The 115,330-nt window shown below is 50.9% G+C and carries 97 protein-coding genes and 3 pseudogenes; 55 read left to right on the top strand and 45 right to left on the bottom strand.

Annotation, left to right across the window (positions count from 1 at the left end; genetic code table 11):
• Together NDI52_RS17845 and NDI52_RS17840 are read right to left on the bottom strand one after the other, a co-directional pair.
• Positions 1-124: pseudogene (locus NDI52_RS17845) on the bottom strand (IS256 family transposase); the annotation flags it as partial.
• A gap of 779 nt (positions 125-903) precedes the next feature.
• Positions 904-1,092: a M23 family metallopeptidase gene (locus NDI52_RS17840; RefSeq protein WP_347280063.1), complete on the bottom strand. Its 189-nt coding sequence runs from the start codon at positions 1,090-1,092 to the stop codon at positions 904-906.
• A 645-nt stretch (positions 1,093-1,737) separates the two neighbouring features.
• Here NDI52_RS17840 and NDI52_RS17835 point away from each other — a divergent pair.
• The 3 genes from NDI52_RS17835 (at position 1,738) to NDI52_RS17825 (ending at position 4,550) form a co-directional block, all read left to right on the top strand.
• Positions 1,738-3,015 (top strand): EAL domain-containing protein, encoded by a 1,278-nt coding sequence (locus NDI52_RS17835; protein ID WP_199307955.1) that lies wholly within the window; start codon positions 1,738-1,740, stop codon positions 3,013-3,015.
• A gap of 499 nt (positions 3,016-3,514) precedes the next feature.
• Positions 3,515-3,805, top strand: a complete 291-nt coding sequence (locus NDI52_RS17830; RefSeq protein ID WP_190774328.1) for a hypothetical protein — start codon at positions 3,515-3,517, stop codon at positions 3,803-3,805.
• A gap of 310 nt (positions 3,806-4,115) precedes the next feature.
• Positions 4,116-4,550, top strand: coding sequence for a response regulator (locus NDI52_RS17825; protein WP_190774329.1), 435 nt, complete (start codon positions 4,116-4,118; stop codon positions 4,548-4,550).
• 102 nt (positions 4,551-4,652) lie between these two features.
• Here NDI52_RS17825 and NDI52_RS17820 read toward each other — a convergent pair whose 3' ends face one another.
• Complete coding sequence (locus tag NDI52_RS17820) at positions 4,653-4,871, bottom strand: hypothetical protein (RefSeq protein ID WP_190774330.1); 219 nt, start codon at positions 4,869-4,871, stop codon at positions 4,653-4,655.
• A 229-nt stretch (positions 4,872-5,100) separates the two neighbouring features.
• On the opposite strand from NDI52_RS17820, the gene NDI52_RS17815 reads away from it, so the two are divergent.
• From NDI52_RS17815 to NDI52_RS17800, 4 genes are all read left to right on the top strand, one after another.
• Positions 5,101-5,523, top strand: a complete 423-nt coding sequence (locus tag NDI52_RS17815; protein WP_190774331.1) for a hypothetical protein — start codon at positions 5,101-5,103, stop codon at positions 5,521-5,523.
• Positions 5,524-6,404: 881 nt separating this feature from the next.
• Positions 6,405-6,629, top strand: a complete 225-nt coding sequence (locus NDI52_RS17810; protein WP_190789444.1) for a hypothetical protein — start codon at positions 6,405-6,407, stop codon at positions 6,627-6,629.
• 1,456 nt (positions 6,630-8,085) lie between these two features.
• Positions 8,086-8,367 (top strand): hypothetical protein, encoded by a 282-nt coding sequence (locus NDI52_RS17805; protein WP_190774333.1) that lies wholly within the window; start codon positions 8,086-8,088, stop codon positions 8,365-8,367.
• A 154-nt stretch (positions 8,368-8,521) separates the two neighbouring features.
• Positions 8,522-8,695 carry a hypothetical protein gene (locus tag NDI52_RS17800; RefSeq protein WP_190774334.1) on the top strand — a complete coding sequence of 58 codons (174 nt, stop codon included), beginning with the start codon at positions 8,522-8,524 and terminating at the stop codon, positions 8,693-8,695.
• Positions 8,696-9,374: 679 nt separating this feature from the next.
• Here NDI52_RS17800 and NDI52_RS17795 read toward each other — a convergent pair.
• Together NDI52_RS17795 and NDI52_RS17790 are read right to left on the bottom strand one after the other, a co-directional pair.
• Positions 9,375-9,827 (bottom strand): hypothetical protein, encoded by a 453-nt coding sequence (locus tag NDI52_RS17795; protein WP_190774335.1) that lies wholly within the window; start codon positions 9,825-9,827, stop codon positions 9,375-9,377.
• A 295-nt stretch (positions 9,828-10,122) separates the two neighbouring features.
• Complete coding sequence (locus tag NDI52_RS17790; protein WP_190789445.1) at positions 10,123-11,994, bottom strand: DUF262 domain-containing protein; 1,872 nt, start codon at positions 11,992-11,994, stop codon at positions 10,123-10,125.
• A 454-nt stretch (positions 11,995-12,448) separates the two neighbouring features.
• Here NDI52_RS17790 and NDI52_RS17785 point away from each other — a divergent pair, with 454 nt between their 5' ends.
• The gene (locus NDI52_RS17785; RefSeq protein WP_348256476.1) at positions 12,449-12,781 is read left to right on the top strand and encodes a hypothetical protein; all 333 of its coding nucleotides are present in this window, start codon (positions 12,449-12,451) and stop codon (positions 12,779-12,781) included.
• A 337-nt stretch (positions 12,782-13,118) separates the two neighbouring features.
• Here NDI52_RS17785 and NDI52_RS17780 read toward each other — a convergent pair whose 3' ends face one another.
• Positions 13,119-13,616, bottom strand: coding sequence for a nucleic acid-binding protein (locus tag NDI52_RS17780; protein ID WP_190771655.1), 498 nt, complete (start codon positions 13,614-13,616; stop codon positions 13,119-13,121).
• Positions 13,617-13,635: 19 nt separating this feature from the next.
• Complete coding sequence (locus tag NDI52_RS17775) at positions 13,636-14,319, bottom strand: hypothetical protein (RefSeq protein ID WP_206754955.1); 684 nt, start codon at positions 14,317-14,319, stop codon at positions 13,636-13,638.
• Positions 14,320-14,518: 199 nt separating this feature from the next.
• Between NDI52_RS17775 and NDI52_RS17770 the strand changes: the two are divergent.
• Positions 14,519-15,322: pseudogene (locus tag NDI52_RS17770) on the top strand (YifB family Mg chelatase-like AAA ATPase); the annotation flags it as partial.
• Positions 15,323-15,333: 11 nt separating this feature from the next.
• Complete coding sequence (locus NDI52_RS17765) at positions 15,334-15,972, top strand: acyltransferase (RefSeq protein WP_242035892.1); 639 nt, start codon at positions 15,334-15,336, stop codon at positions 15,970-15,972.
• 63 nt (positions 15,973-16,035) lie between these two features.
• On the opposite strand, the gene NDI52_RS17760 is transcribed toward NDI52_RS17765, so the two are convergent.
• Positions 16,036-16,890 (bottom strand): DUF72 domain-containing protein, encoded by an 855-nt coding sequence (locus NDI52_RS17760; protein WP_190771653.1) that lies wholly within the window; start codon positions 16,888-16,890, stop codon positions 16,036-16,038.
• A gap of 239 nt (positions 16,891-17,129) precedes the next feature.
• On the opposite strand from NDI52_RS17760, the gene NDI52_RS17755 reads away from it, so the two are divergent.
• The gene (locus NDI52_RS17755) at positions 17,130-19,631 is read left to right on the top strand and encodes a U32 family peptidase (protein WP_190789446.1); all 2,502 of its coding nucleotides are present in this window, start codon (positions 17,130-17,132) and stop codon (positions 19,629-19,631) included.
• Positions 19,632-20,038: 407 nt separating this feature from the next.
• Here the strand turns inward: NDI52_RS17755 and NDI52_RS17750 are convergent, their stop codons facing one another.
• The gene (locus tag NDI52_RS17750; RefSeq protein WP_190771652.1) at positions 20,039-21,679 is read right to left on the bottom strand and encodes an ATP-dependent DNA helicase RecQ; all 1,641 of its coding nucleotides are present in this window, start codon (positions 21,677-21,679) and stop codon (positions 20,039-20,041) included.
• A 466-nt stretch (positions 21,680-22,145) separates the two neighbouring features.
• Here NDI52_RS17750 and NDI52_RS17745 point away from each other — a divergent pair, with 466 nt between their 5' ends.
• From NDI52_RS17745 to NDI52_RS17735, 3 genes are all read left to right on the top strand, one after another.
• The gene (locus NDI52_RS17745; protein WP_190771651.1) at positions 22,146-23,009 is read left to right on the top strand and encodes a Tab2/Atab2 family RNA-binding protein; all 864 of its coding nucleotides are present in this window, start codon (positions 22,146-22,148) and stop codon (positions 23,007-23,009) included.
• Between the two features lie 177 nt (positions 23,010-23,186).
• The gene (locus tag NDI52_RS17740) at positions 23,187-24,503 is read left to right on the top strand and encodes a TldD/PmbA family protein (protein WP_190771650.1); all 1,317 of its coding nucleotides are present in this window, start codon (positions 23,187-23,189) and stop codon (positions 24,501-24,503) included.
• A complete protein-coding gene (locus NDI52_RS17735) occupies positions 24,493-25,089 on the top strand; it encodes a YiiX/YebB-like N1pC/P60 family cysteine hydrolase (protein ID WP_190771649.1) in 597 nt (198 codons plus the stop codon). Before NDI52_RS17740 ends, NDI52_RS17735 begins: the two co-directional genes overlap by 11 nt.
• Before the next feature lie 375 nt (positions 25,090-25,464).
• Here NDI52_RS17735 and NDI52_RS17730 read toward each other — a convergent pair whose 3' ends face one another.
• From NDI52_RS17730 to ctpA, 3 genes are all read right to left on the bottom strand, one after another.
• Complete coding sequence (locus NDI52_RS17730; protein ID WP_190771648.1) at positions 25,465-30,825, bottom strand: PAS domain-containing protein; 5,361 nt, start codon at positions 30,823-30,825, stop codon at positions 25,465-25,467.
• A 336-nt stretch (positions 30,826-31,161) separates the two neighbouring features.
• On the bottom strand, positions 31,162-32,427 hold the full coding sequence (locus NDI52_RS17725) for an HD domain-containing protein (protein WP_190771647.1): 1,266 nt from the start codon (positions 32,425-32,427) through the stop codon (positions 31,162-31,164).
• A gap of 189 nt (positions 32,428-32,616) precedes the next feature.
• Positions 32,617-33,846: a carboxyl-terminal processing protease CtpA gene (gene ctpA, locus NDI52_RS17720; RefSeq protein ID WP_190771646.1), complete on the bottom strand. Its 1,230-nt coding sequence runs from the start codon at positions 33,844-33,846 to the stop codon at positions 32,617-32,619.
• A gap of 456 nt (positions 33,847-34,302) precedes the next feature.
• Here ctpA and petB point away from each other — a divergent pair, with 456 nt between their 5' ends.
• The 4 genes from petB to NDI52_RS17700 all read left to right on the top strand — a co-directional run bounded on the left by petB (position 34,303) and on the right by NDI52_RS17700 (position 37,072).
• Positions 34,303-34,971, top strand: a complete 669-nt coding sequence (petB, locus tag NDI52_RS17715) for a cytochrome b6 (protein ID WP_190771645.1) — start codon at positions 34,303-34,305, stop codon at positions 34,969-34,971.
• A 105-nt stretch (positions 34,972-35,076) separates the two neighbouring features.
• Positions 35,077-35,559: a cytochrome b6-f complex subunit IV gene (petD, locus tag NDI52_RS17710; RefSeq protein ID WP_190771644.1), complete on the top strand. Its 483-nt coding sequence runs from the start codon at positions 35,077-35,079 to the stop codon at positions 35,557-35,559.
• A gap of 460 nt (positions 35,560-36,019) precedes the next feature.
• A complete protein-coding gene (locus NDI52_RS17705) occupies positions 36,020-36,448 on the top strand; it encodes an ATP-binding protein (protein ID WP_190771643.1) in 429 nt (142 codons plus the stop codon).
• Between the two features lie 231 nt (positions 36,449-36,679).
• Entirely contained in the window at positions 36,680-37,072 is a 393-nt protein-coding gene (locus NDI52_RS17700) for a hypothetical protein (RefSeq protein WP_199307956.1), read from the top strand.
• Between the two features lie 104 nt (positions 37,073-37,176).
• Here the strand turns inward: NDI52_RS17700 and NDI52_RS17695 are convergent, their stop codons facing one another.
• The 5 genes from NDI52_RS17695 to NDI52_RS17675 form a co-directional block, all read right to left on the bottom strand.
• Positions 37,177-37,650, bottom strand: a complete 474-nt coding sequence (locus tag NDI52_RS17695; RefSeq protein WP_190771641.1) for a CYTH domain-containing protein — start codon at positions 37,648-37,650, stop codon at positions 37,177-37,179.
• An 84-nt stretch (positions 37,651-37,734) separates the two neighbouring features.
• Entirely contained in the window at positions 37,735-38,721 is a 987-nt protein-coding gene (locus tag NDI52_RS17690; protein WP_190771640.1) for a PfkB family carbohydrate kinase, read from the bottom strand.
• Positions 38,722-38,918: 197 nt separating this feature from the next.
• Positions 38,919-39,275, bottom strand: coding sequence for a DUF4168 domain-containing protein (locus NDI52_RS17685; protein WP_347280064.1), 357 nt, complete (start codon positions 39,273-39,275; stop codon positions 38,919-38,921).
• Between the two features lie 122 nt (positions 39,276-39,397).
• Positions 39,398-39,571 carry a hypothetical protein gene (locus tag NDI52_RS17680; protein WP_190771639.1) on the bottom strand — a complete coding sequence of 58 codons (174 nt, stop codon included), beginning with the start codon at positions 39,569-39,571 and terminating at the stop codon, positions 39,398-39,400.
• Positions 39,572-39,665: 94 nt separating this feature from the next.
• The gene (locus NDI52_RS17675) at positions 39,666-39,857 is read right to left on the bottom strand and encodes a hypothetical protein (RefSeq protein ID WP_190771638.1); all 192 of its coding nucleotides are present in this window, start codon (positions 39,855-39,857) and stop codon (positions 39,666-39,668) included.
• Positions 39,858-40,157: 300 nt separating this feature from the next.
• Between NDI52_RS17675 and NDI52_RS17670 the strand changes: the two genes are divergently transcribed.
• Both NDI52_RS17670 and NDI52_RS17665 read left to right on the top strand, forming a co-directional pair.
• On the top strand, positions 40,158-40,748 hold the full coding sequence (locus tag NDI52_RS17670) for an SRPBCC family protein (RefSeq protein ID WP_190771637.1): 591 nt from the start codon (positions 40,158-40,160) through the stop codon (positions 40,746-40,748).
• Between the two features lie 22 nt (positions 40,749-40,770).
• Positions 40,771-41,514, top strand: coding sequence for a hypothetical protein (locus NDI52_RS17665; RefSeq protein ID WP_190771636.1), 744 nt, complete (start codon positions 40,771-40,773; stop codon positions 41,512-41,514).
• A gap of 69 nt (positions 41,515-41,583) precedes the next feature.
• On the opposite strand, the gene NDI52_RS17660 is transcribed toward NDI52_RS17665, so the two are convergent.
• The 5 genes from NDI52_RS17660 to NDI52_RS17640 form a co-directional block, all read right to left on the bottom strand.
• Positions 41,584-42,144, bottom strand: a complete 561-nt coding sequence (locus tag NDI52_RS17660; protein WP_190771635.1) for a pyridoxamine 5'-phosphate oxidase family protein — start codon at positions 42,142-42,144, stop codon at positions 41,584-41,586.
• A 76-nt stretch (positions 42,145-42,220) separates the two neighbouring features.
• Positions 42,221-43,942, bottom strand: a complete 1,722-nt coding sequence (locus NDI52_RS17655) for a hypothetical protein (RefSeq protein WP_190771634.1) — start codon at positions 43,940-43,942, stop codon at positions 42,221-42,223.
• Between the two features lie 2 nt (positions 43,943-43,944).
• Positions 43,945-44,793 (bottom strand): SDR family oxidoreductase, encoded by an 849-nt coding sequence (locus NDI52_RS17650; protein ID WP_242035893.1) that lies wholly within the window; start codon positions 44,791-44,793, stop codon positions 43,945-43,947.
• A 7-nt stretch (positions 44,794-44,800) separates the two neighbouring features.
• Positions 44,801-45,409 carry an SRPBCC family protein gene (locus NDI52_RS17645; protein WP_190771633.1) on the bottom strand — a complete coding sequence of 203 codons (609 nt, stop codon included), beginning with the start codon at positions 45,407-45,409 and terminating at the stop codon, positions 44,801-44,803.
• Between the two features lie 242 nt (positions 45,410-45,651).
• Positions 45,652-47,511: a polyketide synthase gene (locus NDI52_RS17640; protein ID WP_190771632.1), complete on the bottom strand. Its 1,860-nt coding sequence runs from the start codon at positions 47,509-47,511 to the stop codon at positions 45,652-45,654.
• Positions 47,512-47,726: 215 nt separating this feature from the next.
• Here NDI52_RS17640 and NDI52_RS17635 point away from each other — a divergent pair, with 215 nt between their 5' ends.
• From NDI52_RS17635 to NDI52_RS17625, 3 genes are all read left to right on the top strand, one after another.
• The gene (locus NDI52_RS17635; RefSeq protein ID WP_190771631.1) at positions 47,727-48,509 is read left to right on the top strand and encodes a PD-(D/E)XK nuclease family protein; all 783 of its coding nucleotides are present in this window, start codon (positions 47,727-47,729) and stop codon (positions 48,507-48,509) included.
• A 1,078-nt stretch (positions 48,510-49,587) separates the two neighbouring features.
• Positions 49,588-49,785, top strand: a complete 198-nt coding sequence (locus tag NDI52_RS17630) for a hypothetical protein (RefSeq protein WP_348256475.1) — start codon at positions 49,588-49,590, stop codon at positions 49,783-49,785.
• Positions 49,786-50,373: 588 nt separating this feature from the next.
• Positions 50,374-51,900, top strand: a complete 1,527-nt coding sequence (locus NDI52_RS17625) for a hypothetical protein (protein ID WP_190771629.1) — start codon at positions 50,374-50,376, stop codon at positions 51,898-51,900.
• Between the two features lie 143 nt (positions 51,901-52,043).
• Here the strand turns inward: NDI52_RS17625 and NDI52_RS17620 are convergent, their stop codons facing one another.
• The gene (locus tag NDI52_RS17620) at positions 52,044-52,307 is read right to left on the bottom strand and encodes a hypothetical protein (protein WP_190771628.1); all 264 of its coding nucleotides are present in this window, start codon (positions 52,305-52,307) and stop codon (positions 52,044-52,046) included.
• A gap of 86 nt (positions 52,308-52,393) precedes the next feature.
• Positions 52,394-54,259, bottom strand: coding sequence for an AAA family ATPase (locus NDI52_RS17615; protein ID WP_190771627.1), 1,866 nt, complete (start codon positions 54,257-54,259; stop codon positions 52,394-52,396).
• Positions 54,260-54,573: 314 nt separating this feature from the next.
• Between NDI52_RS17615 and NDI52_RS17610 the strand changes: the two genes are divergently transcribed.
• The 3 genes from NDI52_RS17610 to NDI52_RS17600 all read left to right on the top strand — a co-directional run bounded on the left by NDI52_RS17610 (position 54,574) and on the right by NDI52_RS17600 (position 57,973).
• Entirely contained in the window at positions 54,574-56,454 is a 1,881-nt protein-coding gene (locus tag NDI52_RS17610; RefSeq protein ID WP_190771659.1) for an ArsA family ATPase, read from the top strand.
• Between the two features lie 532 nt (positions 56,455-56,986).
• Positions 56,987-57,208, top strand: a complete 222-nt coding sequence (locus tag NDI52_RS17605; RefSeq protein WP_190771626.1) for a hypothetical protein — start codon at positions 56,987-56,989, stop codon at positions 57,206-57,208.
• 3 nt (positions 57,209-57,211) lie between these two features.
• The gene (locus NDI52_RS17600; protein WP_190771625.1) at positions 57,212-57,973 is read left to right on the top strand and encodes a pentapeptide repeat-containing protein; all 762 of its coding nucleotides are present in this window, start codon (positions 57,212-57,214) and stop codon (positions 57,971-57,973) included.
• A 302-nt stretch (positions 57,974-58,275) separates the two neighbouring features.
• Here NDI52_RS17600 and NDI52_RS17595 read toward each other — a convergent pair whose 3' ends face one another.
• Together NDI52_RS17595 and raiA are read right to left on the bottom strand one after the other, a co-directional pair.
• Positions 58,276-58,980 (bottom strand): GvpL/GvpF family gas vesicle protein, encoded by a 705-nt coding sequence (locus tag NDI52_RS17595; protein WP_190771624.1) that lies wholly within the window; start codon positions 58,978-58,980, stop codon positions 58,276-58,278.
• Between the two features lie 150 nt (positions 58,981-59,130).
• Positions 59,131-59,802 carry a ribosome-associated translation inhibitor RaiA gene (gene raiA, locus NDI52_RS17590; RefSeq protein ID WP_190771623.1) on the bottom strand — a complete coding sequence of 224 codons (672 nt, stop codon included), beginning with the start codon at positions 59,800-59,802 and terminating at the stop codon, positions 59,131-59,133.
• Positions 59,803-60,185: 383 nt separating this feature from the next.
• Here raiA and lipB point away from each other — a divergent pair, with 383 nt between their 5' ends.
• Positions 60,186-60,872, top strand: a complete 687-nt coding sequence (lipB, locus tag NDI52_RS17585; protein WP_190771622.1) for a lipoyl(octanoyl) transferase LipB — start codon at positions 60,186-60,188, stop codon at positions 60,870-60,872.
• A 429-nt stretch (positions 60,873-61,301) separates the two neighbouring features.
• Positions 61,302-61,640, top strand: a complete 339-nt coding sequence (locus NDI52_RS17580) for a hypothetical protein (RefSeq protein WP_199307957.1) — start codon at positions 61,302-61,304, stop codon at positions 61,638-61,640.
• A 117-nt stretch (positions 61,641-61,757) separates the two neighbouring features.
• On the opposite strand, the gene NDI52_RS17575 is transcribed toward NDI52_RS17580, so the two are convergent.
• On the bottom strand, positions 61,758-62,279 hold the full coding sequence (locus NDI52_RS17575; protein ID WP_190771621.1) for a phosphoribosyltransferase family protein: 522 nt from the start codon (positions 62,277-62,279) through the stop codon (positions 61,758-61,760).
• A 176-nt stretch (positions 62,280-62,455) separates the two neighbouring features.
• Between NDI52_RS17575 and NDI52_RS17570 the strand changes: the two genes are divergently transcribed.
• A complete protein-coding gene (locus NDI52_RS17570) occupies positions 62,456-63,907 on the top strand; it encodes an MFS transporter (RefSeq protein ID WP_190771620.1) in 1,452 nt (483 codons plus the stop codon).
• Positions 63,908-63,957: 50 nt separating this feature from the next.
• On the opposite strand, the gene NDI52_RS17565 is transcribed toward NDI52_RS17570, so the two are convergent.
• Both NDI52_RS17565 and NDI52_RS17560 read right to left on the bottom strand, forming a co-directional pair.
• Positions 63,958-64,170: a DUF2555 domain-containing protein gene (locus NDI52_RS17565; RefSeq protein WP_190771619.1), complete on the bottom strand. Its 213-nt coding sequence runs from the start codon at positions 64,168-64,170 to the stop codon at positions 63,958-63,960.
• A 90-nt stretch (positions 64,171-64,260) separates the two neighbouring features.
• Positions 64,261-65,001, bottom strand: a complete 741-nt coding sequence (locus tag NDI52_RS17560) for a hypothetical protein (protein ID WP_242035894.1) — start codon at positions 64,999-65,001, stop codon at positions 64,261-64,263.
• Between the two features lie 267 nt (positions 65,002-65,268).
• On the opposite strand from NDI52_RS17560, the gene purH reads away from it, so the two are divergent.
• The 8 genes from purH to NDI52_RS17520 all read left to right on the top strand — a co-directional run bounded on the left by purH (position 65,269) and on the right by NDI52_RS17520 (position 77,383).
• The gene (gene purH / locus NDI52_RS17555) at positions 65,269-66,804 is read left to right on the top strand and encodes a bifunctional phosphoribosylaminoimidazolecarboxamide formyltransferase/IMP cyclohydrolase (protein WP_190771618.1); all 1,536 of its coding nucleotides are present in this window, start codon (positions 65,269-65,271) and stop codon (positions 66,802-66,804) included.
• Between the two features lie 93 nt (positions 66,805-66,897).
• Positions 66,898-67,212 carry a hypothetical protein gene (locus NDI52_RS17550; protein ID WP_190771617.1) on the top strand — a complete coding sequence of 105 codons (315 nt, stop codon included), beginning with the start codon at positions 66,898-66,900 and terminating at the stop codon, positions 67,210-67,212.
• 320 nt (positions 67,213-67,532) lie between these two features.
• Positions 67,533-68,015 carry a DUF4079 domain-containing protein gene (locus NDI52_RS17545; RefSeq protein ID WP_190771616.1) on the top strand — a complete coding sequence of 161 codons (483 nt, stop codon included), beginning with the start codon at positions 67,533-67,535 and terminating at the stop codon, positions 68,013-68,015.
• A 230-nt stretch (positions 68,016-68,245) separates the two neighbouring features.
• On the top strand, positions 68,246-68,650 hold the full coding sequence (psb27, locus tag NDI52_RS17540) for a photosystem II protein Psb27 (protein WP_190771615.1): 405 nt from the start codon (positions 68,246-68,248) through the stop codon (positions 68,648-68,650).
• 14 nt (positions 68,651-68,664) lie between these two features.
• Complete coding sequence (locus tag NDI52_RS17535; protein ID WP_190771614.1) at positions 68,665-69,084, top strand: hypothetical protein; 420 nt, start codon at positions 68,665-68,667, stop codon at positions 69,082-69,084.
• A gap of 375 nt (positions 69,085-69,459) precedes the next feature.
• Positions 69,460-70,299, top strand: a complete 840-nt coding sequence (locus NDI52_RS17530; protein WP_190771613.1) for an FtsQ-type POTRA domain-containing protein — start codon at positions 69,460-69,462, stop codon at positions 70,297-70,299.
• Positions 70,300-70,942: 643 nt separating this feature from the next.
• Positions 70,943-72,145, top strand: coding sequence for a cell division protein FtsZ (gene ftsZ, locus NDI52_RS17525; RefSeq protein WP_190771612.1), 1,203 nt, complete (start codon positions 70,943-70,945; stop codon positions 72,143-72,145).
• A 1,491-nt stretch (positions 72,146-73,636) separates the two neighbouring features.
• Positions 73,637-77,383 (top strand): DUF4347 domain-containing protein, encoded by a 3,747-nt coding sequence (locus NDI52_RS17520; RefSeq protein ID WP_190771611.1) that lies wholly within the window; start codon positions 73,637-73,639, stop codon positions 77,381-77,383.
• 538 nt (positions 77,384-77,921) lie between these two features.
• Here the strand turns inward: NDI52_RS17520 and NDI52_RS17515 are convergent.
• Positions 77,922-78,173: a TIGR02450 family Trp-rich protein gene (locus NDI52_RS17515; protein ID WP_190771610.1), complete on the bottom strand. Its 252-nt coding sequence runs from the start codon at positions 78,171-78,173 to the stop codon at positions 77,922-77,924.
• A 233-nt stretch (positions 78,174-78,406) separates the two neighbouring features.
• Between NDI52_RS17515 and upp the strand changes: the two genes are divergently transcribed.
• The 5 genes from upp (at position 78,407) to NDI52_RS17490 (ending at position 85,933) form a co-directional block, all read left to right on the top strand.
• On the top strand, positions 78,407-79,057 hold the full coding sequence (gene upp / locus NDI52_RS17510) for a uracil phosphoribosyltransferase (RefSeq protein WP_190771609.1): 651 nt from the start codon (positions 78,407-78,409) through the stop codon (positions 79,055-79,057).
• A 93-nt stretch (positions 79,058-79,150) separates the two neighbouring features.
• Positions 79,151-79,486 carry a hypothetical protein gene (locus NDI52_RS17505; protein ID WP_190771608.1) on the top strand — a complete coding sequence of 112 codons (336 nt, stop codon included), beginning with the start codon at positions 79,151-79,153 and terminating at the stop codon, positions 79,484-79,486.
• A gap of 107 nt (positions 79,487-79,593) precedes the next feature.
• Entirely contained in the window at positions 79,594-80,505 is a 912-nt protein-coding gene (locus tag NDI52_RS17500) for an endonuclease/exonuclease/phosphatase family protein (RefSeq protein ID WP_190771607.1), read from the top strand.
• 1,124 nt (positions 80,506-81,629) lie between these two features.
• Complete coding sequence (locus NDI52_RS17495) at positions 81,630-83,897, top strand: SH3 domain-containing protein (RefSeq protein WP_190771606.1); 2,268 nt, start codon at positions 81,630-81,632, stop codon at positions 83,895-83,897.
• Positions 83,898-84,262: 365 nt separating this feature from the next.
• Positions 84,263-85,933 carry a pseudouridine synthase gene (locus NDI52_RS17490; protein ID WP_190789449.1) on the top strand — a complete coding sequence of 557 codons (1,671 nt, stop codon included), beginning with the start codon at positions 84,263-84,265 and terminating at the stop codon, positions 85,931-85,933.
• A 279-nt stretch (positions 85,934-86,212) separates the two neighbouring features.
• On the opposite strand, the gene NDI52_RS17485 is transcribed toward NDI52_RS17490, so the two are convergent.
• Entirely contained in the window at positions 86,213-87,019 is an 807-nt protein-coding gene (locus tag NDI52_RS17485; RefSeq protein WP_190771604.1) for an inositol monophosphatase family protein, read from the bottom strand.
• Between the two features lie 116 nt (positions 87,020-87,135).
• Positions 87,136-88,593 (bottom strand): BCD family MFS transporter, encoded by a 1,458-nt coding sequence (locus NDI52_RS17480; protein ID WP_347280065.1) that lies wholly within the window; start codon positions 88,591-88,593, stop codon positions 87,136-87,138.
• Between the two features lie 368 nt (positions 88,594-88,961).
• On the opposite strand from NDI52_RS17480, the gene NDI52_RS17475 reads away from it, so the two are divergent.
• From NDI52_RS17475 to NDI52_RS17460, 4 genes are all read left to right on the top strand, one after another.
• Entirely contained in the window at positions 88,962-92,519 is a 3,558-nt protein-coding gene (locus tag NDI52_RS17475) for an AAA-like domain-containing protein (RefSeq protein WP_190771603.1), read from the top strand.
• A 159-nt stretch (positions 92,520-92,678) separates the two neighbouring features.
• On the top strand, positions 92,679-93,338 hold the full coding sequence (locus tag NDI52_RS17470; protein ID WP_190771602.1) for a hypothetical protein: 660 nt from the start codon (positions 92,679-92,681) through the stop codon (positions 93,336-93,338).
• Positions 93,335-95,077: a vWA domain-containing protein gene (locus NDI52_RS17465; RefSeq protein WP_190771601.1), complete on the top strand. Its 1,743-nt coding sequence runs from the start codon at positions 93,335-93,337 to the stop codon at positions 95,075-95,077. Before NDI52_RS17470 ends, NDI52_RS17465 begins: the two co-directional genes overlap by 4 nt.
• 28 nt (positions 95,078-95,105) lie before the next feature.
• Complete coding sequence (locus NDI52_RS17460; protein ID WP_190771600.1) at positions 95,106-95,480, top strand: hypothetical protein; 375 nt, start codon at positions 95,106-95,108, stop codon at positions 95,478-95,480.
• Positions 95,481-95,661: 181 nt separating this feature from the next.
• Here the strand turns inward: NDI52_RS17460 and NDI52_RS17455 are convergent, their stop codons facing one another.
• The 6 genes from NDI52_RS17455 to NDI52_RS17430 form a co-directional block, all read right to left on the bottom strand.
• Positions 95,662-97,497 (bottom strand): AAA-like domain-containing protein, encoded by a 1,836-nt coding sequence (locus tag NDI52_RS17455; protein WP_190771599.1) that lies wholly within the window; start codon positions 97,495-97,497, stop codon positions 95,662-95,664.
• A gap of 6 nt (positions 97,498-97,503) precedes the next feature.
• On the bottom strand, positions 97,504-98,598 hold the full coding sequence (locus tag NDI52_RS17450) for a response regulator (RefSeq protein WP_190771598.1): 1,095 nt from the start codon (positions 98,596-98,598) through the stop codon (positions 97,504-97,506).
• Between the two features lie 134 nt (positions 98,599-98,732).
• Entirely contained in the window at positions 98,733-99,581 is an 849-nt protein-coding gene (locus NDI52_RS17445; protein WP_190771597.1) for a beta-1,6-N-acetylglucosaminyltransferase, read from the bottom strand.
• 293 nt (positions 99,582-99,874) lie between these two features.
• Complete coding sequence (locus NDI52_RS17440) at positions 99,875-100,498, bottom strand: DJ-1/PfpI family protein (protein WP_190771596.1); 624 nt, start codon at positions 100,496-100,498, stop codon at positions 99,875-99,877.
• Positions 100,499-100,530: 32 nt separating this feature from the next.
• Positions 100,531-100,944 carry a hypothetical protein gene (locus NDI52_RS17435; protein ID WP_190771595.1) on the bottom strand — a complete coding sequence of 138 codons (414 nt, stop codon included), beginning with the start codon at positions 100,942-100,944 and terminating at the stop codon, positions 100,531-100,533.
• Positions 100,945-101,412: 468 nt separating this feature from the next.
• A complete protein-coding gene (locus NDI52_RS17430) occupies positions 101,413-101,799 on the bottom strand; it encodes a tautomerase family protein (protein ID WP_190771594.1) in 387 nt (128 codons plus the stop codon).
• 75 nt (positions 101,800-101,874) lie between these two features.
• Here NDI52_RS17430 and NDI52_RS17425 point away from each other — a divergent pair, with 75 nt between their 5' ends.
• The 6 genes from NDI52_RS17425 (at position 101,875) to NDI52_RS17400 (ending at position 107,796) form a co-directional block, all read left to right on the top strand.
• A complete protein-coding gene (locus NDI52_RS17425; RefSeq protein WP_277874411.1) occupies positions 101,875-102,006 on the top strand; it encodes a hypothetical protein in 132 nt (43 codons plus the stop codon).
• 169 nt (positions 102,007-102,175) lie between these two features.
• On the top strand, positions 102,176-103,792 hold the full coding sequence (locus tag NDI52_RS17420) for a PEP-utilizing enzyme (RefSeq protein ID WP_190771593.1): 1,617 nt from the start codon (positions 102,176-102,178) through the stop codon (positions 103,790-103,792).
• Entirely contained in the window at positions 103,789-104,637 is an 849-nt protein-coding gene (locus NDI52_RS17415; protein ID WP_190771592.1) for a PEP/pyruvate-binding domain-containing protein, read from the top strand. The genes NDI52_RS17420 and NDI52_RS17415 overlap by 4 nt, the downstream gene beginning before the upstream one ends.
• Positions 104,638-104,706: 69 nt before the next feature.
• Positions 104,707-106,074 (top strand): MFS transporter, encoded by a 1,368-nt coding sequence (locus NDI52_RS17410; protein WP_348256474.1) that lies wholly within the window; start codon positions 104,707-104,709, stop codon positions 106,072-106,074.
• Between the two features lie 230 nt (positions 106,075-106,304).
• Complete coding sequence (locus tag NDI52_RS17405) at positions 106,305-107,027, top strand: class I SAM-dependent methyltransferase (protein WP_190771590.1); 723 nt, start codon at positions 106,305-106,307, stop codon at positions 107,025-107,027.
• A gap of 16 nt (positions 107,028-107,043) precedes the next feature.
• The gene (locus NDI52_RS17400) at positions 107,044-107,796 is read left to right on the top strand and encodes a VanW family protein (RefSeq protein WP_190771589.1); all 753 of its coding nucleotides are present in this window, start codon (positions 107,044-107,046) and stop codon (positions 107,794-107,796) included.
• A gap of 159 nt (positions 107,797-107,955) precedes the next feature.
• Here the strand turns inward: NDI52_RS17400 and NDI52_RS17395 are convergent, their stop codons facing one another.
• Entirely contained in the window at positions 107,956-108,738 is a 783-nt protein-coding gene (locus tag NDI52_RS17395) for a hypothetical protein (RefSeq protein WP_190771588.1), read from the bottom strand.
• 106 nt (positions 108,739-108,844) lie between these two features.
• Between NDI52_RS17395 and NDI52_RS17390 the strand changes: the two genes are divergently transcribed.
• A complete protein-coding gene (locus tag NDI52_RS17390; protein ID WP_190771587.1) occupies positions 108,845-109,384 on the top strand; it encodes an isochorismatase family cysteine hydrolase in 540 nt (179 codons plus the stop codon).
• A gap of 135 nt (positions 109,385-109,519) precedes the next feature.
• Here NDI52_RS17390 and NDI52_RS17385 read toward each other — a convergent pair whose 3' ends face one another.
• Positions 109,520-110,239 carry a hypothetical protein gene (locus NDI52_RS17385; RefSeq protein ID WP_190771586.1) on the bottom strand — a complete coding sequence of 240 codons (720 nt, stop codon included), beginning with the start codon at positions 110,237-110,239 and terminating at the stop codon, positions 109,520-109,522.
• A 596-nt stretch (positions 110,240-110,835) separates the two neighbouring features.
• Between NDI52_RS17385 and NDI52_RS17380 the strand changes: the two genes are divergently transcribed.
• Positions 110,836-111,555, top strand: coding sequence for a hypothetical protein (locus tag NDI52_RS17380; RefSeq protein WP_199307958.1), 720 nt, complete (start codon positions 110,836-110,838; stop codon positions 111,553-111,555).
• Positions 111,556-111,559: 4 nt separating this feature from the next.
• Positions 111,560-112,009: a hypothetical protein gene (locus NDI52_RS17375; protein ID WP_190771585.1), complete on the top strand. Its 450-nt coding sequence runs from the start codon at positions 111,560-111,562 to the stop codon at positions 112,007-112,009.
• A gap of 148 nt (positions 112,010-112,157) precedes the next feature.
• Here the strand turns inward: NDI52_RS17375 and NDI52_RS17370 are convergent, their stop codons facing one another.
• The 5 genes and pseudogenes from NDI52_RS17370 to NDI52_RS17350 form a co-directional block, all read right to left on the bottom strand.
• Entirely contained in the window at positions 112,158-112,481 is a 324-nt protein-coding gene (locus NDI52_RS17370) for a thioredoxin domain-containing protein (protein WP_190771584.1), read from the bottom strand.
• A gap of 479 nt (positions 112,482-112,960) precedes the next feature.
• Positions 112,961-113,623: a DUF2185 domain-containing protein gene (locus tag NDI52_RS17365; RefSeq protein WP_190771583.1), complete on the bottom strand. Its 663-nt coding sequence runs from the start codon at positions 113,621-113,623 to the stop codon at positions 112,961-112,963.
• A gap of 166 nt (positions 113,624-113,789) precedes the next feature.
• On the bottom strand, positions 113,790-114,293 hold the full coding sequence (locus NDI52_RS17360) for a GNAT family N-acetyltransferase (RefSeq protein WP_190789452.1): 504 nt from the start codon (positions 114,291-114,293) through the stop codon (positions 113,790-113,792).
• Between the two features lie 126 nt (positions 114,294-114,419).
• On the bottom strand, positions 114,420-115,067 hold the full coding sequence (locus NDI52_RS17355) for an ATP-grasp domain-containing protein (RefSeq protein WP_190771581.1): 648 nt from the start codon (positions 115,065-115,067) through the stop codon (positions 114,420-114,422).
• 105 nt (positions 115,068-115,172) lie between these two features.
• Positions 115,173-115,330 (bottom strand): annotated as a pseudogene (locus NDI52_RS17350) (IS256 family transposase); the annotation flags it as partial.

The raw sequence follows: 115,330 nt of genomic DNA, 5'->3' as shown, positions 1-115,330 counted from the left end.
GTCGTTTGCTCAGTTGTTTGAGTAACCCCGATTCGCCCAGAATATCCTCTGGCGTCTGACAGTCTGCCAACAGCTCATCGAGCATCTCATCCACGCGGTTAGTCTCTTTTTTCTTTCGTGCCATGATGCGGTCTCCTGAATTAAGGGGATTTTAGACCGCTTACACAAAATCCTGATCACTCTCTGAATTGTGCCATAAGCCATAGCAAGTTTTGTCCACCGGGAGGGCGATTTGAGAGCGATCGCTCTAGCCATTAATCCTCGCTTCTCACCAGCCCCAAGAAATCGCAAGCCAGAATTGCGAGGCAGGCTTAGCCATCGGTCCTATTGGAATTCAATTCGCTTTCAATGTTTTCCAAAGCATCCACCATCTTGAATGCAGGCACAATACGCCAACTTAACAACCCTAATTGCTGTCGTGTTTTCCCAGTAGCTGCTTCAATCCGTAGCAATAGACTTTCAAGCCGACTAGAATATGGGCTGCATTATAATTTGACCAACTCAAAAACTTGACAAACAACGGCTTTTAAGTCGTTAGAAGGGGTTGTCAGCTATTTAGAGATTAGACAAGAACAAGTAAGCGGAGCAACTAGCTAGGCGATCGCCTCACAGCGCTCTACCCCTACATTCTGTTTGTGTTGCTTGGGGCTCAATCTGCCCGAATGCTTGAGCACCCCTAAGTACCGGGAACGTGTTACTGGAGGAACTACTCTATAGTTACCTCCGGCACTGAGTTCGATGAGAATACCCAAATAAGAAACTCCGCTGAATAACGGAGGAAACGTTCCTTACTTCTTGAACGCGCTCTAACTTTATTGGATTGGATGTAAAAAATTTGTGCAACCAACGAAAGGGATACGCGTAGCAAGTGGGGAAAAGATTATTCACCCTGCTGTCATTCTCCTATGAGGGAAAGCGATTCACCTTACAGTGCCCTATCCCTACCCTCAGTTTGTGTTGCTTGCAGGTCGATGCTTCCGAAAGTTCGAGCCCCCTGGATGTCGAGGATGTGCTGCTGGGGTCTGCCTTGCCGTTGTCAGAATTTATCTCGAAATGTAGGTGAGGGCCGGTAGAGTTGCCTGTGCTGCCCATCAAGGCGATAAGGTAGCTGATCTGCTAGTAATTGTGAGTATTGCCACTACTCCTCCAATGGGTATCGGTTGTAAATCTCTTGTGCCTCCCGTGGAGTAACCTCCCACGTAGGAAATAGCAGATAACCTGGTCGAACTAGTCGCTTTGCAACAGGAAGGCTAATGCTTCTATACAAAAACCTTTCAGGAGAATTCGGACTCCAAACATCAACTTCGACCCCTGGCTCATTGGGATCAATCACAATCTGAAGGTCAGGTGGCATAAATTTTGAGCAGCAGCAACACAGCAGTGAAATACAACAGCATTCACTGGCGTCACTTTTAATACATGTTGAAAGGTGTTTCCTCTCTATCAATCTGACCTACCCTCTGAAGACTTGAGAGAGTAAGGCCGAATGATAGATTTCACTATTCAGTATAGATTAATACTGTGCTTTATGGATAAATACGTAGATACTGGCATGAAGGGATGGCCTCATGTACCCATAAGCGCCTATGAAGGGTTAGTTGCAGCAGAGGTGTGACAAAGAACCGTCTGAATGAAGACAGCTAAGAAGCTGAGATCCTTGTGTACTATCTACATAGTGTTCTCTAAGTGATGATAGGCAGCCGATGCGAGTCAAACTTCTGTTCTTGGAGATCTTAAATGGAAGCCCCAGACTCTTGCCTGTCAGTAGAGCGGCTATCATCAAACTCGACTGCCGTCCCAGATATCCTTTTAGCCCAAGCCCGAGAAGATGAAGCTTCCATTGCAAAAACCTTGCAAAACGTTTTAAGGCTGATTCGCTCTCATCTAGACATGGAAATCGCCTTCATCTCTGAATTTCGAGATGGAAGGCGTTTCTTTCGATATATCGATTCAGAGCAGGAAGAAACTCCAATTCAAATTGGAGACTCAAATCCTTTAGAGGAGAGTTATTGCCAGCGTGTTGTCGATGGACGTTTACCAGAGTTAATTACGGATGCTTTGCAATGTCCAGCAGCACTGGAATTAGAAGTCACTGTAGCACTGCCCGTTGGCGCACATCTCAGTGTTCCGATCTGTTTAGGAAATGGCTGTCTCTATGGTACCTTCTGCTGCTTTAGCCGTAAGCCAGACCCTACCCTGATGGAGCGCGACCTTTCCCTGATGCGAGCATTTGCAGAATTTGTCAGCCAGCAAATTGAGCAAGACCTTGTTGCAAACCAAACTCGCAATGAAGTCAGAGAGAGAATTCTTTCAATTCTGAATTCGTCAAGTATTGGCATTGTTTACCAACCCATTTACTGTGTCTCCCAGGCCCGTTTTATCGGTTTTGAATCCCTCACTCGATTCATGGCTGACCCACCTCAAGCCCCAAACGTTTGGTTTGATGAGGCCCAACAGGTAGGTCTGAGCGAGCGACTTGAAATGCTTGTGATTCACAAGGTTCTTCAGGATTTGCCTCAATTTCCTGACGATGTGTATATTACGCTCAACGTGTCTCCTGAAAATATCTTAAGTGGAGCAATTACCCGGTCTCTGGTAGACGTCCCACTGGAGCGGATTGTTTTAGAAGTTACAGAGCACGCGCCTATCGATGATTATGGAACCTTTGAACGTATGCTCTCCCCACTACGAGACAAAGGGGTACGATTGGCTGTAGATGATGCAGGGGCGGGATACGCCAGCTTCCGGCACATTCTGAATCTGAAGCCAGACATTATTAAGCTGGATATGAGCCTTACCCGCGATATACATCTAGACGCTGCTCGCCGTGCCCTTGCTACAGCTCTCATTACATTTGCTGGAGAAACGGAGAGTCAAATTGTGGCCGAAGGAGTTGAAACCATAGCTGAATTGGAAGTGTTAAAAAAACTGCGGGTTAACAAAGTGCAGGGGTACTTGATGGGCCGTCCTATGCCGAGTTCCGATGCAACTGTATTAGTGCAGGCGTCCAACTAAATTTCCGCAGTCCTAGTAAGCATTAGAGCAATGAGCTAGTGGGGTTAAGGCACAGGGGTGAATCCCTTCTTAAGACTTGGTAAATTAAGCGTGCCGCATCCTGAAGTTAAGCCCGTCTACGGAAAATTCAAGTGGTTGTGACATCCCGCCAAAACCATCTGAGGGGCGGGATTTTTTCTTTTTAGACAAGTGGTGGCGAACCCAGTAGGAGCGAAGTTTCTGTTCCTCTGCTGCGGTTCTAGGGGACATTCTGTGAGGAGAGGGAAGGGGTAGGAGAGGGCAGCAAACTAACTGAGGAGCATGTGCTAATTCGCTATGGGTCAGATGGAGAGGTTGTTGGACTCACAATCCTGAACGCCAGCAAGCGCTAGAATACCTGGAAATCTCAAGTGCCCCGCCACGACTGTGGATGGAAGCCGAGAAATTTTTCGCTGATAGCATCCAAAACCGATGCTCTCTCGTACAAGAAAAGTACAGCTGTGTCTGGAGTCGTGTTCTCATGAATGCTGACGACCTTCGGCAACGTTTACTTGAGTGCGATCGCTACATTCTTGAATTGCAGTATGAGCTTACAAAAACCTTGGAATATAAACAGGTATTACTGAAGCACCATGCTGCCCTGTCGTCCCATGAACAACCTGGCTCAGAAATTGACGCTAGACTTCGAGGGCTAGAGAAAGAAATAACTCGGGCAAGTACGACCTTGGAAAGGCTCCGCTCCAATATTGCTAGTTGCTCAGATTTACGGGCAAGCATGGAGCGTTCGTGCCCTTCAGATATTGATGGATGAAGCGTGCATGGCGATCGCCTCCATCAGGATGGAACTGACATATATTGGGGCTGGTCAGTGGCAGCAGGACTGCTAGGAATGCACCACTTAGGGGGCATCTGTCAGATTTATGCTCATCGTGTTTAGAGGTTGTAGAGCACGATGAGCATGAATGAATTTTGGGGAATATCTGGGGGGATAAGTTGGGGCGACCGCCTCAGTAGATCTGTCAAAAAAGATACCCCAACTTCCTCTTATTGAGCAATGCCCCTGCTCTAAGGAAACTGTAAACAGGAAGAAGCCCTCAATCCTCCCTTTGAAAGTGGTCCCTATGGTTCAGCAACCCGTTGAGAGTAAACTTGATCTTCAAGGGTTAAGGATTCTACTTGCCGAGCAGGACTGGAACACAGCTGAGCTGCTTCTCCTAATCTTGAAGAGTGCTGAGGCAGAAGTTGTTAAAACAGACTCAGCGTATGCAGCTCTGCATCACTTGCTAAACGAGCCTATAGATCTGGTCGTCTGTAACATTCAACTACCTGACATGCACGGCCATGAGCTAATTCAGCAAATCCGCTCCAGACCCGAGAGGCGCATCAACCAGATACCAGCGATCGCACTTATTCTTACGGTCAATTCGTACTCCTACGCAATTGCTGAGCGCACAACGACAAGCGCAGGTTTTGACCGATTCATTTCTCTACCCGCAGAACCAGAAGAAATTGTAAATACAATTCTTGCTCTAGCCGGAAAGGCCAAGGGGCAGTAGGGGCGTCATGCAATAGTGAATTCACCCCAGTATCATTAGTCAAGCGATGAGACTCAGGCAAGCTTAACTATCTTGTCAAAAGTTAACTCGCTTTCAATGACCTTAAGCATCCACCGTTCCAGATGCAGGTGGAGTACGCCAATCTAGCAGCCCTAATTGTTGTCGCGGCTTTCCAGTTGCGGCTTCAATCCGCTGCAATAAATTTTCGATGCGATTGTACTGGTATGTAAAATTTGCTCCAATCTTGATGCGACGTGATAGGTCACTCAGCGCTTCTACAAGGATTGCAGCATCTTGATCTGTTAGTAACAGGTCATTCATGATTATTTTGTACACAAACAAAGAAACACATCTAACAGTAGTTACAGAAGGCTGGATACAGGAGTTGTATGCACCTATACAACCTGCTGATGGAGGTTTTCTTGCTTAACTAAGAAATTGTGAGAATTCTGTGAGGCGATCGCCATCGTTTTCAAAAAAACACTCCTGGTGGAGTGGGCGGTTCTTGATCTCAGGTGTAACAGTACAGGAGGGGATATAACGACAGAACATGACTGAATTTAAGATGCTGGATGCTATCGCGGCTGAAATTGGTTCTCTTACAGTGGAGAATAGTAAATTTCGCCGAGAAATAGAATTACTTCAGAATGAAGTTGAATTGCTAAAGCAGCGGGCTACTGACGCTGACACAAATTTTGAGGCGATTAGGCAAGATGCCGGAAAACTGAGACAGGCGTTAAGTGAATTGCGTGCTAATGCTGCACAGCTTAGAGCCGATGCCGCGCAAATGAGAGCGAATAGAGCACAAGGTTTGGCTGATGAAAAGCAACAAGCAGCCGACCAAGATTTACAGCAACAAGATTCTTCCCAAATTACGTCTTCTCAGATAGAGGCAGACAAGGCTCAGGATTGGGCAGATCAAGCACAAGCAAGAGCCGATATTGCTCAAAGGAAAGCTGACGAGCCGCAGTGAAGCCCTAAGTTGATAGAACCAAGCCTGCGCAGGCGATCGCAGGGATTGGGCTCTAGGGCAACGACTTATATAGACTTATGTTTTTTGAAATTCTCACTTTCCTCAATGAAAAACCGCATCACTTTTGGGTGCAATGCATGGGGGGGGAACCAAAACTTATGAGGATTGTGCCCTAGGGTGCTGCTGGATGCGGGGCGATTGAACTGTGGTCCCTAGCAAAGGCAGAGAGTCGCGTTCAGCTTTAATTCCCATTTCGGATGCCTCATTCCATCCGCTCATATAAGACGGATCCTCTGGCAGCTGGGGAGATGGATAAAGGTCAAGATAATAGTCCACAAATCCTGTTGCTTCTCGGATTGCAGGTGGCTGAACACACAGACGCAAAAGGTATCTGTCCACATTAGTCATGTATCAATCATGCTCAATTCATCTCACTAAATTCATTGAACAGTAGGATTGTGAGAATCTTGTGTGCGTGGGCTGCGGCTTCATGGCGTTTTCATGTGAGGCGATCGCCTTCTCTGTTGACGATCAAAGCATCCGCCATCTGTGCATCAGACGGTGCATTCTTAGCGGATGAGAAAAGGCCCGCTGGCTTGTCACACTAGAAATGTGGCCCTGTTGATGACATCTACTTTAATGAACAATTCAAGATACCCTGCAACAAGTGTGGCTCTTAAGCTTGGTTATTACTTTTCCGTAAGCCATCGAGGGTATGGTCGGTATTATAATTTGACTAATATAAAAACTTGGCAAACGACGGCTTTCAGGTCATTAGAGGGGGTTGTTAGCTATCTACAGGTTAGACAAGAACAAGTAAACAGAGCAATCAGCTAAGCGATCGCCAAAAGAAAGCTCACCATCGAGGGGTGCGTGGATATTTGACCTGTGCTGCTGGCTTTGTCGAATGGCGGCGATCGCTAACGCCCCCCAATAAAAAAACCGCCCCTAGGAGGGCGGGCGGTTGTTTGTATCAGATTGTATCCGTCCTCATTATTCCACCGATGAAGGTCGCCCTCCACAACAGTTTGGCAGTGGATGAGGTCTTAGGTAGCAATCGCATCCATCAAAGCAAAAGCTTGCATCCTGTAGGCAATGCGGGCTGAAATCAAGACTATTGGGATTGTTGCACGAGTGGCTATCGCAAATACTCTCGCAGCAGCCCAACAAAAAGCCTTGGCAGCAAAGGCCAAGGCTTATCAGGTATGCTTTATTGCTCTATCATCCCACCCACACCGGGCACCGACCGACAGCAGAAACACTAATAGAGCGGCAGAAATTGTTGAGGGTGCTAGGTGGGGGTGCGGAGAATGCGAGTCAGTTGAACGATAGCAAGTTTAACGAGGGCGGCTCTCTGTTTTTAGATTTAACCCCTATTCTGTCAGCATCATCCCATCCACGCATATAGAATTCATCGTCGGGGAACCGAGGGGCTCCAAAGGAATCAAGGCAACGATCCATAAAGCCAGCTGATTTGCGACTGTGAGGAGGAAGGCCAACTGGCCAACCAAAGTTATTACTCATCTCAATATCACTCATCTTGACGACGGCAAAACTCGGTAGGTACTGGCTTAAGATTCCCCATTCGTCACCCATGTATCGGTTCGGTTGATGGGCGATCACCCACATAAAAGAAAACCGCCATCAAATTGACAGCGGCAACCCCTTCAAAGGTCTTGGCTTAGAATTCCCAGCGATCGCCCAGCGCCTAACTGTCAGGAGCGGATGTAGGGTTGATGAGCAGCAATTTATTTATTCTGAGTTCTAGCGCCCATCCCTTGAGCCTCATTCCACCCACACATATAGACTGCGTCATTAGGCAACCGAGGGAATGCAAAAGAATTCAGGTAATGATCTACAAAACCTGCTGATTTGCGGCTCCGAGGAGGAAGATCAGCGAGCCAACTAAAGTCACTCATCTCAACGTTATCCACTAGGAATGTACTCCAGATTACGGTTTTCCGAGTGAGAATATGGAGCGTGTTTCTACTCCTGTTTTGTACCAAAAACCCCCATTTTTTGCGGGGAATGCGGAGCAGAGGTGGAGGCTCCTAGCGATCGCTCAAGGCAAGCAAAACTACACACCACTGAAAGAAGTGCGGGAAGACCCGAAATGTATTTGGAACTATGCCATAAGGGAAAAAGCTAGGGCTGTCAGTAGAGGAGAGCAGCAGAGACACGCCCTTAGTAAAACCCCCAGCAACAGAGCTGGGGGAACCATTCGATTGATCTTGACTATATCTTCCCACTCTATCGAGCAGCAACTCTACAGCAGATCCACGAGGAAATTAGTGACACTGGCTGAGAATATGGGATTGCCTCAAATAAAAGCCGCAGTGCGGTGGAGTGCACGCAGCGTCAGTGCTAATCAATTGGATTGTGTCACAAGGGACGATCGTCAATAAAAAGCCCGCCTTCAATGGTGGGCTGAAATTTGACCTATGCTTACTGCTCGCATTGTTACATGTATGAGGCGAGCGGCCCCCCTGCCTGACCGTAGCAGACATTCGACCTGCTTCTTTTGTGCTAGATGTGAATATAGAGTCGATGGAAGTGATCCCTATGCTGCTCAATGCAACCAGACGCATGATCTTGAAGATTAAGACGGTAGCTCCCCTGATGCAGGGGAAATGGGAATTTCGCCACGGAGAAGAAGTTATCAAAGCTGAAACCCTGGATCCAGGGGTCGCTACCATCAAAGTTCCTCTGGTTCCTGGAGATGCCCTTGATGTAGAGGTACAAGTGGCAACCCAATACGACTACAACCACGAAGTAGTCTCCACGCGCTACACCATAACCAAGGTCAACGCTGTCCTATTGCAAGCAGCATTGGCCAGGGCATAAGAGCGATCGCTCTCACTATCTCACTTTGGAACTCCATAGTCCTTCTCAAAAGCCCCCAGCTTGCAGCATGGGGGCTTTTTACTGTGGTTGCGATCGCAATCGTATTGAAGACCACGTAAGATCCTGGTGAACTAGCAAAACGAAGGGACGTTGCATGAATGAGCAGATGAAAGGGGTAGTTGTAGGAGCCGTTTTTCTCCTTGCTACCACTGCATTTGTCTATGAGGGTATAGCTGAAGACAAGCAGCTATCAGAGCAGGTCATCTTGGTAACTTTGGCTGGCTTGGGTAGTTTTGGCGCTGGCTATGCACTTGGGAGAAGCTTTTAGGGCTGCGATCGCCCATGACCGCCGAGATGGCTAAGAATGCAGACGATTGGCTTTTGCGGGGAGCGATCGTCCCCACCCACACTATTTAGACCACTCCCCTCGGACAGAGATACTTTGGTGCAGAACTAGAGTTAGATGATGGTTATTAATAAATCTTTCGCTGTAAATACATGGATAACCTGCACCTGAATCTTGATGAGCTTGTGCTACTTGAATCAGCACTACTGAGCTATTACCAGGCTTGCAAGGAAGTCCACGGGTACGGTAGCAAAACCCTCGCTGTCTCAGCATTAGTCAAGAAGGTTCAGCAGAGAATTGACTTTGAAAAACAAGCATAGAGCGATCGCCACCGCCCGTAATAAAAAGCCCACCCCATGAGGAGCGGGCTGTTCTCTATACCAGGTGTATCTACCGTCATTCTCCTACCCATGCCCGTCACCTTCCACAGAAGATTCACCAGCACTTCAGCAAATAGGTAAGGGCGATTGGTGGAGGCGCAGAGAGCAGAAGAGATAAAAGAGGTGGTAGCAAAACTGGGCTATATTGCCGATCTCATAGAAGAGGACGATTGCTTACCAGCAGAAACGGTTCAGTAAGTTTCTCGTCTAAAGCTTAACTGATGTGGCTTAGATACATTGTTTTGGGTTTGTTCCTCACCCTGAAAACCCAAGAGACAAGATCAAGCCTCTGAGTCAAGAGCTAGTGAACTCTTTAAGAGGATACCAATGGTAGGGTTTCCCATACCTTTTGTGGGAAACCCTTTCATCTTAGCTGCAAGGATGAAGACTCCATTTGAAACGTAGGGGCAAAATCCTTGAGCCTTTCCCCATTTCTCTGCCCGGTGCTTCCAATGGTAGGACGAACGCTGCTTATCAGTGATCGCTTTGGTAGGTGTTAGTTTTGCCAGGTAACACAACGCAGTAAAAAGCTGTTCCTGTAAACCTACCTCGTCTTTGATAGACAGCATTTGGTTACGAAATTCCTGCCACCTCTCCAAGGTCGCATGTCCAGATAGGCTACTTTCTCCTACGAGCCCGTATCCGGCAGAAGTTAAACGTTCATCACTGCTGAGAATATCCAATGCTTGCTCTATTTCTGTTTTTGTTGGCACTGGATAGCTGGCTTTGCTCATAGTCACCCTTGCAGAACTAAATCTACGTTGCCAATGTAACGCAGCGTTGCCTTATAAGAATGATCGCTCTCAGCCTTCCAGTTCAGTCAACCCTGCAAGCAGTTCCCCTGCTCCAAAGCTTCAGCAAATCGCTGGTTTATACTCCTACTTTGTTTACATGTTCATCAAGTAAAATTGTTGTGAAAGCGTTTTGAGCATTTCGCTAAAGATAAAATCAGGTAGGTGTAGCCCAGGTGATCACGGAACGGCCTGATGACTCGATCTTGGGTTGCTCGTTCCTTTTGGCCGACTGTGCTCATACCAGCACCTCTTTCAGGCGATCGGGAGACCATACGCGCAGCACCAGCTCCCGCAGCACTTTATAGCGTTCTTCATGCTCCGCTTTACCAAAGTGGTCATAGGGCTTGAAATCCAGGTTGTACCGTTCCCGGAACGCTTTGAACTGTGGCTTATTCTGATAGGCCGCAGCGGTAAGGCTCATAGCATAAAGATTTTGGCTGGCATAGTGGGGGAGCTTGTCCTCAAAAATCTTGTCCTGCAAGCTACGATTCACATCTGCTGGGAGGAGCAATAGACTGGCGAAGTGATTCCGCCATTCCTCGAATTCGTTGGTGTTAGCAAAATCACGTCCGCATTTCCTGAAGTTGTTTGCCCATATATGTTCAATATCGAAGGGATTTCTGGGGGTGCGATCGACATAGGAGTCGAACTTGTCAGGCATACCAGACTCCTTCTCAATAAAGGATGTCAGGCGTGCTAGGAGGTGGTAAATATAGCGGCGGCTAAATTGATTCAGATTAAACTCCCAAAGCCCCCCTCTTCCCCTACTAGGGATACCTTCAAAGGACACTTCATCATTGGAAAGCTTTTGTGTCAGGATCTCGACCAGCTCCTCTAAAGGTTTTCGGCGAATATCACGACATAGGAGAAACATTGCGTAAGCTGTGCTGGAGTAGCCAACACGAACGTAGTTGACCACTCGACGCATTAGCCAAATATCGAGATAGGTTGCTGTGGCTGATATCTTGCGACGTACTGTATCGCTGTTATCGGTGTCGCAGAGGGGGGCCAACAGAACCGTATTTTGCCAGGTAAACTCATTATGAGCGTTGTAGAAGATTGCTTCCAACCCTGGCGTGTAGGAACGGCTTGCTGACAGAATGAGTTGGTAGGTTTTGGAAAAGAAGGTGAAGTGATCGGAAATTAACGAAGAGTTAGCCGCCTGGGTACCTAGCTTCAAGTCTGAGCGCTTGTCCCGTACCCAGCGGTGGAAAGCGCTACCGATTAATTCCCAGTCTTTGTCTGCGGCTCCGGCTTTCCGATCGCGAATCGTATCAGCATATTGTGCCCGCAACCAGGCTTTAATGCAGACGGCATCCCGTTCGGGTTCATGGCTCCCGCCCCAGGAAATAAGGTCTAAAACCTGCTGTTTCCAAATTTGGTTTGCGGTGCGCCGTTGGTCGGCATCTTCAATGGGGGCAAGCAGGTAGGCTTTGAGCATATCGACGGGGCTGAGGGGCTTACCCCGGTCATTCATGGTCTCGAAAATGGCGTAGGCATAGTTGTCGTTGTCGGTCGCGATTTCAATGAGACCTACTTTGTTCATTAGCCAGTAAATGAAATTAGGCAAAGCTTCACCTAGTTCACCAGCCAGATCCATTGTTTCAATGTCTTCATAACGGACATATATGTTCTGAACAGATTCATCTTTGCCTTCGGGATTGAAGTCCTTGCCATGAAAAAGTGCATCAATGACAGGCAAACGTTCCTGGATGTCCAGATTGAAGCTGGGTAGCCCCCAGTTATCGCTAAAGATCAGGGGAGCGATTGTCCCAGCAATACCTAAATCCCTTTCCTTGGCAGCATTGTGGAGATAGATAAGCAGCAGAGTCAGCGAGGTAACGCGCTGCTGTCCATCAACCAGGTAGCTCTTACCGTTCCGCTTGCTGACTATGATGGAGCCGAGGAAGTAGTCTTCGTAGGCACTGACCCGTGTGGTGGGATCGCCCTCCCGATAGCAGTTGGAGAATTTATCACGCAGGTCGGAGAGTAGCTCGTCGATGTTCTCCTTCTCCCATTTGTACTCCCGTTGGTACTCGTCGATTGCAAATGATTGGTTTTGCAGAAGCTGTTGAACGGTGCGGTAATGGGGCGTAATTGTACTCATACCAACCTTCTATGGTAAGGAGTTCCTGCCCCTACCTACTGCCAAGCGACCTCTGGAGCAGGAAATTTGTCCTCTCTAATATGCCCTTCAGAAGCTGGAATGTCTCATATTTATTTTTTCTACGAATTTTTGATTTAGGCTTCAGTCGACAGCGGGTTTAGCTGCTCCCATTCCGCTGACGATCGCACCCTGGAAAAGGCTAAACTTTGTACTGCCAATCCATCCGATGGCACGAGTTTTCTGCATAACATGCCCCACATAGGCAAACTTGTCTGGGTTGGAGCGATCGCCCTCACTAGCCTACTCCGGCACTCCGCAGTTTTCCTCAACACAAGTTCCCAAGCTCGCAGCATGGGGGTTTTATGTGGCTGCTTTGTAAAGAGCAAGTGCTTTTTCTAACTTTTGATGAAGGGTATCTACCGGGAAGCGTCTTAGCATAAAACAGAATTTTTTAATGTCCCTGTTTATGTCCGTGGTTATGAGTTATCAAGCACCCAAAAACCTTGATAGAAGCGTAATTCAGCTAGCCCTTACTCTTGTGTATAAGACAGCTAATTTACATCGGCTCATCTATATACAGATGCTCCAAAACCTTGAAAAGTTGAATACCCTGCAACAGACATCCAACAGCATCTTAGGTTTACCTGGAGAAGATGAGGAAATAAATTTTTACATCATGATGCTCCAGCAGCAGTGCGAGAAGCAAAGGAAATATCTGGATGCAGTCTACAAAAGCCAGGATGACCTGCTTCAGCAAATACACAGCATTAACTCTTCAAATGATTGATAAAGTGATGGGCTTGAGAGTAAAGAAGTACTCGTTCTTCATCAGCAAACCGATCCAGAATCCGTAGTTCTTCAAAAGAAATTCTTCCAGCTTACGGTAGATGGGTTTTGGTTTTAGGAGCATCTACCTCGATGCCAGCCACCGCATCAATTAAACTTAGGAGGTTTCTGCATAAGAATTTACCCAGAATGTTGGTGCTTTGCCCGCGGCGCGGGCAAAGCACCAACATTCTGGGGGTAATTTCATTACTGGAAATCTCCTTAGAATCAGTTCTGGCACTTCCTAAATCTATCAAATTCCTAGTAACTACATTTAGTATTATTGACTTGAAATAGTATTACCACAGCTTTCCATAAGCATACCTATATTTTCCCATTTCAAATGCAACACAAAGTTCTAGTGTTATTTTCTCCCAGCTAAGGCTCACCAATCTTCTGTTATTAAAGTTACTCAAATCACTTTCATCAGTAGTTGCGATTATCACCTTCTCTTCTGTTTCTTCTACAATATTTATTGCAGTCGCAATAAGCAGAACATCACCATCGAGGGACTTTTTGTCTGCTAAAACTATTCCTTTATTTCTAGCTTCCCCCCATAGCTGTGCCGCTTTATGTACAATCCCTGTTGTGAGGCGCCAGTATACTAATCTATCAGTCCGTTGTGTTAGTTTATCGAGGCGCTGAATACTAACTATACTCCTGTTCTGAAAGTACTCTCGTCTACACTCGTAATCACAAATCTCTGGTATCCCAAAAAGAAAAGACTCATCCTGCCGAGCCTCAAACCACTGTTTGCACTCTTTCGTTTTTGGGCTATCAGGGTTTGGATTAGACACCTGACTTAATACACCTGTATCAAGTAGGATTATCACGCTCAAACCTATTCCTATAAAACTCCGAAGACTCTCTCATTTCCTCTTCAGAGTATTCTTGCTTCCATTGCTCAACAAGTTCTCTATAGGTAATTTTTCCAGGTTCGCGTGCATTACCACTTGCCCGAATTCTTTTGATTCGCTCAACCCCATCTTCGGAGGATTCAGTCTTTTCTAATTGTTTTTCGATTGCCAATATAATAGTGTCTTTGAATTTCTCAAGAAGGTCATTTCTAACCCCAATACCCGGAAAGAAAATTTGCTCTTTTATTCGAGATTTTGAGAACCGACCAATCCGAGTAGTATATCGGATAATCTTTTTTACATGCTCTTGTGAGGGCTTGCGACGAGCTAAAGCTAGAGCTAAACGTTGATACCTTTGACGTGTTGATGGTAATACAGCGTTCCAATTTTCTGCAACCACTTCCGCTTGTCGAACCATAGCTTCAAAAAGTTCTCGTAAAACCCTCTCCATTAATGGGGCTTCACCATCATCAGGCTGGAACTTCTTATCCTTAAAGTAGGAGTACCACTCTAAGTAAGTTCTGCCCTGCTCATGGGTATGAGCTATAGGGCTAACCGCTGTGGGGGATCCCAATTCTTGATGCAAAAAATCTTGAATCTGATTCTCAAGAAGATCATTGTCAGCCAAGGCGATCTGACTCATACTCCGCCCCATATAAGTAAGTAACTTTTCCCATGCCAATGGTATTGGCAGGAGATAGACTAGGAGCAAAATGATTTGCGCTTTCACTTTCATATTATTCTACCTCTTGCTGTTGTGCTTCTATATCATCTTTGTGGAATTCTTCTACAACGTGAAAGCCTTTACCAGAAGGGGTTTTGGCGTTTTGGCTGTAGATAAATCATTCGACGAAGCTCTGGAAGTCACCCGCATTCATTCCGTGGCCGGGTTGCTGAAGCAACGAGGAACGTTGGTGAGCGATCGCCCCTTCCGCAGCCCCCATCACTCCGCCTCTGGCCCCTCTTTAGTAGGTGGTGGCAGTTTCCCAAAACCCGGCGAAATCTCTCTGGCCCACCGTGGCATCTTGTTTCTGGACGAGCTAACAGAATTTAAACGGGACGTTTTAGAATTCCTTCGTCAGCCGCTTGAGGATGGTTACGTCACCATCTCACGGGCTCGTCAGTCTCTCGGATTTCCTGCCCAATTTACTCTGGTCGCCAGCACCAACCCCTGCCCCTGTGGCTACTTTGGCGATACGGTACAGTCCTGTACCTGTAGCCCTCGCCAGCGCGAACAGTATTGGGCTAAACTTTCCGGACCACTGATGGATCGGATTGATTTACAAGTAGCGGTCAACCGCTTGAAGCCCGAGGAAATGGTGCAGGTATCGGGCGGCGAGAGTTCAGAGGTCGTGCGAGAGCGGGTGGAATTGGCGCGCGATCGCGCTAACCATCGCTTTGTAGACGAAAGCCTGCGCTGCAATGCCGAAATGCAAAGCCGCCACCTGAAAAAATGGTGCCACCTCGACGACAACAGCCGCCTGTTACTGGAAGGAGCCATCCGTAAACTCGGCCTTTCGGCTCGTGCCACCGATCGCGTCCTCAAAGTGGGCCGCACAATCGCAGACCTGGCCGGGGATGAGCAATTGCAAACTCACCACGTTGCCGAAGCAATCCAGTACCGTACCATCGATCGGATGCAATGAGGATATCCACCATGCTGAAACCATTAATTCGAGCGATCGCTATGCGCACAGGGCGACTCAGATGGCTTTACTGCAAAGTCTGTGACCCTTATGGGAATGAATATGCCCAGTATATGCAACGGCATGGCAATTTCTACTCCATGGGGGAAAATTGCAGCATCTTACCATCCACGACATTCACCGATCCGCAATATACCCGCCTCGGAAATAATGTCCACTTCTCGACCTGCACCATTATTGGACATGATGGCAGCATTGCCATGCTGAATCATGCGTTCAATAAAAAGTTGGAAGCCGTTGGAAAAGTCGATATTCGGGACAATGTATTTGTTGGCTATCAAGCCGTCATCTTGCCAGGTGTAACCATTGGCCCGAATGCCATTGTGGCGGCAGGAGCCGTGGTAACGCGCGATGTTTTGGAAGGCCAAATTGTAGCGGGTGTCCCCGCCCGCCCCATTGGTCATGTTGAAGACTTGGTTGAGCGACTAGAACAGCAAGGGCAGAAATTACCCTGGATACACCTGATTCAGCAGCGGCCGGGTGGCTTTGATCCAGCAATGGAACCACTGCTCGTGGAGCTACGCACAGCCTATTTCTTTGCCGATGATGACGTCAATAAGGCAACAGACAGTAGCAGCCAGGATGGTTAGCCCCTCATTAGCCATTTTTGCCGGATGTGCGCTAGACGCGCATCTCACAGAATCTGGATGAGATTAAAACAAACTGAGCTGAGAGGGTGGAGCAGCCAGCGTATTCCAGGGGAGCGCGGGGACAGGCACAGCAGCCGTTTCGAGCAATGCCTGAAAGTGACGGGCAAAGATAACCGATCGCTCCTCCACAGGGCAGTGAACGAAAAAGTAAACCCGTTTGCCAGCCTGGAGCCATTCTGCAACCTGGTGAACCCAGCCCTGCCAATAGGATTCGTTGAAATCCTGGTCGGGATGACTGATGTAGCGCACCAGGCAGAAATCAGTTGTGGAGACAGTGCAGAGGGGGACGCGAGGTTTCTTGCGTTCCGATAGTAACTGAGGGTCATCCTCGCAGTCATAGATTGGGCGGGTATCCAGGCTGACACGTCCCGTTCCCATGTGGGTCAGCAGCTCCGTGAGTCGTTCTTGCTGCGATCGTTGGAACCAGCCGATATGCCGCACCTCTACCGCCAACTCCGCTTCGTCCCGAGGCCACGCTTCCAGAAAAGTGGTGAGGTCAGCGAAGTTCTCAGGGCCGTAGCTGGGCGGCAGTTGGATGAACAGGGGGCCGAGGCGATCGCCCAAACCCTGCATCCGTTTGAGGAAAGCGATCGCCTCCTCAATATGGGGCACCAGTGGCCCTTGATGGGTAATGCCACGATGCAGCTTTGGGCAAAACTGGAACCCTTCAGGCGTCTCATCGGCCCAACGCTTCACCGTATCCGCATCGGGTATCGAGTAAAAAGTGGTGTTCCCCTCAACGGTGGTGAGACGACGGCTGTAGAGGGTGAGAAAATCTCCGGCGCGGGTCTTCGGCGGGAAGAATTCGCCCACCCAGTCTTTGTAGCCCCACAGTGCACACCCAATGCGAAATTCCATAACGTCTACCTTGCTGCCGCAGACCTAAAGCCCTCATTTTACCCAGCCGGATGACAACACGGGGTCAGCGAGAGCTGTTGATCAGCATTGGGGGCCCAACAAGCCATCGGTTATCGAGCTATGATCGCTAAGGATGCCCTTCGGTTCAAGTCACCCCACGTAATAGCGCAGCGCGCATTGATACGGGATGGGGTTGGTTGGTTCGGAGCATGATAAACTCTGCCTTTGCATACCGCTTTATGGATTCTGCTTCGGTTTTACCGCTCGAACATTCGCGTACATTCCAGCGCCCAGAATTGCTCGCTCCAGCCGGTAACTGGGAGTGTGCAAAGGCGGCTGTCGAAAATGGAGCGGATGCCATTTACTTTGGGCTCGATCGCTTCAATGCCCGCATGCGTGCCCAAAACTTCACCGAGGCGGATCTGCCTGATTTGATGGCGTTCCTGCATCTGCGCGGCGTGAAGGGCTATGTCACCGTCAATACACTGGTCTTCCCGGCAGAGCTGCCCGAAGCTGAGCAATACCTGCGCAGCATCATCACCGCTGGAGTGGATGCCATCATTGTGCAAGACGTGGGAATTTGTCGCCTCATCCGTCACCTATCTCCCGACTTTCCCATTCATGCATCCACGCAAATGACCGTCACCAGTAGTGCCGGTGTTGAGTTTGCGAAAAGCCTGGGCTGCAACTTGGTCGTGCTGGCCCGAGAATGCTCCCTGAAAGAAATCCATAAAATCCAATCGCAAGTCGCTGAAACGGGGGCAACCTTACCTCTGGAAGTATTCGTGCATGGAGCACTCTGTGTCGCCTATTCCGGTCAATGCTTGACCAGCGAATCTCTGGGTGGCCGCTCTGCCAATCGGGGCGAATGTGCGCAAGCCTGCCGTATGCCTTACGAATTGATCGCAGACGGCAAGACAGTGGCATTGGGCGATCGCCAATACCTTCTCAGCCCCCAAGACCTTGCCGGATTAGCCGTCCTCCCCGACCTGGTAAAAGCCGGGGTTCACAGCCTCAAAATTGAGGGACGGCTGAAAGCTCCTGAATATGTGGCGAACGTAACCCGCGTGTATCGGCAGGCATTAGATCGCGCCATGGTGGATCTGCCCGTACAGGAACCCTCCGATCGCTACGACCTGGAAATGGCCTTCTCGCGGGGCCTCTATACAGGCTGGTTTGAAGGCATCAACAATCAAGAGTTGGTTCATGCTCGCTTTGGAAAGAAACGGGGCGTGTATCTGGGAGACGTGACGCGAATTCAGGGCGATCGCATCACAATTCGCCAACAAGCTCCACTCAAACCCGGCGACGGTGTCGTATTCGATGCCGGGAAACCCGCCGACCGAGAAGAAGGGGGACGGGTCTACAGCGTTGAGCATCACGGTAAAGACACCATCCTCACCTTTGGGCGGCGCGATCTAGACTGGCGGCGGGTGCAGGTGGGCGATCGCCTCTGGAAAACCAGCGACCCCGAACTCGACAAACACCTGCGTCAAACCTACGCTGGAGACACCCCGCAATTCCAACGCCCTATTTGGATGGAGGTACATGGGGAAGTAGGGATGCCCCTGGTGGCGATCGCTCGTGACGAGATCGGCCACGTAGCCCAGGTGGAATCCGAGATGCCCCTGGTGGAAGCGGAAAAGCAGCCGTTGGGGGGCGATCGCCTCACCGCACAGTTTGGCCGTTTGGGTGGAACACCCTTCCGCCTGGAGACGCTGACAACCCATCTTCACGGCAATGTGATGCTGCCCGTCAGCGAGATGAACCGGATGCGGCGTGACCTGGTCAGCCAGATGGAAAACCTGCGTCGTCAGCCCAAACGCTGGGCACTCAACGCAGACGCATCCTACCGCCAGCTCATGCCTCCCATGGCTCCTGCCGTCGTAGCCCAGAAGCCAGAACTGATCGTGCTGGTGCGCAACCTGGCCCAACTGGATGCCGCCTTACAAGCTGGCATCGAAACCCTTTACTGCGAGTTCGAAGATCCCCGTCGCTATCGAGAAGCGATGCAGCGCGTCCGAGAGTTTCGAGGTGAAAGCGCCACACCGAAGCTGTTCGTCGCGCCTCCACGCATCACCAAACCCGGAGAAAACTGGATTTTGGATCAGGTGCGTAGTAGCCAAGCTGACGGTTATCTCGTTCGTAATTATGATCAGTTGCGCTACTTTGCTGATGCTCCCTGTGTCGGAGATTTTCCCCTCAATGTCGCCAATCCCATCACAGCCAGCCACTTCCACAACCTTGGAATTCCACGGCTAACAGCCTCCTACGACCTCAACATTCATCAACTTGAGAATTTGCTAACAGCGTGTCCGCCTTCCTGGTTAGAGGTCACAATCCATCAACACATGCCGATGTTCCACATGGAGCATTGTGTATTTTGTGCATTCCTTTCCGAAGGCACCGACTTTACAAATTGTGGTCGCCCGTGTGAACAACATGATGTGAAATTGCGCGATCGCACCAACACCGAACACATTCTCCAAGCCGACGCAGGCTGCCGCAACACCGTCTTCAACGGCGTTGCACAAACCGGTGCAGAATATGTACAACGGCTTCTCCAATTAGGTCTACGTCATTTCCGCATAGAATTCCTAAACGAATCACCCGAACAAGTCGGACGAGCGATCGCCCTCTATCATCAACTCCTCAACAGCGAAATCAGCGGAGCCCAACTCTGGAAAACCTTAAAGCTGCAAAACCAGCTCGGCGTAACTCGCGGCCCCATGGGCGTTTAATTACAAAGCTCAGCACACATACAAATAGCAGTGAAACACGCCCAAACCTGGGGGCCCAAAAACTCGGGGTCTGCTTCAAAACCCCAGCAAAGCGAAGCGACCTAACACCTCCCATGCAAGGCCTCCTTGCCGAGGGGGGTCTGGGGGGACGGGCAGCCGTCCCCCCACTCGGGGGGTTTGGGGGGCGACGCGCCCCCAAGCCAAGCGTAGGCAAACACCCCAGCTTACATCAGAGTTATTGCTTGAAAAGCCGTGCGGAGCAAAGCTTTTCAAGCAATAACCCTCCCAGTTCTGAACACGTAACCCTAGGATGCATCCCACTTTTGTAAGTGAAGCGGGCTTCGCCCGCTTCACTTACAAAAGTGGGTTTCCAAATTTGCAGAAGTGGGGTGCACCCTAGCCCTATACTAATCAGCCACAGGCCGAAGTAAATCCCGAAAGAGTACAACATCAATTCCCAAAGTTTTGTACCCAACCTGCTCAAAAAGCACAACAATCTTGTCCCCTTCATAACGCATCACCTCACCTTCACCCCAGCTCTTATGGGCAACCCGACTGGCAATCGGGAACGGTTGGCGATCGCTCTCCTCCACCACGACCCCAGCCCTACAGGAATCACAATAGTCGCAAGGAGCCTCAAACGCTTCACCAAAGTAATTGAGCAAATATTTACGGCGACAATCGCGCACTTCCGCATAACCGCGCATCATTTCCAGACGCGATCGCTCAAAGTTCTGACGCCGCTCCTGAGCCGCGATCGCCGCTTCAGCTGCCGTAGATGTATCTTCCAGGCCACCCGCAACCACTTCTCCCGTAGGGGTCAGTTCGATCGCCTCCGCTTCCGCCAGACGCTGCAACGTTGCTTTCAGCTTGGCTTTAGATAAATCAAGTTGCTCGGCTAAATCCTTGGGGTCAACGGGCTCATCTTGATTTTGCAAAACCTCAGCAACTTGTTCTACATGCTCAGGTTCAATCCGAGTCTTGCTGGCAAAAAAGCGCCGCAATTTCAAATCATCAGTGTTGTAGAACAAAATAGCCTGAGCCGCTTCGCCATCTCGACCAGCACGACCAAACTCCTGATAGTAGGAGTCTACAGAGTCGCTAATGTCGGCATGAAAGACAAACCGCACATTGGGCTTATCCACTCCCATCCCAAAGGCCGTAGTAGCCACCAGCACCTCGATTTCGTCAGTCATAAAGCGAGTTTCAATCGCCCCTCGATCATCATGCTTTAACCCTGCATGATAGTGTTCAGCCTGGATGCCTTGCTCCTGTAGAAGGGTAGCAATCTCCTCAGTACGCTTGCGAGTTGCAGCATAAACAATACCCGGCTTAGCCGACTGCATCACCTGTTTAACCAAAGCTTCCTGCTTTTCAGCTTCATCCTGCACCCGATGAACAGCCAGGAAAATGTTCGGGCGATCGAACCCTTCTACAATGACCTCGGGCTTCTTCATATTCAGCCGTTGCACGATTTCATCTCGCACCGGAGGCGCAGCGGTTGCTGTCAGAGCCAGAATACGGGGATGATCGAGCGCTTCAATCACCTGTCCCAGACGCAAATAATCGGGGCGAAAGTCATGGCCCCAGGCACTAATGCAATGCGCTTCGTCAATCACAAACAGCGAGGGTTTTGCCGATCGCAACCGTTCTAAAGTTTCGCTCTGGTTAAACTGCTCGGGCGCAAGGAAGAGAAATTCGCTCGTCCCTGACTCCCAGGCTGCAAACCCCTCCTCTCGCTCCGCGGCACTTAAAGACGAGTTGATGACAGTGGCTTCGCCGACATCTTGCTGGGCGATCGCCTGAGCCTGGTCCCGCTGCAAGGCCATCAGCGGTGAGACCACCACCGTCGCCCCCGGCATCATGTAGGCCGCCAGCTGATAAATAGCCGACTTGCCGGAGCCCGTAGGCATCACAGCCAGGGTATCGTGCCCTGCTAAGACTGCCTGCACAGCCCGTTCCTGACCGGGGTAAAGTTTGTCATAGCCGAACCGTTCCTGAGCAAGTTGATGGAGGTTGGGTGTTTTTGCTTTGGCTGCTTTGGGCATAGTGGAGCGATCGCCTGCGTTTGAGGGGGCAACACTAAGGCATATCTCAAAACCGTCTGGAGGGACTGATTTCCCGCCACGAAGCGTACGGCAAATCAACGTCTAAAACAGTCCTTAGTATGGGTCAGCATAATGAAGCCCTATACACAAAAAAACCGATACAGGACAGAGATGTGAGGCTCATGAGCTATCCAGAGATGGAAGTTGAAGTCGAGCTCAGGAACAAGTGGGATACCTCCCGCCCTACCCTTCCTCAATAGACCTCCTGCATCAATCGGTTTCTGAGGGCGTGAATCGTTGCACAGCTTTGCCATGCAACGATTCACGCAGCAGGTTTAATCCTTCCTTCCTGAATCTCTATAGTTATGCCTCAGCAGTTGCTATCACTTTCCTGCCGCGAATGCACCCACAACCCCGTATGATCAAGGGCAGCAGCGTTATGCCTTTGGCCTTTATTTAGATCACAATGCCCGTTATTTGGGAATTAGATTTTTACTCACGCCCCCTGGTGGATGAGAACCAGAAGAAACTCTGGGAAGTTTTAATTTGCGAAAGTCCCCTGGACATTACCCAGCCAGTAGACTCTTTATTCCAATTTTCAAAACTTTGCGCCAACACAGAAGTTAACTCGGTCTTTTTGCAAGAAGCCATTAAGGAGGCGATCGCCCAGGCACCCAGGCGCCCTGACAAAATCCGCTTCTTCCGGCGGCAAATGACAAATATGATTCTCAAGGGGTGCGAGGGAGCAGGACTACCCGCCCAAGCCAGCCGCCGCACCATCGCCCTCAACCGTTGGATTGAGCAGCGCATGGCCGAGGTGTATCCCACCTACCCCAACTACAAAGAAAGCCCAAACCCCTCGGTATCGATGGGAATGCCGGTGCCCCAGCCCTTACCCGACCAACTTATCGGCCAGCAATGGGCCTTTGTCACCCTGGCAGCCTCCGCCTTCGCCGAGATGCCCGAGTGGGACATTGACTTCCGAGAATCCTTTCCGCTAGAGCTGGCTGACCTCAGCCCTGATACAGTTGTGCCGGGTCTGCTGATCTTTTCCCCACGAGCGCTGCCCCTGGCCGCATGGATGTCAGGGCTGGAGTTGGCCTGCGTGAAATATTTGCCAGGAGACACACCGCAACTGCTGCTGGAATCAGGCAGCAATGAGGCCTGGATTCTCTCAAATCTCAATACTGCTGATATGCGGCAGGAAGCCGAGAACTTTGAGAAGACCAAGCAACAAGCAAATCAGGTGCATTTTCTCGGGGTGCAGACTGACCCAGACTCCGAAAGTTTTACCGGGTTCTGGCTGTTGCAGGAACTGAATCTAGCGTAATGTCCCCCGATCCCAGAAGATGGGTAAGAGAGAAAAACGGGGAGGCGATTCTCTTTCAGAGAGGCTTCGCCAACGCGCCGATGGTCTAACGGAGTCAAGGCAGCACCGTAGGAGTTGTCTTGCGGGTAGTTCGTGGGTTCGTAGGTTTTAACGTCTGAGGTCTTTCGTGACACAGGTATGGGGTCAGATTATCTCGATTCTTCATCACGAGCGGAAGCATTACTAGAGCTTGCGCTCCGCTCAGGTGCCGAGGCGGCAGAGGTGTATCAATCTCAGTCGCTCTCACGGCCCGTGTTTTTTGAGGGCAATCGGCTTAAGCAACTGGAGGTTTCCCAGGCCGAAGGCATTGCCCTACGGCTTTGGCGTGACAATCGGCCCGGGCTAGCCGTTGCCTATGGCCCAGTCGAACCACAAGATTTAGTGGATCGGGCGATCGCTCTCAGCACCCTAAACGAACCTGAAACCATCGATTTATCAGCCGCAACCCCGAAGGTTTATCCCGATGTGGGAGAGACCGTCCCTGTAGAGCAGCTCGTCGCCTGGGGGAAAGAGGCGATCGCCTATGTGCGCGATCGCGTTCCCGAAATCCTCTGCTCCTCCGAGTGGGAATGCGACATCGAGACGACTCGCCTGCTCAACTCCGAAGGGTTAGATTGCGGTTACACCGACACAACCCTGAGTTGCTACCTGGAAGCAGAACTGATCCGCGGCGACGACTTTCTGAACATTGCGGATGGGCAAACCGAACGGGGTAGCCTCGACCCCATCGGCCTTGCCGAGCAAATTGTGCAGCGCTTGGAGTGGGCCCATACCAACATCAACCCTCCCAGCGGTCGCATGCCCGTGTTATTCACCTCCAAAGCCGCAGATATGCTCTGGGGCACCATTCAGGCCGCTATGAGTGGCAAGCAGGTGATTGAACGGGCATCCCCCTGGAGCGAGCATCTGGGTGAACCCGTCCTTTCTCCCCTCATCACCATTACCCAAGACCCGGATGCAGGCCCCTTCAGTTGTCCGTTTGATGACGAAGGCATACCCACTCAGCCCATTACCTTTATTAAAGAAGGGGTACTCCAGCTCTTCTACACCGATCACAAAATTGGTCGGGCTTTGGGAAGTGGCACAACCGGCAACGGTTTCCGTCCGGGCTTGGGCAGCTATCCGGCTCCCGGTCTGTTTAATCTGCTGGTTCAGGCCGGGGTACAACCCCTACACAATCTGATCGGCAATCTTAAGCACGGCCTCATCATTGATCAAATGCTCGGCGGCGGTGCAGGCATTTCTGGAGATTTTTCGATCAACGTCGATCTAGGCTACTACGTTCGAAATGGCGAGATCTTGGGGCGCGTGAAAGACACGATGGTGGCCGGCAACGTTTACACCGCTCTAAAAAATGTCGTGGATATTGGTGAAGATGCTGTCTGGAATGGAGCCTGCTATACCCCCTCAATCACAGTGGATGGACTATCCGTCATTGGGAGGCATGACGGATAGTTTTACACCCCAACCTGGGGACTTGCTGTTTCAGCAAAAGGATATGTCCCCCATCCATCGCGTCATCAGCCAAGCTTTTCGAGGGTATCGAGGCTACTCCTTCAACCACGTCGCCCTCTGCATCGATGAACAGCGCGTCGTTGAGGCGACTACTCCTACTGTGCAATACACCGACATCTCGGTATTTCTCAACAGTTCGAGCAAAGACACCTATGAAAGACCTCGGGTTTGGGTGTTTCGCCTGACACCCGCCTACCGCTATCTGATCCGGGGAGCGATCGCCCACGCCCAAACGCTCCTGGGTCTGCCTTATAACCGAGATTTTGGCGATCGCAAAGACTCCTACTATTGCAGCGAGCTCATTCTCGACAGCTTCCGCTACGCCAACCAGGGCATCCCCCTGTTTCCAGAGACCCCGATGAACTTCAAAGATCCGGCAACAGGCGAGTTCTTTGAGTACTGGGTGAACCATTACCGCCAACTCAAAAAACCGATCCCTCACGGCAAACCAGGCTCCCACCCATCCCTGCTCACCCTCTCCGACAAATTAGATCCCATCCACCTCTACGGCGAGCTACTCCCATAACCTCATCAAGGTAACCTCAGTTCGGGATAAGCTGAAGTGCTCATTTTGGCGTGCGCAAAGCGCACGCCAAAATGAGCGTTTTCGAGTGCCGCGCAACGCGCGGCACTCGAAAACGCCCTTAACCCGAACTCAGGTAAGGTAAGCTCACGTGCCTGTTTTGGCGTGCTCAAAGCGCCCACCAAAATAAGTTTTGTCAAAGGGCGCGCGAAGCAGCCTCCCGAAAATGCAAAACCTCCTAGGCCGAAGGGGCCTGGGGGACGGGCCGCCGTTTCCCGGTCGGGAGGTTTGGAGGGCGACGCACCTCCGAATTTAGTGCATGTTTTGTGTGTGGTGTTCCGCGCACCACACACAAAACATGCACTAAATTCTGTATTTCTAAGGGTCTAGAAATTGCCGAATAACTTCCAACAAATGTTTCAGACTAACGGGTTTACTCAGATATTGATTCGCACCCGCATTCATACAGTGATCCTGATCGCCTGGCATCACTAAGGCAGTCATCGCGATGATAGGAATGACATCCAATCTTGCATCTGCGCGAATACGGCGAATTGCCTCTAAACCATCTATTCCGGGCATTTGAATATCCATCAAAATCAAATCAGGCCGATGAGTGCGGGCCATCGCAACAGCCTCTGCACCATCCCTAACAACCAACATGCGATAGTTGCGGGCCTCCAGATAAGTTCTGAAGGTCGCCACGTTGGTTTCGTTGTCTTCAGCCAGCAGAATGAGGGGGGCGATCGCCCCCTCCCCCTCTATCTCGGCTTCCATGCACTCTACAAACCCAGCCGCCAGAGGTTGCACCAGTTCGCTCGACACAGGCACACGATATGGAAGCGCCACGGTAAAACAGCTCCCTTGACCCAGGGAACTTTCAACTATCACCTGCCCCCCATGCAGTTCGGTAATCTGCTTAACCATCGCCAGCCCCAGCCCTGTACCTGTTTGTTGACGATTCAGGTTGCTGTCAATCTGCACAAAGGGTTGGAAGAGCCGCCGCAAATCTGTTTCGGTGATGCCAATCCCAGTATCTGTAATTTGAAATAAAACCAGTGGCGAATCTTGAGCCACCAACTGAGGTGGGACCGTTGCCAGGCCATCCCAGGTGTTGCCCCGGCCCACAACCACTGTGAGGCTCACCTGACCGCCCTCCGGCGTAAATTTCACCGCATTCGTTAACAGGTTAATTAGAACCTGCCGCATCCGCCGCTCATCGAGCGTAATAGCCTTGAGGCTCTTTGAAATGTGACTCGTAATTTTAATGCCCTTTTGAAAAGCCTGCTGTTTAACAAACAGCAAGCTGGATTCACAGAGATTCTCGACCAACACCGAATCTAAATACAATTCCATATTGCCAGAGGCAATTTTAGCCAAATCGAGAATATCGTTAATCAGTTCTAACAGGTGTCGCCCACTCTTCTCAACGATGCTCAGTGCCTGTTGCTGCCGTTCATTCAGCGATCCTAAAAGCTCTTCTTGAAGTGCCTCTGACATCCCTAAAATTGCATTCAAGGGAGTCCGTAGTTCGTGGCTCATATTCGCCAGGAATTCATCCTTGAGGCGGGTAGCACGGGCCAACTCTTCGTTGGTTTGCAGCAATTGGACTTCGTATTGTTTACGCTCTGTAATATCACGTGATGTTGCCAAAATTTGAAAGACTTGACCGTTGTCATCAAAAATTGGAGTCACGACGACATCCCACCATCTTAGGTTGCCTCTGGCAGTTGGGCAGCACCCTTGAAAGCGTGCCAGTTCGCCATTAATTGCCTGGATGAGGGCGGCTTCTGCAGATGGGTGGTACTCCGCAGGCCAAAAATCCACCCACTTTGTATTGTGAAAAACGCTTAAATCATCCACTTCTAAGAGGCATTTCCCCCCCTCATTGAGATAGACAAGATAACCATTCAAATCGATCGCTTTAATACAATCACTACTACTTTCAATTAGTCGTTGCTTAAACTCTTCGCTCTGGCGAAGTGAGAGTTCAACTTGTTTGCGATCGCTAATATCAAAATTAATACCAATCATGCTGCGGGGCTTGCCCTCCGCATCCCGTACCACCATGCCGTAGGTTTTAATAAACCGAATCCGACCATCCGGAAGCACAATTCGAAACTCGGTATCATAGTCTGCCTCACCCATCAGTGCTTGCTGAAGGGCGGCTTCTGTAGGGGCCAAATCATCGGGATGAACTCTATTTCGCCAAACTTCATTGTCGAATGGAGCATCCGTTTGGCGTGAAACTTCGTACAACTCACAAATGCGATCATCCCAGATGGTTGTATTGTTTGTAAGATCCCAATCCCAACAGCCAATTGCTGCCGACTTGAGAGCCAGGGTGAGCCGTTCCGAAAGCCGTTTCAGTTCGGCCTCAGCCCGTTTTCGACTGGTAATATCGCGCACAACCACCAGCACATCATCCTTGAGTAAAGGCACGATGCGGGCTTCCTCACAACAGACTTGCCCCTGGTTGAGAAACTGATACTCCTGGCGCTGCAGTTGTCCCGTTTGAAGCGCCTGCTCCGCCAAAGAAATCCGTTCTCGGGCAATATCCAGAGGCAAAATTTCTAAAATAGAATGTCCGTCAACCGCGCCATGCCCCCCCAGATAACGAATTGCTCCTACGTTAGTAGCTCCCATTTGCTGCCCATCTCGGCGCATTCGTACCAGGGCATCCGGAATCGCTTCCATGAGCGCACGATTTGTGGCTTCGCTCTGCTTCAGAGCCTCCTCTACCGTTTTGCGCTGGGTAATGTCAACATTGACTCCCGTCACAACCCAACAGGCTTCAGCAGCGTTGTAGTAAGTCGTGTAGGTAGCGGAAATCCATTTGAGACAGCCATTAGAATGTCGAAATCGGTAATCCAGCAGGCCGGATTCACCTTTAGCTTGAATGTTTTTTAACACCGTCTCGATGACAGGCAAATCCTCAGGAGGCACCCGAGAAAGCCAAAGAGATTTATCGGCTACAAACTCATCTTCGGTATATCCAAAAATGGCTTCGCACCCTTTGGAGTAGTAGTCGTATTCAAACGTCCCGTCTGCCAATAGCCGGTATCCAATAATCCCAGCATCGGCACTATTGAGAATATCGCTGAGTTGCTTTTGAGAGGCCCGGAGTGCGAGTTCCAGTTGTTTGCGATCGCTGATATCGGCAAAGTAGCCAACGATCTCCAGGGGATTTCCGTGGGCATCTCGTACCAGCCGCAGTTCGTTCCGTGCCCACAAGTAATACCCAGCCTTATGGAGAAAGCGGTATTCCTGAATATGCTTCCCCTGTTCCAGCACAAGGGGCATTCCTGCAAGAATCTGGGGAGCATCTTGGGGATGAATATGCTCAACCCAGAAATTTGCATTCGCCAACACCTCGGTTGCCGTGTAGCCACTCAAGTTCAAGATATTGTCGCTGACAAACGTCGCTGCATAGTTTCCAAAGGGCTGACAGGTAAAGATCACAGCAGGGCTAGAAGAAAGCACAAATTGCAACCGTTCCCAAAGCAATTGGGCCTCTAATTCCGCCTCTTTACGTCGGCTGATGTCCATTTCAGAACCGATAATCCGTATCGGGACTCCCGTTTCATCCCAGAGGGCTTGCCCCCGGTCGAGAATCCAAATGTGGCTGCCATCTTTGCGCTGAATCCGGTACTCTTCCTGGTAAAAAGCGGTTTTCTGAGCCAGATGGTCTGCAAGAGCCGACAGGACGCGATCGCGATCATCCAGATGAATGCGCTCAGTCCATTCCTCCGGTGTACTGCCTGACTCATGCTCAGACAGACCTCGTAGTTCCCGCCAGCGTTTTGTACGAAAAGTTTCCCCCGTTTTTATATTCCAATCCCATAGGGAAGCATCGCTGCCTTGCAGTGCCAACTGCCAACGTTCATCACTTTCGCGCAGGGCTGCTGTACGTTGTGCAACTCTGACTTCTAGCTCCTGATTAAGCTGAGCGAGAGCAACCTCAGCCTGCTTGCGCTCGGTTACATCCCGAATCATGATCAGCACAATATTTTGATCAATCGGGCTAACGCGTACCTCCTCCCAGCACATTTCTCCATCCAATTCGAGGTGCTGTTCATAGACCTGCACCATGCCAGTTTTGAAGGCTTGCTCAACGACTTGCGATCGCTGAACCGCTATCGATGTGGGCAGCCAATCATCTCCTGTTGGGAATTCCAGGCCAGCGGGCGGCATCAACACTTTCCGCAGGGAACCACCACTTAACATCTCCAGATACTCGCCCTGCCGATTCATGCGAATGAGCAAATCGGGAATGGCATTGATGATGGCGCGGTTGGTCGCTTCACTGACGATGACCGAATCTGTGACCTGATCCAGGACTTGCGCCTGGTGCCGCAGAGTTGCTTCTAGTTGCTTGGCCGCGCTAATATCGCGACCTTCGGCAATGAGCATAACCACCTGCCCTGCCTCATCCCATACCGGTCGGAGCGAGAAATCGACAGGTACCAACTGCGTCTCAGCCGTTAATATCTCAACCTCATAACGAATGAATTTGCCCTCAGCCGCTTGAGCGATCGCGCCCCTCAACTGCTCGCGCACGACCTGAGAAACGTCCCACCAGGGCGTTTCCCAGAATGAGCAGTTTACAACGTCCTCTAACTGCAAGCCCTTAAAGATCAAGGCCGTTTGATTGGCCTCCAACAGTGTTCCGTCAGGAGCCAGCACTCCCGTCAAATGAAATGTGTTGTCAAAAATGCCTCGAAATTTGCGTTCACTAGCAGCCAGGGCATGAGTACGCTCGGCAACCTTCCGCTCCAGGGAGGCATTTAGGGTTTGAAGGTTTTGATAGAGGGTTGCCTGCTGAATAGCGATCGCCAGATGCACGGACAACTGCTGAAGTAATCGAATATCAGTTGCTTCCCAATCACGGGGTGCAGCGCACTGATGCACAACTAACAATCCCCAAAGCGGCTTGGCTGCGTTTGGCAACAGAATCGGCACCACCAGGTTGGCCCGCACCTGATACCGTTCCAAAAGCTGGATATGACAAGCTGTCAGATTGGCTGCGTAAATATCAGAGACCGCCGAATAATGGCCATCCCGATAATTTCCACCCAGATTTTCTTGGAAGCACGTATCCATAACGGATATCAGCAAGCACGATTGCCAGGGAGGAATCACATCCTCCGCGACAATCGTTCCACTCATATCCGGGTTAAATTGGTAAATAACGACGCGATCGGCATTGACGAATGCCCGAACTTCTTCAACAATCGCCTGAAAGATTTCATCCAGAGACAAATATTTTCGAATGCGAAGTGCCATTTCAGCAATGACGGCTTCCTGCTGGTGCGATCGGGTGAGTTGGCGGGTGAGGAGGGCGCGATCGCATACCTGATGGCAATAGGCCTGCAGTGAAACCGACGTAATCTCTTCTTTCAGCAGGTACTCCGCGGCTCCTAGCTTCATAGCCTGAACCACAACCCGTGGATCTCCCTGATCCGCTACGATAATGACCGGCAACTGACTGGCTGGCTCGGTACGGATTGCTTTGAGAAATTCCAAGCCATCCCCATCAGGCAACTGCAAATCCAACAACACCAGGTCAGGGCTCTGTGCGTGCCATACCTGCACAGCACCCTCCAAACTCTCAGCTTCGAGAAAGTAGTAGGACTGCTTCGGTTGAGATTTCAAATATTGAATGTAAATTGCCCGGTTGCCTGGCGAATTATCTACGATCAGGAGCTTCGGCAGGCAGGGGATATGCTGGGCAATCATAGGATGCAAGCATTTTTGGAAGGGGGTAATCTTTAGGCCATTCTATGGTGCAGCAATTTGTCAGGAATCCGAGATCCTTCGTAGAAAGTAAATACCCCTTCATAAAAGCCAACAACAGTTCTTACAGAAGAACATAAAATCTTCAACTCATCGACGCCAAGTAATTATGGAATAAAGGTTCCAGGCATTAATTGAGAAGCTTTATGTAGGAACATCCTATTTTCTATACGACTGTTTTGAACGGCATTTCGGCATTATTTAGAGCACCATCTTCCCCTACATTGTGCATTATCCCCGAGGATTCCCTTAATCTAAACTGACGTTTTTTTACATGCGTTATGCGATCGCCATTTCCACTTTCGGATCGATCTCCCGAGGATACACTAACCAAATCTTTTGCAGGGGCTGTGTCAAAGTACGAAGCAACGGTGACACATCGCTAATTTCCTGCAAACCATCCTCCGTTTGCAGTTTAATCCCTCGCTGATAAAGGGTATAACCGCGATTCCAGGCCACGCGAATGCCACAGTAATAATTGGGGACAAAACCGGCCTGTTGCAAGCGTGGTTGGAGAGCCTCCAGCAGGGCTTGCTGGGCCTTAGAACTATAGGGGCTAATATCAAGCGTCTTCGGTAAATCGCGGTTCATAAAGCGGCGGCAGAGATCTGCAAGAATCGGGTCAGCATGCCGTTGCCACCGTTGCAGATGGTAGACGAAAAGGTTGTCATCAGCCGCTAAATAGTGTTTCAGGGGGAGGCGATCGCCGTCGCCCCGCAACCAACCTGCCATTACCTCATCAGCATCCAGATTACCCTCGGCAAAATGTTCTTTCGCCCGCCGAAATGCCTGTTCTAAAACCCAGGTCGCCGCAATATTTTTCGGATGGTGATAAATCTGGGCATACATAAAAAACCGCACGATGAGATAGTGTTCAATCGCAGTGATGCCTTTGCGAGCCACCACCAACTGCTGGCTCGCTGGATCAAACTTCATAGCCATCAGAATCCGGTCTAAATCCAACCGCCCATAGGAAGCCCCTGTGAAGTAGCTGTCACGCATTAAATAATCGAGGCGATCGCAATCCAACTGGCTCGACACCAACTGCCACACCAGCGGAACGTTATGCTGCTTGGCATACACCTGTCGCAGTTGCCCCAGCAGTTCCGGGTCGTAGCTATCCAACACCTCTCGAATAGCGTGGGATTCTCCTAAAATGCGACCTGTCCAGACTTCGTGATGGGTTCCAAAAATGTCTTCACAGGTATGGCTAAATGGCCCATGTCCTAAATCATGCAATAACGCTGCGCAGAGGACAGTGGCCCGGTAGGGCTGTAGCTCCGGGTTATCTTGCGCCAGTAGATCAAAGGCGCGACGGGCGATCGCCATCACCCCCAGCGAATGGGTAAACCGAGAGGATTCAGCCCCATGAAACGTAAGGCTAGCGGCTCCCAGTTGACGAATGCGGCGTAGTCGTTGAAACTCAGGCGTATCAATCAAGTGAACCAGTAGGGCTTCATCCGGTCGTTGGCGGTTCAATGTAATTGCACCATGCAACGGGTCGTGATAGGTGCGGCTAGACGACCGGGACGGGGAGGCAGTCATGGGAATAGTACCAACGCTCTAGTCACATTAAAGCCCACCCATTTTGGTTCTGACGTCCTCCAAGAGCTAGGGCCTGTTTTATAGCAATGGCAATGTGCTGTACTTAATCGACGCAGTACTCAGCATCCAACTAAAGAGCGGGGGAACTAAGTTCCCCCGCTCTTCAGTTGGATGGATTTTGTAATCGCTTCAGGATGCTTGAGCTACGGTAACCTGCTTCGTTAAACACTCAACTGCCGCCTGAAACTGTGGGTCAACATCGGTGCCCAACTGGTTCCGATTCAGGGGGTCTGCCTCAATCACGACGTCAGGCATAATACCCTGACGGTTAATGTCGTGGTGGTCGGGTGTTTCATAGCGGGCAATGGTCACCGCCAATCCGGAGCCGTCTGACAGGCTAAATAGAGATTGAATCAGCCCCTTACCAAAGGTGCGATCGCCAACCAATTGCGCCCGATGGTTGTCTTGCAGTGCCCCCGCCAAAATCTCACTCGCACTTGCAGTTCCCTGGTTGACCAGCACGACCAAGGGTTTGTCCGTTAATGCCTGACCATGGGCAAAAAAGCTGTCTTGAATGCCGTCGCGGTTAACCGTGTAAACAACCGTCGCATCATCCAACCACAGCCGCGCAATATCAATCCCCGCTTGCAATAGGCCACCAGGGTTGTTGCGTAAGTCCAGGATGTACGACACCGCTCCCTGCTGATCCAACTTGCCGACGGCATGGGCCACTTCACTGGCAGCATTGGCATTGAATTGGCTGAGACGAATGTAACCAATCTTTAAGTCTTTCTCATTTCGCAACTCGGCGACCACGGGGTTAAGGGTGATGCGATCGCGCACCAACTGCACATCCTCAGGGCTACCCTCGTCCCGCCCTAGGGTCAGCTCTACAATGGTCCCAACAGGACCGCGCATACGCTCGGCTGCCTCGTCCAAAGTCAGATTTTTGGCAGGAACACCATTGATTTTGAGAATGCGATCGTTCGGCTGAATCCCAGCCCGATCAGCTGGAGAGCCTTCAATAGGCGCAATTACGCGCAAATCACCCGTTTCTAACTCTTGAGTAATCTGAAGGCCAATACCATTCAACTCGCCCGATGTATTGGTCTGCAAGCTCCGATACTGGTCAGGCTTGAGCAGACGTGTGTAGGGGTCATCCAGGGATGCCAACATTTTTTGAATGGCGCTATAGGCATCGTCCCGGGTATCGAGACGCTGTTGCAGAGCTTTTTGCCGCACCATCCACCAGTTCTGATGGTTGAAGGTGCTATCAACATAAGCCCGGTCCACAATCCGCCAGACTTCGCTGAGTAATTTTTGTTCATCCGTGAAGGCAGAGGATGCCGGAGTCCAGAGGCTCAAACTGGCCACCAGCACAAGCAGGAGCAATCCGAATCGCAAAATCCATCTTTTCATAAGCTCATCTTAAACCAACACTTTTCAATCCTCTGGACAGTTTTTCTAGAACCCTATGATTTTGTTCAGTGCACAGGATTTGCAAATTAGGGGTTTCAAAAGACCTGACTAAACTTTCTCAGCATTTAATAAGGCTTCGGAGAAGTTGATTACTTCTGACTTATAAGACTTAAGACATCACCGGCCAAACAATCATTTAGAAGTTCCAGCCTTAGGAGGACTGCAGAATCTTCCATATAGATACCGATTGGCAACAGGAGCTGTTCAAAAGGAGTACCGCTTGCCTACCCCTGGTTCTCATATGTTGCCCGTCTCTATGCTCAAAATGGCACAGTTTGCTCAGCGGATTCCCATTTTTTTTCGGCGGAAAGCCGCAAGGGGCAACGGATCAAAACCCTGATAGACTGTGTTACATTTTTAAGAAATCGCAGTATTTTATATCCCCCCTCTTGCTTCATGTTTACAAAGCAGGTAACTGACTCCAAAGCCTACCAGTGGTTTGAGGAACGACTGGAAATTCAGGCGCTCGCTGATGACATTAGCAGTAAATACGTTCCTCCTCACGTCAACATCTTTTACTGCCTGGGTGGGATCACACTGGTGTGCTTCCTGATCCAGTTTGCTACCGGCTTTGCCATGACCTTCTACTACAAGCCCACCGTTACTGATGCGTTTGCCTCTGTGCAATACCTCATGACTGACGTGAGCTTTGGTTGGTTGATCCGCTCCATCCATCGCTGGTCTGCCAGCATGATGGTGCTGATGATGATTCTGCACGTCTTCCGCGTGTATCTGACAGGTGGCTTCAAGAAGCCCCGTGAGCTGACCTGGATCACGGGCGTAACTCTCGCTGTGATTACGGTTTCCTTTGGGGTAACGGGCTACTCCCTTCCCTGGGACCAGGTTGGCTACTGGGCAGTGAAAATCGTTTCTGGCGTTCCTGAAGCTATTCCGGTTGTCGGTTCTCTGATGGTAGAACTGCTGCGGGGTGGTCAGAGCGTTGGTCAAGCGACTCTCACTCGTTTCTATAGCCTTCACACCTTCGTGCTGCCCTGGCTGATTGCTGTGTTCATGCTGGCCCACTTCCTGATGATCCGGAAGCAAGGGATCTCTGGGCCGTTGTAAATAACGATTCGCAGGGGCAGGGTAGAATAACTATCCTTCCCCTTTGGTCGCTACTTCCCTTTTTTCAACTCCCTGCAAGCCTTGTTAAAGGAGAACATTTGAGACATGGCCACGATTAAAAAGCCGGATCTGAGCGATCCCGCATTGCGCGAGAAGCTTAAGAAAGGGATGGGTCACAACTACTATGGTGAACCTGCCTGGCCAAATGACTTGCTGTACATCTTCCCCGTGGTAATTCTGGGGACGATCGCTTGCGTCGTTTGCCTTGCGGTTCTAGATCCCGCAGTAGTCGGTGAGCCTGCTAACCCCTTCGCAACTCCTCTGGAAATTTTGCCAGAGTGGTACCTGTACCCTGCCTTCCAAATCCTGCGCGTTGTTCCTAACAAACTGCTAGGAATTTCGCTACAAACTGCGATTCCTCTCGGTCTGATGCTGATTCCTTTCATCGAGAGCGTTAACAAGTTCCAGAACCCGTTCCGTCGCCCTGTTGCGACCACGCTGTTCTTGTTTGGAACTGCGTTCACCCTCTACCTAGGTATCGGCGCAACCATGCCCATCGATAAGTCTCTGACGCTGGGCCTGTTCTAGAGTCGGCTTTAAAAGTTGATGATTCGTGCGCTTCACGTACAAACAATCAACGCTTTCAGCGATTAAACGCGCTCTAGACTCATCTTCAAACATTAACTGCTCGTGCGCTTGCGTACGAGCAGTTCTTCGTTGAACCAGAGCCTTAATACTGCCATCATTTTGCGACGGCAGTATTAAGGCTTTAATGCGAGATGGGGAAATTACTATAACCTTTGTTACTAAAGGTAGTACGTCTCAAGAGGTACTTTTTAGAATAGAATGGGCTTAAAGGCAGGGGTTATCTCTCCGGAAACTTCAGCCTTTAGTATGAGGTGGTGGTCAGGCGCTCCAAAAACCACGTGTTATCAATCAATGACAAAACCCTTGGAGAATCATAGCCTTTTGGCTATATTCGCTACAACAGACGTTAAACTGTGCCTAGTGTGTTCTTAGCTACTTAATTAGGGGATCTGTTAGAGGCGTGTTTCGGCGAACTCATATTACCGTCAGTAGCGATCTTTCTGTAATAAATGATGTGCAAGACTGGTTTCGGCAGTTTTGCAATCCCTACGTCCGCGATTTCAACTGGCTCAAACAGCAATTCTATCCCTTACACCTGGCACTAACGGAAGGCTTTTCCAATGCCGTTCGTCATGCTCACCAGGAATTGCCTTCAGAGACGGAAATCGACCTGGATCTTGCTCTGTGGAACGATCGCATCGAAATTCGTATTTGGGACCGTGGTGAACCCTTCGACCCCAATAGCATCGAAGAACCCGAACTGGGTGTACCTCGCTTAGGCGGCTACGGATGGTTTTTGATCCGTCGTCTTGCTGATAAAGCCGTTTATGAACGAAGCCAGGATGGCCGAAACTGTCTGGTTATTGTGAAGCAAGGTGAAGAAAATTAATCCTCTTTTAATCCAGCAGAGAGGGGGGTAGGGCTTTGTTCCACCTCCCTCTTTGCTCAATTGGAAGATCAGGTATAGGGAAATGACCCTAGCAATGAGTGTGGAAATCTTTCCAATACCCGACCCATCGAAGCAGATTATGCTGGTACTATACAATCCACAACCGGAAGAGCATGTCCCCTCGACGTCGGTTGCCCCGTGCAATAGGAGTCTGCGATGAACCCCAACAATATGACCAGGCTATCTTTTAACCTGTCTGGGATTGGCCTCTGGCTGACCATTTTTGCGGTGATCTGGCTCCTGGGCGCCGTTGGTTTGGGATGGTTAGTCAAGTCAGTGGCCATCCTCCTGGTTTTGCTAGCGGTTGCTCCTGTGATTGCATTTATAGGATTCCGCTGGTGGTTGCGCCGTAACCTGGTAGAAGACGCTTGCCCAGTTTGCAACTACACAAGCGTTGGTCTCAACGGAACCCAATTGCGCTGCCCCAATTGCAGTGAACCCTTGCAAGTTGAGCAAAAGCATTTCATCCGGCTCACGCCTCCGGGAACGGTGGACGTGCAGGCCGTCGAGGTTTCAGCACAGGTGGTCGAGGATACGAGCGATCGCCAGATTACCGGAGCCTAATCATTTCAGTAGGGAAAGGTATCCACACCTATCCCCCTCTTTACTGAGTTGCTCAGATTCTCAGCATTCCCAGTAAAGGAGGGTGTACCCTTAGCGCACACCCTCTACTGCGTGGCCCAAGTTTTGTAAGGATGCCGCATCAGGTAAGCATTGAAATAGCGCAGATCATCTGAAACTTCTTTGCCGATCCAATCAGGAATTTCAACGGCTTGCTCAGGGCTGGTTAGCTCAACCTCTGCCATAATTAGCCCTTCATTCTCTCCAAAGAATTCATCCACCTCCCAGAGACGATCGCCCCAGTGAATTCGGTAGCGTACCTTCTCAATGAGAGGGCGATCGCAAAGATGATCCAGCAATTCCTCCGCCTCAGATGGGGGAATGGAATACTCATACTCACGCCTGCAAATGCCGTCCGTTGCTCCTTTGATGGTGAGATACCCCTGGTCCCCCGCCAATCGAACTCGGACTGTGCGCTCGGGTTGGGTCGTTAAGTACCCTTGTCGGTAGGGGACACCTTCCCCCAAGGTTCGCCACTGGTCACCCACCACCAAAAACTTGCGTTCAATCTCAAAAGGCATAAGCTTACCCTCAAAACTGGGTTCTCTTGGGTTTCATCAATCGGCTGCACATGATTTCGTAGGTTGGCCCACGAAATCACAGCTTCACACCTCCTCGAGTGAGTGCATATATAGGAAGGCTTCGACTTCCCGCGGGTCCGGTTGGGCTGCGATTGCTCCTGCCCGCATGGTAGTCAAGGCTCCTACTGCACTGGCATAAGTGATACATTCCCGAGTCTGTTCCGGGGTTTGAAACAATGTTTCCCCCTGCTGACACAATTGATGCAGGAACCCCGCTAAAAATGCATCACCAGCCCCGGTGGTATCTTCCACATCTACGGGAAAAGCAGGGACAGCTCCCATATGACCTGCGATCGAGTAGGTGCAGCCCCGTTCTCCATCGGTAATCAAAACACCTCTCGCCTGGGGAAGTTGGGCCGCGATCGCCCCCGGATTACGGCTTTCAAACAGCCAATCTGCTTCCTCCGCTGACAATTTAAGATACTGCACCCGATCCAGCAAGCCGCGAATAATCTCGGGCGCGGTATCCGGCGCATCCCAGAACATAGGCCGCCAGTTGACATCCATTAAGACCTGCAGGGAGTGTTGCTCGGCTAGATCGAGCGATCGCCGCACGGCTTCCGCTGTCTCAGGATAGGCCAATTCCAGCGTGCCCATGACGAGAAATTGGGCATGGGTAAAGAGCTCGGCAGGTAAGGTATCAGCACTGAGGAAGGCATCGGCAAATTCAGATGTCGGGTATTTGCCAAAGCCAGCGAAGTGGCGATCGCCCCCTTCCGTACGGGTAACAAACACCGCTCGGGTAGGAGCCGTTGGATGCCGCTGGAGGCCCCGGAGATCTACTCCAATGGTTTCTAATAGCTCGACTAAGGTATCCCCAGTTTGATCGGAACCAACGCAGCCAACAAAAGCAGCAGGGGTACCCAACTTTACTAGCGCACAGGCCACATTTGCTGGGGCTCCGCCCGGATAATCCGTCCAAGACTTCACCTGGTCCAGTGGCAACCCTGGTTGATCTGCCAACTTATCAAACAACACTTCGCCTAAACACAACACCTGAGGATCAGCCACAGTGCTCCCTCAACTCACAATAATTGAATAGTTTTTTAGAGGTGGTTTGAAAGCCCTAAAAGGACCATTTTTCTTGCGCGCTTAGTACACACAAAATCAACATTTCAACTACCCTCTCAACAGGCAATGACAGCCACTTCAAGACAGGCTAAAAGGGGCTGCCCTTCCTATTAAAACGCACTCATTTAATCCCGGTGTTAATCCAAAGGAATTTCCTGAAGTAGAGTTGCAACTCGCTCACCAAATTCTGGGTCGGTATTAGCTAGACCCAACAATTGCAAGTACTCCTGGAGAGTCAACCCCGACGCTTCAATTAAGTGAAAGGCTTCTATTTCAACTTCCTGTTGTAACCGGAGCGATTCCAGTTCGGTTTCGGCGGCTTGCAGGTCGCCCTCACGACGGTCAAGCAGGGCCAGCACTTGCAAGTAAGCCCGGACAAACTGACTGACCTTCTCAAAAGAAATATCCTCTGCCTGAGGATTGGTTGCTGGGGGAAGGGGCTGGGCAACATCTGGCAACGGGGATAGCTCATCCGCAGCCCAGGCAGGAGACACGATTCCGCATAAGATTATTCCGCCCCAGCAAATCCCCAGGAACAGGCGGCATATACGAAGAACCGAGTGGATGAGGCTACTCCGGAGGGGGGAGGGGATGAAATGAGCCGAGCGATTCATCATTACCAGCGCCGCGTCCGCTGCACGATGTCGACAATGCCTGACCCAATCGTCGTGAACATCAACAGCCAGATGACCAACCCGGGAACAAAGGTCAGTATCCCAAAGCCCCGCAGTGCCCAGACTGCAATCAAAATACCAAGGGATGCCAGAAATAGGGTGGTTTCGAGTCTCATAAATCAAGCAGCCATCTAAAAGGGTATTTATACAGCTGATGCCGTGCCTTATCGGCGCGAACAATCAACCGTTTCCCAAACTCCTCAACCCTACTCAACGGGCATTGCGGATACCGGCCAAAATCCCAGAGCCGATCGCCAGCATAACCAGCGCCCAGAGCGCTTCACGGGGAACTTCGCGCAGCCAACCGAAGGACTGAAACAGCAACAGCAGAGCCATCATGACCAGGAGGATGCCGGTGACATAGAGAAAAATAGTAATGGCCAGGTTGGGATTACGTCCCACAATCCTCACTCCACATGATGTCGAACATTGAAAACGGGTACTGAGCTGACCCACTTCAGCAATTTTACGGTACGGCTTCCGGCTTAGAACATCCGTCTCCAATACAGTTACGGATGTTACTGAGACGTTAACATGGGCTATTGTGGCACGAGAGTTGTTGGGTGTGCGACAGGCGTAGACAATTGCAATTTCTTCAACTCTTTATCAAACCTTGAGCCATTCTATGCAAAGTCTGGTGCATAGTGTGAGCAGATGGGCATAAGGGTGCTGGAAGGGTTGGAAATACTTGGAGTACAGGCCATGGTTGGTGGAATTGCATCTCACGGATTTGATGTTCCTGCAGAAGAGCCGAGCGCGATCGCCACGCTACACCCCGGCGAAGGAGCCCGGCTCACCCAGGGAGAAATTTTAGTCGATACCCAGACCCATACAGCCTGGGGAGCTGCTGTTACCGCCCGCATGTTTCTACCGATGCACTTGACCGCTGCCTGGGAACAGCTCACGGATTACCCCCGTTGGGTGCAGTTTTTTCCTGATATTACCCGTAGTGAAGTGGTGTTGGAGCGGAGCGATCGCAGTTGGAAGCGCCTCTACCAGGCAGCCACAAAAAACTTCTTCATATTTCAGGCTCAGGTAGATATTCACCTCAAAGTTTTTGAACAATATTTGAAAGGTCAGCGCAGCCGCATCCAGTTTCGGATGGAGCGGGGCAGCTTCCATGACTTCTCGGCAGATTTACACCTGGAGCAGTACGAGAACGGCACCTTGCTCACCTATCAAGTCAAAGCCACGCCAGCCATTCCTGTCCCTTCGGTCTTTATCCAGCAGGCCATCCGTATGGATTTGCCGGCTAACATGGAACAGATGCGGCGGGTGCTGCTACGAGGCTAGTTTATTACCTCTGGAGATATTTATGGGATTGCGTTCGTTCTTCACAGTGGCTCTTGCAGGGCTAGGTTTGGGCTTACCCGTTTCTGTAGCTATCCCTTCTGGGCTTGCCGTTCCGGCATCCACACCGGACGTGCAAGCCCCTGCAGGTGGCCCCGCAGTTTCGCAAGATAGCCTGCAGCGTTTGAGCTCAATGTTCTCACCCCAAATTCAGACAACGGTGGCTGCTTGTTGGGAACAGGGGAAAGTGAACCTGCAGACCACCCCGGTTAATGGTTGGGTGGTCTGTCAGGACGGCAGTGTTGTTGAAGGCGTGACCTACAATAACTACCTCTCAACAGTCGCGGATGTCATGGCAGCCAGTACCCTGGTGGGCCTCCGAACCGCGATGGATGCTGACCCTCGTCTCACACCTCAGGTATTGGCCACGTTTGTTAACACTGACCAGGGTAGTCAGCTCCTTCAAAATATTGTGCAGTCGGCTATTGTGCAGGGAGGATTGCAGCCCGGCGATAGGCTAGAGTCAGCAGCAGTCCTGACCGATGCGGTCGTATTACGCCTAGTCGATAATTTGCAAGACCCAACCCGCCTCAACAGCCTGCTAGGAACACCTGAACAGTACACTCAGACGGTGGGCCAGTTCTGTGCCTCGCCAGGGATGGACATCGCTGCCGCTCAACAACAAATTGGGTTGGATGCTATTCAGCTCTATGCGGTGTGCATTGAAGAATCGGGTACTATGCAGGAAGCCGTCCGACAGTTGTACTAGATAGCTCAACGCAATTAACCATAAAATCCAAAATGCTGTGTCCCTCGCTTCGCAAGAGACACAGCATTATTATTCTGAGATGGCAGCCCCCAGCGGTGTTGGCATCTGGTCGATGCTGATGACATTCTTTTGTTTCCAGTAGTCCAGTAACCCCTGTTCGCCCTTTTTGTCGGCCCATCGTAGCAGGTCATCCCGCTGCTCATTCAGTGTCATGAGCGGCACACCCATACCGCAGGAGGTCTGAACCCGATCGATGGTAGCTACAATGATTTGGCGGGTGCCTGGGATTTCGGGTAAACAAGCAGCAAGGGTTTGCCACTCGGGCATGGTCGGCAACACAGTTTTGCCGTAGCCATAAAGACGAAGTATCAACGGAGCCCGCTCAAAAGCACAAAACATAAACGTAATGCGCCCATTCTCCTGAAGGTGAGCCGAGGTTTCATTGCCACTTCCGGTGAGATCGCAGTAGGCGACTTGATTGGGTGACAAGACACGCAAGCAATCTAACCCTTTGGGAGACATATTAACGTGGCCAGTTTCGCTGAGGGGAGCTGTGGCCACAAAAAACATGGGCTGCTGGGCAATAAAAGCCTGAAGCTCATCGGTAATACTGTCAAATACTTTAGCCATGGAACGGAGCAGAGGTAGAGGAAAGTGGAGTGTTCGTATCCTGCCAGTTTTTAAGGGTTTGGAAGCGATACTAAAATTAAGGATTTTTTTGCTGAACGCTAGCGGTCGATGCCAGCAGGCAGCGGGCATCGAGCAACGTTAGATCGGGGGTTTGCAGAACCGTGCAGGTTGGAATGTATGGGACGATCGCAGGCAGTTGCTTAGACTTAAGCTGGGCGATCGCGGCCTCCACCGTAGCATTAAACGAGCTGTGATAGAGCCAATCCTGCGAGGGTTGCAGGAAGTAACCGGGGTCGAAGGCATTCGCATCCAGCAACCAGTAGTCAATGCCATAGGTCTCAATCGCCTGCCGCAGAGCAGCCGGGTCGGGGGAGTACTGGCCCTGGATCACAGCCGTAGCTCGTTTCTGGATTTCGGCATAGTAGCGAATGTGGTGGGGCAGGGTCAGTTCGCGACCTACGAGGAGCGATCGCCCCGCAAAGGCTGGAATGTTATTGGCCTCCAGAGCCAGGGACGCAACCTGGATATCCTTGGGTTGCTGGGCCAGGTACTCGTACAGAACAGGAGCTTTGCCCACAATCCAGATTTGAAAAACCCGCAGTAGGGGAGGGTAGAGAGGCACGAACAGGATCGTTGCCAGCCCCAGGGCGACCAATCCTGCCTGAACGTTGTGCCTTATAGAACGAGCAATACGGCGATGGTTCCACCCATGTAGAAACCGCTCCAACAGAACCACCAGGAAAATCGCAGCGGCAATGGACAGCACAAAGCGCCAGGTGTGATACGTGTAGCGATTTGGGAAGTGCAGCCGCAGCAGCAGCAGATGGGCCAGCCCAAATAAGCCGAGTGAGGCAACGACCAGATCGAAGAGCAGCCGACTTTGGGGTTGAATGCGAGACGTTAGCGGAAAGCGCGATTTAGGAAGGAAGGGTAACGCAAAGCCCAACAGAACGACGGTTGGGAAGTAAGGCAACCCAGGCCCAATAGAGCCTTTAAAGAGAAGGCGCAACGCAAGTGGCTCAAAATAAACATTGCGTGCCCCAGGATAATACTCTGCCATAGACCGCATTTGGTCTGCGGTGATCACCGGGCCATACTCTGATACATTTACATCCAACGCAAAAGGGATGAGAACGGCGATCGCGACCCCCAGTCCCAACGCCCACAACCGATAATCTGCCCGGTTGGAGGACAACTGCAGCGTTCGCTTCGACACTTTGATCAGACGCACCGTCAGCACTGCCACTGCGAGAATAGCGAGTTGGGGAAAAACCAGACCCTGGAGAGCGATCGCTCCAATACAGGGCCACACCGCTCCGGCCGCCAGAAAATCTAAAAAAGCACCAAAGATGGGATAAACGAAGGCCCGAGGTGAGGCGGACACCAGGTCATCGTTGAGCCAAATTTGCTGATTGAACAATAACACCGCCAGCACCGCGCCTACGGTGACTGGAAACAGTCGCAGAGTGAGGCGATAAATAAAAAAGGATGCGACAAGAGCTAACAGGGTCGGCAGAACTTTGGCAAAAGCTAGCGGTGCGATGCCAAGAAGAAACGCAAAACGATAAACAGCCTTAAATCCTAGCGGCGCAACGGAATGGAAATAGTTGATACTCCAGTCATTCGGGAACAACTCCGGATCAGCCCAACGTTGCATCCAAACAATGTGATGGCGTACGTCATCCTGAATCACATAGGGTTGATTCAGCCAGAAGATAGCGGAGAGCGCACCGTAAATCAGGGGAATTAGCAGGCTAATTAGCAATCCCTGACGGCGAGTCAGAGCAAAAGAGCGCATGGTTATTGAGGAGAGCGAGGACCAGATTGAGCAGCGACCTCAGCCACTAGCCGGTCAAAATACCAGTTCAGCCCTGGGGCCAGAAGGCTGTGGAGACGGTTGAGGACACTCATTTCCGTGCCAGGAGTAATGGCGAAGACCCGCCGCTCTACCCCACGCAGAATCTCCTGGGCAACGCCATCCGCACTCCAGGTTTCGGCGGTGGCGGTGATACGCTTAGTTTCCTCAGGCTTGGTCCGATTTTCAGCCTCCAATTGAGGGGTATCGGTATCGGGGGGGTAGACGATGGAAACGCCAATGCCAGAAGGTTTCACTTCTCCCCGCAAGGCTTCCGCCAACCCCCGCAACGCAAATTTGGTTGGGCTGTAGGGTGTGTAGCCATACAGCCCAACCAACCCAGCTCCGGACGATACCAGCACCAGATGACCGCGCTGCCGTACCTCCATAGCAGGCAGCACAGCGCGGATGCAATAGAGGGTGCCGAAGTAATTGATCGCCATGGTCTGCTCAAAGATATCGATAGGCAGTTCCCGAAAATATCCGGGATGGGCAATGCCAGCACAGGTAATCAGCAGATCAGGGGTACCCAGAGCCGCGATCGCTCCTGCCATCGCCGCTTCTGCCTGGGTCCGATCGCTAACATCCGCTGAAAACACCTGTACCTGGGTTGAACTTGGGGTGAGGGCGGATTGGGCGATCGCCAACTTGCCGGGGTCACGGGCCACCAGTGACACATTCATACCTGCCTGCACCAAACGATGGGCTGTTGCTAAGCCAATACCGCTCGAGCCCCCCGTAATAATGGCGTGTCCCCCGGCAACGATGCTCCCTGAATTCTGCATTTTAGCCATACTTGCCTTAGCCTTCTGCTCTACGTTCCATCTCTTGCTTCAAGGCACCCAGGGTATCCCGCAAGCTATTGCGGTAGATATTAAAGAAGAGGCCTCGGTTATCTGGCCCTGGATCCACATTAACCCGATGGGTCACCACGACCTGATTTGGGTTGTTCGGTACAGGGTCAATCTGCCAGCTGCCAGCGACACTTTCGACATCGCCCTCGACCAGTTGAAAGTCAATCGCCCGGGGGAAGTTCTCAGTGGTTGCAAGCCGGACCCGAGTCCGGCGATTGAAAAAGGCCACTCGCACTTCATTGACCTGCTCAAATACCCGGCGGTTACCTTCACTGGCCAACAACTGGCTGGAGGCCACACCTGGTAGGAAGTTCTCAAAGTTGTCGTAGTCGGTCAGAACCTGCCAGGCCATTTCTGCTGGAACATTGACCAGCACTTGGCCTACAAATTGCCCCTCATCTCCTGATACCACTGGCCGGCCCGATTGCAAATCTCGATTCTGAGCCGTTTGAGCCACTAATGTGCCGGTTTGAGCCTGACTAGCAGACAGATAGGTGAGAGGGAGGATCAGGGCGATCGCCACAACCGAAAGAAAACGAAGGGGAAACAATTTCACAGTTCAAACGTTGACGAAAGGTTTACAGGAAAGAGACGGCAGTCTTTGTCTCTTTGTTCGCGAAAACGCCCGGATAGAAGTTATGGACAATTGTATAGCGATAGTCGCGGCGCCTCAGCCGTAAAAGAAATGCACGAACTAAGGAGATTTCTACATAAGAATTTATCTGGGATGTGGGTGCTTTGCCCGCTTCGCAGGGAAAGCACCCACATCCCGGAGGTAATTTTATTACTGGAAATCTCCTAAGCATTCCTTTTAGGAACAATGCGATAGGTTTGACGCTGAAACGGGTAAGTCGGCAGTGGAATTCGACGGTTCCCACGGGACGGATGAACCTTCGACCACTCCAACCCATATCCCACGATGTAACGCTCCGCCAGTTGGTGACAGGCTTCGAGAGACGGCTTTGCCTCCCACTCTGTCAACTCAGACGTTGCAGCACGCCCTTGATAGACAAAAGCGTCTGATTCGCCGCGCAGATAGGCGGAAATGCGATCGCTCAACTCTGCCATAGACTGCGCCACAATTGCGAGCCGTTGGGGGAAGTGCGATCGCCCTACGGCGGCTGTCCAACACACATCTCCCAACCGTAGCTCAGGGTGTTTCTGAATATAAGCCTGGTAGCGCTCAGCAAGTTGCCGCAAGGCCGTTTCATCACGGGCAGAAAGGCACAGCACATTCCATCCGGGCAAATCTTGATCAACAGCAATGGGCACCGCTTCGTCAGGGGCATCGGCCAGCACCACATGGGCATTGGTACCGTTGAATCCAAAAGCGCTGACGCCAGCAATTCGGCGATCGCTCCCCTGCGGCCATGCGACCGGAGTTGTAGGCACCTGAATCGGCAATTCAGCCCAGGGTACATGTGGATTCGGCGTCTGATAATGCAGGTTGGGCGGAATTTGCTGATGTTTCAGAGCCAGCACTACCTTTAACAATCCAGCAATCCCGGAGGCTGCTTCCAGATGCCCAATGGTTGGCTTGACAGAGCCCAGGATGAGAGGCTTACCACTGGCGCGATCGCCTCCAAACACGGCCCCCAAGGCATTCACCTCAATCGGGTCTCCCAGTGCTGTGCCCGTACCGTGGGCCTCCAGATAACTCACCTGCTCCGGCTGCACCCGGCTATTGTCAAGCGCCTGCCGCACCAGGGCTTGCTGAGAAGGGCCATTGGGCACGGTCAGGCCACTGGTGCGCCCGTCGTGGTTGACCGCTGAGCCGAGAATCACGGCGTGAATGCGATCGCCATCGCGCTCAGCATCCCGCAGCCGCTTCAACACCACCATGCCACACCCTTCCGCTCGCACAAAACCATTGGCGTCGGCATCGAAGCTGCGGCAACGCCCATCGGGCGAGAGCATCCGTGCCCGCGCAAAATTAATTCCGGGTTCGGGTGACAGGATACGGTTCACGCCTCCCGCCAGAGCGAGGTTACATTCCCCATTGCGAAGACTCTGGCAGGCCAGGTGAACGGATACCAGGGAAGAAGAGCATGCCGTATCCACGGCCAGACTAGGCCCTGTCAACCCTAACAGATAAGAGAGACGGCCAGCAGCCACGCTGTGGGTGTTGCCCGTGGCCAAATAGGCGTCAATCTGCTCCGGTGCCTGATTGAGGAGTTGTTGCCAGTAGTCAATGCTGCAAATTCCAACAAAAACCCCGGTCAGGGAAGCATTTAGGGAATCGGGGGCGATCGCTCCATGTTCTAGAGCCTCCCAGCTCACCTCCAGGAGTAGCCGTTGTTGTGGGTCGAGAGAAAGGGCTTCCCGAGGGGCCATGCGGAAAAAGGGAGCATCAAAATCCCACAGATGAGGCACAAACCCACCGCGCCGGGGGCAGCCCGGTAACGCTGGATCAGGGCTGTCATAGTCATCGGGGTTCCAGCGATCGCCCGGCACGTCAGTAATGGCATCTTGCGACTGATGCAGAACACTCCAAAAACTGTCGGGCGAATCAACGCCTCCCGGCAAACGACAGCCCAAGCCAATGATGGCGATCGGTTCGGTGCGCGCCTGTTCCAGGGCATCAACCTTAGCTTGCAGTTCTTTCAGGGCAAGTAAGGCACGTTTAGTCGGTGACAACGAGTCGGGCTGTTCTGCCATGGAGCGTGCGTCGGTCTATGCAAAAGCGTTAATCCTGCTCAGTATGCCAGATAGTGCGGGAATACTGGTGAAGGAAGGGGCCAGTTATAACGATGACCCTCTAGTGCAGGCATGTCTTTGAGAGCTTGAGTGAGTGCAGCCTGGCCAGGCTCAAAAACATGCTTGAATCACCCAGGAACGTTATAACAATCAAACATCATTAACATCGCTGCATCATGATGCAAATTTCTCAAGGGCATTTAAATACGTTGGATTATTGCCCCCGGCTCTTTCAACATATTTACCTCGACCAATTAAGTATTCCACTGACCTTTGAGCAGCAGGAGGCGATGGCCCGAGGTAGCCGCTTCCACACATTGATGCAGCAGCACGAATTGGGGCTCTCTACCCAGGTGCTGGGTGAAGATGCGGCCCTCAGTGAACTAATGGAACGCTTTCTGGCAACGGCCCCAGATGTGATGCGGCGCGACCATGCGCTATTTCGGCAAAGTGAACATCGCCGTCAAATCGTCTTTCAAGATTTTCTGATGACCGTTGTCTATGACCTGTTGATTCTGGAGCCAGAGCAGGCCGATATTTTGGACTGGAAAACAGGCTTGGGTCTACCATCAGCCCAGAAGCTAGAACGCAACTGGCAATTCAAGCTGTACCCCTTCGTTCTGGCAAAAACGAGTTCTTACTTACCCGAACAAATCACAATGACCTACTGGTTTGTGCAACCGGGAGGGCCTGACGAAGCTTCAAACCCTCAAATGATGCGATTTCCCTATGCGGCGGAGAAACATCATGCGATCGCCGAAGAACTTAGCATCCTACTGGCCCGCTTAGAGCAATACCTGGAAGATTACCGGGCTGGACAGTTCCTTCCCCAGGTTGATGACGGAAATGGGCATTGTGAAGCATGTCCCTTTGCAATACGGTGCGATCGCAGTTCTATCCATCGCACGTCAGAAGCTACATTGCCCGCTCTAAATGACATCCATGAAGTCATTATTTAACCTCAGTTCAGGATAGGCTGAAGTGCCCTTAGCGCGAGCTTTGCGCACTCAAAAATACCCTTAACCCGAACTCGGGTTATTTAATATGCATATTCGCTCAACTTGATCAGGAAAAGAGAACCTGAGGTTAACCTCAGGTTCTCTTTTCCTGATCAAGTTGAGCTTTGCAACAAGAACAAATTACTGACAAGTAATATCAACCTTTAACCTTTGCAATTTCTTAAAAGCAACCCACTTGAGTAATGACATCTTTGATACAAAATTAATTCATCCAAAAGGCATAGCCGGACAATTAGTCTTGCAAGAAGCAGTTTCTATCTAAAGAGGGATGCCAGCCATATAGAAGCAAAGGCTTAATTCCTGGTCTTATTAAAACCCTTAAACCTCGATACAACCTAATGGTATTCCTTAAAACTATCTATTAACAACCTGAACCATTTTCTAAAGACTGATGCTCTAGCTGAAAAACACATCTAAGATGGAAATACCTGCAATTCAGGGCTTTTGAACGTATTGATAGATGCCTTCTGCTATTTGTATACGGTTTAACTGAAAAGTCTCCCTAAAGACAGGTGTAATAGGTAAAGGAGGGATATGTAAATGACCGGAGAGCTTTGTAACTTTCTCTTTAGTTTTCTTGTATTTTTGCTTCTATTTAAATTAGATTTAATATTAGCAAATCAGGGATTACTCGGTTATCAGTTCTGGTTCAATTACACCAAAGTAATCCCTCGGCAGTAGAACTCCTGAAAGCATTAAGTTACGATAACTTTCAGAGGTTAGTAGAAGCAGTTTTGACAACTGCCTAAGAAACGAGAAGCTAAGATATTTGCTCCCTACTTCTTGGCATTGTTTCTTTCAAAATCTCCCTCTTGATTGTTCTCTTAAGCTCCCTGACTATCTGCTAAAAATTGTTCTTTTTCCTGTTTTGTAGCTATCTACTTCGTGCAACCGCTTTCAATCCAGCGCTATCTAAAGGTCCAGACATTAAGAAGTCTTCACCTTAAGATGCAGACGCTGAGGGATTGTTCCCGGAACCTCAAACAATTTTAATTAACCTATTTGGCATTTGATGACTATGAATACTTGTCCTTGCTGCTCCGAACCACTACTGCGTCATGCTCAACGTGGCCGCATTTACTGGTTCTGCCCCCATTGCCATCAAGAAATGCCAAATCTTTCCACGCTGATTCTGGCTAATTCTCAAGCGGCAGTTTTGACAAGTGCAGATAACTCTCGGCCTAAGCCTCAAGTGCTGTCCTATGCTGGGTTTTAAGTTTTGTTTATGAAGGTTGGTTTTTCGGGCTGCTTGTTAGAAAAACCGATCTAATCAAGTTTCAAACCCTCATTTATTGCTCTACTTAATTTTTGATAGGACACAAGGAAGGGTTAGGGGTTTACCTTAACCCTTTTCTCGTATTCATCTACTTAACCTCAGTTCGGGATAAGCTGAAATGCTCATTTTGGCGTGCGCAAAGCGCACGCCAAAATGAGCGTTTTCAAGTACCGCGCGTTGCGCGGCACTCGAAAACGCCCTTAACCCAAACTCAGGTTACTTACTCTCCGCTGAAAGTAGCCATCTTTAGCCTCAGGACAGGACGAAACATAAAACTACCTCTAAAACCCAGTTTTTTCGTTGTGAGGGCTTCATCGCCACAATGGAAAAACTGGGTTTTAGAGGTTTTGTCCCATACTGAGATCTTTAACTGTAGATAACAGGTGCGAGGGGTGCATCCCACTTTTGCAAATTTGGAAACCCACTTACAAAAGTAGGATGCACCCGGTGCGAGGGCTCTGGGCTGTTGTACCTCCGACGGTACCTGTGATACGGTTCTGGGTGTTTTCTCTAGCAAGTCAAACTTCTATGAATCTCCCCTTAGTATTTGATATTGCACTAGGGCTCATCTTTATATTTCTAACTCTCAGTTTGTTAGCGTCAGAAGTCCAAGAACTGATTGCAACCCTGCTTCAGTGGCGGGCAGAACATCTTAAGCGCTCCATTGAAAACCTGATACTGGGCCAGGGCGAACAGGATCCGGCTTATCAGGAATTTGTGAATGAACTATACCGAAGCCCGTTAATCCGAGCCTTGAATCAGGAAGCCAAAGGAATTCTTCCTCGCTTCTTCCGGGATGTTGTACATGGAAGCGGAAGTGTAGTTCGTTCTGTGACGGGTCGTCAGGAAACGTTCGGGGGAAACAGAACCGGGCCGTCCTATATCCCTGCTCCAAGCTTTGCAGAAGCATTACTGCAAAAGCTTGGTATCGATGGCCTAGCACAGCAAGCCAGCGAACTAACCTTGAGACAGTTGTGCCGCGAACGGATAACGATGCTAGAGCGACTCCTTCAGTCCCTTCGCAATAGTGCTGGCGATGATTCACTGCTAGCAATAGAATTTGAAAGTTTAAAGCGCCAACTAATTGAGATTACTCGAGATTTCAAAGGTAACCGAATTCCTTTGTCGTTGGCCCTGGAGCAGGCGATCGCCCAAATCTCTCAGTTCCTCGACAATACAGAGCGCTTCCTGGATCACAACGACCAAAATTACGCCATCATTCGTACACGGTTGCCCTTTTTACGTCAGTCAATCCTTCAGAAGAAACTAGAACCCACGATCTATGAACTTCTAGAGGTCGTCGTTAGAAATGATGTAGAGGTGCCAGCGGAATTAGCCGAGACAGTTCAGGAATTGCGTCAACGGCTCCGGTTTATTCCTCCAGAATTGCGCTCTAACATTCTGTCACTGGCCCAGCAAGCCCAATTAAAAGCAAGCAACCTGCGGGACGGTGTTCGCCAATTGCAGGCCGAGATAGAAACCTGGTTTGACCGCTCGATGGATCGGGCATCGGGAGTTTATCGCCGCAATGCTAAAGGGTTTGCTATCATTCTGGGCATTTTGACAGCAATGGCCACGAATGCTGACGCGTTTCTGATGGTGGAACGCTTATCCCAAGACACAGCCATTCGGACGGCCCTCACACAAACAACCGATCAATTGATTAGCCAGCAGTTTCAACGAGATAACTTCCCCGATGCCGTGGGTGGAACAACCCCAGATATCCCAACCAATGAACCTGGCAATCCAACCGAAGTACCCACTACTGGAGAAGCTGATGCCCGTGCCTTAGAGCAAAACTTGAGCAGTGTCAAAGACGCTTTGGGTGATGTATTGGGTGATATTCCGCTTCCCCTGGGCTGGAATTCTGACAATCTTAGACGCCAATTTCCAGCAGAGAGCAACCGCTTTCTCACCATACCCAAGTCACTTCTGGGTTGGCTGGTTACTGGAATTGCCATCTCTATGGGTTCGAGCTTCTGGTTTGACCTGCTGGGCAAAATCGTGCGGGTACGGAACACAGGCACACCGACCAAACCCAGCTCTAGCGATTAATATTGCTATTCGGCTGCAATTGAATCAGCGCTGATGCCAGACGTAGTAAGCTTTAGCAGCAATACAACGGCACAAACTCCATTAACAACGATTGAGGGTGACGTTTTTGCGCCACCCTCAATCGTTTGGTTCTTTCGCTAAGACTACGCTTGAACGCGCCGTTCAAATTCGGCACGGGTATCTTCGACCTGTGCGAGAGCTTGGGTATACAACTCGCTATGCTCGGCTTTGAGCCAGGCCAACAGACGGTTAATTTGAGCGTTTCGCAGTTCCAAATCGGCCTGGAAAATGGTGGCGATCGCCATGTGCTGAGCGTACTGCTCTGGATGGCCCTGAGCAACAAAACTCGCCATTAGTACAGCCAGAGCCTGCTGCTTGACGGGGTCGGGCGTGGGTGAAGTAATCATCGGAATTTTTGAATTGCAGAGGTTAACAGTTGAAATCCTTCTGAAGAACGCTCGCTCAGGCGGATACCATTTGCGAGTGGTCAGGATTAAGCACGGTTTTTCTGAGCTTCCAATAGCTCAAACGCGTGGGCAAAGTCTTCCGTGGTGATTTGCAGGGTGCTGGGGTCCTCCTGTCCTTCCGCCCGGAAGCGACGAATGGCTTCCAGGGCAGCCTGGTTACTCAGGAGAGCCAGATCGGCACCGTTCCAACCGTCGGTCTGGGCAGCCAGAGCCGCAAGATCCACTTCGGACAAGGGGCGATCTTCGTTATGGACTTGCAGAATCGCCAGACGGCTCGGCTCGTCAGGCAAGTCAATTTTAATTTGTAGGTCGAGACGACCCGCTCGTAGTAGTGCGGCATCCAGGGCATCAGGGCGGTTCGTAGCTCCCACAAGCAGCACATTCGTGGCGTCCTGAAGCCCATCCAATTCCGTGAGAAGCTGACCGACGACGCGATCGCTCACCCCTGAATCTCCAGAGAACTTACCCCGAGCCGGAGCCAGGGTATCAATCTCATCCACAAACACTACACAGGGCGATGCCTGACGCGCCTTTGTAAACAGTTCTCGCACAGCCTGTTCGGCAGCGCCGACCCATTTACTGAGCAGCTCGGGGCCATTCACTGCAATAAAGTTAGCTCGGGCCTGAGTGGCGATCGCCTTGGCCAATAAAGTTTTTCCGGTTCCCGGAGGCCCCCATAGCAAAATGCCGCGAGGTGCCTTTGCCCCTGTTCTCTGATACAACTCGGGGTACAACAGCGCCCCTTCAACCGACTCCTGAAGCTTCTGCTTCGCCAGTTCTAACCCACCGATGTCATCCCACTCCACCTTCGGAGCTTCAACTTCGATCGATCGCAGCACCGAGGGCTTGATTTCACGAATCGCCTGGAGAAAATCCGTCTGGTTCACCGTCATATCGTCGGGAATGGGACCGCTGAGAGATGGCACCTGACGGCGCAGGGCAGTGTAGGCGGCCTTTTGGCAAAGCGCTTTGAGGTCAGCTCCAACCATCCCGACGGCGAGGTCGGCGATCGCTCCCAACTCCACCGTTTCATCCAACGGCATGGCCCGTGTCTGAATCCGCAGAATCTCCAGACGACCATCGCGATCGGGCACGCGGAACTGCACTTCTCGATCAAAACGACCCGGACGACGTAGAGCTGGATCCAGGTGATCGGGGCGGTTGGTAGCCGCCAACACCAGAACACCATTGGTAGCAGCGAAACCATCCATCAGGCTCAGCAGCTGTGCAACGAGGCGCTTTTCGACTTCCCCTTCAACCTTGCTGCGATCAGGGGCAAGGCTGTCAATTTCGTCAATAAATACCAGACAGGGAGCTGCTTTCGAGGCCTTCTCAAAGACTCCACGTAGCTTTCCTTCAGCCTCGCCATAATACTTGCCCATCACCTCAGGGCCAACGATAGCGATGTAATTCACACCCAATTCGTCGGCCAGAGCACGAGCGGTCAAGGTTTTACCCGTTCCGGGTGGCCCAACCAGCAGAACGCCACGGGTCGGCTCCAACCCAAGTTTTTTCAATAGGTCAGGGCGTTTTAGGGGCAACTCCACTAACTCACGCAATTCCTGCAAGATTGGCCCTAAGCCGCCCACATCCTGGAGAGTGGGTGGTTCCGCAGACGGCTGGTCGTCTTCAGAGGATGTTGAGGATGTTGTAGAACCGGAGTCCTTGGGGGGTGGGGGAATAATCACCGGATCATCGGCAGTACTAGCGGGGGCATTGGGGCGAATCCGACTGGTGCCGATATTGGTAGGTCGATTCCCCTGACGGGGAATACTACTCAGAGGGCGAGTGTTGATCTGAACATTAGTCTGGAGTTCTCCCTTCTCCGCCTTCTCTTCTAGAAGTTTTGCCAATTCCAGGAGTTGCTCAAAGCCTTTAAATAAGTCGCTCATGGGTGAGTCCGGTGACAACCGTTGGGTAGTGGCTGTTGAAAAGGGGCGCAATCACTTCAGGAATGGCCCGGTAGGCTGATCTATTGAAAAGTCGCGCCCCGATTCAAAAATTGCCTAAGCCCTTCTTCGACCTAGTATTCCCCGCACCAGGAAACCATTACCTTTAAAAAAACATGGACGTTACGTTTCATCGCAACTTTTCCCCTGAAACGGATGGCAACTCTGGAATCAATAGGTTAGAAGCAACACCTCAGATGCCAATAACACTGGAGTACCCCGTGGGGCTAACGCCGTTTCATCACTTACACCTGGCAATGTTTAGCGGCAAAGGAGGCGTCGGAAAAACGACCCTCTCCTGTGGTTTTGCCCGTGCCTGGGCACAGCAATTTCCCAACGAGCGGGTCTTGCTGCTATCCACCGATCCGGCTCATTCCTTAGGGGATGTGTTGCAAATGACGGTGGAGGACAGCCCCCACCCCATGCCAAATCTGCCCAACCTACAGGTGCGCGCGCTTGACGCTCAACGCCTTCTAGCCGACTTCAAGAATCGGTACGGCAAGGTTTTGGAACTACTCGTGGAGCGGGGTAGTTTTGTTCAAGGGGAAGACCTTAGCCCGGTGTGGGATTTGAGCTGGCCAGGGCTCGATGAATTGATGGGCATTTTGGAGATTCAGCGCATTCTGAGAGATCAAGAAGCGGATCGGGTCGTGGTGGATATGGCCCCCAGCGGCCACACCCTTAACCTGTTCGGACTCATGGACTTTCTAGATGAGTTTTTGAAAGCGCTGGATCTATTCCAGGAAAAGCATCGCGTCATCAGTGAAAGCTTTGGGGGCCGTCATCAGCGAGATGAAGCGGATGACTTCCTGATCGAGATGCAGGAAGACCTGCGGACTGGGCGCGAGTTGCTGCAGAATAGCGATCGCACCGCTTGCCTCATCGTCGCTATCCCAGAACCCATGAGCTGGTGCGAAACTCACCGCTTCCTGGATGCCCTATTAACCCTGAACATTCCCGTCGGTGGCATCTTTCTCAATCACTGGCTTCCCGCTGATTCTGCTGTAGACCGTCGAGTAGAACAGCAACATTTATTGGAAAAGTTCCGGGCGATCGCTCCCAGTCCCCTCTTCTGCATCCCTCAGCAAAACAACGAACCTGTCGGAGCCGAAGGGTTGGATCGGCTAATGGCTCAACTGGTTACAGCCCCTGACAGCGTGGGAGAAGTTACACCGGAACAACGTTCCTTCCAGCTTCCGCCCATCTATGCCCCGGGCTTTGAGGATTTTGTAACAGCGGGACGGCGGTTGGTCATTGTCGGGGGCAAGGGGGGTGTCGGGAAAACGACCGTATCGGCAGCGATCGCCTGGGGCTTGGCAGCCCGTCATCCTGATCAATCCGTTCGCATTATCTCCATTGACCCGGCTCATTCCCTGGGTGATGCCTACGGTACGCTGTTGCAACATGAAGCCACCGCTATTACAGCAAACTTGAGTGGCCAGGAAGTGGACGCCGAGAAAATTCTCCAGCAGTTCCGCGAAGATTACCTTTGGGAATTGGCAGAAATGATGAGCGGTGAGACTGGAAGCGATGACTTGCGAGTAGCCTATGGGCCAGAAGCCTGGAAGAAAATTGTCTCTCAGGCACTTCCTGGCATTGATGAGATGCTGGCTTTAATTACAGTCATGGAATTACTGGAAAGCGGGGAACAGCAGCTCATTGTGCTGGATACAGCTCCCACAGGGCACCTGCTTCGCTTCCTGGAAATGCCGACCGCTCTGGGAGACTGGCTCGCCTGGATCTTCAAACTCTGGTTGAAATATCAAGATGTTGCGGGCCGTGTCGAGCTGATGGGCCGTCTCCGCACCCTACGAAAGCGTGTGATGGATGCGCAGAAAAAGCTGAAGGATCCAGCCTATACAGAGTTTATTGGTGTGGTGCAGGCACAATCACCCATTCTGGCGGAAGCAGAGCGGTTGACGCAGTCGTTGAAAGAGATGGCGATCGCCCAACGCTACATCGTCCATAATCGCTACGAAGTCGGCTATGAAATTCCGGCAGAACAGTTTTGCCAGCAATCCATCGTACGCTTGGCCCAACTTCCCCGCCTGATTCCTGCTGGCAATGGTTATGCCGATGCACCTCTAGGGCAGGTGCAAATCGCGGCCTCACTTTTATTTAACCTCAGTTCGGGTTAAGGGCTTTTTCGAGTGCCGCGCGACGCGCGGCACTCGAAAAAGCTTATTGTTGCGTGCGCTTAGCGCACGCAACAATAAGCTTTTGGGCTTATCCCGAACTGAGTTTGTTTAATTGACAGGACTGATATGATTTGACAGCAAGTTATGAGGTCTTGACGTAAATACAGCGGTAGATTCCAATGCTGGTTATTCTCGAGAGCTGGTGTTAATGCCATTCGAGGCTTGGAAAGCCTATTTCCACGGCCTTTCATTGAAGTATTTGTGAATCTCAACCCATGGGTCAGCAATCTCTTCTAAATAGGGGGGATTATAATGAAGAGATGAACATCGTGGATCTCCCCATGCGCGCTCGCGTAGTAGGGGTTATTATCACAGTACTTTGGCAATAGAAAACTGGCTTTTGCCGCTATGAGTTCATCAAATACTTGATGGCTCATGGCATTAGAGAAGTTCGGTTAAGGGCTCCGCTGTTGTCACTGACCCAGAGGGACACCATCTTCCACATCCATTCGTAGAGTTCTGGTTATCTGTTATGCTTCATGCAGAGCGCTTTGAGGATCATCGGGGGCAATCGGTTAGCACGCCTGAAGTCAAACGAGCTTCTCTCAGTTCCCTTACCCCCAGTCCCAGTGAAGCGGCTGATCTCGAAGCACTCCTAGCTGAGAATTTGAGCCCTAATAAGCGCGCTGTTGTCCAAGCCCTCATCCACACGTGGGAAGCCAATCGCAAGGTACGACTGGAGCATACAGGTTAAGATGTGTCCGATGAATCACCTTCTTTAAGGAGACTGATCGAGCTCATTCAGAAAAAGCTTGGTTCCGACACAGATCCGTCTTCCTTAGAGTTAATTGATCTCATTAAGAAGGTCGTCCTGGCAGACACGGACGATTTTTTAGAATTAACGCGGTTGGCTGGCCTCAGCCCCCTCGAAAGCTATGCAGGCCAAAATCTTGTCGGTGTCAATTTAGATGACGCAGATCTCGCTAACGCCGATTTTTCCCGAGCAATCCTCATCCGTTCCAGTTTTTGTAGAGCCGAGTTAAGTAGTGCCAACTTAAATAAGGCTAATCTCACCAGTGCAGCCTTTGCTCAAGCACGTCTGATCAGCGCCACCTTAATGGATAGCAACTTGACCAACGCGGTCTTCAGTGGCGCAGACCTGACAAATGCCAAGCTCAATCAGTCCGTTCTAAAAATGGCAGATTTGAGTGACACGCATTGCATCTGTGCAGAAATACGGTTCGCTGATCTGACAGGGGCTACCCTTTGCCGTGCTCGCCTAGAAGAGGCCAATTTATCATCCACCAACTTCCGCCGTGCCAACCTAACCCGCGCAAATCTTCAAGGAGCCAATCTATTCGGGGCAGATTTTTCCAGCACGCTGCTTTACCGAGTAAATTTTAATGACACTAACTTAGATGGCGTCAAGGTTGAAGGAGCCCACTTCAGCGCTAACCCTGGCATTAACCGCGAGATACGCCGCGATCTGATCCGCCGGGGGGCAATCTTTGAGGATTGATATTCGATGGAGGGGGCTTCACACGCTTTACATTGCATCGAGGTTCAACTGCTGGTTATATAGCGCTACCATCCATGTGTGAACCACGAGAGCGCTATTAGAGCGCTTTTCAAGCGCTTACAATCTGGTTGTTTTTGTGAGAGCCGCGCGGCTCTCACAAAAACAACCGTGGCTGATTCAAGCACAAGGCACTGTAAATTAAGGAGATTTCCAACAATGAAATTACCCCCAGGATGTTGGTGCTTTGCCCGCTTCGCGGGCAAAGCACCAACATCCTGGGTAGATTCTTATGCAGAAACCTCCTAAACAAAGTGGTAGGGAGGCAACGGAGCATCTAGCATGACTTCCCAAAGCGGGCAGAGGGCTTGCCATTGCTCCAGATAGCCTTGAGGGCTTTGGGGCGGCTCAGCTAAGCCGTTCCCCCGACTGAAGTCTGCCAGGAAGTAGAGCCGTTCCATCCCATCACGGGGCTCAGCCGTAAAGAGATGGGGATAAATTTGGGCGATCGCCTCCCGCAACACATCCCGCTGCTGCTGCCGCTGCTGTTGCTGCTCGAACTGTTCTTGAAACTGGCGTTTTTTCGCTAAGAAATACGCCTTTCCACCTGCTTCCGCAGGAATCGCGGAGGCAGAAGCTACAACAGGTTTCAGGCGCACCGTATATTCAGCTTTCCCTTTGACTTTCGCCAGTTTTGCAAGATATGCATCGGCATTATCTTGCAGATGGTTCTCCAGGTCGGTCTGAGAGCGAAAGCAGGTACCAAAGCGTAAGGGTAATAAATCCGTTTGCTCAAACGCTTCGCGGATCACCTGGTCATGATGCAACACTGCCCGCATTAGTCGAGCATCGTCAGATTGCAACGTCTCAATGTCCAGGCCTACTTCTACTAAAGCATCCAGGGAACCAACAGGAATACGCTGCAGCGCTCCTGCAATACCCTCAGGCAGCACCAGCATCGCGTCAGGTGGCAACAAGGCATAGGTATAGGTGGTTTGAAGAGATGCCATGTGACTATGCTCATAACAAACGGCCATACCTGGATGCCTCTAGATATGACCGTTTGGGTCAATTTGCAATTAAACGCTGGCGATCGCCTCAGCACAGGCTTTGCCAGAATCGATAATTAAAGGTTTTCACCCCCAACTATCAATATGTCGCTACCGCATAGTTACCCCAGTATTAGCATGGCTGGAAGAACCATTTTGCGAGGCTTTGGCCGCACCATTCTTGTGGCCATTGGAGCTACTAGTATTACGGGGCTGAATCACCCCATAGCCACCGTGGTTACGCTCATAGATAACGTTAATTTCCCCAGTTTCGATGTTACGGAATGCATAGAAGTCATGATCTACGAGTTCTAGCTGTTCAAGGGCCTGGGCAACCGTCATTGGAGGCATGGCGAAGTACTTGGTGCGAACCACCTCAGGAGGTAACTCTGGGGTGCGATTCTGGAGCAGTTCTTCGACATCCGCTGCATCTGTAGTTACAGGCGTACTATCCAGAGCTTCGGAGGTTTTTAGTGGGGTGCGGGCGTTTCGTTTTTCCTTAAATTTACGAAGTTGTCGGCTGATTTTATCAGCGACCAGATCAATACTGGCATAGAGACTCTCACTACTTTCTTCAGCCCGCACTACTGTTCCGTTCGCGTAAATCGTAACTTCAGCAGTCTGCTTAGGGCTTATCCGAGGGTTACGGGCAACCGACAGATGGACATCCACTTCCGTCGTCAATGTATGAAAATGTTGCACAGCTTTCTCAATCTTTTGTTGGACGTAGTCGCGGATTGAGTCGGTAATTTCGATGTTTTTTCCCTGGATAACAAGCTTCATATAGCTCCTCCATAAACGGTGGATCTACATTCACCCTAGCACCTTGTATTGTGGAGAACTAAGTCGTTAAAAATGTTTTGCATCCCTTGATAATTCTTGATTTGACAGCCGGGATCACTCGGTTGCCAAACGGATAGGTCTTCCACATATGTGGGTAGGAAATAGGTAAAACCCACAGCACGGTTATAGCTATCCTAGATATAGTGCCCCCACATAAATGCTAAGAAACGTACGGACAAGAAACGATATCCTAATCTTGATAAGCAACATCAGCGAATCTATTATCTCTTTTACCTAAAGAAATTGTTAAATTCTCTGTTTTCACGCTTTTAACAGTCCCTTTTTCTCTGAGGTTTGTGTTAAAAGAAAAGGCTCAATTTTCTATGAATTGTAACTGCAATTTGGTATGGGCCGGCCAGGTGCCCTATGAGCAAAGCTGGGAATGGCAGCGATCGCTCGTTCGCCACAAGCAACAAAACCCTGACGCTCCAGATTGGCTGTTGCTGCTAGAACATCCCCCGGTCTACACCCTGGGAACAGGCTCAACCACTGACTTCCTCAAATTTGACCCTGAAGCGGAAGGCGTAACGGTGCATCGCACAGAACGGGGTGGGGAGGTAACCTATCATGCGCTTGGGCAGTTAGTCGGGTATCCCATTCTGAACCTACGCCGATATCAGCAGGATTTGCACTGGTATCTACGGAACCTGGAAGAGGTTGTGATTCAGGCGATCGCCCCCTATGGTCTTCAGGGTGAGCGCATTGACGGTCTCACAGGAGTTTGGGTTGAAGGTCATAAGGTGGCCGCGATTGGCATTAAGGTAAGCCGCTGGATTACGATGCACGGGTTTGCCCTGAACGTATGCCCCGACCTCAGCGGATTTCGGCAGATTGTACCCTGTGGTATTGCAGATCGCCCTGTGGGAAGCCTGGCGCAATGGGTGCCAGAAATTACATTGGAGGAAATGAGAGGGGCGATCGCCCAAAGCTTCAGCCATGTTTTTGAGATTCCACTCGTGCCCACTCCGTTGGAATCCATGACGCAACCAATCTCAGCTCTACCCTCCTGAAAGAAGGTCGTTAGAACTAAGCCGATATGTGTGGGAGCGTAATTCTGACGACCTCTCGATTAGCACGTTGCTCCAGTGATGTTTCAACCTGTGGATGTGGAGAAAGGGGCACTTCGTGCCCCTTTCCCCACATCCCATCCATGGGCCTAGAACACTATCAAAAGTCCCTGAAAGGGCTGATTTTTCAAACACTTCCAAGCTCGGATGCGACTAGTTGAATTCACTAGCTAAGTAAAGTTGCGGGTGTTATGCTTAAGCTACAGCGGCAGGAAAGTCTTTTGAGACAAGGCTTTAGTGTGAATACATACACTCAAGCCGCCCTGGTTAAGTCTGTTTCCTTCATAACCGTCAGGGAAAGCATTCACGCTCACTCATAACTTTGTGCGGATGAAATAATTCATCCGGCATTTTGGCATAGGTGCTCTCCCCATGGGAAATAATTTTTCCGGTAATTCCATTGACCTGGATTGGTCTGAGCAGACAGAGGAGGTGTTTCGCCTTCCTTCAACCCGGGAACATTCAGCCCCTTCTACACCAGCAGCGCAACACACAACCTCCTTCTTACTAGAACTTGGGTTAGGCCGCATTTACTCTGGTGCGGCGCCCCTTGCGCCTCTGAGAAAACGAGACTGGGCCGCACTTGAAGACTGGTTCCAAGCTGACTCTATGCCTGAAATTGAAGCCGATATTCACCACAATTTATTGTTGCGATTTCCAGAACCCTGCTGGGAAGATCACATTTTTGGTTTTTTAGGCGAGTTCCTATAGCGCTTTCTCCTAACGTTTTTCGAGCATGCTTGAAACACTACCCAAATGTTTTTTCGTGCGCGAGGCGCACGAAAAAATAACCCCGTCAGCGGGTTTTAAAGCGTTCCCTAGTTCCGATTAATTAGACGAAGTTTTGAGAGATGCAAAAAACTCTGCTGGAGTTGTCTGCTCATATTTCTCGAAAGGTTGGTGAATCCATGGATCATCGGGCAAGTAGGAGACATAGTAGTCTGGCTTGATGATGGAGCAGTCCTTATACCAGAGGACAGCCGTACGAATCTCATCAACGTAAAACCCGTACTTGGTTTGCAACCAACTGATACTCCGCTTCAAGGTATGCCCGGAGTCTACCAAGTCGTCTACCAGCAAGACATGGCTACCCAAGTTGGCCGTGGTTTTAGAGAGATCCTGAGAAAACGTTACCGAACCTCGAATCTGATTATTGGGGCCACCGTAGGAAGCAGTCGATAGTACTGCAAGGGGTTGATCAAACAGGCGGGCCAGGATATCGCCAACCCGTAACCCACCCTTTGCCAGACACACAATTTGATTAAATTGCCACTGAGACTCGTAAACTTTCAGGGCAAGTTGCTCGATAGTTTCGTGGTACTCGGGCCAGGAGACATACAGATCGGGCATGGGAGCAGCAGTAGGGAAAGAGGAATAATGGCACCAGGCAACGATTTTTTCCAGCTAAAACCGGAATACCACGATGCAGCTTAGTGAAGATGATGAGCATGATACAACTCTTGAACATCATCATGGAATCAGCAACGCCGAATCGGTATTAGACTGATGACCTGACCTTTTACAGCATGGATGGTAACCCTGTGGTGGCAAGTAAACGCCCCTCTGACAAACTCAGCTTTGCAACCAAGTTAGCCTATGGGGCCGGAGACTTGGGGCCTGCCATCACTGCCAACATGCTGGGTGTGTTTTTGCTCATTTTTTTTACGAGTGTAGCGGGATTGAACCCCGGCCTTGCGGGTAGCGTACTGATGATCAGCAAAGTTTGGGATGCGGTCAACGACCCCATGGTGGGTTGGTTGAGCGATCGCAGCCAGAACCGCCTGGGTCGTCGCCTTCCCTGGATGTTATGGGGAGCCATTCCCTTTGGCCTCTTCTTCTTTTTGCAATGGCTTGTGCCGCGCTTTAATGCTGACCCCACGGTCAATCAATGGAGTTTGGTTGCCTACTATCTGGCGATCGCTATCGTCTTCAACACCTTCTACACCGTCGTTAATCTTCCCTACACAACCCTGACCGCCGAACTCACCCAGGATTACGACGAGCGCACCAGCCTCAGCAGTTTTCGATTCACTTTCTCCATTGGTGGCAGTATTCTCTCCCTGGTACTCGCTCTAGGCGTTTTCGCCCTGGTCAAAGATAACCCCGTGAATCAGTACCTGTGGATAGGGGGCATCTCAGCAGTGCTGTCGGTATTACCACTCTACTGGTGTGTCTATGGTGTGCGAAAACGGGTTATGGAGGTGGAGCGCGAGCGCCAGGAACTGCCCCAACCGGAATCCATTCCCTTTGCCGAACAAATCAAAATCGCCTTTAGCAATCGTGCCTTTCTATTTGTGATCGGCATTTACCTCTGCTCCTGGCTGGCGGTACAGAACACGGTTACAGTCATTCCCTACTTCGTCAAGAACTGGATGGGTCTGGGCGATCAGGACTTCACTAAAGTGGTAATTGCAGTGCAAGTCACCAGCTTACTGATGCTCTTTGTCTGGAGTGCCGTCAGTCGCCGAGTCGGCAAACGAGTAGTTTATTTCATGGGAATGGTGCTGTGGATTGTGGCACAAATCGGACTCTTTCTACTCCAACCGGGACAAGTGGGATGGATGTACGGTCTGGCCATCATGGCTGGCTTTGGGGTTTCCACAGCCTACCTAATTCCCTGGTCGATGATTCCCGATGTGATCGAATTGGATGAATGGCAAACAGGCCACCGCCGAGAGGGGGTGTTCTATAGCTTTATGGTGCTGCTGCAAAAGCTGGCTCTGGCTCTAGGCCTGTTTTTAGTGGGGCAAGTATTGGAAAAGTCTGGCTTTATCACAACTGCTGCAGGTGAGGCCCCACCTGTGCAACCCGAATCGGCCTTGTTTGCCATTCGCCTCATGGTTGGCCCGGCTCCTGCCATTGTCCTGATTATTGGCCTGGTGCTGGCTTACTTCTACCCGCTCACCCGCGAGGTACATGCCGAGTTGGTCATGCGGTTGGAAGAGCGGCGAGCCCAAGCCAGAGTGTCCGAAGAGTAGCCCAAAAAATAAGGGCCACCCTTTTGGGGTGGCCCTTATTGGGACAAATCTCACGATTCGTCGTAGGCTTCCATATCCAGCAGGTAGTAGTAAGGCTCTGCGAGCTCCGGCCGTTGAAAGGCGATCGCTCGCAATAAATGCCAATCCTTTAAGCAATCGAAGGGACTGCTGTAGGAATCCTGCTCCAAACGCTCTGCCAGGTCTGCTACATCTTTCTCGGTCAGGTGAGTTACATCCTGTTCGGAAAAGCTCAGCGTCGTCATCACCGGTCCTCCCCATCGATTGCAAGAGACAGCATAGTCTTCCGGCTTTTGCCTAGAATTCTATCTGTTTTACTATCCTCATTACTTATCCTAAGCGGTTCCGCCGGATGGCTGAAAGATCTGGCGTGTAAAGTTTTGCACAAGCTGTAACACCCGCAGCGAGATCTCGTGGCCCCCCTCCAGTTCCTGATAGGTCACTGAAACGCCCAAGTCTTGCAACATATCTCGGCTGGTTTGGGCCGACTGGAGCGGTACAACAGAGTCTTGCCGTCCATGCACCATAAACACGGGCGGAGGTGAATCCAGGGGTTGCACCGGGCTATGGAGGTAACCGCTCAGGACAATCAGCCCGGCGAGGGGGAGTGTAAGTCCCACTTCCATCGTCATGGCTCCTCCCTGGGAAAAGCCAGCCAGTATGGTTTTCTCAAGGGGAACTCCGGTTGAGGTGGAGAGCGATCGCACCCACTCCGTCAACATATGACGGCTCTCCACTAACTCTGGTTGTTGAGCTAACGAGGGTTCACAGGTAAAGGTGTAATTGGGCGGAAAGTTATACCACACACGCCCATCCGGACCAAAGGGAAAGGGAAACGGTGCGTCTGGGAAGATCATTTGGAACTCCGGCAACTCCAAATAATCTGCCAGGGCAGCAACATCCTGGGCACTGGCTCCCCATCCATGCAGAGCGATCAAAAGCCCCTGAGATGCCTGACCGTTGCGGGGAGGGATAGAAATCGCACGTAAAGACAGAACAGTACCTCCTGAACACTTCACTACAGGCATCATATAGCTAGAGCTATTTTCGTTAACCCCAATTCGGGACAAGTTCAAGAGCCTTTAACCCGAACTCAAGCTCCGTTAGGAGATAGGGCGAGAGTGAGTGCTGTGGACTCACTCTTGCCCTATCTCCTAACGAAAGAGTGTGCCTATTCATTTCGTTGAGGGAGAGAACGGCGAAGCAGCCATTTCTTTTAGGGCTTCAAGCCTGAGAGTTCAGTTTTTCAGGGTTTAATCCCATGCGATAATGGAACGTTGCGGCATTGTCATCCGCCTACAGATCGGCAACCGCCTGTTGTTTTTCGTTACATCCAAAATCCCATGAGTCTTGCCCTGTTGAGCGTTTCCGATAAAACTGGTCTGGTGGAGTTTGCTCGTCGCCTGGTTGATGAGTGCGGCTATGGGATTGTCAGCAGTGGCGGCACCGCCCAGACTCTCAAAGATGCCGGTATTCCGGTTACGAAGGTTTCTGACTACACGGGTTCCCCAGAAATTTTGGGTGGCCGGGTAAAGACGTTACATCCCCGGATCCATGGTGGGATTTTGGCTCGGCGCGACGTTCCCCAAGATGTCACCGATCTAGAAACCAATCAGATTCAACCCATTGATCTAGTCGTTGTCAACCTCTACCCCTTCGAACAAACCATTGCTAAACCTGGGGTCACGCTGGCAGATGCGGTAGAACAAATCGATATTGGTGGCCCCGCCATGCTGCGGGCATCCGCCAAGAACTTTGCCCATGTCACCGTGCTGTGCAATCCGGCTCAATACGATGCGTATATGGAAGAGTGGCAGCGGGGCAACGGACAAGTTTCCTTTGAATTCCGCAAAGCCTGCGCGTTAGCTGGGTTCCAGCATACGGCGGAGTATGATCGGGCGATCGCCGCCTACCTCAGCGCCGATCCTGAAGCTCCCCTTCCCGCTCAATTCACCCTCAGCGGTTCTCAAATCCAGGCACTGCGTTATGGCGAGAACCCACACCAACCTGCCACCTGGTATCAAACAGGAGCAACTACCAGTGGCTGGGCCGCCGCCACCAAACTCCAGGGCAAGGAACTTAGCTACAACAATCTGGTAGATTTAGAAGCCGCCCGACGCATCGTTGCGGAATTTAACGACGACCCAGCCGCTGTCATCATTAAACACACCAATCCTTGCGGGGTAGCCCAGGCCAGCACCATCGCTGAAGCCTACAAGAAGGCCTATGAAGCCGATGCCACCTCGGCCTTTGGCGGCATTGTGGCGCTGAACCGGGCGATCGACACATCAACCGCCTCGCAGCTCACCGAAACCTTTTTGGAGTGCGTTGTTGCCCCAGCCTGTGATCCTGAAGCTGAAAAAATCCTGGCTGCCAAATCCAAAGTTCGGGTACTGGTTCTGCCTGACTTAGCGAAGGGTGAACCCACCACCGTCAAAGTTATTGCTGGTGGATTTTTGGTGCAAACCGCTGATGATCCCATCATTGACCCAAGTCAGTGGAAGGTCGTCACGGAGAAGCAGCCAACGGATGCTCAGTGGGCTGAACTGGTATTTGCCTGGAAAGTTTGTAAGCACGTGAAATCTAATGCCATTGTGGTGACGAACGATCGCACCACTCGCGGTGTGGGTGCTGGGCAGATGAACCGGGTAGGGTCTGTGGCGCTCGCCATCAAACAGGCTGGCGATTTTGCAAAAGGTGCCGTGTTAGCCAGTGACGGCTTCTTCCCCTTCGACGACTCTGTGCGAGAGGCAGCAGCAGCGGGGATTGGGGCGATCGCCCAACCGGGAGGCAGTCTCCGGGATCAACTCTCAATTGATGCAGCGAACGAATTAGGATTGGCTATGATCTTTACGGGCTTCCGCCACTTTTTACATTAATCGCGGTTTTACGCGGAATTTGGCGCAGCCCTGTTGCAAGGTTTACTAGGCACATCCGTGTGGGTGTGTCGTGCCGTTACTGTGAGGTTTTTTATGGCATCTGACGCACAACCATCTCTTCCTGCCGAGGTTTCCCTGACACTATTGCTGGAAGGGGGTCAGCAGCATACGCTCAAAATTGCGTCTAACAATCGGCTGCTACAGCAGTTGTTTGAAACAATTGTGAACCGGACCGATAACCGTCCCCAGCATGTTTTTCAAATCCCTATTAACAACGGAGCAGGGGTTCTTTGCTTCGCAGGTGAACGGCTGGTGGGCATTATCACGGAGCCTCCGCTGATCGTCCAACAGCCCCCCGCACAGGAGCAGACAGTTCCTATGAGTGATCCCCTCGCCCCTGGTGCTTAAGGGATTTTGACTGTGGATTCTATTGAGCCCCACGGTCAGGAACATCTTGGATGCATCATGTAATCCTTCGAAGCCCTTTGAAACGTTAAGTTTCAAAGGGCTTTTCACAAGTCTGCTATACGGCGCTGTATGGGTTGATCAAGAAGGCTGGGTATAGCGCAATGCACTACACCCAGCCTTCTTAATTGTTGTATGTGCCTTTGCCGCGCAGGTAAGGCCGTTCAGGCCGCAAAAACTACCCAAGTTGTGGCCCAATAGGTATACCCTTTCTATGATAAGTTTTATGAAGAATCTAAAATCTTCCGAAACCGCAGAGACGTATGAGCGTTGCCCTTCCGGAGTCCGTTAAAGTCTGGAGCCAGTTCTTTCATCCAATTTTGATGTGGGTGCTGTTTGCTCTCACCCTGTATGCCTTTTACCTGGGTATGCAATCGCGTCGGATTCGCTCTGCAGAGGCTGATGTGCGTAAGCAGCTGATTCAAGGTAAGTTTGGCTTTCGCCATCATCAGCTGGGAGCAATTCTGCTATCGACCATGGTGCTGGGCACCCTGGTCGGTATGGGTGTCACCTACATCAACAATGGCAAATTGTTTATGGGGCCTCACCTGCTTGCTGGTCTGGGAATGACAGGACTGATGGCAACGTCCGCCGCGCTGACCCCCTTTATGCAAAAGGGCAATGATTGGGCTCGAAGCTTCCATATCGGTTTGAATGTAGCCCTCGTTGGATTGTTTGGTTGGCAAGCGGTCACAGGAATGCAAATCACTCAGCGGATTGTTGGTCGTATTCTGGGTGATAGTTGATTCCTTTAACAAGGATTTAGCGTAGATTTTCTACGCTAAATCACTGGATTCAGATTCCTTGAAAGCTCTTTGATTCCTTAAGAAATTAGAAAACTTGTAATGAAGGGCGATCGCACAACCCCCTTCCCTCTGCCTCTCTGGAGAGATAGAAGGGCGATCCCCATTCAAGATAAGATAATGCTCAACGCCCTTCCGGGTTTTTTCGCTGTCAAAGTCAACCGCGAGGTTTTATGAAATCATTGCTCTCTCGTATTTTTGCCCTGGTACTAGTGCTTGTCGTCAGCCTAACCGGGCTAACCGCCTGCTCGAATCCGAGCAATCTCACGGGAAGCTACCGCGACGATTCCTTGATGGTGATCGAAAGCCTGCGAACGGCCATCAACATTCCCGATAGTACCCCTCAAAAGGTAGCGGCTCAGGCAGAAGCTCGTCAGCTGATCAACGATTTCTTCTCCCGTTATCGCCGCGATGATTCTCTGGCAAAGCTGACCTCATTCACCACCATGCGTACTGCCCTTAACTCCCTGGCAGGTCACTACAGCTCCTACCCCAATCGTCCTGTACCTGAAAAACTCAAGCAACGCCTGGAGAAGGAGTTTGCGCAAGTTGAAGCTGCCCTCAAGCGTGGTGCTTAAGCCCCTCTTTTACTATGGAACGTGGCCTGCTCTGGTTACCACTACTCGTTCTTTTTTTCTGGTTAGCTTGGGCTGGCTGGAATGAGTATCAAAAGTTGGAAGCCTACAAGGTTTGGGCATCTGATTTTGAGCGGGCCAAATACGATATTTTGTCGGCCCTAGGCCAGTCTGGAGATACCCTTACCTGGGGTAAACCGACTCGCCAAGGGCCGATTAATTTGCAAACGCTATCCCGTCAGCAAATTTCATCCGTGCAGGTTTGGGTGGATGGAGGAGCGATCGCCCTTGACGCAGAAAGTCCGACAGGCCGCCGTTCTGAAATTCGGTTACAGCTCCCTGAAACATTTATCAGCATTCCATTCACCGACGCAACACTGGCCGTGCGATGGGGCCGTTTTTTGAATGAATGGTTGCAATCCGATCAAACTGTGTAGATTTTGAAGATAAAAATGAAGCGCTGCACACCATGTGGTGCTTGTTTTCATTAACTTAGGAGATTTCCAGAAAAGAACTTCCCCATTTTTTGGAAAAAGGACGCGGCTTCGCCGCGTCCTTTTTCCAAAAAATGGGGATATTGTTTCTCAGAAACCTCCTTAGTTCTACGCATCTGTGGTTGAAATGAAGTCCCGAAACAGTCCACCTTCGGTGGACTGTTTCGGGACTTCAAGCTTGGGAAGGCATGTCCTCCTAAGCTTGAAGCGCATCATGAGAATTGCCAGTATTCGGTGAGTTCGTTCGACCGACGCAGATATTCGCAGTAGAATCAGGGGTGCCTGCTGAGCCTATCCTGGCTATTCCTCCTCATCGTCATGGCTGATTTTTCGCGTATTTCCCGTTCTACTCTGGCCGATCGCCGGCGTCAGTTGCGGCGGCATCGTCGTATGCGAGCCATTCAGGGTTTGTGGCGCACTGTCGTGGTGATGGGGCTAGCAGGTGGAGCTATCTGGGTCATTCAGTCTCCCATATGGATTGTCCAAAGTGCTGATCAGGTCGTCATTCAGGGCAATGAGTTGTTGTCGCCCGAGCGAGTTCGATCCTTATTGGGTCTTGAGTACCCCAAACCCTTGTGGGCTGTACAACCGGAGGCGATCGCCCAAAATCTGGAAATCAGTGGCCCCATTGCGCAGGCGACGGTTACTCGCCACCTGTGGCCTCCCAACATTGTGGTAGATATTGAGGAGCGCCGTCCTGTAGCAGCCGTTCAAGGCTATATCGCCGATCCTGCTGCTCCCAACGCTAGTCCTGCTAGCAACGGAACTGGCTTACTTGATGCCACAGGAGCCTGGATCCCCATGGAGGACTATGCTCTGCTGAGTTCTTCCCTACAAATGCCACCCTTAGTGGTGATTGGGATGAGGGGGAGCGATCGCACGCAGTGGGTCGAGATTTACAACCAGCTCACCTACTACCAGCAAAACACTCCCAATGCCGTTCACATTAGCGAGCTCGACTGGCGATCCCCATCGAATTTAATTCTGAAAACAGAACTGGGATCGGTACACCTGGGGGTTTATCAGTCGACGAAGTATTTAGCTCAGCAATTACAAGCACTTACTCAGATGCGCCAATTGCCAAAAGAAATGAATGGGCGACAGGTTGACTATATTGATCTACGTCGACCCGAAGACCCAATTCTGCAAATGCGCTAATCACCTACCCATTCCCCTAAATACAGGTGGGCACGCAGTACCGGGCAAATTGGTTGAGTTACCTCAATTCGGGATAATCCCAACAGCCCATTTTTGCGTTCACCCTACGCACGCAAAAATGTTTTTTTCAAGGGGCGCGCCTTGGGTGTCTCTTGAAAAAGCCTATAGCCCAAACTCAGGTTGAGTACAAGCGGAATGTGGGGTGAAACACTTCGCATTCCGCTTGTACTTAAGTCCTTACAGTATCAATTAGGGTGATAATTTAATTTGGGGTTAGACCACTTCTGGTGGTGTGGAGCAAGCAGATGCATGACTATAGATAGATATTTCAAACAAATTTTATTGGTGTTTCTAGACAAGTTCTCCTAATATGGTTAAAATCTAGAACCGCAATTGCCAAAACGCCCATCGCTGGGTGATTAGCGACCTTATCAGGTCATGATGAGTCTCCTGAAAAAGGCAAATGAGTTCAAAATACACTGATGTAGAAAACATTCTATAAATAGAGTCATTCGGATTTTCCCAACCTTGTGTAGAAACAGGCTAGTATCGATTCGTTCAACTTGCTGGTCGTTCAGTAGTAGATTGGTAGAGAAGAATTTTGGTTAAACTGCCATCCCCCCAACCTTATAACAACGGTTCAATGAATACTGCGAATCCTTTTGCGAACTCGGGTGCCAATTCTGCACTACACTTGGGGCAATCCGGCGAGAATAATCCTACTGTGTCGGAAGAAACCAGGAGCAACGATATTGTGCCGAGTAGTCTAGCCAGAATTAAGGTCATTGGGGTCGGTGGTGGCGGATGCAACGCCGTTAACCGAATGATTGCCAGCGATGTGTCTGGCATCGAATTTTGGACAGTTAACACTGACGCTCAGGCACTGAGCAACTCCATCACAACAAATCGGTTGCAAGTTGGGCAAAAGCTGACACGCGGGTTAGGCGCGGGTGGGAACCCAGCGATCGGTCAAAAAGCAGCAGAAGAATCCCGCGATGAAATTGCAACTGCGCTAGAAGAGGCAGATCTTGTTTTCATTACCGCCGGTATGGGTGGTGGTACTGGAACTGGAGCCGCACCTATTGTGGCAGAAGTGGCCAAGGAAGTAGGGGCTCTAACGGTAGGGGTTGTAACCCGGCCCTTCACATTTGAAGGAAAGCGGCGCACAGGCCAGGCTGAAGAGGGAATTGCTGCCCTTCAAAGCCGGGTTGACACGCTTATTATTATCCCTAACGATAAATTGCTGACCGTTATCTCCGAGCAAACTCCGGTTCAGGAAGCATTCCGGGTTGCCGATGACATTCTGCGTCAGGGGGTACAGGGGATTTCCGACATCATTACAGTGCCCGGGTTAGTTAACGTTGACTTTGCTGACGTGCGTGCGGTCATGGCGGATGCTGGCTCTGCGCTGATGGGCATTGGCATGGGTTCCGGCAAATCCCGAGCCCGTGAAGCAGCGATGACGGCAATTTCGTCTCCGTTGCTTGAGTCATCGATCGATGGAGCTCGTGGAGTTGTATTCAACATCACTGGAGGAAGCGATTTAACCCTCCATGAGGTTAATGCAGCAGCAGAGATTATCTATGAAGCTGTTGACCCCAATGCCAACATCATCTTCGGAGCCGTGATTGACGATCGCCTCCAGGGTGAAGTGCGGATTACAGTGATTGCAACGGGCTTTGCGGCAGATGCAGCAGCGGCTAATTCCGCGAACAAAGTTTCAACGTTGAAGCGACTGCCGACAACCCCAATGGGAACAACACCGCTACCTCAACCACCTTCCGTAGGCGGCAAACCTAGCTTGGATATTCCTGAGTTTCTGCAACGTCGCCGTCCAACCCGCTAGGGGTCGTGCATTTAATAACCTGTAACTCTTTTTTGGAGTGACGGCGAAGCCGTCACTCCAAAAAAGAGTTACAGGTTGTTTTATTTGTGATCCTAAGCTTCTATGCTGAAGTGCCCTGAACTGAGGTTAGTTAAAACATTAGGAGCGAGTAAGAGTAATGCTTCCAGCCCTCCTGACGTGCTAACTAACGTGCCACTAGCAAGACGTGAGCCAATCTAGACCATCGTGTACTGAAGCTTTTAAGGGAGAAATTTTAGCAAGCACCATCCCTCGAAGGGTTATTTTTATGTGCGAAACACACGAAAAAAGAACTCTTAAAACAGTCCCTCGTACCTGATGGCTGAAGTTTACTGATGCTTGAAGATGCAGAACGCTTCGTCTTCCCCCAAACAAAACGATCTTCACATGCAAAGCCTAAGCTTTCATGAAAACCGTCACTACAGATTCACTGACTCTTCAGGCAAAGCAACGATCTTCCTTTAAAGAAGTATCGACAATGATACTTCGGGTACATCCCACTTTTGCAGATTGAAATCCCAGTTTTGTTAATGTGGCGGGCGAAGCCCGCCACATTAACAAAACTGGGATGCACCCGATACTTCTTACGTTAAGAAGCCGGAAGGCCCTCCGTATTTTCTTCTTCTCCTCCTCCATTACCAGATACTAATCTATAGGCTGAGACAATTCTGGAGAAAAACTTTTGTCGGCCATAGCACAGTAAATTAGGCTCCCAAAAACTGAATGGGTTGTTATGGCCCAAAATCTCATACTTGTCGCTATTTCCCTCAAGGCAAGGGGTTAAGTTTGCCGCCAAATACTTGCCTCAGCATTTCATACAAGGAAAAATAAAATCTGCTCACGGGGTCTTTCGGGCGAGCTTTGATATAGCCTCAGCTTTGAGAAGCCTTACGAGATAGGCAACGCCGCTTTCCCGACCGGATTGTGTCAACTAGCAATATAAATAGCTACTTATCGCCCGGAAGAGAGATGATGCATTCTAAAACTAACGTTACTAAACTTCTATTAGCTGAGCTCAGCAAATATTCAAAAAGTATTTAGATCAAATGAATAGAATAATTTAGCCAATTATGAGATTTTTATTTTTTACTGTTAAAGTTTGACTAAACAGTGAAAGTTTGAAGATGGCTTCATCTTTCCTCACACAGAAAGTAATCATTCTTGGGGTGCGTGTACGAGGGGACATCTACGCTATAAGATTTTGCAAATTAATTGCAAAAAAAACCTCGGAGATCTTGAATTTTTGACAAACATGAGCAACGAGAAATTCCTTTACAGCCTAACAAGGCTGTATCATAACGACGTTTCAGGGTGTGTTTTTATGAGTAACCGCCTTCACCAAAGTTACTCATTCAATCGTGAAAAGTTTTCTGGATTTTTCAAGGTTTCCTCAGACGGCATACAAATTCTGCCCCCTTGTACGCCGCCTGCTAAACCTTTCCTGCTCGCTATCTAAATTTTGAGGCGTCTATCGTGATTACCCAAGCTTCCCCTCATCTGCTGATTCTGGACCAGAGTGTAGAAAACTATGAGACGCTCCTGGCAGGTGTCTCTCATAGCTTTGATGTGATTCATTTGGACCCGAGCCTCGATGGTGTCGAGCAAATCTCCCTGGCTTTAGCCGAGCGAGTTGGGCTCCAAACGCTTCATATCGTCTCTCACGGTTCATCTGGCAGCCTTGCCCTGGGGAACAGCCCCCTAAATCGAATAACCCTGAATCGTTACGCCCCATCCATTATGGCTTGGGCCAAAGCTCTAGCTCCTAATGCCGAAATCTTCCTGTACGGCTGCAATGTTGCCCAAACCCTGGAAGGACAACAGTTCGTTAATGCCGTATCGGAGTTGACTGGAGCCGCGATCGCCGCCTCCACCACTCCCACTGGCTCGGCCCTCCTCGGGGGAACCTGGGACCTGGCCTACCGCACCGGTTCCATTCGCACCCCTCTCGCATTTTCAGCCCAGGCTCGGGAAGCATACCCAGCCGTGCTGGTTTTAGCCATACCCAACTTACTATATGGTGCTGCCATCTCAGGCGGTGGCACTAATACCGCCACCACGATTTACGAAATCGATACCGAAACGGGTAACGCGCTACAAAGAGGCCAGTTAATCGACACCAGGAATGGAGGATCAGATAACATTGGAACCTTTGCGATCGCTCGTGTCATTCAAAACAACGAAGGCCGTTTATACTTCATTGAAAATCAACCAAGTGCTGGCCTCGGTAATAACCCAGACCCACCACGCCGTATTGGTTACTGGGTTCCGTCAGCAACTGACCCCGCTGGGGTGACGACCATTCTTGCAACCATCCCAACGGGTTCGGGGATTGGCGATGTTCTCAAGATGGCCCAGTCAAGCGATGGAACGATTTATGCAATTGCAAATGCAACGGGTGGGTCAACTCTCTATACCATTAACAGTAATACAGGTATTGTCACACCACTGGGGGCTATCACAGGTCTTCCCAATGGCAGCGGTGACATGGCCTTTAACCCACAAAATCCCAACCAACTATTTGTCACCTCTTTAGTAGCTGGCAACGCTGCTGTACAGCTCTATAGAGTCAACCTGGCCACGTTGCCCACGTTAGAGGCACAACCAATTGGCTCAGCCTTGACTGAGGTGGGTTCGCAGGGGATTGGTGCTTTAGGTTTTGGGGAAGATGGCAATCTCTACATCAGCTCTACAGCTACCATCAATAACCAAACCGTCCGTCAGGTCTATGAAATAGACGAAACAACTGGCGCTATTGTTGGTGCCCCAAGAACTGTCCAAATACAGGGAGGCGGTGCACTTACAAATGATCTGAATGATTTCGGTAGCCTACCTACTCCAACACAGCAGATTAACCTGGAAGTCATTGCGGGGACTGACCTGCCACCAACTGTACGGGCTGGGCAGCAAATTACCTTTACGCTTCAGGTACGTAACACCGATCCAAATCTAGACGTTCGAGGTGCGTCGTTTACCTCCCTCCTCCCTCCCGAACTTACCAACATTACCTGGCAGGCACAGGGCGGTGCTGGCGTTACCTTCCCTGGTGCCTCCAGTGGCACTGGCAACCAAATTGACAACCTGGTTAACCTGAACGCCGGATCTACCGTCACCTACACGGTCACCGCAACTGTCGCTGCCGGAACCCCTGAGAATACAACCCTCACGGTATCTGGCCGGGCAGACCTCCCCCCCGGTCTTGTAGATAGCAACCCTGCCAACAACGTAGCCACCGATACCACTACCGTGGTTGATGAAGATGGTGGTTGCGTCGTTGGCACTCCCATTCTTGGCAATAGCCGCGCAAACCGCCTGGTTGGAGCCACTGGTATCATCGACACCATCCGAGGATTTGGTGGTAATGACGTACTGCTAGGGTTGGGTTGTCCCGACCTACTCATCGGGGGTTCAGGCAATGACACCCTGAATGGGGGCGCAGCCAATGACACCCTGAATGGCGGTGACGGACGTGACATTCTTACGGGTGCCATAGGTAACGACCGTCTGCTGGGTGCCAATGGCAATGATATTGGTCGAGGTGGTTTAGGCAACGACCGTCTCGAGGGCGGCAATGGTAATGACACCCTGAATGGAGAGTTGGGCAATGACTTCCTGAATGGGGGCGCTAATGAGGATAGGCTCTTTGGTAACGAGGGCACAGACCGTGTGTTTGGGGGCGGTGGCAATGACACCCTAGATGGTAATGCCGGAAATGACCGCCTGTTTGGTCAGGCTGGCAGCGATCTTGGCCGGGGCGGCGGCGGCAACGACTTCCTCAATGGTGGAAGTGGTACCGATACCCTCTTTGGGGGCGGCGGTACCGACAGCATCTTTGGGGGTATAGGTAATGATTTCCTCAGTGGAGATATTGGAAACGACCTGTTGCGGGGTGGTGATAATGCAGACCGCTTGCAGGGTGGTGATGGCCAGGATCAACTATTAGGGGATGACGGTGAGGATGTCTTAGCCGGTGGTGACGACGACGATATTTTGGATGGGGGTACCAGCAACGATTTGCTCGCTGGCGATAATGGCAATGACACGCTACGTGGGCAGGCAGGAAACGACACCCTACGAGGCAATGGTGGCACAGACACCATCTTTGGTGGCCTGGGTGATGACTTCCTCAACGGAGGTCTTGCTGATGACCAGTTGATCGGCAATGAGGGCAACGATCGCCTGCGCGGTGCCTCTGGAAACGATCGCCTCCGTGGGTTGGAGGGCAATGACTTCTTAAACGGTGGCACAGGCCTGGATACGATCAATGGCGGAGATGGTAACGACCGCATCTTAGGTGGCCTCGGAAATGACTTCCTGAAAGGTGGCTTTGGCGATGATGTGTTTGAATGCGGTGACGGAGACGATACCGCTAGCGGCGACACAGGCAACGACCGCATTTCAGGAGAGGCCGGAAGCGATCGCCTCAATGGAAGATTGGGGAATGATGTGCTGGATGGTGGTGCCGGCAGTGACAGCCTGAATGGCAGCCGAGGTCTCGATCGCCTGTTTGGACGAGCCGGAAGTGACCTTATCCTTGGGGCTCAAGGGACAGACACCCTGTTCGGCGGCGATGACAACGATACGCTGTTAAGCGGAACCCAGGATGACCTTGTATTCGGGGAAGATGGGGATGACAGTGTTGACGGAGGCCAAGGCAACGACTATCTGTCTGGTGGGCTCGGCAACGACAGTATCCTTGGCAGCACAGGCCGAGACTCTTTGTATGGACGGGAGGGTAACGACTTCCTGGAGGGAGATATTGGCCAAGATCTTCTGGCAGGAGGCGCGGGAGCAGATACATTCCAATTTGCGACTCCTAACCTAAATGAGACGATCTTCTCAGACTCAGTTGTTACCCAACCGGACCAAGTTGTAGATTTCGATCAGACCGAAGGCGATCGTTTCCGGCTCAGCTTTTCTGTGGGTGTCCTAACCGATCAGCCGAGTGCCTTGTTTAATGCTGGAACATTAACTGCAGATAGCTTACGGGCAGCAGTTGGTTTAGCCTTTGAAGATCGCAACTTCAAACAACCAGGTAAACAAACTGCCGTTGCCAAACATGCCATCTTCTTCCAATGGAATCAGCAGACGTATCTAGCAGTTAACAACTTCGATAAAGCCTTCAATGGTGGGCAAGACTTAGTGATCAACATGAACAATATGGTCTTTAAAGCCGGAGATTTGACCCGAGGTGCATTGACTGTGGCGGACTATTTTGCTTAAGGCAATGTTGCAGCCTCGGGTGACATCTGGGAGCATGGCGAATGGCGATCGCCATTCGCAATAGCCCACTCGAGCTACGTGTTAAGTGATCAGGAGAGCCTGGGACTTGGCTCCAGGCTCTCCTTTTGTCGTAACCAAACGTCAGTTCGGGATAAGCCGAACCGCCCATTATTGCGTGCGCGATGCGCACGCAATAATGGGCTTTTTCGAGTGCCGCGCTTCGCGCGGCACTCGAAAAAGCCCTTAACCCGAACTGAGGTTAACCAAACGATTGAAGTCCGATACGAATTCCGCCTTCGTATCGGAGCGGTCTCAGTACAGAACACAACCGCTAAAACCCAAGTTTTTCATTGTGGGGGCGAAGTTACGACAACAAGAAATCTCGGTTTAGTTGCGCATTGCGTGGCACTCGAAAATACTCTTCACTCGAACTGAAATTATTGGACCTCCTGCATAAGTCGGTTTTTAAGGAAGTGAATTGTTGCGCGGCAAAGCCGCGCAACAATTCACGCAGGCAGTTGATTGAAGTTGGCGATCGCTACAAAGGCATCTCAGAACCTGCTTGCTCCTGCAGAGACTTCCATCCCGCCTGCCAGAGACTAGCGTCTTTTAATTGCTTGGCACTCACCCAAAACCGCACCGATGGATCACAGGCAGCGACCATCTCCGCAAACACCCAGGAGCCTTCGTTTTTACGGTTCACCACCTGAAAATGTCGCCACCCCCAAGTTTCCTGGCGAGACGTCCATTTCGAACCAACAAGATAAGGAAACCGTTGTTTGCGAGCCATGATAGAAAACTCTGCTGGCAGCGTTGATCTATCTAAAATGGTACACTTTGAGGAGATTTGAAGCGTTGCTTTCCCGTGAGGTAGACCCACGTAAAATCAACGTTTGGCTACGCTTTTTGAGACGGCTTCTGACTGAGTGTTGATCGGCGAAGCGTTTACCTGGTGCCCTACTACAGGGCGCTACCTATCGGTGCTGTTATTCCGTTATCGTTTTACGCGATCGCCCCTGACTTATGGCTTTGCAACTGCGTGTTCATGTTCCCACCCACCCATTGATTCAGCACTGGCTGGGAGTTGTGCGAGATGAAACTACTCCCTCGGTACTGTTTCGCAGTGCTATGACCGAATTGGGCCGCTGGCTCACCTACGAAGCCATCCGTGATTGGCTCCCCACTGTCAGTACCGAAATCAATACCCCCCTGGCCCCTTGCCCGGCGACCTTCATCAACCCGGAAGTGCCCGTTGCGCTGGTGCCCATTCTGCGGGCTGGATTAGCCTTGATGGAAGGAGCACAGGCACTTCTGCCGCTGTCATCCATTTACCATATCGGGTTGTCTCGGGATGAAGAAACCCTTCAACCCCTCTGTTATCTCAATCGTCTCCCTAAAGCCTTTGCGCCCGAAACCCGTATCCTTATTCCAGAACCAATGCTGGCAACGGGGGGCACCATCGTAGCCGTGATGTCTGAGCTGACCGAACGGGGAATCGACCCCTCTATGGTGCGCATCATATCTGTGGTGGCCGCTCCTAACGCATTGCAATTACTAGGTGGACGTTATCCCGAAGTCATTATTTATTCGGCTGCCATTGATGAGGGGCTGAATGACCGGGGCTTTATCGTGCCAGGGCTAGGGGATGCAGGCGATCGCACCTTTGGGACGTGATAAACCGTTACTGTTCACCGCAAAGCCTTTGAAACTGCTGTAAGCTGTGGAATGGATGATATCCCTCCACCGCTCGTTTATCAGGAGAGGAGCATGAGTCAGCAAGACAACTTTTTAGGCGGGTTTATCCTGGGAGCCGTCGTTGGCGGAGCCGTCGGCGGCGTACTCGGTGTACTCACAGCCTCTCGGTTACCGAAGCAAAAACTTCAGGCCAAGACCGATGTCCTGGCTCGTCGCGCCCTGAAACGCCCCATCGAGAAGGGAGCAACCCCTCCCACGCCCCAAAGCATTGAGGCCGCCCGTCGGGGTTTGGAGGATAAGATTGCCCAACTGAATGATGCCATTGACGATGTCCGGCAAAAGCTGGGCACCGTAAACGGTAGCGCCGGGTTTGAAACGCGCGACGTGATGAGCGATCGTCCCGAGTAATTTGGCATTGTAACGGCCTAGAATCCCGACTTTGCCACACAAAACGCTGGTAAAGCCGGGATTTTGGGTTTCGAGAATGCCCATTCCTCTCATAGGAGCCCTGCGGTATGCGTGTCCGCATTGGAACGTTTAACGCTGAGAATTTATTTGCCCGCTTTCGGTTTCGGGATCAGGTTCTCCCCATTGCCCCGACTCAGCCCAGTTGGACGAGTGATGAAACTCGCTACGCCCCTTTCTCGGAACCTCGCCACCGCATCACAGCCGAGGCCATGGGTGCTATTCGAGCTGACATCTTAGGGTTGCAGGAAATTGAGAACCTACCAACCTTACGGCTTTTTTTAAAGCAATTTACCCTCTGGATGCCTGCGGAGGGCTATCCCTATCCTCTTGTTATTGATGGGAATGATCCACGGCAGATTGATGTCGGCATTGTCAGCCGTTTTCCTTTAGGAGCCATTCGCACCCATCAATTTGACCGCACCCCCGAGGGAGCTCATATTTTCTCACGGGATTGCCTGGAGGTGGAAATTTGCCTACCCCACGGCAAAACATTGACGATTTTCGTCAATCATTTCAAATCCATGGCAGAGAACCGAGACAGCACCATGGCGATTCGTCAAACCCAAGCAAAACGGGTCGTGGAGATTTTGCAGGAGCGGTTTGGCCCCGATCCAGGGGAGGCAGCCTGGGTGGTATTAGGAGATCTGAATGACTACCTCCCTTCCAAAGGCCTGGAACCTCTACTCAGCCAACCCTGGCTCGAAAATGTGCTGAATCGACTCCCATCAGCCGAGCGGTGGACCCATTACTTTGCTGAGCATGACACCTACAACCAGCTCGACTATCTACTCCTGTCACGCTCTCTAGCAAAGGCTAACCCTACAGCATTGCCCGAAATCGAACGGCGAGGGATGCCTGGACGAGCGACGAAAATTAAGGAAGCTCGATTTAAAGGCGTGGGCCACCGTAACCCCAAAGCTTCGGATCACTGCCCGCTTGTGATCGAAATTGATATATAGCGCTGTGCACGTTGGTTAAGTACGGTGATGTGGGGCACTTCGTGCCCCACATCACCGTTGCTGTACTTAACGCACTTGCACATTGCTATATAAGGATAAACACCCAAGCCATGCGGTAGTTAAGCAGGCAGCGTAGGCTTGCGTTTATGCCGTACCGCACCAGATCGGAAAGGGTTATGGATGCGTCAGATTACCTCCGTGCTGGAGCCGTTGATGCGATCGCTAGATTTAGTAGATTTTGACTCTTTTTTTGCTAATTTACGCTAGCAATAGAAGCAAGTCTTTTGCTCGATTTACCTTGGCTCTTTGCGATCCTTGAAACGAGCTTTTTATTGATGTCGTGGATCATCTCATATCACTTCGATGTGAAGAGACGCCTAATATTCTACATCCACCTAAGAAGGGCATAGAATATTAGGCGCTTCTTTAGATTGAAAAGACATTGGTGCTGTTTTAAGACTCTTTCCGGCCATATATAGGTGAGTACCTTTAGAACCTTAAAATGTAATCGACTGGACGGTAGCCTGAAAGTTTAGAACATGCGCTTTAACCGATCGCCCCAAAAACTACTACCAAAGTTAATTTCAAGCCATTACCTCTAAAACCGATCCGTTTCAGTGCCGAGCCTGTAAGGTTAATCAAGGGTAGAATTTTGCGCCTGAAAGGCAGGGAGTTAAGAAAAAACAAGTGTTCTTGTCCCATTTCTTAATGCTTACCCAGATTTAAGTTAAGGTTTTTGCTCTAATTACGTCCGGATCAGGATAGATTTTGAGGAAAGCTCATCGCCCTATTTATATAGACTAGGGCAGTAGTAGGGGGATAGCACTTTACACTGTCTCTCGTTCCCTGCCTTAACCCCAAATAAATGTGAGTTGAAGGATCGGGATGTGATCAGAAAGGGGGCAGAGCTATCACCTGATACGTATGATCAGTTGTGGAAAAAATAAACCCGGCAAAGGAAACTTTTGGGGTGCAATTGCATGATATTGAAACCCGGTAATTTTGTTTAGCGATCGCCAATTTTGTCGTTATTATTCTAGGTAAACGAATCTGACGAGCCGTCTGCCAGATTTTCGTCTCTGATGCCCACGTTGACCGCTTTAATTTTGATGAGGTAAAGCATCATGGAGTCCCTCGCCTATATCCACAATGCCGTTGCCTACGAAAGCAACGATCCTGTACCAGAGTTGCGACCGCTCCTGGCTGATTGGGAAATCCCTAGCTCTGCGTGGATTGCGACCTCCACATTAGTGATCACTCTACTAGTGACGGGAGTGCAGCAAGAGGCGATCGCAGCCGTTACCGGCGTTGTCCAAACGGGGGGCGCAACCCTCAACGTACGTAAGGCACCTGATGGGCCAATCGTCGGCACACTTCCCAACGGCTCTACCTTGCAATTGACCGGGCGCGCCCGAGATGGCTGGCTAGAACGAGCCGATGGCACCTGGGTTATGGCGCAATATGTGCAGCCACCGATGGATCAAGCTGCTGCTCCCAAGAGCGGCTCGCCCCAAGCAGCGCCCCAGGGCAACACAGCTCAGAGAACCACACCGGCGGGTGGTACAGCCCAGGCAGCACCTCAAAGCGGCAACACTTTCGTCGCCTATGCCCGCACTAACGGAGCTCCACTCAATGTGCGGAGTTCTCCCAATGGTGGTGTCATCAGTACAGTACCCAATGGCGGAGAGTTACGATTAACCGGGCGCAGCAGCAACGGCTGGCTAGAACGCACCGATGGTACCTGGGTAGCTGCACGATTCGTTCATGATACTCCTCCAGGTCGTACCGCCGCGACGACCCCCAAAAACGATACTGCGGTTGCCACAAATCCCAGCCCTAGTGCAGCCCAGGGAGGTTCGACACGGGTAGGCTATGTCAGCACAGGGGGCAACCCCCTGAATTTCCGGAAATCTCCGGGGGGTGAAGTAGCAGGCCGTTTAGCCAATGGGACTCAGGTTGAACTGACAGGCCGAGAACAAAACGGGTTTCTAGAACGGACTGATGGTACCTGGGTGCAGGCTCAGTATATCCAGTTCACTCCACCTGCGTCGCCCTCGCCTGCCCCTGCGGCATCAGCGTCGCCCAGCCCGGCTGCTCCAGCGTCGCCTGCCCCCGCAGCACCAGCGTCGCCTGCCCCTGCGGCATCAGCGTCGCCCAGCCCGGCTGCTCCAGCATCGCCTGCCCCCGCAGCATCAGCGTCGCCCAGCCCGGCTGCTCCAGCATCTCCGAGCCCAGCGGCCTCAGCATCGCCCAGATCGGCTCCTGCTACAGCTCAGTCCCCCAGACCGGCTGCCCCTCCCGCCCCAGCAGCACGCACCTCGGCTGCACCAGCAGCAGCGCCCAGTCCAGCCAGTGCTTCCCAGGCTACGGTCAGAACCAACGGCACCCCACTGAACGTGCGCAGTTCTCCAGGAGGGGCGATTGTTGGCAGTTTACCCAACGGGAGCGTGATTGAGCTCAGCGGCCGACAGAGTGGCAGTTGGACCCAACGGAGCAACGGTACTTGGGTGGCCAGCCAGTTTATTGGTCCCCAAAGCAGTGGAAGTGATGCTTCAGTTGCCTTTGTACGCACTAATGGTAGCCCGCTGAATGTGCGCAGTTCACCGGACGGCGCTGTAGTAGGAACCCTGCCCAATGGGGCACAGGTTGAGTTAACAGGTCGCCGCAGTGGCGAATGGGCACAACGGACCAACAGTACATGGATTTCTAGCAACTGGCTCTCAACCAGCGGCAGCGGTGGTAGTAGCGGCGGCAGCAGTGGTGGCGGCACCGGCAGCGATGCTAGCACAGCCTTCGTGCGGACCAATGGGACGCCGCTGAATGTACGCAGTTCGCCCGGTGGAGCCGTCATTGGGACACTACCCAATGGTTCGCAGATCGAGCTGAGCGGTCGTCGGAGTGGCGAATGGGTACAACGCACCAACGGCACTTGGATCTCCGGCACTTGGATTTCCACGAGTGGTGGTGGCACGACCCCACCCCCGGATCAGGGTGGTGATGCCTCGACCGCGTTTGTAAGCACCAATGGGACACCGTTGAATGTACGCAGTTCGCCGGGTGGAGCCGTTATCGGTACCTTACCGAGTGGTTCTCGGGTCGAGCTGAGCGGTCGCCGCAGTGGTGAGTGGGTACAACGGACCAATGGCACCTGGATCTCGGCCAACTGGATCTCCACCAGTGGTGGTAGTGATGGCGGTGTTGGCGGACCTGATGCGACTGCGGTCGTCACGACGAATGGAAACCCCTTACTGGTCCGGAGTTCGCCCGGTGGCAGCGTCATCGGCGAGTATGCCAATGGCACACGGATTACCCTCAATGGGCGCACATCTGGAAACTGGGTTCAGCTGAATAATGGTGGTTGGGTTTCTGGTGACTGGGTGAGCCGGTTATAGGTTACGGCGATCGCGCCACACCCCAGGAGAGCGTGGACTTTACGCCCACGCTCTTGCAAAATTCAGCTCTCTTTTTGAGGCCAGGATAACGAATCCCATAAAACCCGGATTTTTGTGTGGCAGCACAGGGGAGCCGTGCTTTCCACACAAAGTCCGGGTTTTATTTTGTACAAGATTCTCGGTGATGTATCAATAACAGGACTTATGCATTTGTGTTGTAGGTGGGGTGCTTCGCACCCCACCCACAACACAAATGCACTATGGATAGCGGGCTTGTGTAAGTCCTGAATAGAATGAGTGCAGCTAAGGCTGTATCTATCAAGTACGCATGCGTGGGGGATCACGCGTGGATTCAGGCATCCAGCATGGTTGAGTTTCAGACACTTTTGAGATGGGAGCATGATGGTGAGCGGGTCAGCAGCCATTCTTCCTACTGGTATGAAGGGCGTTGTCCCTATCGAGGCACGTTGTTGCGGTTGCCACGAACGGCGTTGGTAGAGGCGATCGCTCACGAACTCATGCAACAGCTTGCGGACGACCCCCGCTACTCTCGCGAGGGCAAAATGTATGGGGTGCTGCTTGTTGAAACGCCAACGGGACTTCAAGTCCTAAAGGCATTTTCTGGGCTGTTGAATGGCGAGAGCCAGGTAGCAGGCTGGCTGCCTCCCATTCCAGGACGCGAACACGTTGCTCAGGAAGAAGCCCGTACCCTGAGCCAATTGGAAACGATTAAGCAGCATTTGTTGACCCTCCAACATCTGCCAGAACGACAGCAGTATGCAGGGCTAGTTGAGGAATTTGCAACTCAGTTACAGCAGCTATCGCAGCAGCAGCACCCGAGAAAGCTGGAACGGCAGCAGCAACGGCAGATCGCACTCGACACTCTAGATGGTGAAGCCCTGGCGATCGCCCTTAACCATTTGGATGACCAGAGCCGCCGGGACGGTATTGAACGACGCAACCTTAAACGGCAACGGGATGAAGCATTGCGATCGCTCAAGCTCACCATCGAAGCAGCCGATGCCCGCATTCGGGAATTAAAACACGAGCGCAAAGCCTTATCCCAGCAGCTGCAAGCCCAGATGCATGCCGTCTACCGCCTCACGAATTTTGCCGGTCAATCCTTAACCTTGCAGGATGTGATCACCCACGGGGCAATTCCTACCGGAACAGGTGATTGCTGTGCCCCAAAACTTTTACATTACGCGGCAATTCAAGGTTATAAACCGCTATCAATGGCGGAGTTTTGGTGGGGGCCGTCGACATCCAACGGAGACAAAGTGCAGGGAGAGTTTTATGGAGCCTGTGCGGAACGATGCCAGCCATTGATGGGATTTTTATTATCCGGGCTATCTGGAAAGGGCTCCTTCATGGCGGCGATCACAGGTGAGAAAAGTCGTGATGCCAACCAATCCCTTCACACGATATATACGGATGAATGGTTAATCGCTATCAATAAACCGGCTGGATTGTTATCTGTGCCAGGGCGAAGCAGCGATCGCCAGGATAGCGTCCTCAGCCGTCTCCAATTATGCGAGGGAATGGGTCTGATTCCAGTCCATCGCCTCGACCAGGATACCTCTGGCATTCTCCTGTTAGCCCGTGATTTGGACACCTATCGTCATCTCAGCCGACAGTTTCAGCAGCGGCAGGTTCACAAAGTATACGAAGCCCTACTTGTAGGCCATCCCGAAGCCGAGAAGAATGTGATTGAGTTACCCTTATGGGCGGATCCGAGCGATCGCCCCTACCAAAAAGTTGATGTGGAACGTGGAAAACCCAGTGTTACCCATGTCCAAATTATTAGACAGGATGCAACAACAACTCGTGTAGAATTCATCCCCCTCACGGGGCGTACCCATCAACTACGAGTTCATGCCGCCCATCCAGAAGGGCTAGGGGCACCTATTTTGGGCGATCGCCTCTATGGAACATCCTCACTTGACAAAAGACTCCACCTACATGCCAGAGAATTGCGTTTTCAGCATCCCCACTCTGGCAAATGGATTCATCTAAAAACTGAGACCCCATTTTAATTAACCTGAGTTCGGGTTAAGGGCGTTTTCGAGTGCCGCGCGTTGCGCGGCACTCGAAAACGCTCATTTTGGCGTGCGCTTTGCGCACGCCAAAATGAGCACTTCAGCTTATCCCGAACTGAGGTTAATTAGGACTTAGGGAACGCCTATCAAATCCGCTTGAATAACCAACCATAAAAAGAGGTGGTGTCGCGCTGAGCGCCACACCACCTCTTTTATAAATGGGATTCGTCCTGGCAAAACTGGCCTAGCCAGTTCTGCCCCAAAATTCAAGGCCCGTTATCGTACAATTTCCTGAACCAATGGGACAAACGTATCGACTTGTTTTTCCTGGTTCACAACCAGCGTAGGGTAAGGCTTTCGACCATAGTCCTCACCCGGCACCAGGGGAAAAATGGGATCATTGTTGAGAGCGTGCCAGGTTGCCCCAGCCGCCTGGGCGATCGCCCACACCGCTGCGATATCCCAAATCTTGGGCGTAGCCTCCACGCCACCCAGAGCCGCTCCCGCTGCCACTGTCAGCAAGTTATAGCTCGCCACACCCAGCATTCGAATCTTGCAGGGAAAAGGCTTTTGCATGACTGTTGTACTACGAGCACAGAGGTTAAAGAGCTGATTACCGGACGGCTCTGCGGTGCTGGCATGAATCGGTTCACCATTACAAAACGCCCCCGTTGGCCCCGTTAAACCAGAGTTGCCATACCAGTAGCCATAAAAGTGGGCTCGGATGGGCGGCACATAAATATGACCAAACACAGGAGTGCCTTTGTACAGCAGCCCCAACGAAATTGCCCACAGGGGAATGCCCCGAGTGTAGTTCGTCGTGCCATCCACGGGATCGATCACCCAGCACCACTCCGTATCCGGAAAAACGTGAGTGGTTTCTTCACTGAGAACACCGTGTTCGGGAAAGGCTTGGGCGATCGCCTGCCGCAGGGTTTCATCCGCCCACTGATCGGAACGAGTAACCAGGCTGCCGTCGTCTTTTTCAACACCCTGAACATGACCGAAGTCTTTCAGGAGTTGTTCGCCAACGGTGGTGGTCGTGGTTTGGGCGAAGGTTTGAATAGCGTTCCAGTCGGGCATGAGGATGGGCAGTGGTAAAGGGAACGTAGAAGCGTGGGTTAGGACGTGCTTTAAAGCTAGCGAAAGGGAGCATTATTTGTGCGCTATGGGCACAAAAACGGCTTGTCAGACAGGCCCTAGTCCATGTCGCTAGCGATGGCCGCCGCAATGGCATCTTTGGCATCAGCCTGAAATTCCTGGATGCTGACTCGGCTCAGGAGGAAGATGGCAACGATCATGCCAACAGCCTGGGTCAGGAAAACGAGGGTATAGGCAGGGAGAACGCTGGGGCTGGAGGCAAAGAGCGATTTGCCCAGGTCAAGGACGCCACCGCCGAGAAGAGTTGCGCTACCCCGGGCGATCGCCTGAGCCAGACCCCAGGCCCCGATGAAAGTGCCTGCGGTTTCAGCAATGGTCAGGTCTAACATGAGAACAATCGCCCCCAGGGTCAGAATGCCGGAAGCAAGGCCAAAGCAAAAGACAGCGGCCATCAAAAATGGGGGCTGTCCGGTGGTGCCCGAAAGGGCAATCATTCCCAGACAAAAGGCGGCCCAGAAACAGCCAATTTTGACGGTACGCTGCTTACCGATGCGGGGCACGATGAAAAATCCGGTCAGAATAATACCGATCAGAGTACCCATGCCAAACGCAGCATTAAGCTGGGTCGTCTCAGAGATGAGCATCCCAAAAACCTCGCCACCATAAGGTTCGAGGATGGCATCCTGCATGAATAGGCTAAGGCTCAGCACCAGCAGGAAAGAGAAAAACAGCCCTGTTTGGCGGCTGGCGGTGAGAATGCGTAGAGCACGACGTAGGGTAATGCCGTCTTCCCGGTTTCGCAGGGAGGAACGGCTGGTCAGACGGGAGTATTTGCGCTCAATGCCGTAAGTACTGGCGATCGCCAATATACACACAATAACCGGAGCAATGATAAACAAGCGATTAATTGACGCTTGCACCTGGTCTACTGATGAGTTGAGTGCCAGAGATTTGAGCACGATGGAGGTGATGATCACGCCAACGATAATGCCAACCATCAACATGGCCCAGCCAATACCGATGAGGCGCGATCGCGTCTTATCATCGGACACGTCCACCAACAAAGCGGTAAAGGGGGTGGATGTCGCACTCAGCGCCAGACCATATACCGCAAACACCAGAGCTAGCAAGGCGACCCAGGGATAAGCATGGCTGCCCCAGCCCAGATTGGCCATGCTGGCATTCAGCTGCCAAACCACCTGCACGGCGATAAAAGAGGTGATGGCCATGGAGAGAATACCCAACCAGATGTAGCCGCTGCGGTGGTACCCCAGTAATGGTTTCGAGTCAGACAATTGCCCAAACCAAACGCGAGCAGGTGCCATGAATTGATGAACGGCGATCGCCCCCGCTGCAATTAGCGCCGGTACTTGCAACTCGTCAATCATGACCCGATTCAACACCCCCAGGGTCAACAGAGACATAATCCCCAACCCCATATTGAAAATGCCTAACCGCAACATTGTCAGCAGGCCGATTGTGGGAAGTTGGTCTTCCGAAACTACACCCTTCTGCAATGGGTCAGATGCCGAATCTAAAAACTCTTCTCGTGCCATTTTTCCCTCTTACGCCCGTGAAAAGCAGTTGTCTCAATCAAGATGTTATCGAACTCAATCCTAGGATAGAGGGTTACCTCCAGGGCCCGTTTTAAGAGTTGTTTTTTCGCATGGGAAGGTATGCAGGCTTTGATGCAGTTTCAAGGCATATCCTAATTTGGCGGAACCTGGTTGTGATGAGTACCTGTTAGAGATTGTTTTTCTTGCTCAAAGCGCAAGAAAAACAATCTCTAACAGGCATCTATTTGTAACGCTGAGCTTGTGAGCACTCCAATTCCAAAGAAACTCTCACAATTTGCGAAAGAGTCGTCCATGGAGCGTACAATCGAATCCTTCAATTGGCGTTCTTAGCCACATCCTGACGCAGTATGGCCTACTCATCGTGGTATCAGGTGGGCGGCAGTTTGCCCCTGGATGCACCGACCTATGTGGTGCGACAGGCCGATACGGTGCTTTACGAGGCCGTGCGATCGGGAGAGTTTTGCTATGTGTTGAATTCGAGGCAGATGGGAAAATCGAGCCTGCGAATTCGCACAATGCAGCGGTTACAGGCGGAAGGCGTGGCCTGTGCAGACATCGATCTAAGCGAGGTGGGAAGCCAGCAAATCAACCCCGAGCAGTGGTATTTAGGGCTGACTCGCAGCATTGCCAGTTGTTTTTCATTGTCCATCTCATCGCGTAAGACCTTGTTTGAGTGGTGGCGATCGCTCGATCTGCTTTCCCCAACCCAACGCCTTAAAGAATTCGTCGAAGCCATTCTGCTACCGGAAGTTGCCTCAAAAATTGTCATTTTTATCGACGAAATCGACAGCGTTATCAGCCTCAACTTTCCCGCCGATGACCTGTTTGCCTTTATTCGTGCTTGCTACAACAATCGCGCAGAGCATCCCGAATATCGACGGCTCACCTTTGTGTTGCTGGGAGTTGCAACGCCTCAAGATCTGATTGCTGATCGCAGTCGCACACCCTTTAATGTAGGGCGCGCCATCCCGCTCACCGGCTTTCGGTTAGATGAGGTGACCCCACTTCTAGAAGGCATGGTTGGAACGTTTGAGCAGCCCTCCTGGGTCATTACTGAAATCCTTTCCTGGACAGCCGGACAGCCATTTCTCACACAAAAACTATGCAAGCTTGTGACCAGCGCCTGGCAGGCTGAACCACATCCAGTTCCCTGGCACGACCCACCCAATGCCGCGCTATCCCTCCGCATTTGGATTGCCCATGTGGTGGTGGAGCATATCGTTGAGAACTGGGAGTTTCAGGACGAACCCGAGCATTTGCGAACAGTGCGCGACTTCTTATTGTTTGATGAAGAGCAGGCCAGCCGCTTACTTGGGGTCTATCAGCAGCTCTGGCAGCAGGGCTTTTTACGCGAGGACAACAGCCCCGAACAGTTAACTTTGCGGCTAAGCGGATTAGTCGTTAAGCACCAAAACGATCTAAAAATCCAAAATCGCATCTATGCCACGGTGTTTGATAACACCTGGGTGGAGAAGCAACTGGCCGCTCTGCGCCCCTACGCCGAAGCCCTTAACGCCTGGGTCGAGAGTGACTGCCAGGATCGATCGCGCCTACTCCGGGGGCAAGCCTTGCAGCAGGCCGAAACCTGGGCTATCGGCAAGAACCTGAGCCCAGTGGACTATCAATTTCTGTCCGCCAGCGAGGAGTTAGCCCGGCAGGAAATGCAACAGGCTCTCGAAGCCGAGCGGGTTAAAGAAGTAGAAGCCCGTCTGGCGCAGGAGCGCACCGTCGCCCGATTGCAGCGGGGCATTCTAGGGGCCGTGAGTGTAGGGTTAGTGGTAGCGATCGCCCTCGGTTCTCTCACCTACCGCCAGTATCAACGCACGCTAGCACGAGAAGTGGAGGCGATCGCCCAATCCTCCGAGGCACTCTTCGCGTCCGATCGCCATCTGGATGCGCTGATCGAAGCGATTCGGGCCAAGCGCAAGCTCACCCATTTAAAGAGCGCATCCTCCGTTCTACAAGAGCAGGTGGATAAGGTGTTGCGGCAAGCGGTTTATGGTGCAACGGAATACAATCGCCTATTGGGTCACCACTCCGAGGTGAACTTAGTCCGGTTCAGCCCCAATGGGCACTATTTGGTTTCGGGTGCTCAAAATAGAACCCTGTCTATCTGGAAGCCGGATGGCACACTCGTGAAGAAGATCAGCGGCTTTACCAGTGAGACCTATGCCCTCGCCATTAGCCCCAATAGCGAGGTATTTGCCGCCGGAAGCCCCAATCGTCTTGTAAAGCTGTGGGATGCTCAGGGAACCTATCTTCAATCCCTGGAAGGACATAACTCTAACGTCTGGGGCATCCAATTTAACCCCGATCGCTCTCTCTTGCTGACTGCCGGAGCCGATGGCTTGATTATCCTCTGGAAACAGGGTTCTGACGGTCGGTATCGCCACTTCAAAACCCTGACTGAGCATGGGGCCGCCATTTTCTACCTGACGCTGAGCCGGGATGGGCGATCGCTCCTCTCCGGCGGCGAAGAAGGCATGTTCAAGCTTTGGAGGTGGGATAATACCGCTCAGACGTTCCGGGTTGAGCGCACCTTTCAAGGGCATCAACAATCCATCCTGGCTCTGGCCTTTAGTGCTGATGGCAACTATCTATTTTCTGCCGGCCAGGACAAAGTGATCCAGGTTTGGCAGCGGGATGGCACCCTTGTTCGAACCCTGGTCGGGCATACCGGAGCCATCTGGGGGTTAGATGTGAGCCGAGATGGAACATTTCTGGCTTCCAGCAGTGTGGATAGCACGGTAAAGCTCTGGGCGATCGCTGACGGTAACTTACTGAAGACCCTATCGGGACACGATGCCCTGAGTTGGGGGGTCTCCATTGCCCCTGACAACAATTCCATCGCCGTCGCAACCTACGACCAGAGCATTCACCTCTACCGGAGAGAAAACCCTCTTTTGCGTACCCTTACCCATTCTCAGGACACCTACACGCGGCTGGCTTATAGCCCCGATGGCTCTTTTGTGGCCGTGGGCAACCTGGAGGGTACTGTGCAGGTTTGGAAACCCGATGGCACACTCCTGCATGTCTTGAAGGGCCACGGAGCCGAAATCTGGCAAGTCGTCATAAGCCCCGATAGCCAGCGCATCATTTCTGGCAGCCTCGATAAGACCATCAAAATTTGGGATGCCAAAACGGGGCGTCTTCTACACACCTTGAGAGGTCACAATGATGCCTCCTGGGGAGTCAATATTAGCCCCAATGGTCAGCTCATCGCCTCGGGTAGCCTGGATCAAAGTATTCGCCTATGGGATGCAAACACAGGGCAATTCTTGCGCGCTCTGCCCGGTAACAGGAATGGGGCGGGGGAGGGCCATACCGATGCAGTTTGGGGGCTTGCTTTCAGCCCGGATGGACAATTTCTCGCCTCCAGCAGCACCGATCGCACCATCAAACTTTGGCGGCTACAGGATGGAGCCTTGCTCAGGACGTTGAGAGGGCATGAAGATGGTATTTGGACTCTGGATTTTAGCCCCAATGGTAGGCTGCTGGCATCGGGTAGCTTAGATGGCAGTGTACGACTGTGGGACATGGCAACCGGAGAGGTACGTCACACCCTTCCGGGAACGATGGCTATCTATAGTGTGGCCTTCAGCCCCGATGGAAAAACGATCGCCTCCGCCAGTATGGATAAGACGGTGAAGCTCTGGGATGTGGAAAACGGCACCCTGATGCGCACGCTGAATGGACATAGCTCTGGGGCAACAGGGGTAGACTTTAGCCCGGATGGAAAAATGCTTGTGTCGTCATCCATTGACAAGCAAGTGATTTTGTGGAACCTGGAACGGATTCGTAATACTGACTTGCTGCAATTTGGGTGTGATTGGGTTCGCGATTATCTACGAACCAGCGAAGCTGTGGAGCCGAGCGATCGCACTCTTTGCGACCAGCTTCCTTAAGCGAAGTTGTTCAAACACAAGCGTTCTGCATAAGTGCTAAACGCAAGGTGCTATGTACCCATAGTTCAAGGTGTACGGATTGTAAAATCATGTACGTCTTTCCCACAGCAGGTTCGACCTGACGAGTACAGTAGATTCACCATCCTCTCGTTTTCGGGTATGCCATTGTTGCAGCATCTTTTGCGATCGCCCCAGACCTATCTGCTCCTGGTGGGGTTGGGGTTGGGTTATGGGGGGCTATTGCACTGGCAGGGAACACGGCCAGTCGTCTGGGTGTGCGGTGGGGCGATCGCTCTCATCACTCTGGCGGCCTGGATCTGGCAAAATCGCCCTCAGCCCCAACTGGAAGGAGCTACCGATAATCTGCTAGACCCCGTTGTCTTTCGGGAGCGCCTCAAGATTGTGGAGCGGCAACTCCCCAATGCTGCACAACCAGAATGGACACAGGCGCAGAGCTGGGCGTTACAAATTCAGCAATCTGCAGAAAGCATTGCCCAACGGGAACCCAGCCTCACCCCCGATTTACTGGAAGCATTGCACACCGTTCTCGATCTATCAGGACAAGTGGCCGGAGCCCTGCAAGTCACCCAGAAGATTCAAACCGAGAGCTATCGCCAGTTAGCGCAAGAACAATTGGCTAAGAGTAGCGATCGCCTTCGCGAAACCTGGACGCAGATGCAACAACTGCAAGATCAACTCGCCCTCTCGGCCCTGGAACAACAGGCGGCCCAGACAGAACCGCTCCCGGCCCAACTGCGCCTGTTAATTACCCATAACAAAACCACACTTCAAACTTCAGACCATCCTCCTGCCCTATGAAATCCTTCGTCAGACGTTTCCGCCTGTGGTTTTTGCTCGGAGTTTGCCTCAGCCTGCTGTTCGCCTGCAATGGGGATTCGCTACCCAAGGTAGACTCTTTTGACTCCGCTGAGAAGGTACTCCAGAGCAACATTCTCCCCAACATTCAGGTTGAGGATGCATTGGTACCGGATGCGATCGCCGCTCAGTACACCACCGATCAGATTGCCGAACCGCTGCCCAAGCCCGACGACTATCCGTTGTACGCAGCACAACCGTCCACGGACCCACAAACGGTTTATCTGGAAATCTATAGCTCCAGTGAAAAAGGCAACGCAAAGCTAGAGGATGAACGGTGGCTCGTGGATGTTGCCGATGCCTTTAATGCCCGAAAAGAAAAAGTGGGTTCAGGCCAGGTCGTGCAGGTGGGCATACGCAACATCCCCTCAGGATTAGCCAGTCAGCTGCTAGCAGCACAAGCCGTCAAACCTGCGGGTTTTACCCCAGCGAACGACCTCTGGCTTAAGTTGCTAGACAGTCAAAAGGTCAAATTCCAATCGATCGCGCCGTCTCTGGTACCCAACCATGCCGGATTTGTGGTGGATGACAAAACCTATCAAGGGTTGGCATCCGGAGGTAATGTAACATTCGAGCGCTTGCTGGATGCCATTCTCGGTGGGGAGATGACCATCGGCTATCCCAACCCCTACGCCAGTTCCACGGCTCTCAATCTGCTCTATACCATTTTCTGGCGAGCCGCAGGACACCACCAGGACGGCAAGCCTCTGACCGCTGCGGATCTGAAATTACCGCAGGTCACATCGGTTTTCGACACGTTTCAGAAACAGGTTCTGGTTACGACGCTGACCGCTCCTGACCTGCGCGATATCTTTGTGCGCGATCGCACCAAACTCCAGGCGTTCCCACTCGAATATCAAAACTATGTGGGATTGAAGAAGCTACCGGACTTTAGCCAGACCGTCTTTGTCCCATTTGGCGTGCCTCATAACAGCCCTTTAGTAGGCTTTGAGTGGAATACTCCAGCCCAAAAGGAGGCGCTGAAAAAGTTTGCCGACTTTGCCCTCAGCCAACCCATGCAGGACCTGGCAAGCACCAAAGGCTTTGAGCAGGCCAGCGGCCAGCAGCAACAGGAACTCTCTTCCCCTCCCGGAGATGTATTACAAGCAGCTCAGGCCTTCTGGAAAGAACGCAAGGATGGTGGCCGAACGGTCTACATGATGGTCGTCATCGACTCTAGCGGTTCCATGGAAGGTGAGCGTCTCGCAGCCGTGCAGGAGGGACTACGGATTGCCACGAAACAAATTAATGCAGGTAATCATGTCGGCCTGGTCAGCTTTGGCGATCGCCCCCGTCGCCTGGTCAACATGGCCCCTTTTGATGAGATGCAGCAAAAGCGCATTCTGGCCGCTGTTGATTCTGTCGTAGCCGATGGTTCAACAGCCATGTATGACGCTTCGCTGATCGCTCTATCAGATCTCATGGCTCAGAAAAAGAATGACCCCGATGGACGCTATTACCTGTTGTTATTAACTGATGGCGAAGTGAACGCAGGCCACACCTTTGACCAGATCAAAGACGTCCTGAAACATAGCGAAGTGCGGATTTATCCCATTGCTTATGGCGAGGTGAACCAGGGAGAACTGCAAGCGATCGCCAGCTTGCGGGAATCAAACGTTCAGGCAGGCAACCCACAAAACGTGGAGCAACTGCTACGGGGATTATTCCAAACCAATTTGTAATTTCCAGCATTTCCAAACGCGAGGATTTATGACCCAGATAAATCGCAAATTGTTGGTGACCCTGGGATTGAGTTGGGTGGGTTTTGCGATCGCCGGTCTCCTGATCACCCTGCTCTTTCCCATTCCCACCGTTGCTGTGCTGATCGATCGCAGCTATTGCCCACCCGATGCCTGGAAACAGGTGGTGCAGCAATACGATACCCTTTACAGCCAACATCAGCAAAAGCATCTCAAAATTCAACAGGTTGTTGTCTTTAGCGACCTGGGAGAAGATGTTCTGCCTTCCATCCCATCCGGAGATGAGATTCAAGCGCTCTCAACCTATGGACGGCAAAATTTGGATCATCGCTCTCAACTGGCGACTCAATACCCCAACGCTCAACTACTCTCTTGCCCAACTTAAAAGTCGTTTATAGCAACGTGCGAGTGCGTTAAGTACAGCAACGGTGGTATGGGGCACGAAGTACCCCACACCACCGTACTTAATCAACCCGCACATTGCTGTATTTGTGTGCAACGCGCACAAATAAACGTCCCTTCTAGGGAGGCTAATCCTTATAAAGGACACCACAGCGATCGCGTCACTATTGCAACAGATATTGGGCGAAATACTGCCGATATAAATTGCAGCGGGGGGCCACTAATGTTCCAACAAACTTGACCAGGCCCATGCGTTGCAATTGATAGGCGGCCATTGGTTCCAATTGCACAGGTGTTGGGGAGGCGATCGCCCCCTTAAATGCCTCTAACAAATCAGGATGATGGTTTAAGTTCAACCAGTATTCCCGCAAGTGAGAACCATAGATGCCCATCTCCGTAGGAGCCTTACTCAGCAACATCTCTAAAGTGCTGTGAGGATTACTTCGTAAATGCACAAAGGCTTGTTCCAGAAGATAGGGATGCCCGCCAACCATCTCCATTAATGGTGTAATTAAAGTGGCATCACCGCTTAAACCATGTTGTTGTGCAAGTTCTTGTACTTGTTCACGAGTAAATTCTGTCAACTCAATAGGTAAACCAACGTTAAAGGGGGATTGATTAATGTGTAATCGGATATAAACATCCGTGGAGTGGGCTAATACTAATCGTAGTTTTTGCCAAAGCGGGCGGCTTTTCGCTTTCTCATGCCAGGAGCGTAATAAACCAAAGAAATCTTCGTAAATTTCGGGATGAGGAAAGAGTAAATCGACATCATCCAAACATAGCACTAAAGGTGATTCCGCGTGAGGCAAGAGGTATTCCTCAAAATAGGTCGTGCAGCTAATTTTCACGCCCATCTCCTCTTCATTCCAAAATTCATCCAATTGGTTAGGCAACCCCAATTCGCGGGTGAGAATGCTGCAAAACCAGCGCATGAACTTGCTCATGCTGGTGAGGTGGGTATTGCGATCGGCTAGCTCAAAGCTGAAGCTGGCGGTGCGATACTGGTGTTGCGACACCTGGGATAGAATGCGGGTAATTAACGCCGTTTTGCCCATTAATCGAGGTGCTTTAATTCGCACCAGTGCCCCCGGTTGCAGCAATGTCTCATAACAAATAATTTCGGTTGGGGGCCGCTCAACATAAATCTCAGTTGCCATCGGTGATGCGACAGGTTCTGCAACTGATGGCAATGTTGCAGGCTCGCTTTTTGAAGCTGGCTCCGGTTGGCTGGTGGTGGTCTCTGCCTTACCTCTAGTCATATTGCGCCACCGTTCCAGAGCGGCCTGAAAATTGGTCTTACTGACGCTTTCCCCCAACGCATCGCTGAGAGATTTCCAGAGCTTCGGCCCCACATCTCGCTTCAGATAGCTAACGGAATAGCCCGAAGTCTCGGCAATTTCTTCGTAGGTGTGGTTGGCGATCGCTCCCTGCACAATAGCCGTCTCGACATCACTGAGATGCTTACCATTACGTGCGACCAGAGCGCTATTGGCGATCGCCAACAACTGCTCCGGCGTCATCGGCCCATCTGCCTCTTTGGGCGCCGGTGCAGACGTTTCCATCTCATTGGGCACATGGGCCATCATTTTTTCCAGGATGCCCGGGCCAAACTGAGTGTAGCCTCGGTGAATGGAGGCGATCGCCTCGGCCAACTCATTCGTCGGCATATCCTTTAGCAAATAACCCTTGGCACCATGACGCAGGGCTTCCGCCACATACTGAGTATCGTCAAAGGTGGTCAGAATCAAAATCTTGGTGCCAGGAAAGCGCTGACAGATGTGTTGAGTTGCCGTCACCCCATCCATCACCGGCATGCGGATATCCATCAGTACCACATCTGGCGGCTGCTGAGCAGCATGGAGCGAGGTCAGCACATCAATGGCCCGCTGGCCATTTTCCGCTTCGGCAATCACCCGCAAATCCGGCTTGGTTTCGAGGATGGTTTTGAGGCCACGCCGAATGATTTCTTGATCTTCAACGAGGAGGAGGCGCAGCATAGGCGTTTAGCAGGGAAGAAAAGCTGTAATGGTGCAGCCCTGTTCAGGGGCACTATGGAGGATGAGGGTTCCACCCAGAGCGGCCGTGCGCTCATGCATGCCACGCAAGCCAAACCCGGTAGGATTGGCGCTCACCTGGAAGCCTTTGCCGTTGTCTTGCAGGGTGAGGTGTAGCCCTGCCTCCGTAGAGGACAGGTGTAAGTTAACCGTGGTGGCAGCCGCATGTTTCACAATATTGGTTAGGCCCTCCTGGATGATGCGGTAGGCAGCGGTATTGATAGGATTGGAGCAAGGATGAACCAGGTGAATGTCACATTGGGGCTGAATCCCGGTGGTGTGGTGAAATTCCTCAGTTAGGGTGGCGATCGCCGCCTCCAATAATTTTCCCTGCAATGGTTCAGCCCGCATATCGGCTACCGATTGCCGCACAGCTTTCAGAGCACCAGCCCCCAACTGCTTAGCTTCCTGCAAAAAGCTACGAGCTTTGGGTAAATCGGTATCCCACAGGGTCAGCACTGTTTCTAGCTGAATGTTGAGGGCCACCAGCGCATGACCGAGGGAGTCGTGGATGTCTCGGGCAATGCGGTTACGCTCCTCTAGAGCAGCCATAGCTTCAATGCGCTGATTCAGGGCCTTCTCCTGGTCGAGGGATCGTCGCAACTCGGCTTCTGTTTTTTGGAGCTGGTCATTTTGCGATCGCAACTGTGTTTGAAGCCGACACAACTTGAGCTGGTTCTCGATGCGAACGATCACCTCTTCCACCTGAAAAGGTTTGACGATGTAATCGACGCCGCCTGCCGAAAAAGCGGCTACCTTATCAAACACCTCATTCAGCGCACTGATGAAGATAATGGGAATGTCCTTTGTTTCGGGGTCAGTTTTTAAGCGGCGACAGACCTCTAATCCGTTCATCCCTGGCATGTTGATATCCAGCAGGATCAGGTCGGGAGCCTGAGCCCGCACTCCCATGAGCGCGGTGGAGCCGTTGGTAACACTGCGCACATCATAGTGCTGCTCCTCTAACATGGCAGAGAGTAGCCGCAGGTTATCCAACGTATCGTCAACGATTAGGATGTCTCCCCGCGAAGGCAGTGGGTTCATGGAATTTGGGCACAATAAAAGCCAATTTACGGTAATAGTACGGCAAGGGCTCCCATAACGCCAACTTCGCTGCCAGACTCAACTTCATCATTCATCAACTCAAATCTTCCAAAACCCAGAAGGATAATTTTGTTTCACAGCAATTGATCGATCAGATCTAACACTTCATCACTCCTACCGGGCTCAAATTTTCGCGCAAATAACAAGTCAGATATTTTGAGTGCGTCAACATCTTCCATAGTCAGGACTCGTGGAGGCGTTGGATTGGGATTTGACCAATCCGTGTACGTCAAGCTGTAATTTGCCACTGCTTCTTTAAAGGGAGAGTTACAAACCAGAGTTTGAAAAAACATTTCGTCTGGAATAAACGTGTACTTAAAATAAGTAATTACATTGGGATGAGTATTCAGATAATTGATCATCCATTGCACAAACTCTCCAGTCAAAGCCCACCACTGCGAACCGCCATAGGGTACGAGTGCATTAGGAAGCTTCCGCTGCAATGGAACATGAAACGGACGACTTCGCAGAAAGAAATGCCAATTTGAGACTCGCTTCATCGCTTGATAAGCCCCTCCGGCATTCGTCCATTTATTAGGTTCCGCTAAAGGAAAAGCTTCAATAAATTGCTGTCCCCGGTTCTCTTCAAGAAACCGCTTGATTTCCGATAAAGGCCTTATGGGATAGTCTTGCCCAGAGATCAAGAAAACATAGTCATAATTTTCCTGTGTCAGACAAGCCCTCCGCAGGCAATTCAGCGTAGCATTCACGATACTGAACTGCCCCCATCGACAAGCATCCCGTTGATCCATCAAGAAAACATGAGAAGTATTGCCTAGTAACTTTTCAACGTCACTAAAAACAGATGTCGCCCGCTGATCGATATGAATAAAGAAATGATCGCCTTCTGAACTCAGCGCTTTGACTAATCGAATAATTTGCTCAGGATATTTGTGCGCGAGTATCACAAATGCAATTTTCATATCAGGAGACTTCCTCGATTGCTTCTGACAAATGCTAGACAGCAGTAGACGGTGGCTTCATTCTGACATGAGGAACAGCCAATCAGCGTTTATCTTTCATTTCTTCACTGAACGTTGCTACTTAGATGCATTTCAAGGCATGTGCTCCTAAGACTCACTCTCCAGAACACATCCTCTCATACCGCATTGGGTTAAATGATCACAATAAGAAGCGGCGTGGTACTGAGCACCACGCCGCTTCTTATTGTGATCAGTTACCTTGACTTGATACAAAGTATGGCTTCCTCATGAACTTAGGTATTCTCATGCCAATCAAAGTCCATCTGGCGGGCAGTTTGTAACGCGAGCTCTCGGCCTGCAAGACGTTCAACTAGATGAAGGCTCATATCAATACCGGCTGAAATACCTGCCGATGTCACTACATCTCCGGCATCGACCCAGCGCTGCTGTTCAACCGTTTGCACATTGGGAAACATAGCCCGCATATCCGGAATATCTTCCCAGTGAGTCGTTGCCATTTGGTTATTGAGGAGACCCGCTTTTGCTAGCAGAAAGGAACCTGTACAAACTGAAGCGGTTAATGTAGCGATCGCCGAACGTTGAGTAATCCATTCAACAACATCTGGAGTTTCAAGTTCTTTGGTAACAACCCCTCCTGGAATGAGTAGCAGATCAATAGGGGGATGATTGGCAAAGGTGTAATCCGGTTGTACAACAAGACCAGCGCGGGCTCGTATAGTACCAGGTTGAGGGGCGATCGTGAAGACTGTAAAGGGTTCAGGCAAGGACAGGTTTGCACGTTTGAACACCCGAGACGCCGTAGTAAAAACTTCGTAAGGCCCAGCAAAGTCTAAAACTTCAACATCAGGAAAGATGTAAATACCAACAGATACAGTTCCAGAATCCGATTGATTCATCTTGTTTCCTCTCAAGCACTATAGAAGCTGAACTATCGTGAACCATTCCAGGGAAATTCAGGTTTTGAGTTTTCTTCACCCCAGTATCCATTGAAGCTAGAAAAGTCTTCAGAGAAAGTCACTTCAAGGTTTCCAGTGCCGTATACATCATTCCAGACACAATGCATAACTCGAACTTGCACGGCTTCACATTGAGACAATGTGCCTGGCACCATTTCTCCTAGTTCATTCATGGTGTAGCTACCTTCCAGAGAACCATCTTCTGCTTCTCTAAATTCCGTTGTTGCCGGCAGTAAATCACCTGCCGCCCAAATCTGGCCCTCATAGCGGCCTAGAGTTTGCTCCATCCAACTACCAGACGGTTGTGCATTGACGTTGAGGCTCCATAAACCCGTTAACACCAAAGAAGCCGCTAGAGAGTTAGCAATATAGTTTGTACCTTTCACAATGTTCTCCTTAGAACGTTTCGTTGATATAACATCTTGATTGAATCGCACTGAAATCAGCGGCATTTGAGTACCTAGAGCTTTGGTTTTTCTGAAAAACTGGAACTCTAAATCTTCTACGTCAGCACCATGCCACCTTGGTTGTGTTTTACCATTTGAGGAGAAGGGGACGGAACATCTAACTCCATTAAGCCTTGAAAGATTGTCTCATTCTGGACAATCCCAAAATAGTTCAATGTATTCAACCGTTCGCATAGGGCAAACATCCCAAGGTTTACCACTGCTACTACAAGCAAGTTCTTCTTTATATCGGAAAACAGGATAAACCCGTCACATTTACCCTCTCCAAACACAGGTCAGTTTTCGGTTTACCGAGAGTTCCTTGCCTATAGAAGTGAGTGGAGGGCGATCGCCCTCCACTCTTTATATTCGCTTTCAAGATTCATGCTGCTTACTCCGAGTGCAGCATTACACATCGATCCGATAGTTCAGCTGATGCTCATCCCCAGGCAAACCTCGAAACCCCCAGTTGTGCTTTGGAGTTTCAAAAATTGTCATTTCCAAATCGTGCGTTGAAATTCCAAGGGTTTGCACTCGCTCAAACATCAGGCGCATTAACTGTTTCTTCGCCTCTACCGTGCGTCCCTCTATCATGCTGAATTCCACAATGGTGTAACGCAGGGTACGCCCTTCAGGATAGAAAAAATCAGAGGATTCAAGCGGAAAGAAACGATGTGCGCGTTTATCAGATGGATACTGAAGTGCATCGATAATGCAGGAATGAATGACATCAGAGAGTTGATGTTTGATTGGATCAAGATACTCTCTTAATCCATAGATTTTGACCTGTACCATAGCCCTATATCAACAAAACAGTATTGATTAAGATAAACAGCATTATCCGGTCTTAACGAGATACGAGAGAGAGTTATGGGACAAAGTCCCACACCCCTCTCTCGTACCTTCACGTGGGGCGATCGCCCAAATCCACACCTCACCCGAGAAGAACCTGCTCAACTCCTCTGTACGGCAAAGCTACATTGCTGTTTAAAGAAAAGTTAAGGCCTGGTTAATTTTACGGAAAATCTGTAGAAGCTAGAGAAGCTCCTATAAGAAATCACCAGAAGTTAAGCTCTTTCACGCCTCACCTGTTATGTCTGTGTACGTAGAAAATTTTGTACCACCAGGCCCCGGTTCCTGGACGTTAGAAACAACTCATTGGGCGCGCCCCATGACACGTTGGGGGGCAGATGTCTTTCCCCCTGCATTTAAGCGAGGATTCCGGGAAGGAACAGCTCGATATGGGCTATTGCTGGACTATTTAGAATACGGTGTCGTGAATGGTTTTGCCTACAACTGCGCGCATGTCGTAGGGGCACCACTCGAAGCCAAAGCACCGCCGCCAAAATTGATTTTTAAGCTACTCACCCGCTTGCATCCCCAGGTTCGCCAGCGCATTAAAGCCTCTCAAGCTGCTTTTGAGCAGAAATTATGGCGGCAAGACCTGAAACAATGGGACGAAACCTGGAAACCAGAACTGACCCGTAAATACCTAGAGCTGCAAAGTGTTGATCCCAAACAGCTATCGCTTGAAGACCTCATTACTCACCTTACGGCTTGTCGAGATGCGGTCGCCGAGGCGATTTACTTCCACCATCGGTTGAATCCCTGTGCATTGCTACCCCTCGGCGATTTTCTCGTACAAACGCAAGCATGGACTGGGCTGGAGGCTCAAACGCTCCTACAACTGCTGCAAGGAGCAACGCCTGTTTCGATTGGAGCGATCGCCGAAATTCAACATCTGGCCCAAGCCATTTCCCAACAGCCCGCAGCCGCCTCCATCCTCAATAGCCAACAACCTGCCGCCGAGATTCTGCATCAATTGGAAACGATGCCAGGGGACGTTGGTGAGGCAGCAAAAGCCTATCTCAATACCGTTGGGCTACGCGTCTTAACCGGGTATGACGTTGGGGATTTGTCGGCTCTGGATACCCCGGAGTTATTGGTCAAAACAATTCGTTCCGCCTTAGAGCACACAGTACATGAGAGCGCGACTGAACAGTTGGCAGAGCAAACGGCAAAAGTTCGAGCCGCTGTACCGGAGGAACATCGTGCCGCCTTTGATGAACTACTCGCAGAAGCCCGTCTAACCTATCGCATTCGAGATGAGCGTGGCTATCTCAATGATGCCTGGGCCACCGGAATTGCGAGACGGGCTATCTTAGCGGCGGGCGATCGCCTCGTAGCCGCAGGCAAGCTAGACAAGCCAGAGCACGCCGTTGAACTCACCCACGACGAACTGGTTGCCATGCTCAATGGGCAGGACGGAATTCCCGCCAGTGAGCTGGCGGAATATTTCCATTACCGCACAAGCAAAACCATTGCCGATGCCCCCGTTCATCTGGGCGCGCCCCCCAGTCCCCCGCCACCTGATGAGTGGTTGCCACCTGCTGCGGCCCGTTTGAGCCGCGCGATTAACTTGGTCCTGGGGCACTTATTTGCAGCACCGGGTAAGCAAATTGAGCCTCAAACCATCCAAGGGGTTGCAGCTAGCCCAGGCCAGTATGAAGGCATTGCCCGATTGGTGCTCAACCTGGAAGACATGGCGCAGGTGAAAGAAGGCGATATCTTAGTCGCTCGGATGACCGCCCCTTCTTATAATGCGCTGTTGCCGATGCTGGGAGGCATTGTCACCGATCGCGGTGGATTGCTATCGCACGCGGCGATCGTCGCCCGTGAATATGGTTTGCCTGCTGTCGTGGGCTGCATGGAAGCAACGCAGGCGATTCCAAATGGTAGCCGCATTCGGATTGATGGAACAACTGGAGAGGTGAAAATTCTGGCATGACGCTGTTGAATGTACCGCTATACGCACCGATCAACTTAATTGACGCTGTTGATGAAACCGCTTGTGGTGGTAAAGCTGTGCAATTAGGGGCCGCTATTCGGGCGGGCCTTCCTGTTCCACCGGGCTTTGCGCTAACAGCCGGTCTGGTGGACGCGATCGCCGCTCAAGACCCGGTTGCGATCGACTTGGCCTTACAAGCCTTTGCTCAACTGAAAGGGCCTGTGGCCGTGCGCTCCTCGGCTGTGGGGGAAGATTCCAGTGAGGCAAGTTTCGCGGGTCAACATCTCACCTGCTTGAATATTTGCTCACCTGACAGCATGGTCAAAGCGGTGCAACAGGTCTGGCAATCCGGGCAAAGTGCCGCAGCACAAAGCTACCGCCAGCGCTTGGGGATTACTCAAGCACCTCAGGTTGCCGTTGTCGTGCAACGGTTTATTCCTGCTCTGCAATCGGGGGTACTGTTTACTCGTAACCCGATCACCGGCCAGGACGAGCGGGTAATTGAGGCATCCTGGGGGCTGGGTGAGGCGATTGTGTCGGGCCTGGTCACACCCGACCATTACCGATTAACCCGGCAAGGGCTTGTTCTTGAGCAAACTCCTGGGATGAAGGATATTGCAGTGATGCCGAGCACGGAGGGCCACACCCAGGAAGTTGAGGTAGAACCGCATCGGATACGTGCCCTCTGCCTGGAGGCATGGCATCTGGAGCAACTCAATTTGCTGGCAACCCAGTGCGAACAGTACTTCCAGCAAGCACTGGATATGGAATGGTGCTTTGAGGGTTCCACCTTATACTTACTCCAGTGCCGCGCCATCACTCGTATTGCGTCCCCTGGTGTTTAAGAGGATGTGTTGTTTTTGTGTGTATGTAGCGCACGAAAAACGACCTTCTGAGGCTTAAACCTAATTGACATGAATGATTCGTCCTCCAAATCTGTTTGGCGCGATCGCGCTCTACTCATTGCGATCACCCTCAGTTCAATGCTGGCACCGTTGAACTCGACCATGATCGCGGTCGCATTGCCGCGCCTGATCACGGAGTTTCAAACGAACGTTGCCCACGCCAGTTGGCTCGTGACAAGCTATCTGATTGCTATGGCAACCCTGCAACCCATCGCTGGTAAATTGGGCGATCGCTGGGGCCGACGTTCCCTCATTTTGGGAGGGTTGATCTGTTTTGGTGGAGCGTCTTTAGCCGCAACCTGGGCACCGACTCTGGAGATGCTCATAGGCTTTCGGCTGTTGCAAGCGGTGTCTGGGGCGATCGCTATTCCCAACGGGGTCGCTTTAGTACGAGAAGTCGTGCCCGATCACCAGCGTGCGACCCAGTTTGGATTAATCAGCAGTGCGATCTCCTTAGCGGCGGCGATCGGCCCGCCTATTGGAGGGGTGCTGACCAGTCTGGCCGGATGGCGAGCCATCTTTTTTGTCAATGTCTTGCTCATCCTGCCAGCTTTACTGTTGGGGTGGTGGGCGTTTCCTCGCAGCAAACCATCAGCTTCATCCCGTCCATTTGATTGGGGCGGATCGCTCCTGTTAGCGTCAGTCTTGGCCAGCTTAGCCGGGTTCCTTTCCCAAATGCGGCAGGGTGGCCTCCCTGTTTCGCCAGGAGTAGCGGTGGCGGGTGTTGTTGCGTTAATGGCAGCATTATTCGTCTATGAAGGACGACATCCAGACCCCATTATCCAACTGCGCTTTTTCCGGAAACGAGCGTTTGCCGCTGCCAGTGGGGCGATCGCCCTCAGCAACCTGGCAATGTATGTCACATTGCTCAGCTTGCCCATCTTTCTGTCTGAACGGGCGGGATGGATGGACTCACAAATTGGTTTTGTCCTCGCCGCTTTCTCAGGGTTGATGATCGTTGGTTCGCCTCTCGGCGGACGGTGGGCAGACCGTTGGGGCCGCCGGATACCAACCGTCGCAGGTCTGGCGTTGTTTACCCTGGGTTTGCTGCCTCTCGTCATCCAGGCAGAAACGGTGCCCCTTGCTTTTTTGCTGCCCGGTTTGGCGATCGCCGGAAGCGGGATGGGTGCTTCAATGGCAGGGTTACAAACGTCAGCCATCGAGTCTTTAAGCCCCAAAGAAGCTGGCGTCGCAGCAGGCATCTTCTCGACCAGCCGTTACCTTGGGAGCATTGTGGGTTCTAGCATTCTTGCAGGCATCCTCAGCTCTAGCGGTAATTTTCATCTAGTCTTCTGGATGGTTGGCAGTACGGCTTTCCTGTCAGTATTGGTCAGTTTAGGATTGCGCGATCGCCCTCTAAGTGAGGCACAAAGTTAGGTATCCAGGAAAAGCGACGGGATTCTGTCCTGGTACTCTCCTTGGATACCAATTTTGTAAACATTTGAAGCAATACGATTTTCATAAAAAGATAGATAAGTTTCAATAACGAACAGAAACGACTGATATAGAATTTGCGGAATAATCGGGTTTTCAGATGTTTACTATGAAAGACGAAATACTTTAACACTTTTTGCATTGAACGTTGATTCTATTCAAAAAGGGATAACATGAGCGATTTTAATATCACCAATCCTTTAGCGAATATCGATACAGAAGAACAATCCATTCAATCGTATTACGACAGCATTGCCGCTGATTACGATCGCTCACGCTTTGCCAACACCTATGGTCGTTATATTGATGACCAGGAACGGAAGATTTTGAAGCGCTGGTTACCTCGCTCCTCCGATTCATCCGTTCTGGATTTAGCCTGTGGCACGGGGCGTTTTCTAGATTTAGCGACGGCTGGTTTAGATGCCAGTGCCAACATGTTAGAGATCGCCAGCCAGAAATATCCTGATGTATCTCTAATTCAGGCATCCGCATGTGAAATTCCGCTCCCCTCAGCTTCCTACGATGCCATCTTTTCTCTTCACTTTTTCATGCATCTGAACCCAGCAAAGGTTGCCACCATTCTGGATGAATGCCACCGCATTTTGCGTCCGGGAGGCATGTTGATCTTTGATATTCCATCGGCCTTACGCCGCAATCTGGTGCGATACCGGGCAGAAGATTGGCACGGGGCAACCGCTTTATCTATCCCACAGATTCGTGAGGCGACTCAGGGCAAATGGGAGCTTCAGGCATCGAGCGGGGTGATGCTCTTTCCAGTGCACCGAATTCCAACAACTTACCGTGATCGAGTGCGATCGCTCGATGATTTTCTCTGCCAAACATGGCTAAAAAACATTGCATCCTATCTGTTTATTCAACTGATTAAGTACGACTAATAACAAGGACAATGGAATGAAAAAACTTATTCCGCCAAGTTGGCGAGTTAATATACGCATCGTTCAGCGATACCTGGCAGCTCGGCTCACAGGAAAATGGCAGCAACTGGCAAAGCATCGCGACACCCACGCTCACGATGACTTTCTGCCACAAGTAACCCTAACCCAGCCTCTGGGCTCCATGACAGGGCACCATCTTGAGCGAAAGAAACATAACCTCAACCTGGCTATCCAAAAGCTTCAGAACGTCGTGATTCTGCCGGGTCAAATTTTTTCTTTCTGGCATCTGGTTGGAAACCCCACCACTAAAGCGGGATTCGTTGAAGGAAGAACCATTACTGGCACAGAGCTGGCAACATCGGTAGGTGGCGGATTATGCCAGTTATCGGGCATGCTTTATTTTCTGGCGCTCAAATCTGGATTAACAATCCTGGAGCGTCATCCACACTCCAAAGATATTTACACAGATGCCACACGGTTTGCTCCCTTAGGTTCTGATGCAACCGTTGTGTATGGTTATAAAGATTTGCAGATCCAAAATTCTTTTTCTTTTCCAATTTGCTTTCGTTTTTTCATTACCGATCAAGCTATTCAGGCGTGTCTTTGTTCAGCTCAGGCGATCGCTGAAGTACAGGTTGAGTTCCGCACTCAATCTTTAGAATCTGCCACCCATGTAGAAACAATTCGCTACACACCAGCCAGAGCAACAGCAGAGTTAGTCAGTTCAGATTTATATCCCAAGTTACTGGTTCCAGCACATCTGCGATAAAGATACTAATGTGAAAATTTTGGTTGGGAGGTTTTGTCATGTCATACAGCGGTTTTCAAGTGCTTAAAATCTGGTTGTTTTTGTGAGAGCCGCGCTCCGCGCGGCTCTCACAAAAACAACCGTGGCTGATTCAAGCGCCAAGCGTTGTAGGATCAGCAATTACACCTCAATCCGCAGCAACTTACCTGCCTGGGTCGCAACAATCAATTGATTGCCAAGAGTCGTGAGTGTTGTTGGTAAGCCTTCACCCATCTCCGCGATGTTGATGATAGGAGATAACATTCCATTAGGCTTTAGGGCTACTAGCCAACCTGCCGTTGTCACAGTCATCCAGCGATCGCCCAGACGAGTGATATCCAAAGGGGCACCCAGGTCAGCTTGTTGTAGATCGGCGATCGCTTTCGTTTCCCCCGTAAAAGCGATTCTCAAAACTTGCCCGTTTTCTTGAGTCGCGATAATGTAATCTTCTCCAATTCCAATCCCAAAAGATGTGCTGTCTAAAGGGGTTAAGACAGTTGTTCTACCAGAGCGGGTCACTCGAACAATCAAGCCCGCAGAACCCAACACATCTGTTGAAACAGCAACTAGGTAGAAGGGATAGTACCCCTCGCTAGCAGCCACTGCAAATGGTGCGCCAAAGTCCCCTGCAAAGTCAGATAAATCTGCCAGAGAAGATACTTCGCTTTGTTTAGTGACCTGCACGAGAGAGTGGCCCAACTCCTGAGCCGAAAGAGCTACAATAACCGATTCTTGCAAACCGACAATTCCAGCAGGGATACCATAGCGCTCCACGTTCACCCAGGTCACTAAAGTTCCGTCAGGTGCAACCCGTACTAAATCTCCTTCCACAGTGGCTACGATAATTGCATCCTGAAAGACCGTAACCCCTTGAAAAGACAAGAGGTTCAATCCTGATGCAAGAACGGTTACGGTAGGTTCCATACCAGCTTGTGTACTCCTCCTACTAAAGAAGGATTTTTAGGTGCAAGACTAAGCTTTACACAGAAAATCGTTAATAGTAAAAATGGCAAGCTAATTAAAACTATTTATGACTATTCCTTTACTGGTTGTGGATGTACAAACAGGTTTTATTAATGACTTTACCCATCATATTCCTAAAAGAGTAGCTCGCTTAATTGAGCAGAAGCTTTATTCCCCTGTATTATTTACCCGCTTCATTAATGCAGCCGATGGCCCTTACACACGTCTTCTCCAGTGGAACGGTTGTCATGACGCGCCTGAAACTGACCTGTCCGAAGATTTAGCACCCTACATCCAATCCGAATTCGTCTTCAGTAAACCGGGCCTATGCGGAATGCCCAGTGAGCTAGTGGATTACCTTTGTGAGAACCAGGTTCAACAAATCGCTGTCGTTGGAATCGACACAGATATGTGTGTTCTAAAAATCGCCATGGATCTATTCGATCAGGGCATTGAACCGATTGTATTAACAGACTGCTGTGCCAGTACCGCAGGATTGCAGGCTCATCTGGCTGGACTGGCCGTTCTGAGCCGCAATATTGGTGCCCAGCGGCTACGAGACGCTGGCTTGGGAGAAGGAACCCTCGCAGCCCCTGTAGCAAAGTAGGCTCATTAGAGCGCGGCGGCTGGTGTGTATATAGCGGGAGTCATGGTTTCCTGCAGCGCGAGCCCGTGTTGGGGTTAACGCTGACTGCGATCGCAACAGTATGGCGTCACCTTACAGTTCCCGATCAGCCGATTGTTAATAACCTAAACTTTCCGCTGCTATTTTTTGAAAGTACACTCCCACGTCTCTAGGGATACTTCTGCCCCCATAAGGATTACCGACAGGGCTACGCTCAAAGATCGTGCCGTATAGAACACACGCTGCCAGGTAAGTTCCATAAGGGGTTGGATGGCCATCCAGGTTGTATAACACCAGATCTGGCCTTTCAGTTAGGGACCGCGCAAATGCTAAACCTGCTGGCGCTACTGTAGCCCCCAGTTCTGCGCCGACCGCGTTATAGGCATCTGCCAGGCTTGCCGTCGTAACTCCATAACTCACACTATCGGGACGTTCCCAGGTCATCAAAAGAACCGTTTTGGCTCCCCGCTTTCTGATTTCTTTATCGAGCTTTCTGACGGATTTATGAAACTTTCCTGGATCAAAAATAGGTATTTGGCTTTGTTCTTGCAAGACGACATATTCCCAGCCACCGTCACGGATGGTTCGGCGAGTATTCTTGTCATGCGTGTGGTCGTCTAAGGTATAGCCTCCTAGAGCAACACTGGACACACGGCTCGAAGGAGACAACCCTACCAGTTGTTGATCAATACCATCATTGAAAAAGGTAAAGCTGTTCCCAACGAGAAGAATCTGGGCTGACTCTTGGCTGCTTAATATTGGGTTACGACATGCAGCCAAAACAAACAGGGCCATACAAGCAATGAGAATGCACCGCACCAGTAACCTTACTCTCATAGATTCTAGTCCTGTTCTTTCAAAGTATGTGTGCCGAATCCAATAGTCTTCCAGCACCGCTTTTCAAGCATTCCCCAATTCTTCAACTTCTGCTACTTAGGAGGTTTCTGCATAAGAATCTACCAGGATGTTGGTGCTTTGCCCGCGAAGCGGGCAAAGCACCAACATCCTGGGGGTAATTTCATTGTTGGAAATCTCCTTACAGCATTGTCTTTGCTAGTACTTTGTCAAGGAGTTTTTGAGAGATCTACACCCCCTCAAAAACTCCTCAAATTTTATGTTTAGGTGCGGGATAGCCCCACACTTGAACATTGGCAAACCACTCGGTTACACAGGGCTAGAGTTACTCGATCCAACGTACGAGCTGATGCGATCGCACTTCCCTACTCACAAAACCTCTCCCAAGTTAGTTGACAAAGAAGTTCCCAAATATGGAACTCAATATTGCACGCAGAAGACAAACCTTGTCCAACGTCCAACCCCTCTCTCTCACTTCAGTGCCTATTTCTCTATAAAAAACAACTAACAAATGATGAATGACAAACCTCAAATAATGAATGTAAGATCCAACTTGGGATGTAATTTGGGATGATAGTATGCGAGCATCAATTGGCAAACTAATCGTCAGCCTTGGCGTCCTTCTGGCTATAGGAACGCTACCAGCCCAGGCACAAGTTTCAGACCGTCAAGTTGCAGCACTGGTCGAGGCACTTCGGCAAGCAGCGCCTCAAACGGGGCGTGCAGATGACGGGCTATATAGTGACTGGCAAATTATGCCAGGAAACATTCCCCGATGGTCAAGGTCATGCATCGGTCGAGAGCTTTCACCAACTGAATTTGAGGCTAGCCCAGTGGTTGCCCGTTCGGTTGTAACGTGTGTGATGCGAGATGTGCTGCAAGATGAGTATGGCGCTAGCAACAACGATGAAATGCTAGCGGTACGTCGAGCCGCTGCCTGGTGGATGCGAGGTGACCCATCTCAGTACAACAGTGCTGAAATTTCAGCTTACATTCAGCGGGTTGTGAATGCCTATCAGCAGCAGCGAGGGTCATCGAGTGCTGCTGCCACACCTCAACCCTCCGCACCTCCCGCACAACAGCCACAGCAGCCCTCAGAATTCGATCGCTACATGACAGCAGGCTATGAGGCAACGCAGCAGCGGGATTACGAAAGAGCGCTCCTGTATTTTCAACGGGCATTAGATGAACGCCCTGATGATTCCTACGCCCGACAAGCTATCCAAAACGTTGAGGGTTATCGCAGTCGCACTTCTGAAGGTGCGTCTGGTGGCCAATCTCCGTCTAATTCCCAGTAACGCTATGAAAACTCTGTTGATTGGTTTAGCAGCAATTATTCCGTTTATCAGCGTTTCGAGTGCGCTGGCTCAACCGGCTCAAGAAAATTGGTTCGAGGTCACACGCAATGCTGTGGGCGATCGCTTCATGGTAGAGCGCAACTCCATTGAATTTAGGGATGGAATTGTTTGGTATTGGGAATATCGCGATTTTCCGCAACCAAACAATGCATTCATTGGGGTTGAGGTAGAGCAACCAGTTTATGGTGCCATGCTGTATCGTTCTGTCGATTGTGCTAGCGGCGTTTCCCGGCTCAGGCGAGTCGTCGTCCACGATAGACAGCGGCAGGTCATTCAGCGAATTAGCTATGACGATGCGGGCCAATTAGCACAACCTCAGGCAGGCAGTAGCGCAGCCGCCGTTCTACGCTTCGTGTGCGACCAGCCCCAGTCAGCACCAACTGCATCTCAATAATGGCTCTACCGAGGCCCAAATTCTGGTGAGGCGATCGTCTGGCTCAGGCCGCTTAAACATAAGACCCAAAAGCAATGACGCCTGCTTAGTGGGCGTCATTGCTTTTGGGTCTTATGTTTAATTGCAACCACCTACTGATCTATTGATTTCAAGCCAGATACTTGCCGAGAGTAGTACTGTATTCTTCGTACTTTTTCGCGCCAACGAGTGTTTCTGCCACGTCGCCTTGAGAGAAGAACATTACGGCAGGAATACTGCGAATTCCATATCGCTTAGCTACTTCTTTATTAGCATCCAGGTCTAATTTTAAGACTTTGACGCGATCGCCATATTCATCTGCGAGCTGATCAATCAATGGAGCAATCAGCTTGCAAGGGCCACACCAGGAGGCAGTGCAATCTACAACAAACAATGACTCTGCACCTAGAAGAGCATCAAACTCGGCTTCATTTTGAATGTAAGCTGCAGGCATAGATAAATCTCATGAAAGCTCTATTCTCCCATAGTGTTTGCACTTTTCAGACGCAACGGGTGCTGAAACAGCAATTCTCATTTTGAATTGAAGCCTGAAAATAGGTCGCGCTCATATCGGTGTGCAACGTTGAACGGGGGCAACTAATTCTCCCAACAACAAACCCAGAGCTTACAGGTGGGTGGCACCTGGTTCGGCGTATCGAAGGTGCCGTCAGGAATTTCGATTTCGTCGCCCGAGCGTCCGAAGAGCGAGGATCCGCAAACTAGCAGAAATATCGCTCTGCAACGGACATGCTTCATTATCGTCTAGTGCATTGCAGTGTGCGGCTATACAGCGCTTTTCAAACGCTTAAAATCCGGTTGTTTTTGTGGGAGCCGCGCGGAGCGCGGCTCCCACAAAAACAACCGTGGCTGATTCAAGCGCAAAGCGCTGTATAGCAGATCTACAATTAAACGTAATGTAGTTTAAGTAGAGCACTAACTTTCGAGAGCTAGCTTATTAGCGAGGTAACTACCAGCTTTTGGATTCAGCAATTGCTCATCAAAGAAGATAACTGGAGAGTTGCTCTCAAACACAATCTGCGTTCCCTGGGGCATAGATAAATATCTCAGGGTATGGGGCGCACACAGCACTACTTCATACAAAGTCATCAGTTCAAGATTACTTGGATCATTGTTATCGATATCTTCTCTAAAGCTACCAACAAACCAGCCTGAATCTTGAGGATTATTTTCACTCCTACTGCTTCTAACCATTATTGTTGGCAACTCTTCAAACCCTCGCCCAACAACGGCAGTATCTTCCAAAGAGGGAACATCCATATCGAGTTCAAAGCTTTCTGGTACATACTTATGCTCCATTAGAATGTGAAGAACTTTTGTAATATTTGGTATCCATTCAATTGGCATAGATTGAAAATCTGGAGCAAGTAACCTCAGGCAATTATTTTGCAGTTGGCACTGTAATACGGACCACCCATACTGAAAAATTTGGCCATTAGAAAATTTCGCACCACTTTCTATGTATTTGGTCAACCAATCAGTTAACCACGTGATGATAGCGTTTGGGAATTCCTCTTCTATATAAAACTCATATCTGGAGATGTTGTCTCCATTAACAGGAATTTGAATCTGTTTCATGATTGGGTGCCCCACTAAACACTCAAAGTATCATCCATGGTCGCTCTGCAAAACTCTTACTATCTATACTTTCCGAGCATTTTTGTAGCCGAACGATCCTAGCCAGTGGTTGCAACAGCCTTTAACTCATTACTGGCAGAATCTTTCAGTTCGCTGCAATAGCTTATTAGCCGCCGACAACACCAGAAGCCAACGAAAGAACAAACCGAAAGTATCTAACACCATTTCGCTTGGGCAACTCCGACTCTTGCTGAAAGCCCAAGTCCCGGTAGATATGTTGTGCGGACTGCATCAGTTCACTTGTGAAAAGACCGATTGAACTCGCCTTATCGTTTATTGCTTTGGAAATGCACGCCATGGTTAAAGCCTTAGCAATACCTTTGCCTCGATGTTCTGGGTGAACTGCCAACAAGAGGAGCGAGGCCATATCTGACCTGAAAATTGTCGGGTCACCTTTCCCCGCCGGACAGTAAGCAACCGAACCAATAATGTCATTGCTGAAACGATAAACTATGAATTCTGCCGCCTCTGCTCTTTCTGAAATATTTCGCAGATTCTTCTGCATGACTTTCCAAGAACCAGACGGGAGATACGATGCAAATTCTGCGTAGGCTGCGACATTCAAATCAGCGATCGCCTCGAAATCCTTACTTGTTGCAATTTCAATCACTTGCACTGCTCTCAGTTTTCTAGGCGGTTAACAGTTAAGCGAACTAGACATAAACACCTTTGAAACCCAAACAACTTATAGGTAGTTCCGGTTCAGCGTCATGTTGGACAGAGTTGCTACATCCTCCTACATCGCTCGTTCTTGGTGTTCTGAAACGGCTCGTACAATTCGACAGACATCAGCCGTGTAAAATCGGCTGCCGTTGAAGCAGTTACATTCCACAATCTTCCACGTTTGTTCGACACGTGCTACATCCAGAACAAAAACGCTTGCAGGCACCCATTGTGAGGCAACGCTCTCTGCAAAGACAATGAGATCGGGAGGAAGGTATGTATCGTCACTCGGTCGGTACATGCTGCCACTGATAACCTCACCATCCACTATGAACACACGCCACTCTGCATCGATTTCACGTGGCTTGCCGACTACCACTTCCGCTGTTGGGTCGATCGGTTGCACTGCGCTGCGAAGACGGTCGTAGAGTGCGGAGCACTGGGCAAAGGAGAACATGCCTCCGGTGAAGCGCTTTAAATCGTCATTTGGCTTGAGAAAGACAAGTTCTTCTGGAGCACGTGATTGGCGAAGGAACTCTTCCCATGTCATGACCTTGGCATCGGCATTCAGCAACTGATCACCATAGGCAGTAGCGTAGGTCCGGTGTTGAAAGTGCATCGGATCAAAGAAGATACCACGTCGCCATTCCGGGTGCTCAAAAGCCCGTAGGATGAGAGTGGTGCGACCGTGAAAGACTACAGGACCATCGATTGTCGGCATTTCAGGAAGCGATGCAGAACCTGGAAGGACAGAAATGTCGTAAAAGGGTCGCTTCTCAACAGCACAGGCGAGAGTGTTTAGATTTTTGTGTAAGCCTTTAGATTTTTAATAGTTGAAGCGTCCTGGAAATAGGATAGCAAAATGAGACAAGGCTGCCTTCCAATTTTTTATCGGTCGATTCCATCGCTTAGCAATGTTGTTCATTGCCAAATACATCAGCTTGAAAACAGACTCCTCATCTGGAAACACAGCCTTGGTTTTAA

This window comes from Leptolyngbya sp. PL-A3, assembly GCF_039962325.1.
GTDB lineage: Bacteria > Cyanobacteriota > Cyanobacteriia > Elainellales > Elainellaceae > Vacuolonema.
Note: the sequence above shows the minus strand (reverse complement) of the source record. Positions and strands in the feature narration are given on the sequence as shown.

What these genes read in the sequence shown, in the direction of transcription:
- NDI52_RS17840 (WP_347280063.1), bottom strand. Translation starts at nt 1,092, where the DNA reads ATGGGCAGCACAGGCAACTCTACCGGCCCTCACCTACATTTCGAGATA.
- NDI52_RS17835 (WP_199307955.1), top strand. Translation starts at nt 1,738, where the DNA reads ATGGAAGCCCCAGACTCTTGCCTGTCAGTAGAGCGGCTATCATCAAAC.
- NDI52_RS17830 (WP_190774328.1), top strand. Translation starts at nt 3,515, where the DNA reads ATGAATGCTGACGACCTTCGGCAACGTTTACTTGAGTGCGATCGCTAC.
- NDI52_RS17825 (WP_190774329.1), top strand. Translation starts at nt 4,116, where the DNA reads ATGGTTCAGCAACCCGTTGAGAGTAAACTTGATCTTCAAGGGTTAAGG.
- NDI52_RS17820 (WP_190774330.1), bottom strand. Translation starts at nt 4,871, where the DNA reads ATGAATGACCTGTTACTAACAGATCAAGATGCTGCAATCCTTGTAGAA.
- NDI52_RS17815 (WP_190774331.1), top strand. Translation starts at nt 5,101, where the DNA reads ATGACTGAATTTAAGATGCTGGATGCTATCGCGGCTGAAATTGGTTCT.
- NDI52_RS17805 (WP_190774333.1), top strand. Translation starts at nt 8,086, where the DNA reads ATGCTGCTCAATGCAACCAGACGCATGATCTTGAAGATTAAGACGGTA.
- NDI52_RS17800 (WP_190774334.1), top strand. Translation starts at nt 8,522, where the DNA reads ATGAATGAGCAGATGAAAGGGGTAGTTGTAGGAGCCGTTTTTCTCCTT.
- NDI52_RS17795 (WP_190774335.1), bottom strand. Translation starts at nt 9,827, where the DNA reads ATGAGCAAAGCCAGCTATCCAGTGCCAACAAAAACAGAAATAGAGCAA.
- NDI52_RS17790 (WP_190789445.1), bottom strand. Translation starts at nt 11,994, where the DNA reads ATGAGTACAATTACGCCCCATTACCGCACCGTTCAACAGCTTCTGCAA.
- NDI52_RS17785 (WP_348256476.1), top strand. Translation starts at nt 12,449, where the DNA reads ATGTCCCTGTTTATGTCCGTGGTTATGAGTTATCAAGCACCCAAAAAC.
- NDI52_RS17775 (WP_206754955.1), bottom strand. Translation starts at nt 14,319, where the DNA reads ATGAGTCAGATCGCCTTGGCTGACAATGATCTTCTTGAGAATCAGATT.
- NDI52_RS17765 (WP_242035892.1), top strand. Translation starts at nt 15,334, where the DNA reads ATGCTGAAACCATTAATTCGAGCGATCGCTATGCGCACAGGGCGACTC.
- NDI52_RS17760 (WP_190771653.1), bottom strand. Translation starts at nt 16,890, where the DNA reads ATGGAATTTCGCATTGGGTGTGCACTGTGGGGCTACAAAGACTGGGTG.
- NDI52_RS17755 (WP_190789446.1), top strand. Translation starts at nt 17,130, where the DNA reads ATGGATTCTGCTTCGGTTTTACCGCTCGAACATTCGCGTACATTCCAG.
- NDI52_RS17750 (WP_190771652.1), bottom strand. Translation starts at nt 21,679, where the DNA reads ATGCCCAAAGCAGCCAAAGCAAAAACACCCAACCTCCATCAACTTGCT.
- NDI52_RS17745 (WP_190771651.1), top strand. Translation starts at nt 22,146, where the DNA reads ATGCCCGTTATTTGGGAATTAGATTTTTACTCACGCCCCCTGGTGGAT.
- NDI52_RS17740 (WP_190771650.1), top strand. Translation starts at nt 23,187, where the DNA reads ATGGGGTCAGATTATCTCGATTCTTCATCACGAGCGGAAGCATTACTA.
- NDI52_RS17735 (WP_190771649.1), top strand. Translation starts at nt 24,493, where the DNA reads ATGACGGATAGTTTTACACCCCAACCTGGGGACTTGCTGTTTCAGCAA.
- NDI52_RS17730 (WP_190771648.1), bottom strand. Translation starts at nt 30,825, where the DNA reads ATGATTGCCCAGCATATCCCCTGCCTGCCGAAGCTCCTGATCGTAGAT.
- NDI52_RS17725 (WP_190771647.1), bottom strand. Translation starts at nt 32,427, where the DNA reads ATGACTGCCTCCCCGTCCCGGTCGTCTAGCCGCACCTATCACGACCCG.
- ctpA (WP_190771646.1), bottom strand. Translation starts at nt 33,846, where the DNA reads ATGAAAAGATGGATTTTGCGATTCGGATTGCTCCTGCTTGTGCTGGTG.
- petB (WP_190771645.1), top strand. Translation starts at nt 34,303, where the DNA reads ATGTTTACAAAGCAGGTAACTGACTCCAAAGCCTACCAGTGGTTTGAG.
- petD (WP_190771644.1), top strand. Translation starts at nt 35,077, where the DNA reads ATGGCCACGATTAAAAAGCCGGATCTGAGCGATCCCGCATTGCGCGAG.
- NDI52_RS17700 (WP_199307956.1), top strand. Translation starts at nt 36,680, where the DNA reads ATGACCAGGCTATCTTTTAACCTGTCTGGGATTGGCCTCTGGCTGACC.
- NDI52_RS17695 (WP_190771641.1), bottom strand. Translation starts at nt 37,650, where the DNA reads ATGCCTTTTGAGATTGAACGCAAGTTTTTGGTGGTGGGTGACCAGTGG.
- NDI52_RS17680 (WP_190771639.1), bottom strand. Translation starts at nt 39,571, where the DNA reads ATGAGACTCGAAACCACCCTATTTCTGGCATCCCTTGGTATTTTGATT.
- NDI52_RS17670 (WP_190771637.1), top strand. Translation starts at nt 40,158, where the DNA reads ATGGTTGGTGGAATTGCATCTCACGGATTTGATGTTCCTGCAGAAGAG.
- NDI52_RS17665 (WP_190771636.1), top strand. Translation starts at nt 40,771, where the DNA reads ATGGGATTGCGTTCGTTCTTCACAGTGGCTCTTGCAGGGCTAGGTTTG.
- NDI52_RS17660 (WP_190771635.1), bottom strand. Translation starts at nt 42,144, where the DNA reads ATGGCTAAAGTATTTGACAGTATTACCGATGAGCTTCAGGCTTTTATT.
- NDI52_RS17655 (WP_190771634.1), bottom strand. Translation starts at nt 43,942, where the DNA reads ATGCGCTCTTTTGCTCTGACTCGCCGTCAGGGATTGCTAATTAGCCTG.
- NDI52_RS17650 (WP_242035893.1), bottom strand. Translation starts at nt 44,793, where the DNA reads ATGGCTAAAATGCAGAATTCAGGGAGCATCGTTGCCGGGGGACACGCC.
- NDI52_RS17640 (WP_190771632.1), bottom strand. Translation starts at nt 47,511, where the DNA reads ATGGCAGAACAGCCCGACTCGTTGTCACCGACTAAACGTGCCTTACTT.
- NDI52_RS17635 (WP_190771631.1), top strand. Translation starts at nt 47,727, where the DNA reads ATGATGCAAATTTCTCAAGGGCATTTAAATACGTTGGATTATTGCCCC.
- NDI52_RS17630 (WP_348256475.1), top strand. Translation starts at nt 49,588, where the DNA reads ATGAATACTTGTCCTTGCTGCTCCGAACCACTACTGCGTCATGCTCAA.
- NDI52_RS17625 (WP_190771629.1), top strand. Translation starts at nt 50,374, where the DNA reads ATGAATCTCCCCTTAGTATTTGATATTGCACTAGGGCTCATCTTTATA.
- NDI52_RS17620 (WP_190771628.1), bottom strand. Translation starts at nt 52,307, where the DNA reads ATGATTACTTCACCCACGCCCGACCCCGTCAAGCAGCAGGCTCTGGCT.
- NDI52_RS17615 (WP_190771627.1), bottom strand. Translation starts at nt 54,259, where the DNA reads ATGAGCGACTTATTTAAAGGCTTTGAGCAACTCCTGGAATTGGCAAAA.
- NDI52_RS17610 (WP_190771659.1), top strand. Translation starts at nt 54,574, where the DNA reads ATGTTTAGCGGCAAAGGAGGCGTCGGAAAAACGACCCTCTCCTGTGGT.
- NDI52_RS17605 (WP_190771626.1), top strand. Translation starts at nt 56,987, where the DNA reads ATGCTTCATGCAGAGCGCTTTGAGGATCATCGGGGGCAATCGGTTAGC.
- NDI52_RS17595 (WP_190771624.1), bottom strand. Translation starts at nt 58,980, where the DNA reads ATGGCATCTCTTCAAACCACCTATACCTATGCCTTGTTGCCACCTGAC.
- raiA (WP_190771623.1), bottom strand. Translation starts at nt 59,802, where the DNA reads ATGAAGCTTGTTATCCAGGGAAAAAACATCGAAATTACCGACTCAATC.
- lipB (WP_190771622.1), top strand. Translation starts at nt 60,186, where the DNA reads ATGAATTGTAACTGCAATTTGGTATGGGCCGGCCAGGTGCCCTATGAG.
- NDI52_RS17580 (WP_199307957.1), top strand. Translation starts at nt 61,302, where the DNA reads ATGGGAAATAATTTTTCCGGTAATTCCATTGACCTGGATTGGTCTGAG.
- NDI52_RS17575 (WP_190771621.1), bottom strand. Translation starts at nt 62,279, where the DNA reads ATGCCCGATCTGTATGTCTCCTGGCCCGAGTACCACGAAACTATCGAG.
- NDI52_RS17570 (WP_190771620.1), top strand. Translation starts at nt 62,456, where the DNA reads ATGGATGGTAACCCTGTGGTGGCAAGTAAACGCCCCTCTGACAAACTC.
- NDI52_RS17565 (WP_190771619.1), bottom strand. Translation starts at nt 64,170, where the DNA reads ATGACGACGCTGAGCTTTTCCGAACAGGATGTAACTCACCTGACCGAG.
- purH (WP_190771618.1), top strand. Translation starts at nt 65,269, where the DNA reads ATGAGTCTTGCCCTGTTGAGCGTTTCCGATAAAACTGGTCTGGTGGAG.
- NDI52_RS17550 (WP_190771617.1), top strand. Translation starts at nt 66,898, where the DNA reads ATGGCATCTGACGCACAACCATCTCTTCCTGCCGAGGTTTCCCTGACA.
- NDI52_RS17545 (WP_190771616.1), top strand. Translation starts at nt 67,533, where the DNA reads ATGAGCGTTGCCCTTCCGGAGTCCGTTAAAGTCTGGAGCCAGTTCTTT.
- psb27 (WP_190771615.1), top strand. Translation starts at nt 68,246, where the DNA reads ATGAAATCATTGCTCTCTCGTATTTTTGCCCTGGTACTAGTGCTTGTC.
- NDI52_RS17535 (WP_190771614.1), top strand. Translation starts at nt 68,665, where the DNA reads ATGGAACGTGGCCTGCTCTGGTTACCACTACTCGTTCTTTTTTTCTGG.
- NDI52_RS17530 (WP_190771613.1), top strand. Translation starts at nt 69,460, where the DNA reads ATGGCTGATTTTTCGCGTATTTCCCGTTCTACTCTGGCCGATCGCCGG.
- ftsZ (WP_190771612.1), top strand. Translation starts at nt 70,943, where the DNA reads ATGAATACTGCGAATCCTTTTGCGAACTCGGGTGCCAATTCTGCACTA.
- NDI52_RS17515 (WP_190771610.1), bottom strand. Translation starts at nt 78,173, where the DNA reads ATGGCTCGCAAACAACGGTTTCCTTATCTTGTTGGTTCGAAATGGACG.
- upp (WP_190771609.1), top strand. Translation starts at nt 78,407, where the DNA reads ATGGCTTTGCAACTGCGTGTTCATGTTCCCACCCACCCATTGATTCAG.
- NDI52_RS17505 (WP_190771608.1), top strand. Translation starts at nt 79,151, where the DNA reads ATGAGTCAGCAAGACAACTTTTTAGGCGGGTTTATCCTGGGAGCCGTC.
- NDI52_RS17500 (WP_190771607.1), top strand. Translation starts at nt 79,594, where the DNA reads ATGCGTGTCCGCATTGGAACGTTTAACGCTGAGAATTTATTTGCCCGC.
- NDI52_RS17495 (WP_190771606.1), top strand. Translation starts at nt 81,630, where the DNA reads ATGGAGTCCCTCGCCTATATCCACAATGCCGTTGCCTACGAAAGCAAC.
- NDI52_RS17490 (WP_190789449.1), top strand. Translation starts at nt 84,263, where the DNA reads ATGGTTGAGTTTCAGACACTTTTGAGATGGGAGCATGATGGTGAGCGG.
- NDI52_RS17485 (WP_190771604.1), bottom strand. Translation starts at nt 87,019, where the DNA reads ATGCCCGACTGGAACGCTATTCAAACCTTCGCCCAAACCACGACCACC.
- NDI52_RS17480 (WP_347280065.1), bottom strand. Translation starts at nt 88,593, where the DNA reads ATGGCACGAGAAGAGTTTTTAGATTCGGCATCTGACCCATTGCAGAAG.
- NDI52_RS17475 (WP_190771603.1), top strand. Translation starts at nt 88,962, where the DNA reads ATGGCCTACTCATCGTGGTATCAGGTGGGCGGCAGTTTGCCCCTGGAT.
- NDI52_RS17470 (WP_190771602.1), top strand. Translation starts at nt 92,679, where the DNA reads ATGCCATTGTTGCAGCATCTTTTGCGATCGCCCCAGACCTATCTGCTC.
- NDI52_RS17465 (WP_190771601.1), top strand. Translation starts at nt 93,335, where the DNA reads ATGAAATCCTTCGTCAGACGTTTCCGCCTGTGGTTTTTGCTCGGAGTT.
- NDI52_RS17460 (WP_190771600.1), top strand. Translation starts at nt 95,106, where the DNA reads ATGACCCAGATAAATCGCAAATTGTTGGTGACCCTGGGATTGAGTTGG.
- NDI52_RS17455 (WP_190771599.1), bottom strand. Translation starts at nt 97,497, where the DNA reads ATGCTGCGCCTCCTCCTCGTTGAAGATCAAGAAATCATTCGGCGTGGC.
- NDI52_RS17450 (WP_190771598.1), bottom strand. Translation starts at nt 98,598, where the DNA reads ATGAACCCACTGCCTTCGCGGGGAGACATCCTAATCGTTGACGATACG.
- NDI52_RS17445 (WP_190771597.1), bottom strand. Translation starts at nt 99,581, where the DNA reads ATGAAAATTGCATTTGTGATACTCGCGCACAAATATCCTGAGCAAATT.
- NDI52_RS17440 (WP_190771596.1), bottom strand. Translation starts at nt 100,498, where the DNA reads ATGAATCAATCGGATTCTGGAACTGTATCTGTTGGTATTTACATCTTT.
- NDI52_RS17430 (WP_190771594.1), bottom strand. Translation starts at nt 101,799, where the DNA reads ATGGTACAGGTCAAAATCTATGGATTAAGAGAGTATCTTGATCCAATC.
- NDI52_RS17425 (WP_277874411.1), top strand. Translation starts at nt 101,875, where the DNA reads ATGGGACAAAGTCCCACACCCCTCTCTCGTACCTTCACGTGGGGCGAT.
- NDI52_RS17420 (WP_190771593.1), top strand. Translation starts at nt 102,176, where the DNA reads ATGACACGTTGGGGGGCAGATGTCTTTCCCCCTGCATTTAAGCGAGGA.
- NDI52_RS17415 (WP_190771592.1), top strand. Translation starts at nt 103,789, where the DNA reads ATGACGCTGTTGAATGTACCGCTATACGCACCGATCAACTTAATTGAC.
- NDI52_RS17410 (WP_348256474.1), top strand. Translation starts at nt 104,707, where the DNA reads ATGAATGATTCGTCCTCCAAATCTGTTTGGCGCGATCGCGCTCTACTC.
- NDI52_RS17405 (WP_190771590.1), top strand. Translation starts at nt 106,305, where the DNA reads ATGAGCGATTTTAATATCACCAATCCTTTAGCGAATATCGATACAGAA.
- NDI52_RS17400 (WP_190771589.1), top strand. Translation starts at nt 107,044, where the DNA reads ATGAAAAAACTTATTCCGCCAAGTTGGCGAGTTAATATACGCATCGTT.
- NDI52_RS17395 (WP_190771588.1), bottom strand. Translation starts at nt 108,738, where the DNA reads ATGGAACCTACCGTAACCGTTCTTGCATCAGGATTGAACCTCTTGTCT.
- NDI52_RS17390 (WP_190771587.1), top strand. Translation starts at nt 108,845, where the DNA reads ATGACTATTCCTTTACTGGTTGTGGATGTACAAACAGGTTTTATTAAT.
- NDI52_RS17385 (WP_190771586.1), bottom strand. Translation starts at nt 110,239, where the DNA reads ATGAGAGTAAGGTTACTGGTGCGGTGCATTCTCATTGCTTGTATGGCC.
- NDI52_RS17380 (WP_199307958.1), top strand. Translation starts at nt 110,836, where the DNA reads ATGCGAGCATCAATTGGCAAACTAATCGTCAGCCTTGGCGTCCTTCTG.
- NDI52_RS17375 (WP_190771585.1), top strand. Translation starts at nt 111,560, where the DNA reads ATGAAAACTCTGTTGATTGGTTTAGCAGCAATTATTCCGTTTATCAGC.
- NDI52_RS17370 (WP_190771584.1), bottom strand. Translation starts at nt 112,481, where the DNA reads ATGCCTGCAGCTTACATTCAAAATGAAGCCGAGTTTGATGCTCTTCTA.
- NDI52_RS17365 (WP_190771583.1), bottom strand. Translation starts at nt 113,623, where the DNA reads ATGAAACAGATTCAAATTCCTGTTAATGGAGACAACATCTCCAGATAT.
- NDI52_RS17355 (WP_190771581.1), bottom strand. Translation starts at nt 115,067, where the DNA reads ATGCCGACAATCGATGGTCCTGTAGTCTTTCACGGTCGCACCACTCTC.